The sequence below is a fragment of the Ruegeria sp. HKCCA4633 genome (genome assembly GCF_013034605.1).
GTDB lineage: Bacteria > Pseudomonadota > Alphaproteobacteria > Rhodobacterales > Rhodobacteraceae > Ruegeria.
Genome location: NZ_WQGJ01000001.1, coordinates 739626 through 854197, shown reverse-complemented (window position 1 = coordinate 854197; position 114572 = coordinate 739626). Strand labels below are relative to the sequence as shown.

Genomic DNA, 114572 nt, shown 5'->3' with positions numbered 1-114572 from the left:
TGTCCGAGCCGCTGACCCGCACCGTTTCGGCGGAAGAGCACGTTCAGGAAGAAGCGCCTGTTGCAGCCGAAGTAGCGGACGCCGCACCTCAGATGGAAGAAACCCGCGAACCTTCGCTGTTCGAGGCCGCAGAAGAGCCTGCGCAACCTCAGTTCCAACCGCGTGACGAACGCGAGGAGGACGACTTGCCGCCGCCAGCCTACCAGCCGCGCGTCGCTGAGTTCGAGCCGCAGCCCGAACATGTCGAACCCGCACCCGAAAGCTTTGTCGCCCCGCGTGGCCATGCCGCTGGTACTCCGTCGCCCGAGGCGCTGCAGCGTCTACAGGCGGCTGTACAAAAGGTTCCATCCGCACCGCAGCGTCCGGCTGCACCGCGTCAGCCCGAGGCTGTTTCGCAGCCTGAAACTGAAGAACGCTCGCGTTTTGGCTTCAATCGCCTGATCGACCGAATGACTGGCCATGCCTCGGATACACCGGCGCAAGCAGCGCGTCAGCAGCCCGTTATGCGTCAGTCCGAAGCCACCGCACCGGCCCAGGATGAGGCCGACCCGGAACAGGATCGCATTGAAATTCCTGCCTTCCTGCGCCGTCAAGCCAACTGATCGCGGTAACAAAATCCACTCACAGGGCCGCTTCTTAGCGGCCCTTTATCGTTTAAAAATAGTGGTTTACGAATATGTAAGCAGGGTTTTGCCGATCTGTTACATACATGTTTCATTCGGTTGCAAAGAGTGAGTTGAGCCTTGACGCAGGCTTCCTTAACTGAGTGTCCAACACAGCCCTCGCAGGCTGGACACTGCTCACTGAGGCCCATTTTGCAACATACGCTCAAATCTCCGGTCACGTTCAAAGGCGTTGGACTGCATGGCGGCCAACCTGCAACCATGGTTCTCAAACCTGCTGCGGCGGGGCATGGAATTTGGTTCAAGCGGACGGATATTCATCTGGGCGATGCAATGATCCCTGCAATCTACCATGCAGTCGAGCGTTCCCCGCTTTGCACTCGCCTTGTGAATGACTCAGGCGTATCAGTCTCGACTATCGAACATATCATGGCCGCATTGGCCGGATGTGGTGTTCATAACGCGTTGATCGAGATTGACGGTCCCGAAGTGCCGATCATGGACGGGTCTTCGATCGACTTCGTGCGCGGCATAATGGCAAAAGGCGTGCGCCGTCAGGCCAGCCCGGTTCTGGCCTATGAGGTTCTAAAGCCCGTGACCGCGTCGCGCGAAGGCGCGGATGCCAGCATCGTGCCTGCGGACGGCCTGATCATCGACTTCCATATCGATTTTGAAGACACCGCTATCGGAAGCCAGACAAAAACGCTGGATATGCGCAACGGTTCTTTTGCACGCGAGCTCAGCGATTGCCGTACATTCTGCCGCCGCACGGATGTCGAAGCCATGCGTGCCAACGGGCTGGCCTTGGGCGGTACGCTGGACAATGCCGTTGTAGTTCAGGGCGACGAAGTTCTGACCCCGGGTGGTTTCCGCCGCGCCGACGAAGCTGTGCGTCACAAGATGCTGGATGCTCTGGGCGATCTCTATCTGGCAGGTGGTCCGATTCTGGGCCACTTCACTGGTAACAAGTCAGGCCATTCTTTGACCAACACCTTGCTGCGCAACCTGTTCGAAACGCCGGGTGCGGTGCGTCCGGTGCTGTGTACACCGCAACAAGCCGCGCGTTTGCCAGGGCAGGGGTTGATCGTAAACGAAATTCCCGAAGTCGCCTAGGCTGATCAACTCTGACGACATTTGCGCCAGATGTTGCATAAGGCGTTTTGCACCGGAATTTTCTGTGCTAGACCATGGCTCAATTCGGGGCGATCCCCATTAAGTAAGACGACAAGGATGGGCGGTATGGTTGGCAGCAAAGCGGCAGTCAGATTCGCAGGCGCGATTCTTCTGACAGCAGTTTTGGCGGCGTGTGGTAACGGGGGCGGCCTTTTCGGCAACAGGGGCGCTGACCGGAGCCAGAACCTTGAAGGGTTCACGCCGGAACAGATCTACACCCGTGGTGAATATGAACTGTCGCAGAATCGCTCGGACGATGCCGCGTGGTATTTCTCGGAAGTCGAACGCCTGTATCCTTATTCCGATTGGGCCAAACGCGCGCTGATCATGCAGGCGTTTTCCTTCCATACGGATAAGAACTATGAAGAAAGCCGGGCCGCTGCGCAGCGATATATCGACTTCTACCCCACGGATGAAGATGCAGCCTACGCGCAATACCTGCTGGCGCTCAGCTATTATGACCAAATCGATGAGGTTGGCCGCGATCAGGGTTTGACGTTCCAGGCGCTGCAATCCTTGCGCACTGTGATCGAGGTTTATCCTGACAGCGAATACGCCACATCGGCCGTTCTGAAGTTTGACCTTGCCTTCGACCATCTGGCAGGCAAAGAAATGGAGATCGGACGCTATTACCTGCGTCAGGATCATTACATCGCGGCAATCAACCGATTCCGTGTGGTCGTTGAAGACTTCCAGACCACCTCTCACACTGCCGAAGCACTCTATCGTCTAGTCGAAGCCTACCTGTCCCTTGGTCTGTTGGACGAAGCTCAGACGGCTGGTGCCATTCTTGGATACAACTACCAGTCTTCGGAATGGTATGACGACGCATATAAGCTGCTGACGTCTCGCGGTCTCGATCTCAAGAGCCGTGGTAACAACTGGCTCAGCACGATCTATCGTCAAACCATCAAGGGTGAGTGGTTGTAATCGCCATGGCTTCTGGCGTGGGATGTTAAAGACCCGATGCTGCGCGCCCTAGATATCCGCGACATGCTGATCATTGAACGGTTGGAACTGACATTCCAGCCGGGCCTGAATGCATTGACGGGGGAAACCGGGGCGGGCAAGTCGATCCTTCTGGACTCGTTGGGTTTCGTGTTGGGCTGGCGCGGACGGGCCGAATTGGTGCGGCAGGGTGCGGCACAGGGCGAGGTCGTCGCCGAGTTTGAACTATCCGCCGACCATCCCGCTCATGCGATTCTGGCCGAAGCTGGTTTGCCGGGCGGCGAAGACCTGATCTTGCGCCGGGTAAACACTGCTGAAGGGCGCAAGACAGCTTGGGTCAATGATCGGCGATGTTCAGGCGAAGTACTGCGCGCATTGTCCGAAACCCTGATCGAATTGCACGGCCAGCATGACGATCGTGGGTTGCTGAATCCGCGCGGCCATCGGGCGATGCTGGACGACTTCGCAGGGGTTTCGGTTCAACTGGCCAAAGTGCGTGCGGCCTGGACCGAGATGTCACGCACACGCAAGGCACTAGCCGAAACCGAGGCCGCACTGGCCGCTGTCCGCAGCGAAGAAGAATTCCTCCGCCATGCCGTGGCCGAATTGGACCAGCTTGATCCGCAACCGGGCGAGGACGCCGAACTGGATGCCCGTCGACGGATGATGCAAGGGGCCGAGCGTATCCGTGATGATGTCGCCCGCGCCTTTGAATTGCTGTCCAGCGATGGGGCCGAAGGGGCGATGTCCGACGCTATCCGCTGGCTGGAGGGCGTTTCCGACAACGCGGGTGGTCAATTGGAGAATCCGATTGCGGCACTGGGGCGGGCAATGATCGAACTGGGCGAGGCTCAGGATGGTGTGAATGCCTGCCTTCAGGCGCTGGATTTCAACCCGGCGGAACTGGAGCGGGCTGAAGAACGCCTGTTCGCCATCCGCGCACAGGCGCGAAAGCATGATGTATCGCCGGATGATCTTGGAACATTTGCCGACACTTTGCGCGACCGGTTGAATCGGCTGGAGGCGGGTGACGCCGATCTGGCGGACAAACGTGTAGCCGTGAACGCGGCGCAGGACGCTTATGACACCGCCGCTGCCGAGCTGAGCGCAGCCCGCAAGGCGGCTGCCGGGCGGCTTGATGCTGCCGTCATGACTGAGCTGGCCCCGCTCAAGATGGAACGCGCCGTGTTCCAAACCGAGCTCACTTTGGCAGAGCCGGGCCCCGAAGGAACTGACGCAGTGGCGTTCACTGTGGCCACCAATCCCGGCGCTCCGGCCGGTCCTTTGAACAAGATTGCATCGGGCGGTGAACTCAGCCGCTTTTTGCTGGCGCTCAAGGTTTGTCTAACTGGCGATGACAGCGCGCGCACGATGATCTTTGACGAGATTGACAGGGGTGTTGGCGGCGCCACAGCCGATGCGGTCGGGCGCAGGCTGGCGTCCTTGGCGCAGGGCGGGCAGGTGCTGGTTGTCACCCATTCCCCCCAGGTCGCCGCCCGTGCCGCGCATCATTGGCGCGTGCAGAAACAGGTGACAGAGGGACAAACACTATCCACTGTTATTCCCTTGGCCGAACCGGACCGAGTGGATGAGATCGCGCGCATGGTGGCAGGCGATACAATCACCGAGGAAGCCCGCGCCGCTGCCCGGGCTTTGCTGCAGGCTTAACACGCCTATGGCGCGAAACGGTGCTCACACTGTCGCTATCTCACTTTTATATGGACGCTCCGTGGCTTACTAAGGGTTAAGAGATGATCCCCGAGGGCCAATGACCCAATCGACCCGCACCGTTCTGCGCAACCAGTTCAATCAGGCTCTGGCCGCGATCAAGGATGCGTGGCGGGTGATGCTGCGCCGGGGGCCAAGCCAGATCCAGTTTTGGTTCATCGCACTGGCCATCGGTATCGCGGCAGGGTTCATGGCGCTTGGCTTCCGTAAAGCCATCCGGGCTTTGCAGGCTTACCTCTATGACACCGATGACATTCTGCTGCTGCACAGTCATGCCGAGAAACTTCCGTGGTTCATGGTTCTGATTATTCCCATCATCGGTGGTCTGGTTGTGGGTGTCATCCTGAACCGGTTCACCAATGACGGGCGTGTAAGGTCGGTGGCCGATGTGATCGAAGGCTCTGCGGTCACCGACGGACGGGTCGAGGTCAAGGCGGGCATCGCCTCGTTCTTCGCGTCGCTGATCACGCTCAGCTCGGGCGGATCAACGGGTCGCGAAGGTCCGGTGGTGCATATGGCCGGGGTGATTTCCACGTGGGTCAGCAATCGCATCCACGCCGATGGGATCACGGGTCGCGACCTGTTGGGCTGTGCCGTTGCCGCCGCTGTTTCAGCCAGCTTTAACGCCCCCATCGCCGGTGCTTTGTTCGCGCTTGAGGTTGTGTTGCGCCATTTCGCCGTGCACGCGTTTGCTCCGATCGTCATCGCCTCGGTCGCGGGGACTGTGATCAACCGGTTGGAATATGGCGATGTTACAGAGTTCACTCTGGATACGCCGGGGTCGCTGCAATTTTATGTCGAGCTTCCGGCTTTCCTGATCCTGGGCCTTATCTGCGGCTTTGTCGCATTGTTGCTGATGCGGTCGATCTTTTTTGCCGAGGATATCGGCAGCCATATTCAGAACCGTCTTTCCATTCCCGGTTGGCTGCGCCCAGCAGTATCTGGTGCGATGCTGGGTCTTTTGGCGATTTGGTTTCCGCACATCATCGGCGTGGGGTACGAAACCACGATCCGCGCGCTGACTGGTGATTTGGTTCTGACCACCGCGATACTGTTCGCCGTCCTGAAAACGGTGGCCGTCGCGATCACGATGGGTGGTCGTATGGGTGGGGGCGTGTTCTCACCTTCGTTGATGATTGGGGCGCTGACCGGGCTGGCTTTTGGTCTGATTGCCACCGGGTTGCTGCCGGATGTGTCTGGTACACACACGCTTTATGCCTTTGCGGGAATGGGGGCCGTGGCCGCGGCGGTATTGGGCGCGCCGATCTCGACCACCTTGATCGTCTTTGAACTGACCGGGGACTGGCAGATTGGTCTTGCAGTTATGGTAACTGTGTCCATGTCCACGGCATTGGCCTCGCGTCTGGTGGACCGGTCTTTCTTCCTTACACAGTTAGAGCGCCGTGATGTCCACCTTGCCGCCGGACCGCAGGCGTATCTTTTGGCAATGTTACGCGCCGGGGTCGTGATGCGCCCCATAGGCGACCCGCGCTCGATCACCAAGGAAGAGGCCCAAGGGCTGATTGAACAAGGCTTGTGCGTTCAGGCAAGCGCAACGCTGGAAGCTGCAATGCCTTATTTCGACCGCGACGACATCCCCTGCATTCCAGTCATTGTTCTGGAAGACGATGGCACTGAAACACCCGTCGGGGCGCTGTATCACGTTGACGCGCTCAAGGCTTACAACAGAGCGCTTGCCGCCACGGCCGCCGAGGAGCACTCCTAGGCGTTACCCGCCATAAATACTGGCAGCATCGCCCAGGTAGTTGTCCCATGCAAACCAGTACGAGATATGGCCTGCAACACGAGACAGGCGCTTGCCATCTGGTCCGATCAACGCGTATTCAGTCACGGTCCAGCTTTGTCCTGCGCTATCCTGCAAACCGCTTTGTGTAGCTTTGAATGAATGGCTTTTTCGCTCATAGGCGCGCACGCTGCGTTCCTTTGGATCTCCGATCAGAACCAGCGGCGTTTGGGCGATGGCGTCGTTGATCACCGGTTTGCTCTTGAACGCACTCAGCGGCCAGGCCCGCGCTGCCCCGAACTGACGGACGGCAAAAATGTAGTCCTTTTGCCGATGTCTGGACTGGTCCACCACAGCCGGGAACATCAACTCGCTTGAGGCGAAGTAGTCTCGATAGACAACGCCCGACCCATAGTTGCGCCGATGCCCGGTGTTCAGCGAAAGGACGCGCGTTTTAGGGTGCGAGGTCTTCCAGCTGTCCCACGTAGTGATCACAACCGGGCGCTGTTTCAATGTGATCCCGCTATTTACCAAGGAACCCACAACAGGTTTGCCGGTATATTGGTTCCACAGCGAATGTGTCTCGCGGTCAAACATCAGCTTGTTCGACCGATAGAGGAACCCTGACGAACCGAAAATGAACGGCTTTCGCCGTCCCGCCACTTGCGTTTCAAAAAGAATGCCGGACCCGCAGAGCGTGCAATATGCCAGCGCTACGGGTACGCCACCGATCACTTCGTTAAACATCTCGTGCCAGCCCATGATCCGCAACGGATATGCGCGTTCATCCCCGTTGATGGCCACGCCAAACACAAGATCGTCGCCTTTCAGATACCCGGCATTCGATGCCGAGATCAGGGTAGGGTTGTCCAAAGATGGTATGCCATCCTTATGCACCCCGCCCCATGCGATTTCTTCCAACCGGATCTTCATCCGGTCGCGTTGCAGGTATTCTGGCTGTAGGAACACATCGAAATTCGGATCGATCCGCAGCAGCACCTCGCGTTTGAATGGGATCAGCGAAGGGTGGGGGACAATCTGCGGGTTCCGTTCTTGCCACAGCATCCACTCGAACCAGTCATTCCCAAATCTCTGCCCGGTCAGGGCCTCCATCACCTCGATAATCTCGTCCCGTCGGCGATCTGCATAGCGCATCGCGGTCAACAACCCAGGAACAACGTCCAGTTGGCCGCGATCCCTGAGGTAAGCCATCTGCGCCTCAAACGCGGTGCGGCGCCCATCTAGCGTGCTGCGCAATGCCTCAAGCACAGGATCCTCTTGCGCCCACACTGCAATGGGGGCGAACGCACCAGCCCCGATCATCCCTGCAAAACTGCGACGTGAAATCGACATGAAAGCCTCCGGCGATATCCGGTGGCCAGTGTGCCCGTTCTGCAGCTCACATGCATTCCACAGATGTGTGAGGTGGATCCAGTTGCAAGCCTCCTGGCTAAGTTCAAGCTGGTACCATCTTCTTTGATTGATGAGTTTTTTCATATTAAGCCACCGGGCAAATTGGCTTTAGTGCAACAACAGGTGCTGTTTTGTATTTAGGCAAATAGCCGTCAGGCTTTGGGGCCAACGTGTCATTCGCTGCTCAGTTAGATTGATTTTCGTTGACGCGGAGAATGCGGACAAGCGAGGTTTAAGGAGCAGTTCGGATCATCTGAGTGTGAGAATTCATGCGCGTACTCATCTTTGTTCTTCTTCCCATTCTGTTTGTTGGGTTGATTGCGTTTTTGATTCTTGGATTGAAACCACCCAGTAGCATTAGGCTTGCGGCCGGAGTTAACGGAGGGGGCTATTGGCAGATTGGGCAACTATATAAAGCAGAACTTGCACGCGACGACATTCAAATCGATTTGGTTGAGACCGCAGGTTCTGTAGAAAACATCGAAAAACTTGTTTCCGGTGAAGTCGACGTCGCGTTTGTTCAAGGTGGTCTGGATCTTCCTCAGGAAAGCGGCTTGCAATCATTGGGTGCCATTTTTCTTGAACCAATGGTGGTGTTTCAAGGAAAACCCGGCCCAATTGGCGGCAATGCAGGGGAATGGGACGGCATCCGACTTGCAGCAGGAACAGAGGGGTCCGGAACCCGTGCGGCTGCGATCGCCCTGATAGAAGCGGCGGGGCATAAAGATACCGGCATCACGCTAGTGGATGCAGGTGGCTTGGATGCCATCGATGCGCTCTACACCGGCAAAGCCGATGCCGCATTGTTTGTCGCGCCTCTTGATGCGCCTTATCTCATGGACGCGATTTTTGACCCCAATATAGAATTCGTCCCTATGACTTTAGTCGATGCGCTTGCACTGAAGCTAGAAGGGGCAAGTTCGGTGACCGTGCCTGCCGGGTCGATCACTCTTGACCCGCCAAGACCCCCAGAAGACGTAAAGATTTTGGCATTGAGAGCGTCAATGATTGGCGGCCCTGATCTGCATCCGGCAGTTGCAGATCGTTTGGTTGCTGCTGCAAAGATCATCCATGGTCAGCCCGGCATTCTGCAAGGTGCAAGCGAATACCCAAAAACCGAGTCTCCGCCCGCTCCGTTAAACAAAGTTGCTGAAGAATTGATAAATACCGGCCCAAATTTTTTGCATGCCGTTTTACCTTATTGGATTGCTGCTCAGTTTGGCCGTGTTCTTCTATTACTATTGCCCTTGCTTTTCCTTGCACCGCTTTTGCGGATCGTTCCATCTGGATATGTGTGGTTTCAGAAACGTCGTGTCTGGCGGTTTTATCAGCGGATTGCAGCGCTGGAAGAAGAATTGGCACAAGCCCGGACGCAAAGCGATTTAGACGCGGTGGCGAAAAGTATCGAGGAACTGGATGCAAACATTGCCAATCTCAACTTGCCGCTTGCTTACCGTCAAGGTGCGTATGACGCGCGACTGCATATAGGCTTAATTCGACAAGAGATCACGCGCCGCAGCGCTGCTGAACAAGAATCCGATCCGGTCGCGCGAAGCGAAAGCCCTTGATCGTTTGATTTGTCGCACAGGTTCAGATTTCTCGGCGTTAACAAAGGATTCTGAAAGTATCGTCGGTTGATTTTGCGTGATATAGTCTGCTTTCCGGATGCCAGAATCTGTTCAAAGTCAGCTAGTCTCCCGCCGAAGTCATCCCTAAAGCCAGCATTCGACCGCTGGCACCTCGCAACGCTCAGCGGGCTCTTCTAAATCTGTTCAACCTTCACGGAATCGACCGGATAAAACGCCAAATGGCCCTTGATTTCGGCCACGTCCGGGATCGGGTCCTCATAGCTCCAGACCGCGTTTTCAGTCACAGATGACTTGTTGACGATTGAGAAATGCGTCGCGTCGCCCTTGAGGGGGCAATGGGTCACCTTGTCGGTCTTATCCAAGAACGCCATCGCGATATCGCCACGCGGGAAGTAAATCACCGGATCCTTGTCGCCTTCGTGCAGTTCCAGAGCGTTATTCGTCTCGCCCAGAATCGCACCGCCCGAACGGACGCTCCATTTGCCCGGCGCTTTTTGGATCGTGATCTTAGTCATTCCTATTCCTTCCCTCGTCGTATTTGGGCCTCTCCTCTGCCCGTTCTATGTAACAGTCCTGTGTCAGACCGGTGCTGTTGCGGCATCCAACCACAGTTGCGCGTCATGTCCCAGCCTTGGGCGGATCTTTTCCGCCACGTCGCGGTGATAGGCATTCAGCCAGTCGCGTTCATCAGGCGTCAACATATCCACCAGGATCAACCTGCGGTCAATCGGCACAAAGGTCAGGGTGCGCCAGTTCAGCATTGCGCGCTCTGCGTCGCTGCCGGGCAGGGCTGGTGCCTCTTCTACCACGACAAGGTTTTCAATGCGGATGCCAAAGGCACCTTCGCGATAATATCCGGGCTCGTTCGATAGGATCATACCGGGCTTGAGCGGTACATGGCTTACTTTTGAAAGGCGTTGGGGTCCCTCGTGCACACTCAGATACGCACCGACCCCATGGCCGACCCCATGATTGAAGTCTTGACCCGCAGCCCATAGCGGTGTGCGGGCCACGCATTCTATGTCCCGGCCCGCAAGCCCAGCGGGCCAGCGCAGCATCGACATGGCGATCATGCCTTTCAGCACACGTGTGAAACAGATTTTCTCGTCTGCGCCGACGTTACCGATGGCAATGGTTCGCGTGATATCGGTGGTGCCGTCAAGATATTGTCCGCCGCTGTCCAACACCAGAATATGACCGTTTTCCAAACGGCTATCAGTTTCTTCGGTCACACGGTAATGCATGATCGCACCGTTCGGCCCGGTCCCTGCGATGGTGTCGAACGAGATATCCTGAAGCGCATTGTCCTTACGCCGGTTCTCTTCCAGACGCGTGACCACTTGCGCTTCGGTCACGCTGCCAGGGGACTGTCCGTCCAACCAGCACAAGGTCTCAATCACAGCCACCGCATCGCGCAAATGCGCCTCGGCGCTGCCAGCGATTTCGGCAGGGTTTTTGCAAGCCTTGGGCAGGGCGCAAGGATCGCCACCCTCTGTCATCGCGTCGCCCAACGTATCCGCCACGATCTGAGGCAGCGTGGCGTCATCCACCTGCACCGGTCCTTTCAATGCCGCTACAGCATCCAGGAAGGTGCGCGGGTCATGGATAGCGACGTTTGATCCCAGGTGATCGCGAACCTCCGCCAGCTTTTCCTCTGCCATGAACAGATCAACCCTGCCAACTGCGTGCAGCACAGCAAACCCATGGGCCACGGGGTTATAGGCAATGTCCGACCCGCGAATGTTCAGCAGCCACATGATCGAGTCTGGCAGAGTGGTCACTGACGCTAGGCTCCCGTCCCGATGCAACCCCGCGGCCAGACGAGAAATCTTGCTGTCGGCCGATTCCCCGGCGAACTCAATCGGATGCAACTTGACAGGGTTCATCGGCGGGGTGGGCTGATCTGCCCAGATCCGGTCCACAAGGTTGTCACACCGTACCAGTTCGATACCTGTGCCGTCTAATTCGCGCATCGTGCTAGAAATCTGCCCTACCGCGTGCAGCCAGGGGTCAAACCCAACTTTGCCGCCATCTGGCAGTTGCTCTTTCAACCAAGTGCTCAGACTGATCTCGGGCCAGGGCACCGGCGTGAAATCCTCGGCCACTTGCGCCTTGACCTGTGTACGATACCGACCGTCAATAAACACTCCCGCGACATCGCGCAGGGCGACGCAAAAACCGGCCGAGCCCGTAAAGCCTGTCAACCAAGCCAAACGTTCATCATGTGGCGCTACGTACTCCCCCTGATGTGCGTCCGCGCGCGGGATAAGAAACCCGTCCAAACCTGTCTGTGCGATCTCATCCCGCAGAGCTGCAAGTCGCGGAGGGCCCTGTTCCGGGCGAGCAGTCACTTGAAAGGATTGGAACATGAAGGGCCTCATTCGCTGCGTTTCCGGCAGACCCTGAGGGGCAATTGGAAAAATGTCCAGATCAGCGTCCCGGTACCTGATGGCCCATTGGCGCTTCATCTTTTGGAAAAACACGCCCGCCGGAGGCAAAGCCAGCCTCAGCTGGCCTTTCGCATCCCCATCACACGCGCCCGTGCACGCGGATCAATGTCGAACAGGGCCGCCAGTTGTTCGGTCATCGCACCTGCCAACTGCTCCACATCGGTGATTGTCACGGCGCGGTCATAATAGCGGGTCACGTCATGACCGATCCCGATTGCCAACAGCTCGACCATCTTGCGCTTTTCGACCATGGCGATCACGTCGCGCAGATGCTTTTCAAGATAGTTGGCCGGATTCACGCTCAGCGTGGAATCATCGACCGGAGCACCATCCGAAATGACCATAAGGATCTTGCGCGCCTCGCGCCGCGCCAGCATCCTACGATGCGCCCATTCCAAGGCCTCACCATCGATGTTTTCCTTCAGAAGCCCCTCTTTCATCATCAGGCCCAGATTTGGTCGTGCGCGCCGCCAGGGCGCATCCGCGCCCTTGTAGATGATGTGTCGAAGGTCATTCAGGCGTCCGGGTTGCTGCGGTCGACCATCGTTCAACCACGCTTCACGCGCCTGACCACCTTTCCACGCCCGCGTGGTAAAGCCCAGAATCTCGACTTTTACGTTGCAGCGCTCCAGCGTCCGCGCCAGTACATCCGCGCAGATTGCCGCTATGGAAATAGGACGCCCGCGCATTGATCCCGAGTTGTCCAACAGCAGCGTCACCACGGTGTCACGGAATTCGGTATCTTTCTCGACCTTGAAACTCAGCGGCGTGGTCGGGTTCGCCACAACACGCGCCAGGCGACCGGCATCCAGAATGCCTTCTTCGCGGTCGAACTCCCAAGATCGGTTCTGTTGTGCCTGAAGGCGGCGCTGCAGTTTGTTAGCCAGACGTGAAACCGCCCCTTTCAAAGGTTCGAGCTGCTGATCCAGATAGGCCCGCAACCGTTCCAATTCCGCTGGTTCTGCCAGATCCTCGGCTGCGATCTCTTCATCATGAGTGTCCAGATATACGCGGTAATCCGGGTCAGCTTCAGATGCAGGAGGCGGTGCAGGCGGCTCCAGCGGCGCTTCCCCTTCAGGCATCTCCGCCTCATCGCCCAACTCATCCTCGGCCATCTCGTCCATCGAGACCTGAGCCTGAGATTGATCCTGCTGCTCTTCCTGGCTTTGCTCAGGGGTCGCATCGGCGTCCTGCTCGTCCTGGTCATCCTGACCGGTACTGTCGGGATCGGGCTGTTCCTCGGCGTCTTCCTCGGCCTGATCTTCCTGTTCTTCATCCAGCTCATCGGGGTCATCCCCAAGCTGATCGCCATAGCCCAGATCCTTGATCACCTGACGGGCAAATTTGGCAAACTCGGCTTGGTCCGAAAGAATCTCGTCCAGATTCTCCAACGTGCCTCCGGCCTGTTCCTCGATGAAACCGCGCCAAAGGTTCATGATGTTCTCGGCCGCAGGCGGCAGATCGCGCCCGGTGGCCAAGTGCCGGATCAGATAGCCTGCTGCCACAGCCAGAGGTGCATCGGCAGGCTGCTTGCATTGGTCATAGCCGCGCCGGATCGCCTCATGTCCGATCTTGACGTCAATATTGCTGGCGGTGCCGGGCATATCCCGTGCGCCCATCGCTTCGCAGCGGGCGGTCTCCATCGCCTCATAGAGGTCACGCGCCATATCCCCCGGAGGCGCATAGCGCGCATGAGTGGCATCGTCGTGATATTTGCGCTGCAAGGCCAGAGCGTCGGCTGTGCCGCGTGCCAGAAGCACCTCTTCGCGCGTCATCCGGCGCGAAACCTGAGGCAAACGCATCGCCTCGCCGGACATGCCCGAAGGATCAACCGTATAGGTTACGGACAGCTCGGGGTCATCGGCCATGACCTTGGTTGCCTCGGCCAAAGCCTTCTTGAACGGATCAGCAGGGTTGTCGTTCTTCTGTGCCATGTCCCCAAGCCTTTCACATTGCAGATCCGATTTCTACCGACAGAGAAACCGGATCCGCCTTCATCTGGCTAAAAATACCTCCGCCGGAGGCATTGCGCCCGTTAACGGGCGAACTCCAGCGGATTACCCCAAGCTTACGCTTGCCGCGCTTTCCGGCAGCTCTTCGTCGAAGCAGCGCTGATAGAACTCGGCTACGGTCTGACGCTCCAGCTCGTCACACTTGTTCAGGAAGGACAGGCGGAAAGCATAGCCGACATCGCGGAAAATCTCGGCGTTCTGTGCCCAGTTGATTACCGTACGGGGGCTCATGACAGTCGACAGATCGCCATTCATAAACGCAGTCCGGGTCAGGTCGGCCACAGTGACCATCTGACTAACGGTTTTGCGACCTTCAGCCGTGTTATAGTGCGGCGCTTTCGACAGCACGATCATCGTTTCGGCATCGTGGCTGAGGTAGTTCAGTGTCGAGACCAGTGACCAACGGTCCATCTGGGCTTGGTTGATCTGCTGTGTGCCGTGATAGAGGCCCGTAGTATCGCCCAGACCAACGGTGTTGGCGGTGGCAAACAGGCGGAAGTTCGGGTTCGGCGTGATGATCTCGTTCTGGTCCAGCAAGGTCAGCTTGCCGTCATGCTCCAGAACACGCTGGATTACGAACATCACGTCCGCGCGACCCGCATCATATTCGTCGAACACGATGGCGACCGGATTGCGCAGCGCCCAGGGCAGGATACCTTCGTGGAATTCAGTCACCTGCTTGCCGTCACGCAGCTTGATTGCGTCTTTGCCGATTAGGTCGATCCGGCTGATATGGCTATCCAGGTTCACACGCACAGCAGGCCAGTTCAAACGCGCTGCAACCTGTTCGATATGGGTCGATTTGCCAGTGCCGTGATAGCCCTGGATCATTACACGACGGTTGTGGGAAAAGCCCGCCAAGATCGCCAAGGTCGTTTCAGGATCAAACTTATAGGTAGGGTCGATGGCCGGGACGCGGTCTGTGGCCTCGGCAAAGCCTTTGACCTTCATTTCCGTATCAATGCCGAATACGTCGCGGACCGAGATATCTTCGGTGGGTTTCGCGTTTACGTCGATCGATCCGTCAGCCATTCGTCTTGTCCTTATCCTGTGGCCCGTCTTGCTGGGTCTGAACCCGTGTGTGGTGCAACATATTGCGGGCAAGGGCAAGGGAAAGAGGCAGCGCGGAAACGCTGAGGGGATGTTTCTTTGAAACTGGCCTTATCGGCATAGCGCGCCGAGGCTCGTGACTTACGGCTCAAACCAAAAAAAGGGACGTTTTGCCTTTGAGGCGCGCAGCCGTAAAGCCACGAAACATATCAACATTGCAATAATAAAATATAATGGGTTAAATCGACGATATGTTGATGCATAATCGGCTCTCGGTGTTGGCTAACGGAAAAAAGCTCCAATGGCGCTAACAATTCTAGGCCCCTCTTCGATCGCAATCCCCACTGGGTCGTCTTCGGTTATGCAACAATACACCGCGACCAAGGCCGGAGCTTCATGGAATGTTGTTGTTACGGGGACAGGGGGATTGAACCCTTCAGATTATTCTGTTTCGATTTCGTCGAGCGGGGTTTTAACTGTTGACCTCACCCCCGGTGTCGTCATTCCTCCCAACACGCAGCTGACCGTCGAAATATTCGCGTCTACGGGTCCTGGTAATGGGAATAACGACTCTCTTATAGCGACCGTCGCGCTTCCGGCTGGAACTGTGCCGTGTTTCGTGAAGGGCACTATGATAGCGACCGAAAAAGGGTATTGCGCTGTCGAGGAACTGTCAGTTGGGGATAAAGTGCGCCTTTCCAGTGGTGATCTGCTGCCCATTGAGTGGATTGGAGAAAAGACCCTGAGCGCGGAGGATTTGAGGCGCAACCCTCAATTGCACCCCGTTTGTATCCAAAAGGGAGCGTTGGGAGAAGGCATTCTTCACCGCGATTTGTACGTATCTCCGCAACACAGAATTGTTCTGGAAGGATGGCGCGCAGAACTTCTGTACGGAGAGCCTAGAGTCTTTGCCGCAGCAATCCATCTGGTGAACGACAAAACCATTCGTCAGGTTCATTTCAATGAGCCGGTCACGTACTACCACATTGCTTGCTGTCGCCACGCAATACTGATGTCCAACGGTTTGCCAACTGAAAGTTTATTTCTGGGTGATATAGCGCTGAAATCCTTCCACCGCGAAGACGTAAAAGAGTTGCTAACGCTATTTTCGGAATTAAGTGATCGCTCGACAGTGCCCTCACAAACTCGCCTGAGTTGCTTGAAGCGTTGGGAAGCACTTGTAATAATAAGTTAAGCTTGCGGAGAAAGCCCTGCCATTTACTGATCTACACCGCGGTCAAGCAAGTTAGTGCAAAGTTTGCTTCTCTAGATCGACTACCATCAATTTGAAATGAGGGCGCCACATAAAGTACGTCACAGCACCGCGCGCAAACTTTAGCTTTGAAACGACGGTCACCTACTCATAGCGAAAACCAAAGCTCATCGTTACGAAAGCCGCCTTTCACGAGGCGATCCGCTTTCAAAACATCCGGAAACTCGTCCACCCAATCCCGAAACCGGTCATTTGTGATAATGCGTGCCTTGCTGTCCCGCGACGCTTGTAAAATCAAAGGATCCGCCGGCGTTCCTTTGGGTGCGATCATGACCTGCTTGGTACGCAGACCCAAAGCGCGGCTCAGCGCCCGGTCGTTCATGTATTCGCCGTCGAGCTTATAGCCGACATTTGCATCGAATACGACACCCGGTTTGAACCCGGCCGTCTTCAGCGCCGACAGCACCAGCCGCAATGTGCCCAGATCCGGCTTACCCTCTTTCCAATGGATCACGTTGGACCCGTCCACGATGATCCATGTGTTTGCTTTGCGCCACCTGAGCCACGCGCGCAGCCCCCAAATCAGGCTGATGACAATGAATAGCAGGCTCAGTTCTCGGGCGAACGCGAATTCAGGCGGAAGAAACGGGGCCGCGAAATAAACGCCCAGCGAAAAAAGCAAAAGGAGGTATGGCATACGCACAGCGGCTGCTCCGTTAATACCCGTGTTCAAACTCCACCACTATTGCGGGAATTGAACAAGGTTTCCAGTGAGCTTGATCGCAATCGGGCCGGGCAGTGTACACACAAAGCCACAGCTGTCGGGTCGCAGATTTATTTGAAGTTCCGGCTGTCCTTGATCTGGTCCCAGGCCCAGACGACCTCTTGCAGCTGTTCTTCTTGCGAGCGATCACCGCCATTCATGTCCGGGTGCAAAACCTTGATCAACTTCTTGTAGGCCTTGCGCACCTCTGCCTTGGACCAGCTGTCATTGGCTTCCAGAATCTCGATTGCTCGGCGTTCGGTGGGGGGCAGGCGCCGGCCACCACCACCCGAAGTGCGGCCTTTGTTCTGCGTGCTGTTGGCACCCAGCACCTGATGCGGGTCCTCAATGCCCAGACGGGCCCAGGCACGGGCCTCGGGGTCGCCCATCGGCTTGGTCTCACGTTCCCACACTTTGTCCTTTGATCGCTGCGCGTTCAGTTCGGCCTCGGTGGTACCGTCGAAGAAGTTCCACTTTTGGTTATATTCGCGCACATGCTGCTGGCAGAACCAGAAGAAATCATCCAGCACATCCGGTGCCTTGGGTGCGCGGAACTTGCCCGGCTCGTTGCAGCCCTCATGATCACAGATCCGGACTGACGTCTCGGACGCGCCTGACATGCCCCGGCGCCCGCGCGGGTTCTTTTTCTTGGCGCTGGAAACGGACATATCAAATCCGAAGGGGTCTGACTTCGCCATGCTCTCAATCCTCACGAACGCATCTTTTCGACTCGGAGGCAGCAGTTTAATCTAAGCAGCCGAAAGTAGAAGAGGGGGGCGGTAAAATTTTTACCGCTGAGCGAAAAAATGAGCGTGACTGACGAGATCCGAACCTGCCTGCAAGCTGCCTTTGACCCGCGCGAGCTTGAGGTGATCGATGACAGCGAAAGCCACCGCGGCCACGCGGGCTATCAGGATGGTGGTGAAAGCCACTTCAACGTCCGCATTCGCGCCGCCGCCTTCGAAGGGCAAAATCGTGTCGCCCGTCATCGTGCGGTTCACAAAGCCTTGGGCGATATCGTGCCCCGCATTCACGCGCTGGCACTGGATATCGATACCTGAACGCGCAGAACGTCAGTCTGCGCTCATCTGCGCTGAGGGCGTTGACGCCGAAATCGCATATTCTTCTTCTGTCATGTCGTCTTCGATGCCTTCGAACAAAGGGGTCGACAAATAACGCTCGCCAGTGTCCGGCAGCATGACCAGAAAAACGGATCCCTCTGGCGCGGATTCGGCCATCTTCATTGCGACGGCAAAGGTCGACCCGCCCGAGATTCCGGTAAAAATACCTTCTTCCGAGGCAAGTCGGCGTGACCACGCGATCCCTTCGGGTCCGGGCACAGGGGTCAGTTCGTCGTAATATTCGTTGTCTATGGCTTCCTGCAGGACCCAGGGAATGAAGTCCGGCGTCCATCCCTGAATCGGGTGCGGTTCGAAATTCGGGTGGCTCTCGGTCGGCTGATGATCCTCGTTGCGGGTGTTGGTGTACCCCGATGACACAATTGCGGCGTTGGCTGGTTCGGTCAGGATGATCTTTGTCTCCGGCCGTTCCTTCCGCAGGACGCGAGATACACCGGAAACCGTACCGCCGGTTCCGTATCCGGTCACCCAGTAATCCAGTCGCTGCCCTTCGAAATCTGCAAGAACTTCCCGCGCGGTCGTGTTCTCATGGATATCGGCATTGGCAGAGGTTTCGAACTGGCTGGCCAGAAACCACCCGTTTTCCTCGGCCAGTTCCTTGGCCTTGGTGTACATACCAAACCCTTTCTGCGCCTTGGGGGTCAGAACCACCTTGGCCCCCAGAAAGCGCATCAGCTTGCGCCGCTCGACCGAGAAACTTTCTGCCATCGTTACAACCAGCGGATAGCCCTTGGCCGCGCAAACCATGGCAAGGCCGATGCCGGTATTGCCCGAGGTTGCCTCGACAACTGTCTGACCCGGTTTCAATCGCCCGTCGCGTTCCGCTGCTTCGATGATATTCAGCGCTAGCCTGTCCTTGACCGAACCGGCGGGATTGAACGCTTCGAACTTCACATAGACGGTTACATGTTCTGGCACGATCCGATTGACCCGGATGCAAGGCGTGTCGCCCACGGTATCGAGAATGCTGTCATAAAGGCGTGCCCGCCCTTGCGTTTGCCGAATAGCCATTTTGATGTCCCTCCCGGTTATTCAGTTAACATGCCATATATTTTCGGGGGGCGTATCCCTTTTTCAAATGGCGTGTACCGCTTGTGTTCAAGTCGCTGCCATTTTTTAGTACTTCCGTTCTTTTTCGGGCGAGAATACGCGTTGAAAAGCGTCTGTTCTGATCATTCGCGATCGAAGCGGGCTGGATCCATCAAGGGATAAATCTAGACGCTGGTTGCGAAAAAAAATCCTTATTGAAGGGGTGGTAAATTTAAAAGACTTAGAGGTTTCTCAATATAGCAGGCAGTCAAGGGGCCTGATAAAGACACCAATCCCTGCTACAAAGATTAGGTTTTTGAGATTTCACCGGCCTCGGGTGTTTCATCAGACCGTTTCAAAGACAAGGGCGGTTCATCCGCTTCCGCCGCAATCGGTTTCGGCGCTTGAACCTCGTCAGGGCCCTGTACTGGCTGGGCCAACGGGGTGCTGTCCATATCTAGTGCTGTGCCGATTTCAGGTGCGTCAACGTCTTCTTCCACCACGCGCCGGAACACCAGCACGTTGCGCCAGTTTGTGGTCGATCCGGTCAGGCCCGCGCGTTCCTCGCTGGGCAGCAATTCGGCGCGTTGGTATTCCCAGCCGTCCTGACCCATTTGGTTCAGGACCTGTTCAACCGAGACCGCAAAGCGACCCTCAGCCGTTTTGACGCCCTTGGCTTTGACACCTTTTTGTGGGGCGGGGATCACCTTGTATTCGTAGCGCTGCATCAACTGTTCCTAAACACCTGTTCGCGATAAACTAACACGCTGATCCCCGAGGGAAAGAGCCGTTGCCCAACCGGCGGATTTCAGCCCTGATGATTGCCACCAGTCTGTGCTGCCTTGGTCACAACCGACAGGCACAGTTCGGTCGCCAGCGCCATGTCCTGCACCGAAATCCATTCCATCGGCCCGTGAATACACTGCATCCCAGTGAACAGATTGGGGCAGGGGGTGCCGAACTCGGTCAGGCGCGACCCGTCGGTGCCGCCACGGATCGGGACGGACAGAGGTTCGATCCCCAACTCGCGACAGGCATCCCGGGCCAGATCGACTGGCGTCATGTCGTTTTCCAGCCAATAGCGCATATTGCGATACTGATGGCTGATCTCGCAGGTGATGGTCGCGCGTGGTTCGGTGGCCTGTACGGCGGCACACACCTGACGCACGATGTTGCGCTGGGCTTCCAGTGCGTCCAGCTCGAAATCACGCAGGATCAGTTTGATCTCCATCTCGGAAGAGCCGCCATTCATGTCGGTGACATGGATGAACCCTTCGCGCCCATCGGTGGTTTCCGGGGTCATGGTGGCCTGAGGCAGCGTTTGAACGATCTTTGCAGCCAGATGTGCAGCGTTCACCATTTTGCCTTTCGCTAAACCGGGATGGATCGAAACGCCTTCGATCTTGATCACCGCACGGTCGGCTGAGAAGCTTTCATATTCGATCTCACCCACTTCCTGACCGTCCAGAGTATAGGCGAAATCCGCGCCCAGATCCTTGGGCAGCTGTTCGGTTACACCGCGCCCGATCTCTTCATCCGGGGTAAAGGCGATGCGGATCGGTCCGTGCGGAATATCCGGGTTTTCGATCAGGTGCCGCGCCATGGTCATCAGGATCGACACGCCCGCCTTGTCATCCGCACCCAGCAGGGTCGTGCCTGAAGCGGTGATCAGGTCATGCCCAATTTTCTCGGCCAGATAGGGGTTTTCTTCCGGCGACAGAACCAGATCAGGATCGTCGGGGAATGAGATGTCACCGCCATTGTATCCCTTGATGACACGCGGCTTGACGCCTGTGGCGTTGAACTGTGGGGCCGTATCCACATGCGCCAAAAAGCCCACTGTCGGCCCCTGAGCGTTTCCGGGAATGGTTGCAACCACCACGCTATCGCCTGTGATCTCGATATCCTGCGCGCCGATCTGGGCCAGCTCGTCGCGCAACAGGTTCAGCATGTCGAACTGGATTTGCGTGCTTGGGGTTGTAGGGGAAGTCTCGTCACTCTGACTGTCAATGGCCGCGTATCGCACCAGCCGGTCTTCGAGTTCCTGATCAAATCTGTTCTGCATGATACCTAACCTCTCTGGAGGCGAAGAAAGAGCGCGAACAGGGGGAAGTCAAGCCGATGGCTTGCCCCCCCCAGTCTTAAGATTTCGTGAGAATACGATGTGTACAAATCCACGCGTTGCCGCTGGCAGACCTGTACACATAAAACGGGTTACGACCCAAGCTTTTTGCTGACCAGTTCGTTCACGGCCTTCGGGTTCGCCTTGCCTCCGGTCGCCTTCATGACCTGACCGACAAACCAGCCCGCCAGCTTCGGGTTCACTTTGGCCTTTTCAACCTGCGCCGGGTTGGCGGCAATGATTTCATCCAGAGCAGCTTCGATGGCGCCGGTATCGGTCACCTGCTTCATGCCGCGGTCTTCGACGATCTGCGCCGGATCACCGCCTTCGGTATAGACGATCTCGAAAAGGTCCTTGGCGATCTTGCCCGAAATGGCATCCGACGAAATCAGATCGATGATCCCACCCAACTGCGCCGGAGAAACCGGCGAGTCGGTGATGTCGTGGTCTTCTTTTTTCAACCGGCCGAACAGTTCGTTGATGACCCAGTTCGCAGCCAGTTTCCCGTTACGGCCCTTGGCGACCTCTTCGAAATACGCAGCCGATTCCACTTCGGCGGTCAGAACCGATGCGTCATAGTCGGTCAGGCCGAATTCGCTGATAAAACGTGCCTTCTTCTCGTCGGGCAGTTCGGGCAGCTTCGCGGCGATGTCGTCGACCCACGCTTGTTCGATTTCCAGCGGCAGCAGATCAGGGTCGGGGAAGTAACGATAATCGTGCGCCTCTTCCTTGGACCGCATCGAGCGGGTCTCGCCCTTGTCCGGGTCATACAGGCGGGTTTCCTGTTCGACCTCACCGCCCCCTTCGACGATGGCGATCTGGCGGCGGGCTTCGACCTCGATCGCTTGCTGGATAAAGCGCATCGAGTTCATGTTCTTGATCTCACACCGCGTGCCAAGATGCGAGAAATCCTGCGTTTCCTGATACTTCTCATAGGCACCCGGCAAACAGATCGATACGTTCACGTCGGCGCGCAGGTTGCCGTTCTGCATGTTGCCATCGCAGGTGCCCAAGTAACGCATGATCTGGCGCAGTTTGGCGATATAGGCGGCGGCCTCTTCCGGCCCGCGAATATCGGGGCGGCTGACAATCTCCATCAGGCAAACGCCGGTCCGGTTCAGGTCAACAAAGGACATATGCGGGTCCATGTCGTGGATTGATTTGCCCGCGTCCTGCTCCATGTGGATGCGTTCGATGCGAACCATGCGCGCGGTGCCGTCACCCATCTCAACCAGCACTTCGCCTTCGCCCACGATGGGGTGGTACAGCTGCGAAATCTGATAGCCCTGTGGTAGGTCGGGGTAGAAATAGTTCTTGCGGTCGAACGCCGATTTCAAGTTGATGTCCGCCTTCAGGCCCAGCCCGGTGCGCACAGCCTGTTCAACGCAATATTCGTTGATCACAGGCAGCATTCCCGGCATCGCCGCGTCGACGAAGGCCACGTTCGAGTTCGGTTCGGCCCCGAATTGGGTCGACGCACCAGAAAACAGCTTGGCATTGGACGAGACCTGAGCGTGCACCTCCATCCCGATCACCAGTTCCCAGTCGTGCTTGGCCCCGGCAATGGTCTTGGGTTTGGGCATTTCGTATGTCAGATCGAGCATGGCGCGCCTCATTTCCGCAGAAGTCTAAGCCTGCGTATTAGGCCCGGCAGGGCCTAGGGGCAAGGGGGAATCCTGACGCGTTCAGTTCTGGGAAAACTGTAGGCCCGTTGGTGTGAAGGTCACATCCATACCGCTACGCAATTCGTCCCGGAACAGATCCGAGATTGCCCGCAATGCATCCCGCTGACCCCGCGCGGCAAACCGCTCGGGCGAGTTGATGCGGACAGAGTTGTTGAACCCTGCGGTCGCGTGGGCCCAGATCATGGGATGCAACTCGGTCAAGTGGTCGCGGATCAACCAGTTGGCGGTCTCGCGCATCTGTGCGCGGAACTGGTCGGCTTGTTCGTTCACTCCACGTCCGTTCTGGATGGTGATTGCACAATAGGCCGACAGCATATTGATCATTTGCTGGTCGGGCCGCAGCCGCACGATGTCGCGCAAACCGTCCAGGAAATACTCGGTATCGACACGCGCACAGGCTTCTTCATCCAATGCAATGGCGTCGAATTGGACCCAAGTGTAGCCGCCAGCACCCCATACGCCCTGGGTCCGAGCCGCAGTGCGCATCGCTTGCAATTCCAATTCATCGTAGCTTCCGAACCAACGGGGCAACAGATGGCTGCCCATGGCACGCATGTGCCGTTGGTTGCGCGGATCCAGCGTGATCAGACGCTCGTATTCGTCTGACACACGCGCATTGGATCTGCGCTGACCGGCCAAAAGCGCGCAGCTTGCCGCAGCAATCAGCGGGCTGTCCGGGGCATCAGCCCGGCATTTGGGCAAGATCGACGCGGCCCGGTCGAAATGCGCCGCACAGCGCGATCGGTGCAACGGCGGCAGTGCCGCGTCCGAGGCGGTTCCGCGCCACGCCCAGGCCAGATCGATATGGGCAAGGGCCACGACAGTAGCGATCATCGGATCATTGGGAAAGTCTGCCATTTCGCCTTCAAGCTCAGATATACCTCCCAACAGGTCATAGTCCGAAATGGCCTTTCCATCCGTCAGCGCATGTTCCGCAGCCAGCACCACATCCGATCTGGCCCCAAATGCCAGAAGGTCGGCAATCGGCATTCCGTCCGACACCGCAGCACGATCCTGATCCGCCGCGCGCATCTCCTTGGAAAGATCTTCCCAACGATCTTGTCTGGCAAGGTGACGGCCGTGCTCGATTGTGGAATGTCCGATCAGGTTTTCATCACCTGTTCGCGCAACAGGAATGTTGAGTTGCCCTTGATCCGGCAATGCAGCAGCCAAAGCAGACTGCGTTGCGCACAAATCTGGTGCGGTTGGGGCAGATGAGGCTGATTTCTGGGCAAACAACGCCCTAAACGACCGAAACATGGCAAAACTCGAAAACTGTAAAAACACTGAACTGCTTATAAATCTGGCGAGATATTGGGCTCAGATCAAGTCAAATGCTTAACAGTTTTCGACTTTAGTGTCCAATCCGGCGATCAAGGGGCCAGTGTTTCAGAAAACAGTGAAATGATGGCGCTCTACGCGAAAACCAGCCTGTGTCAGAACGGGTTCCAGTTCTCGGTGCGGCGGGAGCGACTCGTCCGGTAAACGGATTCGCTTGCCCGATTCCAAGACGATCGAGACGCGCACGGAAAAGTCCCAGCGGGTGTCAAAACGAAAGAAATCAATGTCGTTCAGCATGATTTCACCCTGGCGCTTGCCAGTGAACCAGCGAATGGCGGTCTGGTCGATCTGAACGCCTGCGCGCGTGTTCTGAACCACATCCCAAACTGCGGGCAGGGTGGCCAGTGCCAGCAGCCACACGATCCACCACGCTGCGTCAAACAACAGGACCAGAGTCATCAAACCTGCATAAACGCTGGCCAGGATGACCAAGGTGCGTGTGCTCCGGTTCTGTCGGGCAAAAGAGTAGTCAGTCATGCGCCAAGGATGCGCGACACCATTTCGCTGGTGTCACGCGACAGGTTTGGGGTTTCGGCAACGCGAGAAAGCTGCGCGCGCATTAGTTCCTGTCGATCTGCGTCATACCGTTTCCACGTTTGAAATGCAGAACACATCCGTGCAGTGGTTTGTGGGTTCACCGGATCCAGTCGGATCAGCCAATCGGCCAGCAGGGCATAGCCTGCCCCGTCAGGCTGATGGAACCCGGCGTGGTTCATGGCCAGTGCGCCCACTACTGCGCGGAAGCGATTGGGGTTCTTCCAGTTGAAGTCAGCGTGCTGCGTCAGAGATTGTGCCACACCGGGTGTTGCCTCGGGCCCGGCCATTGCCACCTGCAAACCAAACCACTTGTCCATGACAAGACGGTCATGCTGCCACTGTCTGTAGAACGCGGCCAATTCGGCCTCACCTTTGCGTGCGCGCAGCAGGCAGGACAAGGCGGTCAGTTGCAGGGTCATGTTATCTGCATTGCCATACGCCTCAGCCGCCATTGCTCCGCCATCCAGTCGGGTGGTCAGCGCCAGCGCGGCGCTGCCAAGGGCGCGCTTGCCGGATTGCGCAGCGTCCGGCGCATAGGGGCCATCCACCAAGGCTTCGCTGTGTAGCCGGGGCAACAGATCCTGTACATGCTGGGCTGTTGCCTGCCGCAGCGTCTCAATTGCCGTCCAGATCATCATCGGATCGGGGGTATGGCCGCGTTCAAAAAGGCTTGCCGCCAGTTCCGATTGCGTCGGTAGCCCCAGCATCAAGGCCCGGTACGCTGGATCCAAATCCACGTCGCGCAGCACAGCCAGCAACCCATCAAGGTAATCGGCATCTGGTGCGGCATCATCCAGGATCATTCGCAGCAAAGTATCTTGCGCCAAAGACCGCCCAGCCTGCCAGCGGTTAAACGGATCTGTATCGTGAGCCAGCAGAAAAGCGCGCTCGGCGTTGCTGACATCATGCTCAAGAATAACCGGCGCTGAGAAATCACGCAGGATCGACGGTGTGGGTTTTGCGGCGAGCCCGGTGAATTGAAAGCTTTGCTCAGCTTCAGTCAGTTCCAACACTTCGGTTTGGCGGACCTCATCCCCGTTGGCCCCTAACAGGCCCACGGCAACCGGGATTACCTGAGGCTGCTTTTCATTCTGTCCCGGCGTCGGCTCGGTGCGCTGATTCAACGTCAGGGTATAAATGCCGTCCGCCCAGTTTTCTGAAACGGTGACGCGTGGCGTGCCCGATTGGCTGTACCAGCGCTGGAATTGAGTCAGATCGCGGCCGGTGGTGTCTTCAAAGACCTTGATCCAGTCCTCGATGGTGCAGGCTTGGCCGTCATGGCGCTCAAAATACAGATCCAGCGCTTTGGCATAGGCGTCATCCCCGACCAAGCGTTTCAGCATTCCGATTACTTCGGCACCTTTCTCATAGACGGTCGCGGTGTAGAAGTTGTTGATCTCCTGAAAGCTCTCGGGGCGAACCGGGTGTGATAGGGGGCCGTTGTCTTCGGGGAACTGGCGCGCGCGCAGGTCTATGGCGTCGTGAATGCGTTTCACCGGCGCCGAGCGCATGTCGGATGTGAACTGCGCATCGCGGAATACTGTCAGCCCTTCTTTCAGACACAGCTGAAACCAGTCGCGGCAGGTGATGCGGTTTCCGGTCCAGTTGTGGAAATATTCATGCGCGATGATTGCTTCGATGCGTTCGAAGTTCGCATCGGTCGAGGTTTCGGGGCTGGCCAGAACAGCCGACGAGTTAAAGATGTTCAGACCCTTGTTTTCCATCGCGCCCATGTTGAAATCGTCCACGGCGACAATGTTGAATACGTCTAGATCGTATTCGCGGCCATAGACGTCTTCGTCCCATTTCATCGATTTTTTCAAGGCTTCCATGCCAAACGCGCATTTGCCTTCATCGCCGGGACGAACCCACAGGTTCAATTCCACGTCGCGGCCCGACTTGGTGGTGAATTGGCCGGGGTGGGCGATCAGGTCTCCTGCGACCAGTGCAAACAGATAGGCCGGTTTGGGCCATGGGTCGGTCCATTCGGCCCAGCCTTCACCCTTGCCCGACGGGTTGCCGTTGGACAACAATACCGGAAGGTCGCCGTTGATACGCACGGTAAAGGTGGACATCACGTCCGGGCGGTCGGGGTAATAGGTGATTTTGCGAAACCCCTCTGCCTCGCATTGCGTGCAGTACATGCCGTTCGACATGTAAAGCCCTTCCAGCGCGGTGTTATTGCCGGGATCGATCTCGACTTCGGCCTCCCAGATGAAGGGTTCATCCGGTACGTCGACTGTCAGGCCCTTGTCTGTCACATCCGGCGTGACTTCAGCGCCGTTGATCGAGGCGCTGATCAGCGCGAGGTCTTCCCCGTGCAGAAAGAAGGTCCGCTCCGTGGCATCGGGGTTTGGGCGGAAAGCGATGCGGGATGTGACGCGGGTGGCGTGGTCTGCAAGGTCAAAAGTCAGGTGCACGCTGTTCACCAGATAGCCAAACGGCGTGTAGTCTTTCAGGTAAATTGTTGTGGGTGCAGCGTCGCGCATCTGGGGCCTCGTATCCGTACGGGTTTGGCGCGACGTTAGGGGCTTCGGTCAGGGGCTGCAACTGGCCCGCTTCATTCGCTTGGTGATTTTGAAGCAGCCTCCGGGAAAACCAAACATTGCAAACCGCGCGTCAAAAGTTGCCTATCGGAAACTTTCCGCCTAAATGCATCAAAGCATACAGTGGCACACAATTGTGGGAGAGCGGTAACATGACTGGCAGACAGACTCTGAGCGGGCTGCAGATCGATCCGATATTGGCAGAGTTTATAGAGACGCAGGCGCTTCCAGGTACGGATGTGTCTCCTCAGCAGTTCTGGGCAGGTCTGGCACGGATGGTGAATGAGCTTGGGCCGAAGAACCGCGACCTTCTGGCGAAACGGTCCGAGATTCAAAGCCGTGTCGATGGCTGGCATATGGCCCGCAGGGGGCAGGAAATCGACCCGGCCGAATATCAGGCTTTCCTGAAAGAGATCGGTTATCTGGTTCCAGAAAAGGATCGCTTCCAGATCGAAACGGAAAATGTCGACCCCGAGATCGCCCTGACCCCAGGACCGCAGCTTGTGGTGCCGATCACAAATGCCCGTTTTGCCTTGAATGCTGCCAATGCCCGTTGGGGCAGTCTGTACGACGCGCTTTATGGAACCGACGCTATGGGTGATTTGCCGACAGGAGGTAGCTATGACGCCGCGCGTGGCGCGCGTGTGATCGCGTGGGCCAAAGCCTTTCTGGACGATGTTGTGCCGTTGGCATCTGGGTCTTGGGCGGATGTGTCCAGCCTGACTGTAAAGGACAAAGGGATTGTGCCGGCCCTGGCCAACCCCACGCAATTTGCCGGATTCGGTGGTGCGGCGGACACGCCGGAATTCGTACTGCTGATAAACAATGGTCTGCACATTCAGATCATGGTTGACCCTTCAAGCACCATTGGTGCAACCGACCCCGCCGGAATCGCAGACGTCCGGCTTGAATCAGCGTTGTCGACGATCATGGATTGCGAGGACTCGGTCGCCTGTGTCGATGCCGCCGACAAGGTGGTGGCCTATGGCAATTGGCTGGGTCTGATGAAAGGCGACCTGACCGAAGAGGTGACAAAAGGCGGCACCACGTTCACCCGCAAGCTGGCTGACGACCTGAGCTTCACTACACCGTCAGGCGGTCAGGCTACGCTGAAAGGACGGTCGCTGATGCTGGTGCGCAATGTAGGCCACCTGATGACCAACCCGGCTGTGCTGGACGCAGAGGGGCGCGAGATCGGTGAAGGGCTGATGGATGCACTGTGCACCACTTTGATCGCCATGCACGATCTGAAGCGCGAAGGCGGTAACTCGGTCGAAGGTTCGGTCTACGTCGTAAAGCCCAAGATGCACGGGCCCAAGGAAGTTGCGTTCTCGGTCGAGATTTTCGACATGGTCGAAGACATTCTTGGCTTGCCCCGCAATACCGTAAAACTGGGTATTATGGATGAGGAACGGCGCACATCAGTCAACCTGATGGAGTGCATTCGGGCGGCTAAATCACGTGTGGCTTTTATCAACACCGGGTTTTTGGACCGGACCGGGGATGAGATTCATACCTCGATGGAAGCCGGTCCGATGCTGCCCAAAGGCGATATCAAGAACACGCCTTGGATTGCGTCTTACGAGGACCGCAATGTCGACATCGGTCTGGCCTGCGGCTTGAAAGGCAAGGCACAGATTGGCAAGGGCATGTGGGCAATGCCGGATCGCATGGGCGACATGCTGGACGCCAAGATCGGGCACCCGATGTCTGGCGCAACCTGCGCCTGGGTGCCGTCGCCAACCGCCGCGACGCTGCACGCGACGCATTATCACAAGGTTGATGTGCTTGCGCGCCAGGATGAACTGGCTGCCGGAGGTGCGCGCGGTACGCTGGATGACCTGCTGACCATTCCACTGCTGGATGGTCGGAATTTAGGCGACGATGAAATCACTCGTGAGGTCGAAAACAACGCTCAGGGCATTCTCGGCTATGTGGTGCGCTGGGTCGATCAGGGCGTGGGCTGCTCCAAGGTGCCGGACATCAACGACATCGGCCTCATGGAAGACCGCGCAACCTGCCGGATTTCGTCTCAGGCGCTGGCCAATTGGCTGCACCATGGCATCGTGGACGAAGCACAGGTAATGGCCGCGATGCAGAAAATGGCCGCTGTTGTGGATCGTCAGAACGACAGCGACCCCAGCTATACGCCTATGGCACCAAGCTTTGACGGCATCGCCTTTCAGGCAGCCTGCGATCTGGTGTTCAAGGGGCGGGTGCAGCCTTCGGGCTATACTGAGCCGGTTCTGCACGCCCGTCGTCTGGAGTTGAAGGCAAGCCAGGCGTAAACGGTTTGGGTCGGGGCAAGGGGTAGTATCTACGCCTTGTTTTCCAAAGAAGATTTTATCCAAATGAAAGGGATCAGAGATGGCTATTTCTTTGCGCAAAGCGCGCACCATCATTCGTAAGGCTCTTGAGAAGGGGCGCGAGATGGAGTTGAAACCTCTGTCTGCCGTGGTTCTCGATGCGGGTGGTCATGTCATCGCCTTCGAACGTGAAGACGGTGCCGCCCCGGGTCGTTTCGCGATTGCGCATGGCAAGGCCTATGGCTCGGTCATGTTGGGCATGGCCGGGACTGCGCAGATGCAGCGCGCCGAGGCGCAGGCCTATTTCATGGCCGCAGTGAATGGCGTCTATGGCGGGCAGGTCGTGCCGGTTCCAGGTGGTGTTCTGCTGCGCGACCGGAAAGGCGCTGTGATCGGCGCTGTCGGAGTAACAGGTGACACTTCGGACAATGATGCGATTGCCGCAATGGCCGGAATTGAGGCAGCCGGTTTGGTCGGTGAGATTTAAGTCTCCGCTTGGTTTGTCCTGCCAATGCCAAAACTTTTGAATAATTTCCCGATTGAGGGAAATTATTGGGAAATAATTCTGTCTAAAGTATCTTTTGAGGGATTGTATTGTGCACCCCTGAACACGTCCCTGCGCTGTCATGCAGGGCGTGTATTCTTGCACGTCTGAGAGGCTGCCGCTAGCTTCCCTGTTAAGCGCTGAAAAAACAAGGAAAGCGGAATGTCTCGTCCTGTCGTCGGTATCATCGGCAACTCGTACCTCATGAATGACCAATACCCGACCCATGCCGGCGGGACGATGAACTCGGACGCGGTTGCCAATGTGTCAGGATGTCTGCCGCTGCTGATCCCGGCGGATCCGCGCTATGTGACGGTCGATGAGTTGCTGGAGGTCTGCGACGGCTTTCTGCTGACCGGCGGTCGCCCTAATGTGCATCCGGAAGAATACGGCGAACCTGAAACCGAAGCGCATGGAGAGTTCGACCGGGCACGCGACGCCATCACTCTGCCGCTGGTTCGCGCCTGTGTGGAACGTGGACAACCGTTTCTGGGCATCTGCCGCGGGTTTCAAGAGGTCAATGTGGCGATGGGTGGAACGCTTTATCCCGAGATCCGGGATTTGCCGGGGCGCATGAACCATCGAATGCCGCCCGACGGTACGCTGGAAGAGAAATTTGCGCTGCGGCATGTTGTGACACTGGATGAGGGCGGCGTGTTCCATGACCTGTTTGGTGCGGTCGAGGTCATGACCAACACGCTACACGGGCAGGGCATCAAGACCATTGGCGAGCGCGTCGTCATTGACGGTCACGCGCCCGACGGCACGCCCGAGGCGATCTATATCAAGGACGCGCCTGGCTTTACGCTGTCCGTTCAGTGGCACCCCGAATGGGATGCCATAAACGACCCGGTGTCGCGCCCTCTGTTCGAGGCTTTTGGTGCAGCAGTGCAAGCCTGGTCCAAGGGTGCGCAGGTGTTCCAGAAAACCGCGTAGTTTTACGCCGGCGCGCCGAGGGGGCGGCGAGCCGACGTTTTCTGATCAAACCAGCAGGTTGAACTGATTGATCAGCGGCAGGCTGCGGGCGCGTTCTCCGGTCAGATCAAACAGGGCATTTCCGAGCGCGGGCATCGAGGGGGGCGTGCCGGGCTCTCCTGCGCCACCCATGTGGCGGTTGGTTTCGAGAACGCGCACCTCGACCTGCGGGGCCGTGTGCATGCGAATGGCGTCATAGTCAGGGAAATTGAACTGTTCCGCTTCGCCATCTGCAAAGGTGATTTCGCCATAGCACGCGGCGGACAGGCCATAGATCATGCCGCCGAACATCTGCGCCTTGACGTTGTCAGGATCCAGCGCAAGCCCCATGTCGCAGGCGATCCAAGCCTTGTTGATGCGGATGGTGCCGTCCTCGTCGACGACCTCGATCACTTGTGCTACGGGTGTGCCAAAGCTGTAGGTAAAGGCGACGCCGCGGCCTACGCCATCAGGCGTTTTGCCGGTCCAGCCCGACATCTCTTTCACCGCTTCAAGACACCCGGCAGAGGGGGCGTGTTCGGACTTCATCAACTCAAGTCGAAACTCCAGCGGGTCGCGCCCTGCGGCATGGGCCATTTCATCCATGAATGTCTCATGGAAAAAGCCATTGTGGCTGTTACCGACCGAGCGCCAAAAACCCACCGGGACGGCCAGATCCGCGATATGACCACTCATGCGATAGTTTGGCACTGCATAGGGCTGGTTGAAGAATCCTTCGACCAGCACCTTGTCGGGGCCGCCACCGGGGAAGCCGGTGTAGCGCTCGACTGCCTGCTGGGTCGGGGATTGCGAAGAAACCTTGCCGTCTATCATAACGGCTTTGCCGTCGTGCACTGCACCACGCATCCGAGCGATTGCGCCGGGGCGGTAATAATCATGGCGCATGTCTTCTTCGCGGCTCCAGGTCGTCTGAACCGGCGTGCCGGGCATGGCCATGGCAACCTTGGTGGCGATCTCGCCAAAATCCAACTCGCCCCGGCGGCCAAATCCGCCCCCCAGATAGGTGGTGTGAATCTGCACCGCGTCCGTGTCCAGATTGGCGGTGTTCGCGACACGGAACTGAATCAGGGTCGGGGCCTGATTGCCACACCACAGCTCCAAAGCGTTTCCGGTATACAGTGCGGTGGCATTCATCGGCTCCATCGTGGCGTGGGCCAGATAGGGCACTTGGTATTCAGCGGTGATTTCCGTCGCGCCCTCGGGCGTCACGCTGACATCGCCGTCGTCGCGCATGGTCGAATTCGGCGCGTCGTCAAACGCCTCGGCTATCTTGGCAAAGATACCGTCGGTTTCCGGTGGATAGGGCGCGTCGCCCCAGTCAACGTCGATGGCCTCAACCGCTTGGTTTGCCAACCAGGTGTTGTTGGCGATCACGGCCACACCTGTACCCAGATCGACAATCTTCTCGACCCCTGGCATGGATTGGGCGGCACCGTCATCAAAGCCATTCATCGCGCCGCCCAATTTGGGGTTCATGCGTACGGCCGCGAATTTCATGCCCGGCAGGCGGACATCAACGCCGAACTCGGCCGTGCCGGTCACCTTGCCAACCATGTCCAGACGCGGTTGGGTCCGGCCCAGATAGCGCCACTCGGACGGATCGCGCAAAGGCACTTCGACCGGTTCCAATCCAGCTGCATCCTCGGCAAGCTCGGAATAGGCAATCTTGTCGCCGTTGGGCGCAATAACGTGGCCCGAGGCTGTTTGCAGCTCTAAAGGATCAACGCCTAACCGATCTGCGGCTGCGCGTTTCAGCGTTTCGCGCGCCGAAGCACCAGCTTGCCGCATCCGCTCGAACCCGTCTTTCATCGAGGTCGAACCACCAGTGACCTGCAGGCTCAGCGTCTTGCCCAAAACGCCCAGTGCTTCACCCAAATTGTGCTGGAAATTCGAGATGTCATAACCCTTGTTGGGCAGTCCTTCGCCCACCAGGGCCGAGTTGTAATAGGCCGCTGCCGCCGGGCCATGCAGAACGGTGATCTGATCCAGGTCGACGTCCAGTTCCTCGGCAATCAGCGCGGTCCAAGTGGTTTTCACGCCCTGACCCATTTCCGCGCGGGGGGCGAACAGGGTGACGCCATTTTGATCGATCAATACGAACGGGTTCAGCGCGGCCTGACCTTCACCGGGTTTTAGCGGGTTGGCGGCTGGGCGGGTGACGTAATATGCGCCAAAGGCCACACCGCCAACAATTGCAGCCGAACCGATCAGGAACGTGCGACGGAGGATTTTGACAACTTTACCCATAGCTTATGCCTCCTTCAGCTTGGACGCTGCGTCGTGGATTGCGGCCCGGATGCGGGGGTAGGTGCCACAGCGGCAAAGGTTGCCCTGCATTGCTTCATCGATGTCTGCATCGGTAGGTGCCGGGTTTTCTGCCAGCAAGGCAGTGGCCTGCATGATCTGTCCAGACTGGCAATATCCGCATTGCGCAACCTGATGATCGACCCAAGCTTGCTGGATGGCGGCTAGGGTGTCTGGTGCTCCGATGCCTTCAATTGTGGTCACGTCACCCCAAACATCCGACAACGCGACCTGACAGGACCGCACGGCCTCGCCGTCGATATGAACGGTGCATGCTCCGCAGGCGGCAACGCCGCAGCCGAATTTAGTGCCGGTCAATCCGACCTCATCCCGCAGAACCCAGAGCAGGGGGACGTCATCAGGCAGGTCTACCTGATGTTGCTTTCCATTGATCTTAAGGGCCGTCGCCATGGCGCACCTCTTCTTGCTGTGGCTGGTTTCTGACATATTTAGCGAAAAGTGTCATGCTGTCAATTGACAATTTAAACAAAAAATGTCAGTGCTTCGGTTATGAAAGACATGAATGACGATTCACGGCAAAAGGCGATCCTGAACTCGGCGTTTCAAGCCTTTTCCACCTACGGGTATCGAAAGACTTCGATGGACGATATTGCGCGTGGGGCGGGGATGTCGCGGCCAGCGGTCTATCTGCACTACAAGAACAAAGAGGCGATCGTCAGCAAGCTGACCGAATTGTACTACGCCGAAAAAAGCGTTGCGGTCGCCGAAGCACTGGCGACGCAAGGGTCGGTGCCCGAGGTTTTGACGCGTGCGGTGCAGGCGCAGACGGACGGGATGGCTAAAATCCTGGCCTCTCCACACGGGCTCGAGATGCTGGACAACACCAAATCCCTGTCTTCTGAAATCATCGCTGCGGGTGAGGCTAAACTGGCAGGGCTTTATGCGGTTTGGCTGACGCAACAGGAGCAGGAGGGACGGGTTCGCCTTCAGACGGACGCGGCAGAGACCGGTCGGACGATCACCACCACGCTCAAGGGGCTAAAGCTGATCGGCGCCGGGGCCGAAGTCTATGAACAGCAGGTGGCGCAGGTTGCCGCCCTTTTCGGTGCTGGGCTTGAGGTCAGGTAACGCGCTGGCGGATCTTGTATTCCGGCGCGTCCCACAACTTGTTCTGCATCACATCGGCCATAATCTCGGTTGCTCGGATTACGTCGGCCTCGTCGATGTAAAGCGGCGTAAAACCAAAGCGCATGATATCTGGCGCACGGAAATCGCCAATTACACCCCGTGCGATCAGGGCCTGCATCGCAGCGTAGCCTTCTGTGAAGCGGAATGAGACCTGGCTGCCACGCACCTCTGGCGTTCTTGGGCTGGCCAGTTGCAGTTCGGGGCAGGCGGCTTCGACGCGGGTTATGAAGAGCTCAGTCAATTCAATGGACTTTGCTCGGACATCTGCCATTTCGGCCATGTCCCAGATGTCCATGGCCGCGGCTAAAGCCGTCATTTGGATCACGGGTGGCGTGCCCACGCGCATCCGTTCGATCCCGCTGCCGGGGCGATAATCCAGATCAAACGCAAAGGGGGCTTCGTGCCCCAGCCAACCAGACAGGGCCGGACGCACCGTTTCAGCCAGTCGAGGTGCGACATAGATAAAGGCCGGTGCGCCAGGGCCGCCGTTGAGGTATTTATATGTGCAGCCTACAGCAAAGTCGGCATTGCAACCTTCCAGATCAACGGGAATTGCACCGGCGGAATGCGCAAGATCCCAGACCGTTATCACGCCGTTTGCATGTGCAAGTTCGGTCAGCGCTTTCATGTCATGCATCCGGCCCGAGCGGTAATCGACTTCGGTCAGCATCAAAACCGCGACCTCTTCTGTGATTGCTTCTGCCACATCCTCTGGGTCTACAATGCGCAGCTCATAGTCTTCGCCCAGCGAGCGTAGCAGGCCATCCGCCATGTACAGGTCTGACGGGAAGTTGCCGTTATCTGACAGCACAACCTTTCGGGACGGATTGAGTTCAAGCGCGGCAGCCACAGCCTGATACACCTTGATCGACAGGGTGTCGCCTGTGACGACGCTGCCTTGTTCGGCACCGATCAAGCGGCCGATGCGATCGCCCAGCCCAGTGGGCAGCCCCATCCAGCCCGCCTTGTTCCACCCGGTGATCAACATCTGACCCCATTCATCTGTCAGCATATCCTGCACACGCGAGGTCGCTGATTTAGGCAGGGGGCCCAGAGAGTTGCCATCCAGATAGATCACACCCTCGGGCAGGTCGAACATGGCTTTGGTTGCTGCGAAATCGGTCATGAAAGCTCGTTTTTTGTGTTTATCTGTCGCTGTTTACCCACCGGCGTATCTGATCCGCAGCAGCCTGTCCACTGATGCGACATCGTGGGTTTTGCTATTCTGACCTGAAAACGGTAGGACAGCGCCCAGAAACGACACGTATCCTTACGTGGCGTCACCCACGAAGGACAGACTATGCGCTGGATCGATGTTCCCCCTGTGTGGCTTGCGGGCTTTGTCCTGCTGGCTTGGCTACAGGGCCGATACATGGGGCTTGGCCTGTCGTTGGACGGTGGGCTGACCGACCTAATCAGCGGTGTCTTGATCGGCGGCGGCGTTCTTCTTGCGGTTCTTGCGGTTTTTGAGTTTCGCCGGCATCAGACCACTGTGATTCCACATGAAACGCCCAGTGCCATGGTACAGTCGGGCATTTACAGGCGCAGCCGCAATCCGATCTACCTGGGTGACGTTCTGATCCTAACCGGTCTGATCCTTCGGTTTGATGCAATCTTCTCGCTGGTGCTGGTGCCCATCTTTGTCTGGGTACTGGAGCGTCGGTTCATTGTGCCAGAAGAGGACCGGTTGCGCCGCACCTTCCGCGCGGATTTCGCCCGATATGAACGCAAAACGCGTCGCTGGGTTTAGGAGTGGGCACCTCCATGACACTACGTAACGGATGCTGCGCTTGCGAAATAAAGTTGCGCAAGATACATCTTTTCTTAACGAATCATACCCGAGGACCTGCTCGGCCTTAGAAATAGGGGGATTGCCAGTGAAAATAGGCACACCGAAGGAAATATTGGATGGCGAGAACCGGGTCGCGATGACGCCGGACTCCGCTGTGCAGTTGCAGAAACTGGGCTATGACTGCGCCATCGAGAAAGGCGCGGGTGCCGCTGCCGGGTTCTCGGATGCGGCTTATGAGGCGGTCGGTGTCGAGGTCGTCAAAACCGCCGCGTCTTTGTGGAAGAACTCGGACATCGTCGCAAAGGTTCGCATCCCAACCGAGACCGAGATGAAGCGTCTGACCAAAGGCAAGACGCTGATTTCATTCTTCAACCCAGCCGGGAACGAAGAGGGGATGGAGCTGGCCAAATCCAAAGGTGCCAACGTCATCGCGATGGAGATGGTTCCGCGTATCTCGCGCGCGCAGAAGATGGATGCGCTGTCTTCGATGGCCAATATCGCGGGCTACCGCGCGGTGATCGAGGCAGGCAACAACTTTGGACGTTTCTTCACCGGTCAGGTAACGGCTGCCGGTAAAGTGCCGCCTGCCAAGGTTTTGATCGTGGGCGCGGGCGTGGCGGGTCTGGCGGCCATCGGGACCTCGACCTCACTTGGCGCGATCACTTATGCGTTCGACGTGCGCCCGGAAGTGGCCGAACAGGTCGAATCCATGGGGGCTGAATTCGTCTATCTGGACTTCGAGGAAGAACAGCAGGACGGTGCGGCGACCGGTGGTTATGCCTCAGTTCAATCAGAGGAATTCCGCAACGCGCAGCTTGCCAAGTTCCGTGAGCTTGCGCCGGAAATGGACATCGTCATCACCACCGCCTTGATCCCGAACCGCCCGGCGCCGAAGCTGTGGCTGGAGGATATGGTCAAAGCGATGAAGCCGGGTTCGGTCATCGTTGACCTAGCAGCCGAGCGTGGCGGCAACGTCGAAGGCACCGTGCCGGACGAGAAGGTCGTGACCGACAATGGCGTGACCATCATCGGCTATACCGACTTCCCCAGCCGGATGGCGGCGCAGTCTTCGTCTCTGTACGCCACCAACATCCGCCACATGATGACCGACCTGACGCCTGAGAAGGACGGTCAGATCAATCACGACATGGAAGATGACGTGATCCGCGGCGCGACCGTGACCCATGAGGGTGAGATCACGTTCCCGCCGCCGCCGCCCAAGGTGCAGGCGATTGCGGCGCAGAAGAAGCCGGAAGTCAAAGAACTGACCCCGGAAGAGAAAAAAGCGCAAGAGATCGCGGCCTTCAAGGCACAGACCAAACAGCAGTTCACCCTGCTGGGTGTTGGCGGCGCACTGATGCTGCTGGTGGGGCTGGTGGCCCCGGCCAGCTTCATGCAGCACTTTATCGTGTTCGTGTTGGCCGTATTTGTAGGTTTCCAGGTAATCTGGGGCGTAGCACACAGCTTGCACACTCCGCTGATGGCGATCACAAACGCAATCTCGTCGATTATCATCGTCGGAGCCTTGATGCAGATCGGGTCGGGGTCGTTCCTGGTCATCCTGCTGGCGGCGCTGTCTGTCTTCATGGCCGGGATCAACATCTTCGGCGGCTTCCTCGTAACCCGGCGCATGCTCGCCATGTTCCAGAAATCTTAAGGAGGCCGGGTAGATGATTGGCTTCACTACTGCCGCTTACGTTGTTGCGGCTGTTCTGTTCATCCTGTCGCTGGGTGGTCTGTCGAACCAAGAAAGCGCTAAGCGCGCGGTCTGGTACGGCATCGTCGGTATGGCGCTGGCGGTCTTTGCCACTCTGGTTGGCCCTGGTTCCGGCCTGTGGCTGCTGTCGATCCTTCTGATCATTGGCGGCGGTCTGATCGGTCAATACGTGGCGCAACGCGTCCAGATGACCGAAATGCCCCAACTGGTGGCAGCAATGCACTCGCTGGTTGGTCTGGCAGCGGTCTTTGTGGGCTTCAATGCGCATTTTGAAATCGGCAACGTGGCGCAGGTCATGGCCATCGTTGACAGCGCCAAAGATGCGGACCTGTCCGATCTGGGGGCATTCGCCAAGCTGATTGCCAAGAAAACCCCGGCGGAACTTGCAATCCTGCACGTGGAACTGTTCCTGGGTATCTTCATCGGTGCGATCACCTTTACCGGCTCGGTTGTGGCCTATGGCAAACTGGCAGGTAAGGTAACGTCGGCGGCGACCAAACTGCCCGGCGGTCATGCATTGAACGCAGCGGCTGCGGGTCTCTCGCTGATCTGCCTGTTCTGGTATACCAGCACCGGTGGCTTCCTCCCGCTGTTTTTGATGACCCTGGCGGCGCTGTTCATCGGCTATCACCTGATCATGGGCATCGGCGGGGCCGACATGCCGGTGGTTGTGTCAATGCTGAACAGCTATTCGGGCTGGGCGGCTGCCGCGATCGGCTTCAGCCTGGGCAACGACCTTCTGATCGTCGTCGGTGCGCTGGTGGGCTCGTCCGGTGCGATCCTGTCTTACATCATGTGTAAGGCGATGAACCGGCATTTCGTCAGCGTGATCTTGGGCGGCTTTGGCGGCAGCTCGGGCCCGCAGATGGAGGTCGAAGGCGAGCAGGTGGCTATCGAGGCTGATGGTGTGGCTGCGGCTTTGAACGATGCGGACAGCGTTATCATCATCCCGGGTTACGGTATGGCCGTGGCGCAGGCGCAGCAGTCAGTCAGCGAGCTTGTTCGCAAGCTGCGTGCCAAGGGCAAGAATGTGCGCTTTGCGATCCACCCTGTTGCGGGTCGTCTGCCGGGTCACATGAACGTTCTACTGGCCGAGGCTAAGGTGCCATATGACATCGTGCTTGAGATGGACGAGATCAACGACGATTTCCCTGAAACGGATGTGGCCATCGTCATCGGTTCGAACGACATCGTGAACCCGGCCGCACAAGAAGATCCAAACAGCCCCATTGCTGGCATGCCGGTTCTGGAATGCTGGAAGGCCAAGCAGGTGTTTGTGTCGAAACGTGGTCAGGGCACCGGGTATTCGGGCATCGAAAACCCGCTGTTCTTCAAAGAAAACACCCGCATGTTCTACGGTGACGCAAAACAGTCGCTCGACAAGCTGCTGCCCATGATCGACTGATCAAAAGGCTTAATCCAATTGCAAAGGGCGCCTTTGGGCGCCCTTTTCTTTTTTGTATTGCAGGAGGCTTTGCCTCCTGACCTCCAAGGTATTTTTAGCCAGATGAAGCAGCGGATTGTGATAAAATGGCTTGGTCAGGAGGTTTGTGATGCAGAAGGTGAATGGCATAGGGGGCGTGTTCTTTCGGGCACGCGATCCAGAAGCTTTGAGTGCGTGGTACGCGGAACACCTGGGCGTCGATCATTACAATCCCGTGCCTTGGAAACAACGCGAAGGCTATACTGTCTTTGCTCCGTTTGCGCAGGACACCGAGTATTTCGGGCGGGAAGATCAGCAATGGATGATCAACTTCCGTGTCGATGATCTGGCGGCCATGACTCGGCAACTGGAGGCGGCTGGAATCGCCGTTGAAACGCATCCGGATTGGGACAGCGAGGTTGGGAAATTCGCACGCATCCACGATCCCGAGGGCAACTCGATCGAGCTGTGGCAACCAAATCAATGAGATAGCCGGCTTGTATACCTTTGTATCCCTGTAAGTATATGAAACAAAAAGAGAATTGAAGAAAGTCATATGTATCGTATAGTGCGCGTGACGAGGCGGAGCCCTGAATGACACCGATAGACGACCATCCCCTTCGATATGCGTTGGCGAATGAATTGCATGCGCGACCGTTTCCTGTCGCTTCGATGCCGTGTACGGTGGCCTTTCTGGCGATCAAAAAACCGGAGGCTGCCGTCGCCCGTGATCGGCGCGAGGATTTGGCCCATTTGATCAATCTTCTGGATCGCCATGGCGCGCAGCACCCTCAGCCTGATGCCACGCATTACGCCGGACAGATCGGTCGACATTGGCTGAAATGGGAGCAACACACAGAGTTTGTCACCTACACGGCAATCGCTCAGAACGTGAGCGACCGTGCGTTCAATCCGGCCGATTTCGAAGTCTTTCCACCCGATTGGCTGATGGCCAGTCCGGGCCAAAGGGTCACATCTGCGATGGTTCGTGTCGTAGAGCGCGAAAGTGACGATGTGATTAAGTCCAAATTGCTGGATTGGTTCGAGCCTGAAAGCCTGGCCGTGGCCAGGGTGTTGGACGATGCCGCTGTTTGCGCCAGCGATTTTCGCATCGATCCGGCAGGTCACATGCGTTTTGCTTTGTTTGTGGCTGAAGGTACCGGTCGGCGCCGTACGGGACGAATTGTCCAACGCCTCTGCGAAATTGAGACCTACAAGGCGATGTCCATGTTGGGCTTCGCGCGTGTCAAGCAGTTGATGCCGCGTATCGGAGAGTTGGATGGACAGTTGACACAATTGCTGGGACAGATGACCGATAACTCGGCTCAGCCTGACGCGCTGCTGCAGGATCTTTTGTCGACGTCGATTGAACTCGAAACACTGTCCGCCCGGTGTTCGTTCAGGTTCGGAGCCACGGGTGCTTACGAAGCTATTGTCAATCAGCGGATCGAAGTGTTGCGAGAAGAGCGGTTCCAGGGCGGTCAGAACTTTGCCGATTTTATGATGCGGCGCTATGATCCTGCGATCCGGACAGTTAAGTCCACCGAACGCCGCCTTCAGGCATTGTCCGACAGGGCCATCCGAGCTGGCGAGTTGTTGCGGACCAGGGTGGATGTGGAACGCAGTGCGCAGAACCAAGCGTTGTTGGAAAGCATGGACCGTCGGGCGGATCTGGCGTTACGGCTGCAACACACTGTCGAAGGCCTGTCCGTTGTTGCAATCAGCTACTACGCGGTTTCTTTGGTAAGCTATCTTTTGTATCCGCTAACGGCGTCGGGGATCAGCAAGGGTATGCTGACGGCGGCGGTAACGGTCCCGGTGGTGGCCGGAGTCTGGTTCGCAATTCGACGGATCCGCAAGCGGCTTGGTTGAGCGTCAATTGCCAAATTCGGCCGGACCTGTAGAACAGGGGACGTTTGGCGAGCGACGCGAGGGTTTTCGGTGATTACCATAATTGCAGCATGGCGAGCGGTTGCCGCCATGTTTATCCTGAATGGGGCACTGTTCGGAATATGGGCCTCGCGCATCCCTGCTGTGCGCGACAGGTTGGGTCTGTCGCATGAGGAACTGGGTTATGGGCTGCTGTTCATGGCGGCTGGTGCTGTTTGTTCTTTCCCCATCACCGGGCGGCTCACGGATCGGTTCGGGGCTGTTGCCGTTACCCGTGTCATTGCGGTGCTTTATACTCTGTCGCTAATCCTGCTAGCCATGGCCGGTGGATTTTGGGGGTTGGCGGTCTTCCTGTTCATCTTTGGTGCCTTCCACGGCTCTATGGACGTGGCAATGAACGCTTGGGCGGCTGAGGTTGAACAGACCTTTGACAAACCTGTAATGTCCTCTTTCCATGCGATGTGGAGTCTGGGCGCGGGCCTTGGCGCGCTGAGCGGATATGTTGCTGTTCAGATGGGGCTGAGTGTTCTTGCGCACTTCCTGCTGGCGGGAGGACTCGTCGTGGCCTTTGCGCTCGCCTCTTCCTGGGTGCATTGGACTTCAAAACGTTCAGAGCGCGGGCAGGGATCCGTGTTTGCTCTGCCGTCCGGTATATTGGTTTTGGTTGGGTTTACCGCATTGTGCGGGGCCCTGGGGGAAGGCGCTGTCGCGGATTGGAGCGCGATCTATTTGCGCGACATCACAGATGCGACCGAAAGCGTTGCGGCCTTGGGTTACGCCGTTTTCTCAGTGACAATGGTGGCCTTTCGCCTAGCGGGCGCAGTTGTCATTACTCGCTTCGGCCCGGTTGCCACGGCGCGATTTGGCGGGTTGTGCGCTGCAGTTGGCGTGTTTGCCGTGGTATCAGCAGTGACACCTCTGCCCGTATTGGCCGGTTTTGCACTGATGGGTGTAGGCTATGCCGTGATTATGCCGCTGGCGTTCAGCCGGGCTGCAAGTGACCCGGAAGTGCCGCCGGGGCAGGCCATCGCCAGTGTTGCCACTTTGGGATATGGGGGGCTGTTGATCGGACCGCCATTGATCGGGTTTTTGGCCGAACTGTTTGGCTTGCGTTTGGCGTTTTCAGTGTTGCTGCCGCTGGCGGCCCTGATCATAGTTTTGGCCGGCGCGCTCAGGCGCGCCGACTGAGTTTGCTTAACGTCCGCGAATTCGCGGATCCAGCGCGTCGCGTAGGCCATCGCCCAGGTAATTCACGCTGAGCACGGTCAACGAGATTGCCAGTCCGGGCCAGAACACACGCTCAGGGTATTGCTGCAGATAGTCTACCCCGTCGAACAGTAGGCGGCCCCAGGTTGGAAAGTCGGGCGGGAAGCCCAATCCAAGGAAGGACAGCGCGCTTTCGGTAATGATCGCCGTGGCAATCCCAAGCGTCGCAGACACCATGATCGGTGACAGCACGTTCGGCAGGATATGCCGCGTGATGATTTGGCTGTTGCTGGTGCCGATAGAGCGCGCCGCCAGAACGAATTCTCGTTCCTTGATGGCCAGTACATCCCCCCGCACGATCCTCGCCGTGGGCATCCACGAGGTGATGCCGATGGCGCAGACGATCAGGATGAAGATGCCGCGCTCCAGTCCGAAGGCAGCCGATAAAGGCTCTCGGAACAGCAGCATCATGACCAGCAGCAAGGGCAGCAGGGGCAGGGCCAGGAAGAGATCGGTCAGGCGCATCAGCGGGCCGTCGAGCCGCCTGAAGAACCCGGCGAGAACACCAATGAAGGAGCCCAGGAAAAGGGCCAGCAACATCGCGGTGATGCCCACCGAGACCGAGGTCTGCCCGCCTGACATCATCCGCGCCAGAATATCCCGGCCCAACTGGTCGGTTCCAAACGGATGTGCCCAGCTTGGTCCCTGATTGCGCGAACGGATGTCTATCTGCGTTGGATCAATGCTCCACAGGTACGGTCCCAGATAGACGCCTGCAACGATGAAGAGGAACAGGATCGCACCAACCATCGCGCCCTTGTGGGTCTTGAACTGATCCCACACATCGCGCCATTGGCTGCGCGGAGGGGTTGCCAGTTCCTCCATAGCGCCTGCGCCCGGCACGGCGGTCGATGCGGCTGCCAGTCCTTCATCCGGGATCAGCGTGTCTGATTTGTCGGTATCAGTCATAGCGAATCCTCGGATCCAGAATGCCGTAAAGAACATCGGCGATCAGGTTGAACAGCACGATCAGCACGGCGAAGATGAAGGTCAGGGTTTGCACCATCGGCAGGTCGTTGGCCTGAATGGCACCGATCAGCAATTGGCCGATGCCGTTCACTTTGAACACCTGCTCGGTGATGATGGCGCCGCCGAATATGGCCGGAATACCCAGCGCAATCACGGTAACCACGGGGATCATCGAGTTGCGCAGGACGTGGACCATAACCACGGTGTATTCGCTAAGCCCCTTGGCGCGGGCGGTGCGGACGTAATCCTGATTGAGGTTGTCCAGCATCGAGGCGCGCATGAACCGGCTGAGCTGTGCGGTAATCTGCAAGGCCAGAACCATGACCGGCATGATCATCTGCTTCAGCTGTACGACAAAGCTGTCCCAGCTGTTGACCACATGAGTTGTGTCATAGATCGACGGGAACCAACCCAGCTGGACCGAGAAGATCACGATCACCAGAACGCCCGAGAAGAAGGGCGGGACCGAGAAACCAACCATCGACACGAATGTGCCCATCTGATCGAACCACGAATACTGGCGGTAGGCCGAATAGATGCCGATGGGCAGAGCGATCAGGATGGCGACCACATAGGCGGTGCCGACAACCCACAGGGTCTGGGGGATACGCTGAACGACGATGTCCATGACCGGCGAGCGGGTCTGCCACGAAATCACACGCAGGTCACCTTCGGAAAAGGTGGTGCCAAACATGTGGTCGATCAGAACCTGTGGTTCGATCCAGAAGAATTGCACGATCCATTTCCAGAACCGGATATGCATCGGCTGGCCTAGGCCAAGCGCTTCGCGCATTTTTTCTTTGACTTCAGGCGGAACGGTGAGCGGAACCTGCGCCATCGGATCGCCGGGGGCAAGCTCGAGCAGCAGGAAAATGACGAGGCTGATGAACAGCAGCGTGGGTACGGCCAGCACCAGTCGTCTGATTGTGAAATTGAGCATTAAGAGGCGCCTTTATATGCGTCTTCTTGTTGGGGTGGTGTGCAAATGACCGCGCCCCGATAACGATCGGGGCGCGGCTTTGCAAGATCAGTGCTTAGGAGCCGGTTTTGCGGTACCAGTCCGCAATGTTCCACAGCTCGCTGTCCCAAACGTTCAGGACAACGCCACCCAAGGTGTTCGCGTGCGCCGACAGACGACCACGGTGGACCAGCGGGATCATACCACCATTCTGAACCATGATGTCGTTCAGCTGCTTCGCGATCTCGGCGCGAGCTTCCAGACCAGCGGTCTCGGCCAGTTTGGCGTGCAGCGCGTCAAACTCTTCGTTGCAGAAGCGGGAGATGTTTTCACCCTGCCACTGGCTTTCCGGCTTCGGTGCTTTGTCGCACAGGCCGTTGCCCAGGTAAGACTGAGGGTCAGTGCCGTTGAAGGTGTTGGCGTACATCTCAACGTCAGCATAGAATTTCTGGAAGGTGTCAGGCGAACCCGGGTCACCACCAAAGAAGACCGACGCGTTGATGTTGCGCAGCTCGGTTTCGATGCCGATTTGGCTCCACCATTCTTTAATCAGCGCCTGGAAGTCCTGACGGACAGCGTTGGTCGAGGTTTGGTAAACCACTTTCAGCGCAACGCCGTCTTTCTCGCGAATGCCGTCGCCGTTGGTGTCAACGATTCCGGCCTCGTCCAGCAGCGCATTTGCACCTGCGATATCCTGCGTGTCACAGGTCATCGAAGTCGAGTTGAAGGCCGCAGGGGCGGGAACCCAGTTACATGTCACCTTACCGGCCTGACCATATCCGATCTCAACCAGAAGCGGACGGTCGATGGCCATGGACATGGCTTTGTAGACCGCCGGATCTTGCAGGAACGGGTGCGGATGAGCAGCCGTTGAACGCTCGCCTTCTGGCAGGTCGGGCGATGGGTTGGTCTGGTTCAGCATGATACGCTCGACCAGCGGGCCAAAGCCTGCAACCGGGGTACCTTTGCCGCCTTCCTGCATCTGCGCGATCACTTCGGGCGCCAGCTGAAGGTTCCAAGCGTAGTCGAATTCACCCGTTTCCATGACAGCACGACCCGCGGCCGTTGCATCGCCACCGCCCTTGAAGGTCACGCTCGCAAAGGCAGGTTTTGCCGGGTCACGATAATTGTCGTTGGCTGCGAAAGTGATGACGTCGTTCGGTTTGAACTCGGTTACAACAAACGGGCCGGTTCCGATCGGGTTAAAGTTCTGGTCGGTGCATTCGGGGGCTTTCGCGCCAAGGCAGTCCGCGAACTGAGCCGCCTGAATGATCGGGCTTTCACCACCCACGAACGGGCCATAGGGGAAGGGGGTCGGCTTGTCGAATGTGACTTTGACGGTCAGGTCATCCACCGCCTCGACCGAGGTGACGCCCTCGAACTTGGTGACCTGCGCGCAGCCGCCTTCGGGATGCATGCAGTAGTCAGCAGTGAATTTCACGTCAGCCGAGGTGAATGGAGAACCGTCCGACCAAGTGATTCCGGGCGCGATCTTCCATGTGATCGATGTCAGGTCTTCGCTGACGCCACCATTTTCCACGGTCGGGATTTCCGATGCCAGATAAGGCACCATGTTGCCGTCTTGGTCGTAACGCGCGAGCGGCTCAATCACCAATGAGGCTGATTCCACATCTTTCGTACCACCGGATAGAAACGGGTTCAGGATCGACGGCGCTTGCCAATAAATGATGCTGACATTGCCGTCCGATCCGCGCTCGGCAAAGGCCATCGGAGCCATTGCCGTGCTCGCAATCGCACCAAGCAAAAGGGTTTTGATTTTCATAATTTACTCCCGAATTGGACACGTTTGTGTCTCGATTTTTTCCGCAATGCCTGCGGACTTGGCGTTGCTGCCTTGGGACAAGGTTTTGATCGGTAACGATAATAGCGCTAACGTTTTGCAGCGCGCGCTCTCCCCAAAGCAGTTACGTGGGGTATCGAAACAGAACTTAAGAAAAATGCAAGTGGTGCCGTCGCGAAAATGTGTATTGCGTTTGACTTTTCCCGGTAGCCCGCCGTAGCGTTCGGCACTCAGAACAAAAATGACAACGTCAGGGGAGCGTGCGCGTGCTGGATCAGCCTATTGCACAGATCAAAAAACTGCGGGTGGAATTTCAGACCAAGGATGGCCCTGTCGTCGGCGTCGAGGACGTCTCGTTCGAGGTCAATCCGGGCGAAACCGTTTGTATCGTTGGCGAATCGGGCTCTGGAAAGTCGGTATCATCGCTGTCTCTGATGCGGTTGGTTGAATTCGGCGGGGGCGAGATTGCAGGCGGCCAGCTGCTGTTTGATCGGCGTGATGGCGAAGAGATGGACCTGTCCAAAGCCGACCAGGATCTGATGAAACAGATTCGCGGAAACGAGATCGGGATGATCTTTCAGGAGCCGATGACCGCCCTGAACCCCGTTTTCACTGTCGGTCGCCAGTTGACTGAAGGGTTGCGAATCCACAAGGACATGTCGAAATCCCAGGCCGAAGAACGGGCCTTGGAACTGTTGCGCCAGGTACGGATCCCTGAACCCGAGCGCCGTTTGCAGCAGTATCCGCACGAGCTGTCGGGAGGTATGCGTCAGCGTGTTGTCATTGCGATGGCCATGGCGTGCGAACCGCGTCTGTTGATCGCGGATGAACCAACGACGGCCTTGGACGTGACCATTCAGGCCGAGATTTTGGCTTTGATGGACCGTCTCAAGCGGGAAACCGGCACAGCAGTGATGTTCATCACCCATGACATGGCAGTCGTTGCCCAGATGGCCGACCGAGTGGTGGTCATGTTCCGCGGCAACAAGGTCGAAGAGGGCACTGTTAAAGAGATTTTCGAAAACCCGCAGCATGACTATACCAAGGCCCTTCTGGCCGCGGTCCCAAAGCTGGGTGAGATGCGCGGGAAATCCGCGCCTGAACCTATGAAACTGTTGGGTGTGGAAGGACAAAACATTGCCCCCATCCCCGGCACGGAAGATGTACTGCTGACCGTCAAGAATCTGACGACGCGTTTTCCGGTCAAGGGTGGGTTGTTGCGGCGCACGATTTCGAACGTCCACGCAGTTGAAGACGTCTCATTCACGCTGAACAAAGGTCAAACACTCAGCCTTGTGGGCGAATCCGGTTGTGGCAAGTCCTCGGCTGGGCGCTCGATCCTGCGACTGGTTGAGCCGATGGCGGGTGAGGTCAATCTGGATGGCGTGGACATCATGAAACTGGATCAGTCCGGGCTGCGCAAGGCGCGGTTGGACATGCAGATGATCTTTCAGGATCCCTTCGCGTCGCTGAACCCGCAAATGCAGTTGCTGGATCAGGTGGCTGAACCAATGCGCAACTATGGGGTTGCATCTGGATCAGAACTGCAAGACCGCGTCGCACAGCTGTTCGATAAGGTTCAACTGCCTCGCAGTTTCATGCGTCGTTTCCCGCATGAAATGTCAGGCGGTCAGCGTCAGCGGATCGCCATTGCACGGGCTCTTGCCCTCAACCCAAAGCTGATTATTGCGGATGAAGCCGTTTCGGCCCTCGACGTGTCGGTGCAGGCACAGGTACTGAACCTAATGATGGAACTGCAATCCGAGCTGGGCCTGTCCTATTTGTTCATCAGTCACGATATGGCTGTGGTTGAACGGGTCAGCCACTATGTTGGGGTCATGTATCTGGGCCGCATTGTCGAGCTTGGCCCGCGCGCTCGGGTCTTCGAGAACCCGCAACACGCCTATACGCAGGCGCTGATGAAGGCGGTTCCAATTGCGGATCCGAACAAGCGGAAGTCCGAAAAAGATCTGAACTTCAAACCGATTCCGTCTCCTATTCATCCGGTTGGCCACAAGCCTGAACCTTCGCATTATCAAGAGGTTGAGCCGGGTCACTTCATCCTAACGACGGATAGCGGATATTAATACCAATGGCAAAACGCCTGACGCCGCTTGAGATCATGACCAAGCTGATCTCTTTCCCGACCGTAAGCCGTGAAACCAATCTGCCGCTGGTGGATTGGGTTGAGGAATATCTTCAAAGCCACGGAATCGAACCGCATCGTTGGCCCGACCCGGATCAACCGCACAAGGCCGCGATCTTCGCGCATGTTGGTCCGAACGAAGAAGGCGCGGTGGTTTTATCCGGTCACACCGATGTTGTGCCAGTGGATGGGCAACCGTGGGATACGGACCCTTTCACCGTGATCGAGAAAGACGGTAAGTATTTCGGCCGGGGCACCTGCGACATGAAGGGCTTCGATGCGCTGGCCATTTGGGCCCTTGTCGAGGCACATCACGCTGGGGTCAAGAGGCCATTGCAGCTTGCCCTCAGCTTTGATGAAGAGGTCGGCTGCACTGGTGCGCCGCCCATGATCGAAGCGATGCAGGAAGTTCTGCCCAAAGGATCCGCCGTGATCGTGGGTGAACCATCCATGATGCAGGCCGTGACGGGGCACAAAGGTGGTTTCGGCTTTGACACCCACATCACGGGATTCGAAGTTCATAGCTCGATCATGCACACAGGCGTCAACGCGATCATGGAGGCCGCGCCTCTGATCGATTGGGCGAACCAACAGAATGCTAAGAACACGGCTGCAGAACCCACCCCGGTTGCCGCGGTGTTTGATCCGCCGTGGACAACATGTCATGTCGGGATGATCGAAGGTGGCACAGCCCACAACATTACGGCCAAGGATTGCCGGTTTATGATGGATTTCCGAACCGTGCCGGATGAATCCAAGGCGCAATGGCAGGATGCGTATTTTCAACAGGTCCGCGCGATTGAGGCCAGGATGCAAGCAGTGCACCCGGACGCCCGTATTGAGCTGTCTGAAAACTTCTCGATTCCAGGGCTTGTGCCTGAACAGGACGGTGAGGCAGAAACTCTGGTGCGTGCCTTGACCGGCGACAATGCCAGCCATGTTGTCAGCTACGGAACCGAGGCGGGCCAGTTTCAGGAAGCTGGTTATTCGGCAGTTATTTGTGGCCCCGGCGATATTGCGCAGGCGCATCAGCCGAACGAGTTCATCTCGGTTGCGCAGTTCGAAGCCGGTCACAAATTCATGCAGCGCTTGGTTGAAAAGCTGAGCACTTGATCAGACGTAAAGCGGCGACGGCAGCCGAGAGGGAGATCTTAAGATGCCCGTTAAAAACAGACTTGCGGAAATGCATGGCGAGATTACCAAGTGGCGCCGACACCTGCACGCCCATCCCGAGCTGATGTATGACGTCCACGAAACTGCAGCATTTGTTGCGGACCGCCTGAAAGAGTTTGGCGTTGACGAAATTACACCCGGCATCGGCAAAACCGGTGTTGTAGGGGTGATCAAGGGGCGTTCGGACACACATGGGCGCGTCATCGGATTGCGGGCTGACATGGATGCGCTCCCGATTGAAGAGGCAACGGGGCTGGAGTATGCCTCAACTGTTTCGGGCAAGATGCATGCTTGCGGGCACGACGGGCATACGTCAATGCTGCTGGGGGCGGCGCAATATCTGGCCGAGACGCGCAATTTCGACGGCACCGTGGTTCTGATCTTTCAGCCAGCCGAAGAAGGCGGTGCAGGTGGATTGGCCATGTGTCAGGACGGGCTGATGGACCGCTGGGGTATTCAGGAAGTTTACGGAATGCACAACATGCCCGGTCTTCCTGTGGGTGAGTTTGCCATTCGGCCCGGTGCGCTGCTGGCCTCATCCGATGAGTTCAAAATTACCGTAACCGGCAAAGGCGGGCACGCTGCCGCACCTCATGACGCTGTGGATACGACGCTTGTGGCTTCACATATCGTTGTTGCCTTGCAATCCGTGGTCTCGCGCACGGTTGACCCGATCAAACGCGTTGTGTTGACAGTTGGAACCTTTGAAACGGACAGTGTAGCGTCAAACGTGATTGCGCATACCGTGCGTCTACAGGGAACCGTCCGGACGCTGGATCCTGAATACCGCGCAATCGCGGAAGAGCGGGTGCGCCGGATTGCCGTGGATACGGCGTCGGCCTTTGGAGCCAAGGCCGAGGTCGATTGGAAGCCGGGATACCCTGTGACAGTGAACTCTGAGGCCGAAACAACATACGCGGCCGAAGCGGCGGCGGCTGTCGCGGGCAAAATCAATGACGGAACGGATCCGATCATGCCGTCCGAAGATTTCGCCTATATGCTTGAAGAACGGCCAGGAGCCTACATCTTTATCGGGAACGGGGACACGGCCATGTGCCATCACCCCGAGTATAATTTTGATGACGACGCAATTCCCGCCGGCTGCAGTTGGTTTGCCGAGCTTGTGGAACGACGATTGCCCGTCGCTTAAATCTGGGAGAATGACATGCCGATCAAAAACCGCCTTGCAGAGATGCACGATGAAATCACAGGTTGGCGGCGTGACATTCACCAACATCCGGAAATTCTGTATGACACCCACCGCACCAGCGCGTTGGTCGCCGAAAAGCTGAAGGAATTCGGCTGCGACGAGGTTGTAACCGGCATCGGCCGTACCGGAGTGGTCGGCGTTATTCGCGGCAAAAGCGACACGCAGGGCCGCGTGATCGGGCTGCGTGCGGACATGGATGCCCTGCCGATGCAGGAACAAACCGGGCTGGAATATGCCTCGAATACCCCGGGCGCGATGCATGCCTGCGGCCACGATGGGCATACTGCTATGGTCTTGGGGGCAGCGAAATACCTGTCTGAGACGCGCAATTTTGATGGAACGGCGGTCGTAATCTTCCAGCCTGCCGAGGAAGGCGGTAATGGGGCTGAAGCCATGTGTAAGGACGGTCTGATGGACCGGTTCGGCATTCAAGAAGTCTATGCGATGCACAACGTGCCTGGTGTTCCAACCGGGCAGTTTGCCATTCGTTCTGGCCCGTTGCTGGCTGCGGCGGACGAGTTTGACATCCACCTCGAAGGGCGCGGTGGTCACGCGGCAAAACCGCATGAGACAGTTGATACCACTGTGATGTTGTCGCAATTGATCGTGGCGTTGCAAACGATTGTGTCGCGCAACGCGGACCCGATCCTGCAAGCCGTGCTGTCTGTTACTTCGGTCGAGACGTCGTCAAAAGCGTTCAACGTGATTCCGCAATCGGCACAGATACGCGGCACGGTCCGGACACATTCCAATGAGATGCGGGACCTGATCGAACAGCGCCTGAAAGAGGTCGCGAAGGGGATCGCCGCGACATTCGGCGGATCTGTGAATGTCGAGTATACGCGCGGTGTACCCGTGACGATCAATGCTGAAACACAGACCGGATATGCCGAGGAAGCCGCCGTTTCGGTGGGAGGCAGCTGTATCGAAGCGCCGATGGTGATGGGCGGTGAGGATTTCTCGTTCATGCTTGAAGAACGACCCGGAGCCTTCATTGTGCTGGGCAACGGTGACAGCGCCGGGTTGCACCACCCCGAATACAACTTCAACGACGAGATTATCCCAATCGGATGCTCGTGGTTTGCAGAAATGGTCGAGCGCCGGATGCCGGCTGCTTGAATTAGGAGAGAGAAGATATGCCAGTTAAAAACCGCTTTGCCGAATTGCAGGATGAGATCACAGCATGGCGACGGGATCTGCACGAGAACCCGGAAATCCTGTTTGAAACCCACCGCACCAGCGCAGTTGTGGCCGAAAAGTTGAAAGAGTTCGGTTGTGATGACGTCGTCACAGGAATTGGGCGCACAGGTGTTGTGGGCGTAATCAAGGGGAAGTCGGACAGCAAAGGCAAAGTGATTGGCTTGCGCGCGGATATGGATGCGCTGCCGATCCACGAGGCGACCGGGCTGGATTATGCCTCAAAGACGCCGGGGGCCATGCATGCCTGTGGCCACGATGGACATACAGCGATGTTGCTGGGCGCGGCGAAATACCTGTCTGAAACCCGTAATTTCGATGGCACCGTTGTTGTGATTTTCCAGCCCGCCGAAGAAGGCGGCGGCGGTGGTCGTGAGATGTGCGAAGACGGCATGATGGATCGCTGGAACATTCAGGAAGTCTATGGAATGCATAACTGGCCGGGGCAGCCTGTCGGCAAGTTCGCGATCCGTCCGGGCTCGTTCTTTGCTGCGACCGACCAGTTCGACATCACCTTTGAAGGACGTGGTGGTCACGCGGCCAAGCCACATGAGACGGTCGATACGACCGTCCTGGCCGCGCAGGCGGTTTTGGCGCTGCAAACTATTTCCTCGCGCAATGCGGACCCGATTGATCAGGTGGTTGTGTCTGTGACGTCGTTTGAAACCTCGTCAAAAGCCTTCAACGTGATTCCGCAGACGGTGCAGATCAAAGGAACCGTGCGGACGATGAGCAAGGATATGCGCGATCTGGCAGAAATGCGGATCAACGAGATTTGCAGCGGAGTTGCCGCGACCTTCGGAGGCACCGCAGACGTGACCTATATCCGCGGTTATCCGGTAATGGTGAACAGCGACGAACAGACGGAGTTTGCCGCAGATGTCGCCCGTTCGGTTTCCGGGGATTGCGACGATGCGCCTTTGGTCATGGGGGGCGAGGATTTTGCGTTCATGCTGGAAGAACGTCCTGGCGCATATATCCTGGTGGGTAATGGCGACACGGCCATGGTTCATCACCCGGAATACAATTTCAACGACGAAGCCATTCCGGCTGGATGCAGCTGGTGGGCTGAGATTGTTGAACAAAGAATGCCGGCGGCTTGATGGAGGCGGTGGGGGCTCTGCCCCCACACCCCCGAGGTATTTCTAGCCAGATGAAGAAGGATCCTGTGTGTACAGATTAAGTTCTGAACACAAGGTATTGATGACCGATTCCAAAGCATCTGACTGCGTGTTTACACAAGATTGTGCAGCTTCCTGTGCGACTTGCAGAGCGTTTTGATCTGACAACCAGTGCGCCACGATCTTGGAAAGGTCAGTGGAGTTTTGAACTTCGACAGCGCCACCGGTTGCGATCAGCGGGGAAAATGTTTCGCCAAAGTTGAAATACCCCGGACCAGTAATCACGGCGGCCCCGGCCTGAGCTGGTTCAAAGGGATTGTGACCTCCGATTTCTTTTAGCGAACCGCCAAGAAAAACAATGGGACAAAGCGCGTACCAAGTTCCGGTCTCTCCCAATGTATCTGCCACATAGATCTGGGTGTTTTCCCCGATCGTTTCGTTATTGGAGCGGAAAGATGCCGTCATCCCAGCGTCATTGATCAGCGTGGCGATATCGCCTCGGCGTTCGGGGTGGCGGGGTATCAAGAGTAAGAGCAGGTCGGGCCACCGCTCGAGCAAGGTCTTGTGTGCGGCAAGAACGATTTCTTCTTCGCCTTCGTGGGTCGAGCTTGCGATCCAGACGGGGCGGTTCGCGATCTGTGCTTGGATGTCTTGCAAAGTGGCTTGATCCACGGGCAACGGATCAGACATTGCTTTGAGGTTGGTGCCCGGTAGTACGCGGTCCGGCGCTGCGCCAATGTTGACCAGATTGGTTGCCGTTTTGTCATTCTGGGTCAGGAACAGGCTGAATCTGGACAAGATGAAGCGTGCGGTGTCCGGGCGTTTTTTCCAGCCTTTGACGGATTTTTCAGACAATCGTGCGTTCAAGAGCGCGAGTGGTATATTCCGCTGATGACTCTCCACGATCAGACGGGGCCAGATTTCGCTTTCGACAAATACGCCCGCATCTGGACTCCAATGATCGAGGAAGCGTTTCACCGGACCTGCAGTATCCAGCGGCGGATATTGATGACGTGTTCGTGGAGGCAGGCGTTTGGCAATCAGGGCAGCTGATGTGGGTGTGCCAGAGGTGATGAGGAACGCGGCATCCGGCAGACTTTCTGCCAGCCGATTGATCAAGCTGAGAACTGAAAGGCTTTCGCCAACGCTGGCGGCGTGAAACCAGATCAGGCGACCGCTGGGTCGGGGAAGGCTGGCGTAGCCAAGTCTTTCCCTCTGACGGTTTTCGGGTACATCTGCGGCGCGCAGCTTCTTGAGCACGGTAAGCCAAGCCAAGGGTTGGGCCATAGCAGTGAAGCCGCAGTACAACCGGTACAGCAGCGTCGGGCGGTCGTTTGCGCCGGGCATGTCAGCCGCCTGTGTGGCTCATGTGGCGGGTCATCTGGCCATCAACAGCCTGACGGGAATAGTCGAAATCGTGACCTTTGGGCTTTAGGTTGATCGCGGCGCGGATCGCGTCTTCCAGAGATTCTTCGCTGTCCGGGTGATCGCGCAGCGGGGCGCGCAGATCAGCCATATCTTCCTGTCCCAGGCACATATAAAGCTCACCGGTGCAGGTCAGGCGCACGCGGTTGCAGCTTTCGCAAAAGTTATGAGACAGCGGTGTGATGAACCCGATCTTTTGGCCTGTTTCCTCAAGGCGCACATAGCGGGCGGGGCCACCGGTGCGTTCGGCCAGATCGGTGACGGTATAGTGGTTTTCGTATTCCTTACGCACGTCCTTGAGCGACCAATATTGATCCAGACGGTCTTCGTTGCCGATGTCGCCCATGGGCATGACCTCGATCCAGGTCAGGTCCATGTCGCGTTCGGCGCACCACTCGGTGATTTTTGGCAGTTCGGGTTCGTTGAAACCTTTCAACGCGACCGCGTTGATCTTGATCCGCAAGCCTGCTTTTTGCGCGGCGTCGATACCGTTCAGGACTTGTTTCAAGCGCCCCCAGCGCGTGACTTTGGCGAATTTGTCATCGTCCAACGTATCCAGAGAGACATTCACCCGCCGCACACCTGCGGCATAGAGGTCCTCTGAGAAGCGATGCAATTGCGAACCGTTTGTGGTCAGTGTGAGTTCTTTCAGCGCGCCGCTGTCCAAGTGACGGGTCATTGCGTTGAAAAAGGTCATGATATTGCGGCGGACCAAGGGCTCTCCGCCCGTGATGCGCAGTTTCTCCACACCCATCTTCACAAAGGTCGAACACATCCGATCCAGCTCTTCCAGCGTTAGCAGGTCTTTCTTGGGCAGAAAGGTCATGTTCTCGGACATGCAATACACGCAGCGAAAATCGCAGCGGTCCGTGACTGAAACGCGGAGATATGTGATGGCGCGGGCAAACGGGTCGATAAGCGGAGCTGTCATGGCGTAATAGGTAAAGCCGGAACCGGGTCCCGACAAGGGTGAACTGTGCTTTGCGCTGGTACAGATGCGCGCAGGGCTGTAGGATTTGGGCATGAAGAAAATGCTTTTGTTACTGTGCGTGCTGGTCGCTGGCTGCGACGCGGTCCGGTCCACGACTGACCGCGTTTTCGGAAGAGACGATGCGCCTGCGCAGACCGTTACCGAAACGGAGTCCACGACATCGGTTTCAGAAGAAGTGTTGGAGCCCGAGCCTGTATCTGCGCGCCCCACCTGGGCCAGGGCAAAAACCAGTATCGCCGGGCTGGGTGATCCAACCACGCCCGGGCGATGGATGCAGACACCTTTGGTCAAAAGCGAGGTAACGGCGCGCGTTGTGGTGCCAAGAACCGGGGCGCAGGCTTACATCACTCTGGTTCCGATCCCGGGCCCAGCCAGCGGTGGCAGCCGGTTGTCGCTGGACGCCATGCGGGCTTTGTTGGTGCCGCTGGATGAACTGGTCGAGGTCGAGGTCTACGCCAACTGATCCTTCAGGTATTTGCCAGCTTCACGGCGGGCAAATGGCTTCATCGCGTTGCCGTATTCTTCCAGAAATGCAATCACGCGATCTGGGTCATGTTTGGACAGCTCACGCAGCCACCAAGCTATGGACTTCTGAATGAACCAGTCGCGATCCGGGACATATCCGGCAGCCCAGCTTAGAATACGGTCGCGGCGCAGTATGTCTTCGGGCTTGGGGTGGTTCTGCTTGGTCCAAGGCAGGGTCGCAACCATCGCCGCGCGGCGGGTCCACATGTGGTTGGATTGGGTCCAGCCTTCAACCTCTTCCAACCGTTCGGGGCTGGCCGTCAGGCGCTTTTGCATCGCCACGCTGGCATGATCGGCAATGGCCCAGGCGTCGAAATCCGGCAACCAACTTTGCAGCAAGGCCCAAACTTCTTGGTCGGGGCGGATACGGGCTTGGGTCAGCAGTTTGGCCGCTGCAATCCGGCCTTCGTGAATATTGGTTTGCCACAGTGCGCCAGCGAGGTCGACGCGTTTGAATACGTCCAGCTCTTGCCGCCACGCTTTGGTCAAGTCGTTGAGCACTGGGTTTCCAACGCCCAGATATGGGCGGTCGGTCTTGTGATAGGCCGCCATCTGCTGGGCGCGTTCGGGGTCGGCATGGGCCTGCAGCGCGGCCAGCGCTTCGTCCATTGTCATTGTTCCAGCTTATGGAGCAGATGCGCGTGCACTGTAGGCCATTCCGCGGCAACGATCGAATATACTGCCGTGTCGCGCAGCGTGCCGTTGGACATCACCATATGGGCCCGAAGGATGCCATCCAGCTGCGCGCCGAGCCGCACTATGGCCCGTCGCGACTGAAAGTTCATCCGATGGGTTCGGAACTCGACCGCATTGCAAGAAAGATCCTCGAAGGCGTGGCGCAGCATCAAGAACTTCGCTTCGGTGTTCAGCGGGGTGCGCTGGACAGCGCGCCCGATCCAGGTCGACCCGATTTCGACACGCCGGTTGACCTCATCCGTGTTCATGAAGGTGGTCATGCCCACCGGAGTGCGGTCGGGGGTCATCACGGTAAAGGGCTGCATGTCGTGCAACCCGATGCGGCGGGTAATTTCAGCCTCCATCCCTTTGACAGTAGGAATAGAGGTATACCAAAGTTGTCCCAAATCTGCCGCCGAAGCCTTCAGCGCTTCGGCATGTGCAATATTCAGCGGCTCCAGCCGAACGTGATCTCCGGCAAGGGTGACAGGGGCAGGCCAGGTCATTCCACTGTGACCGACTTGGCCAGATTGCGAGGTTGATCCACGTCTGTGCCTTTGGCAACGGCCGTGTGATAGGCAAGCAGTTGCGCGGGAACGGAATACAGAATAGGCGCAAGGCTGCTGTGAACGTGGGGCATTCGGATGGTGCTCCAAACACCGTCACCAGCTTCCGTTATACCGTCATCATCTGACACCAGGATCACTTTGCCTTTTCGGGCCATCACTTCCTGCATGTTCGACACGGTCTTGTCGAAGACAGTGTCACGCGGGGCCATGACCACCACGGGCATATGTTTGTCGATCAGGGCAATGGGCCCATGTTTCAGCTCACCCGATGCATAACCTTCGGCGTGGATATAGCTGATTTCCTTGAGCTTCAGCGCGCCTTCCATTGCAAGCGGATACATCAGGCCACGGCCCAGAAACAGCACATCGCGGGCTTCAGACAACCTTTGGGCGGCTTTACGGATCGCCCGGTTCTGATCCAGCGCCGCGTTCAAAATAGTCGGTAATCCACGCAGTGCCGCGGCATGATCGGCGATTTCTTCATCGGTCAACGTGCCCCGGTCAGCAGCAGCCTTGAGTGCCAGCATCAGCAGTACACTGAGCTGACAGGTAAAGGCCTTTGTCGAGGCAACGCCGATTTCAACACCTGCATGAATCGGCAGGGCAATATCGCTTTCGCGGGCAATCGAGCTTTCCGGCACGTTTACAACCGAAACAATCTTGTCAGCTTTACCTTCGCAATAGCGCAATGCGGCCAGCGTATCGGCGGTTTCTCCTGACTGGCTGACGAACAGCGCCAGGGTGCGCCCGGTGATCGGAGGCTCGCGGTAACGGAACTCGCTGGCGATATCGACCTCGACCGGCATCTTGGCCAGTTGTTCGAACCAGTATTTCGCGGTCAGACAGGCGTAAAACGCCGTGCCGCAGGCCACCATGGTCAGACGGTCCAGCTTGGTGAAATCCAGCTCGGTGTCCGGCAGCACAACGCGGTCACCGCCGGTGGGCAAGTAAGATCGGATAGCCTCGGCCACGACGATGGGCTGTTCGGCAATTTCCTTGGCCATGAAGTGCTTGTGCTCGCCCTTGTCAGCGCGTGCGTGATCCAGCTTGATCTTGCGCTTTTCACGGTTGGCTAGCTCACCGGCCTCATTGCGGATTTCCAAAGAGGTGCGGGTCAGAACCGCGCGGTCTCCTTCTTCAAGATACGTGATCTGATTGGTCAATGGCGCTAAGGCAATGGCGTCAGACCCGACATACATCTCACCATCCCCGTGGCCGATGGCCAGCGGCGACCCCTTGCGGGCAGCAACGATCAGGTCGTCCTCTCCGTCGAACAAAAACGCCAACGCAAAAGCGCCTTCGAGTTGATCGATCGTTTTGAATGCGGCTTCAACCGGCGACATGCCCGAGTTGAGGTGATGCTCGGTCATCAAGGCAACGGTTTCGGTATCCGTTTCGGTCTGAAAATCGACGCCATGCTGGGCCAGTTCGGCCCTTAGGTCGCGGTAGTTTTCGACGATGCCGTTATGAACCACGGCCACAGGACCTGCTTTGTGCGGATGCGCGTTGTTGACCGAGGGCGCGCCGTGTGTGGCCCAACGGGTATGACCGATACCGGACTTTCCGGGCAGCGGCTCGTGCACCAACAGGTCGCTGAGGTTGACCAGCTTGCCGACCGCGCGCCTGCGGCCCAGCGCGCCATCATTCACAGTAGCAATTCCGGCACTGTCATAGCCGCGATATTCCAGCCGTTTCAGGGCCTCTACCAGAATAGGGGCCGCCTCGTGCTGCCCCAAAACACCTACTATTCCACACATATCTCAGGCCTCTTTATCGCGGCGAGCCTTCTTCGCCTTTAACATATCAAACAATTTACGCGCATATCCGGGCTTGTTTTCCTGCTTGGCGCGAGCCACAGCCAACGCGTCAGGTTCCACATTCTTGGTCACGACAGTGCCCGTTGCTGTCATTCCGCCGTCGCCTACGGTTACGGGGGCGACAAGCATGGTGTTCGACCCGATAAACACGTTCTCACCAATGGTGGTCTTGTGCTTCATCACGCCGTCATAGTTGCAGGTGATTGTTCCTGCGCCGATATTTGTTGCAGCACCCACAGTCGCATCGCCGATATAGCTGAGGTGGTTGACCTTGGCACCTTCGGCGATTTCAGCGTTCTTGATTTCGACGAAGTTTCCAACCCGCGTGTTTTCGGCCAACTCGGCGCCGGGGCGCAAACGGGCATAGGGCCCAATGATCGCGCCGCGACTGACATGGCACCCTTCCAGATGCGAAAACGCCCGGATCGTCGCGCCGCTTTCAACCGTGACGCCGGGACCAAACACCACATTGGGTTCGATCACTGTATCGCGCCCGATCACAGTGTCAGCGGCCAGATAAACCGTCTCAGGGGCCATCAAGGTGACACCCATGTCTAAAAGCTCAGCACGTGCGCGGGCCTGGTACACGGCATCCGCGGCGGCAAGATCCGTGCGCGAGTTCACCCCCAGTGTCTGGGACTCGTCACAGGCGACGGCGGTCACGTCCAAACCACGGTTGCGGGCAATTTCCACCACGTCAGTCAGGTAGTATTCATCGGAAGCGTTGTCGTTTCCGACAGCATCGATCAGCGAAAACAATAGTTTTGCGCTACAGGCAAGAAGTCCGGAATTACAGAAGGTTACAGCACGCTCTTCATCAGTGGCGTCCTTGAATTCGACGATGCGTTCCAGGCTGTCGCCCTTCATCACCAACCGGCCATAACGTGCTGGGTCGGCGGCTTCGAACCCCAGAATGACCAGATCGTTTGTCGACCGTGCCTCGATCATCCGTTCCAGCGTGTCGGGTTGCAGAAACGGGGTGTCGCCATAAAGGACGACAACATCGCCATCGAACCCCTCTAGCGCTTGTCGGGCCTGCGCGACTGCGTGGGCAGTGCCCTGCTGTTCTTCCTGAACTGCGATCTGCGCCTCTTCGTCTTCGCCCTGTGCCGCCTTAGCCACAGCTTCCGACCCGTGGCCGGTGACGATCACGGTGCGGTCGGGCGACAGAACGGACCCGGCGCGCATCGCGTGGACAAGCATCGGCACTTGGGCGATGGGGTGCAGGACTTTGGGAATATCCGAATTCATCCTGGTGCCTTTTCCGGCGGCAAGGATGACAAGGGCAATGCTCATGAAATCGTTTTCTCTTTGTGTTTTGTTGCCGACCGTTTTATCCGCTGAGGGCAAAGGCGCAAGCCGTTCGGCCATCAAACAAGATTGCCGATTGAAACAGGACACGGCGAAAACCTGCCGAATAAGGAGGCGATATGCGCACCGTCATATTCGATTTGGACGGCACATTGGCGGACACGTCAGGCGATTTGCTGGCCGCAGCGAACCATTGTTTTCGCGAAATGGGGCACGGCGATGTGCTGGTCCATGGACAGGATGCTGGTATAGCGCTGCGCGGTGGCCGCATGATGTTGACCCACGGTTTAAAACGCGTGGGTGCCTTTGATGAGAATACGGTCCACGCCTATTACCCGGTTCTGCTTGAAGCCTATGCGCAGGACATCGACACCCACACCAGTTTTTATCCCGGCGCGTTGCAAGCGGTCGAGATGCTGAGCAAGGCGGGGTACGGTGTTGGCATTTGCACCAACAAACCTGAATATCTGGCCGAATTGTTGCTGAACCGCATGGGTGTACGAGACCGCTTTGCCTCATTGGTCGGTGCCGACACGCTGCCGGTGCGCAAACCTGATCCGGCGCCACTCCGCGAAGCTGCGCGTCGCGCCGGGGGCGACCCTGATTGGTGCGTGCTGATCGGAGACTCGGATACAGACCGCAACACCGCCAAAGCCGCAGGGGTTCCATCTGTTTTGGTGACATTCGGACCGTCAGGGGATGACATGGCGGCATTGGAACCCGAAGCCCTGTTGCACCACTTCGACGATTTGCCGGACCTCGTGCCCGATCTGATAGGTGCGGCAGCCTGAAACCTTGACCGGACTCACTCGGAGCCCCAGAAAAAGACCATGACCGAAACATTTACTGGCAATTTCACGCAGCAGGAACCCCTTCCCGAGGACGCGATAGAGGCGGCTCTGGCCGTTCTGCGCCACGGGCGTCTGCATCGCTATAACGTGGCGGCGGGCGAATTGGGGGAAACGGCTCTGCTGGAGCAGGAATTTGCGGCGCAGATGGGGGCGAAATACTGTCTGGCTGTGTCATCTGGCGGATATGCTCTGGCCACCGCCCTTCGCGCGGTTGGAGTTCAGCCCGGTGATCCTGTCCTGACCAACGCCTTCACGTTGGCCCCGGTGCCGGGGTCGATTGCTTCGGTTGGGGGGCGGGCCATCTTTGTGGGCGTGACCGAAAATCTTACCATCGATTTGGATGATCTTGAGCGCAAACTGGATCAGGCGCGCGTGCTCATGCTCAGCCATATGCGGGGCCACCTGTGCGACATGGACCGACTGATGCAGATGTGCGATGCCGCCGGGGTGATCGTGATCGAAGACTGCGCGCATACTATGGGTGCAGCCTGGCGGGGCCAGTTGTCAGGGCGGCAGGGCGTGATCGGCTGTTATTCGTGCCAGACTTACAAGCACGTGAATTCGGGCGAGGGCGGTTTGCTTGTCACCGATGACGAGGAGTTGGCGGCCAAAGCCACAATGCTGTCGGGATCCTACATGCTGTATGAGCGCCATCTGGCCGCACCGGGGCCCGAGGTGTTCGAGCGGATCAAATACACGACGCCGAATGTCTCTGGCCGGATGGACAATTTGCGTGCTGCAATTCTTCGCCCGCAATTGCGCGATCTGGACCGTCAGGTGGAGCGTTGGAATGAGCGCTATCGCGAGATCGAAACCGGTTTGCGCGGAACGCCGGGCCTGACCATAGTTGAGCGGCCCGAGGAGGAAACCTATGTCGGATCTTCGATCCAGTTTCTGCTGCTGGACTGGTCGTCCGAGGGGGTTGCCGACGTGATCAGCCGTTGTGCGGCGCGAGGGGTCGAGTTGAAATGGTTCGGAGGGGCCGAGCCAACCGGGTTCACATCACGCTATGACAGTTGGCGTTATTTCGACAGTGAGCGTATGCCAGAAAGCGATCGTGTTCTGGCTGGCGTCATGGACATGCGTGTACCCCTGACGTTTTCACTGGAAGATTGCCAGATGATTGCGCGGATAATCCGGACCGAGGTGGGCGCGGTCTATCTGTCGTAACCATGCGGAGTGCGCCTGCGGCGCACGCTCAATCTTTTGCAACGCCGCCCTTGTTGGGCGGCGTTTTGCTTTGGGGTGCTCACAAAGATTGACCGGGCACGAATTCGCTGATACTGATTTATTGAACACTTGTTCATTAACGCGGAGGGAGGACGCAGATGTTCATGGCCACGATGAAGTTCGATCTGGGTGAGGATGTGAATGCCCTGCGCGAAATGGTGCATCGCTGGGCGCAGGAACGGGTCAAGCCCATGGCGGCTGAGATTGACCTGAACAACGCTTTTCCGAATGAGTTGTGGAAAGAGATGGGCGAACTTGGCCTTTTGGGCGTCACCGTGCCCGAAGAATATGGCGGTGCAGGTATGTCCTATCTGGCGCATACGATCGCGGTCGAAGAAGTCGCGCGTGCCTCGGCATCGGTTTCCCTGTCATACGGGGCGCATTCGAACCTCTGCGTGAACCAGATCAAGCTGAACGGCAGTGAGGAGCAGAAGCAGAAATACCTGCCGCGCCTGATCTCGGGTGAGCATGTCGGCGCGCTGGCCATGTCGGAACCGTCAGCTGGATCGGACGTTGTGTCGATGAAGTTGCGGGCGGAGAAGCGGAACGATCATTACCGTTTGAATGGCAATAAATACTGGATCACCAACGGACCGGACGCGGATACACTGGTGGTCTATGCGAAGACAGATCCGGATGCCGGGTCAAAGGGGATCACGGCCTTTCTGATCGAGAAGGAAATGAAAGGGTTCTCGACCTCACCTCATTTCGACAAGCTAGGGATGCGCGGGTCGAACACGGCTGAACTAATCTTTGAAGACGTTGAAGTGCCGTTCGAGAACGTGTTGGGCGAAGAGGGTAAAGGCGTGGCCGTGCTCATGTCGGGGCTGGACTATGAACGTGTGGTTCTAGCCGGGATCGGCACCGGCATCATGGCCGCCTGTCTGGACGAAGTGATGCCCTATCTGGCCGAGCGCAAACAGTTCGGCAAACCCATCGGAAGCTTCCAGTTGATGCAGGGCAAGATCGCCGACATGTACACGGCGATGAACTCGGCTCGGGCTTATGTTTATGAGGTCGCCAAGGCCTGTGATCGGGGCGACGTGACGCGTCAGGACGCGGCGGCGTGCTGTCTGTATGCCTCGGAACAGGCGATGGTGCAGGCGCATCAGGCGGTTCAGGCGCTGGGCGGGGCCGGGTTCTTGTCGGATTCGCCGGTCAGCCGGATTTTCCGGGATGCCAAGCTGATGGAGATCGGCGCTGGCACTAGCGAGATTCGCCGGATGCTGATCGGCCGTGAAATGATGAGCGAAATGCTCTGAGAAAAGACGCCCCGCAGACGAGGTCACTGCGGGGCGCTTTTGAGATGGGATTAGAATTTATGGACGTAGGAAATGCCGACCAGGAACGGATCGATTTCTGCGGTGCCGATATTGGTACCGTTCAGCGATACGTCCGAGTCGATGTCGAACCAGCGTACGTTCAAACGGACTGCGCCGTTATCGCTGACCATGTAGTCCAAACCGGCCTGCAGCGAGACACCGAAGGAGTCATCGACCTTGAGATTGCCCAAAGCGGTCTGTTCATCGAAGAAGATGGTATAGTTCAGACCGGCACCCACATAGGGTTTCCAAGCGCTGTTGGTCGGGAAGTGGTAGTTCAACGACAGTGTGGGCGGCAGGTGCTTGACTGTGGCCGCATCAACACCGCCAAGGGCGATGGTGTGTTTGAACGGAGTTGCGGCCAGCAGTTCGATGCCCAGGTTGTCACGGATGAAATATTCGGCGGTGAAGATCGGGCGTGTATCTGCGTCAATCGTCGCAGGTGCGCCAGCGATCGTGCCGTTGTCGGATTTCGGGTCCAAATAACCCACACCGATGCCGACGGTCCAATCTCCTTGCGATTGGGCGAATGCAGGGGCGGCCATCGCCACAAGGGCGGTGGACAGGGTCAATGCGGCGAGTTTCTTGGTCATATTCTTGCCTTTGGTTCTGTTGATGGGACTGGAGTCGCAGACTGGCGTCCGGGTCGCCCTGATCTGCATCAAATTCCGGTGACTGCGGGACCGGATGAAATCTGGTTAAGTGCAAGAGAAACAAGGGAGTTTCACGGTGCTAAACGCTGAGCGCATACCGGGTTTGCGCCCAGGGGGTGGCTGGGACGTGCCTGCGCAATTGAACATGGCGTGGCAATGCCTGCGCCATGCTCATGATCAGGTGGCGTTGATTGATTTGACCGGTACGGATGCACGCCAAGTCACCTGCGGACAGCTGGCTAATATGTCGGATGATCTGTCCCGCGCCCTGCTGCGCCGTGTGCAGCCCGGAGACCGCGTCGGCGTGCTGCTGAGCCAGTCCGCCTGGTGCGCCGCAGCCCATCTGGCCATCTGGAAGATCGGAGCGATCTCTGTCCCGCTGTTTAAATTGTTCAAGCAGGATGCCCTGAGGTCGCGGGTCGGAGATGCGGGCGCCAAAATTGTGCTGACCGATGCCGAAGGGGCTGCACTGCTGGGCGATTTGGCCGAAGCTCTGATTGCATCAGAAATTGGTGAGGCTGGCGCACCCGTTCCATTCGCCGACACCGGTCCCGAGGACCCAGCGGTGCTGATCTATACCTCAGGTACCACAGGAAGCCCAAAGGGCGCGCTGCATGGGCATCGTGTGCTGACCGGGCATTTGCCGGGTGTCTCGATCAGTCATAACCATTTGCGTGAGGGCGATTGCCTGTGGACACCGGCGGATTGGGCATGGATCGGCGGTTTGTTCGATGTGCTAATGCCGGGCCTGGCGCTTGGTATTCCCGTGGTCGCGGCGCGGCTTGAGAAATTCACGCCCGAAGCCTGCGCCGATATTGTCGCGCGCGGCGGAGTGCGTAACGTGTTCTTCCCACCCACGGCCTTGCGAATGCTGAAAGCGGCAGATCAGAGTATTCCCGGCCTGCGCTCGGTCGCGTCCGGGGGCGAGCCCTTGGGGGTCGAGATGCTGGCCTGGGGGCAAAAAGCGTTTGGTCTGACGATCAACGAGTTCTACGGCCAGACCGAATGCAATATGGTGGTGTCCTCTTGCGCCGAGGATTTCCCAGTGCAGCCCGGTTGTATCGGCAAACCCGTGCCGGGGCATGACGTGGCGGTGATCGACGAAGACGGCAATCCGACGACCGAGGAAGGCGACGTGGCGATCCGGCGCGGGTCCGCCTCGATGCTGCTGGAATATTGGAAACGGCCCGAGGCGACGGCTGAGAAATTCCGGGGCGATTGGTTGATCACCGGAGATCGAGGCGTTTGGGAGGGTGAGTTCCTGCGCTTTGTTGGTCGCGACGACGACGTGATTACCTCAGCCGGATACCGCATCGGCCCTGCCGAGATCGAGGATTGCCTGCTGACCCATCCCGCGGTGGCGACAGTAGGTGTGGTCGGCAAGCCCGACCCGCTGCGGACCGAGATCGTCAAGGCGTATGTGGTGCTGAAACCGGGGGCTCAGGCTGCAGAGCGTGAGTTGCAGGATTGGGTCAAAGACCGTTTGGCGCATTACTCTTATCCGCGCGAAGTGGCGTTTCTGGAGGAATTGCCGATGACGGTGACGGGGAAGGTGATCCGGAAAGAGTTGAAGGCTCGGGCGGCGGGGGAGACCGACAATGAATAAGATTTTGCGGCGTCTGTCAGGGTTAAAGTACCCCAAATATGGGGTGCCGCAGCCCTTAAGTGTTTTGAACACTAGGGTTGGCAGTGAGGAGTACGAGCCAGCTGTAAGGTGTGGCAACTGCGAAGCTTGGCTGCGCGTTAAGTCCAAGAATGGGGTTTTTCATTTCTTACTATTGTTTTTTCTGATGACGCTGCCTTTGCCTTTCTTGGCACTGGATGAGATTAGAATCAATTTGAACAACCCTGAAGGGCTGTTCAATTGGCCCCTCTCGTCTTCTGCAAAGAGCGTAACCTTCTACATAATTTACTTCGCAGTGGTGGTCTTGCCCATAAGTAATCGGGCATTGAAGGTGGATATCTAAAAATGAAACTCACATCAAAAGCCATGCCCGCCTCCGAGGGCTTCAAAGCAAACCGCGCCGCTCATCTCGACGCGCTGGCCCAAATCTCAGCTGCTGCCGAAGCGGCCCGGATGGGCGGGGGCGAGAAATCCCGCGCGCGGCATGAATCACGGGGCAAAATGCTGCCGCGGCGCAGGGTCGCGAACCTGTTGGACGCGGGCTCTCCGTTTCTGGAAATCGGCGCGACGGCGGCGCATGGGATGTATGGCGATGCCGCACCTTGTGCCGGGGTGATTGCCGGGATCGGTCGTGTGCAGGGCCGGGAGGTTATGGTGGTCTGCAACGACGCTACCGTAAAGGGCGGCACATATTACCCGCTGTCAGTCAAGAAACATCTGCGCGCTCAGGAGATTGCCGAGGAAAACCATCTGCCCTGCATCTATCTGGTCGATAGCGGCGGTGCGAACCTGCCCAATCAGGATGAGGTTTTTCCCGACCGCGACCATTTTGGCCGCATTTTCTATAATCAGGCGCGGATGAGCGCGAAGGGGATCGCTCAGATCGCGGTGGTGATGGGGTCGTGTACGGCGGGCGGGGCTTATGTGCCCGCGATGTCTGATGTGACGATCATCGTGAAAGAGCAGGGCACCATTTTTTTGGCCGGGCCACCTCTGGTTAAGGCCGCGACGGGCGAGGTCGTCAGTGCCGAGGAATTGGGTGGGGGAGACGTCCACACCCGCTTGTCCGGCGTGGCGGATTATCTGGCCGAGGATGACGCCCACGCGCTTGCCTTGGCCCGGCGCGCGGTTGGGTCGTTGGGCGGTGCCGAACTTAAGCGTGGCCTACAGTTTGAAACGTCGGAGGAACCTGCGTACGACCCTGAGGAAATTCTTGGCGTCGTCCCTGCTGATCTGCGCACGCCCTATGATATCCGCGAGGTGATTGCACGTTTGGTTGATGGCTCGCGGTTTGATGAGTTCAAGCCCCGGTTCGGTGAGACACTGGTGACTGGATTTGCTCATGTCAAAGGCTGTCCGGTCGGGATCATTGCCAACAACGGCGTTTTGTTTTCCGAAGCTGCACAGAAGGGTGCGCATTTTGTGGAACTGTGTTCGCAGCGCAAGACGCCGCTTGTGTTCCTGCAGAACATCACCGGCTTCATGGTGGGACGGAAATATGAAAACGAAGGTATCGCCCGGCACGGGGCCAAGATGGTGACGGCGGTGGCGACGACCTCGGTGCCGAAGGTTACGATGCTGGTGGGCGGCTCGTTCGGGGCCGGGAACTATGGCATGGCCGGTCGGGCCTATCAGCCAAGGTTCTTGTGGACCTGGCCAAACTCGCGCATTTCCGTGATGGGCGGTGAGCAGGCGGCGGGCGTTCTGGCCACCGTGAAACGCGACGGCATCGAACGGCAGGGCGGCACTTGGTCGGCTGAGGAAGAGGCCGAGTTCAAACGCCCAACGCTGGAGATGTTCGAAGAGCAGTCCCACCCGCTCTATGCCTCGGCGAGGCTATGGGATGACGGCATCATCGATCCGCGCAAGTCGCGCGACGTTCTGGCCCTGTCGCTGAGCGCGGCGCTGAATGCACCCATTGAGGAGACACGTTTCGGCGTGTTCAGGATGTAAGATGAGCGTTTGTGTGAATGATGTCGTGGCGCGCTATCCAGGTTCGCAAACCTTCAAGTTTGGCGACAATGCTGAATTGAGCGCTGAGCTGTTGTCTCTGGTGCGAACGGGTCGGAAAACGGCGACTTGCGGAGCTTTGCGTGACTATCCCGAAGACAGCCCGGCGAAGCCTGTCGTGGGGCGGCGTGATATCGCACTGGAATGGGATGATCGCCCGGCATTGGTGATCGAAACGGTCGACGTGGCGATCTGTCGGTATTGCGACGTGACCGAAGATTTTGCGTTGGCCGAAGGCGAAAATGAAACCCTTGAAGGGTGGCGTGAGCACCACCGCCAGTATTTTGAGCGCAATGGCGGGTTTGATCCCAAGATGGAATTGCTCTGTGAACGGTTCCGCCTCATCGAAGATCTAGCGGCTGAGGAGTAAACTATGTTCAACAAAATCCTGATTGCCAACCGGGGTGAGATCGCCTGCCGCGTTATGGAAACTGCTCAGAAGATGGGCGTGTCCTGCGTTGCGGTGTATTCGGACGCGGACGCCTCGGCCAAGCATGTGCAGATGGCGGATCAAGCTGTTCATATCGGTGGTGCGGCCCCTGCCGAGAGTTATCTGAAGGGCGATGTAATCATTCAGGCCGCGTTGGATGCGGGCGCGCAGGCGATCCATCCCGGCTATGGGTTTCTGTCCGAAAACCCTGATTTCGTGGATGCGGTTGAGGCTGCGGGGTTGGTTTTCATTGGCCCGTCAGCGGATGCGATCCGCAAGATGGGCCTGAAAGATGCCGCTAAGGTTCTGATGGAGCAGGCCGGTGTTCCGGTGGTCCCAGGCTATCACGGTGACAATCAGGATGCCGAGCATCTGGCGGGCGCAGCGGATACCATAGGCTATCCGGTTCTTATCAAGGCCGTGGCAGGCGGTGGCGGCAAGGGCATGCGGCTTGTCGAACGGCCCGAGGATTTTGCCGCAGCGCTGGACAGTGCCCGCGGTGAGGCCAAGACCGCTTTCGGCAATGATGCGGTGCTGGTCGAGAAGTTCGTCGCCAAGCCGCGCCATATTGAGGTGCAGGTTTTTGGCGATGGCACCCATGCGGTGCATTTGTTCGAACGCGATTGCTCGTTGCAGCGGCGACATCAGAAGGTGATCGAAGAGGCTCCGGCCCCCGGCATGACGCCTGAGATGCGCGCGGCTATGGGGCAGGCGGGCGTTCGTGCCGCCGAGGCGATTGGCTACAAAGGCGCGGGCACGGTTGAGTTCATTGTGGACGCCTCGGACGGGCTGCGCCCAGACAGGTTCTGGTTCATGGAGATGAACACACGCTTGCAGGTGGAACACCCTGTGACCGAAGCGATTACGGGTGTTGATCTTGTCGAATGGCAATTGCGCGTCGCGGCGGGTGAAAGCTTGCCGAAGCAGCAGGAAGACCTGTCGATCCAGGGCCATGCGTTTGAGGCACGGCTTTATGCGGAAGATGTTCCGAAAGGGTTCCTGCCTGCGACGGGTACGCTGACGCATCTGGATTTCCCTGCCAATTGCCGCGCCGACAGTGGCGTGCGGGCAGGGGATACGATCAGCCCATGGTATGACCCGATGATTGCCAAAGTGGTTGTGCACGGGCCGACCCGCTCTGTCGCACTTGAGACGTTGCACCGGGTTTTACAAACAACCAAAGTGGCGAGCACCGTAACAAACCTGGCTTTCCTGGGGGCGTTGACCCGTCATACGGGGTTTGCCTCGGGCGATGTGGATACGGGTTTGATCGGGCAGGACCTTGAGACATTGGTTCAGGAGCCAGAACCTTCGGTCGAGGCAGTTGTTGCTGCTGCAATGACAGCTTTGGAGCTGGTGAATGTCGCGCCTGAAACCGGGTTCTCTCTTTGGGCTCCGTTGCATCGCGCCGTGCAACTCTCCGCTGAGGGCGAAACCCTGGATCTGGATGTGCAAGTCGACGGACCGGATCGTCAGATTTGGCAAATGGGAGAGGATCGCGTCTTGGCCGAGCGGACCTCGGATCGCTGGACACTGAACGGTGCGCCGATGCCAGACGTTTCTGTAAGTGGGTCGACCCTGACCGTGTTTACGGATTATGGCCGCAGCTTTGATCTGATCGACCCACTTGATCGGGATGCCAGTGCTACGGGCGATACCAATGTGATCGAGGCGCCGATGCCAGGTCTGGTCAAAGCGGTCTTTGCGACAGCGGGTCAGGCCGTGCAAGAGGGTGATCGCTTGGCCATTCTTGAGGCGATGAAGATGGAGCATTCCCTGCTGGCGGCGCGTGATGGCGTTGTGGCCGAGGTGCTGGTCGAAGATGGTGCTCAGGTCGAAGCCGGAGCAGCCTTGGTGCGGTTGGAGGAAGAGTGATCTGTACCCGCGTCGCTACACGTGGCACGGTCAGATCATCCGTTTTGAAAACAAAAAGCAGCCAGAAGGGGCACAGACATGGGTGATCAGGTCGGGATTTATGAAGTTGGGCCGCGCGATGGGCTGCAGAACGAAAAGCGTGAGATACCTGTTGCCGACAAAGTGGCACTGATCGACTGCCTCAGCCGTGCCGGGTTCCGTCGGATTGAAGTCGCAAGTTTTGTGTCACCAAAATGGGTGCCGCAGATGGCCGGGACAGCACAAGTTCTGGCCGGGATCAACCGCGCGGATGGTGTCCGCTACGCGGCGCTAACGCCCAATATGCGTGGGTATGAGGATGCGCTGGCGGCCAAGGCAGACGAGATTGCCGTGTTTGCCTCGGCGTCCGAGGGGTTTTCCAAGGCCAATGTCAACGCGTCAATCGCGGAATCGATTGAGCGGTTCGTTCCGATTCTGGAAGCAGCGCGCCATATCGACCTGCCGGTACGCGGTTATGTCTCATGTGTGACCGATTGCCCGTATGACGGCCCAACCCCGCCCGAGAAAGTGGCCGAGGTTGCAGACCGGTTGTTTGCGCTGGGCTGCTACGAGGTCTCGTTAGGTGATACGATCGGGCAGGGAACGCCAGACAAGGTCGCACATATGCTTTTGGCGGTGCGCGAAAGGGTTCCCGTGACGCGGCTGGCGGGGCATTTCCACGACACCAATGGACGCGCAATTGACAATATCGATGCGGCGCTGGCGCTGGGCGTGCGTGTGTTCGACGCAGCCGTCGGTGGGTTGGGCGGTTGCCCCTATGCGCCGGGGGCCGAAGGCAATGTAGCCACCGAAGCCGTCGCCGAGCATTTGCAACGACTAGGATATGAAACGGGGCTGGACCTCGATGTGATTGAAGAAGCCGCGCGGATGGCAAAGGCACTAAGGGGCTGAAATGTTTGAAACACTCGCGATCTCGACCGATTCACGAGGGATAGCCACTCTGACCCTGAGTCGGGCAGAAAAGCACAACGCTTTGTCGGGTCAGATGATCACCGAGCTGACCCAAGCCGCAGAGCAATTGGGGCAGGACGATACTGTCCGGGTCGTTGTTCTGGCCGCAGCCGGAAAGAGCTTTTGCGCAGGTGGCGATCTGGGTTGGATGCAGGATCAGATGGCGGCGGATAAAGCGACCCGTTTCACCGAGGCCCGCAAGCTGGCTGAGATGCTGCAAGCATTGAACACACTGCCCAAGCCTTTGATCGGCGCACTGCAGGGTAACGCCTTTGGCGGCGGTGTTGGGATGGCTGCTGTCTGCGACATCGCAATAGGGGTGGACAGCCTCAAGATGGGTCTGACTGAAACCCGGCTGGGCCTGATCCCTGCCACCATCGGGCCTTACGTCATCGCCCGTATGGGCGAAGCGCGTGCGCGCAGAGTGTTTATGTCGGCCCGATTGTTCGATGCTGCAGAGGCTGTTGAGCTGGGCTTGCTGGCAAAGACGGTGTCCGTAGACCAGCTTGCGGATGCAATAGAGGATGAAATTCGACCCTATCTGTCATGCGCGCCCGGCGCGGTTGCCTCGGCCAAAGAGCTGATCAGAACTCTGGGCCCGCACATTGATGACGCTGTGATAGACCAGACCATTGGGGAACTGGTTGAACGCTGGGAAACGGAAGAGGCGCGTGAAGGAATTGCGGCGTTCTTCGAAAAACGAAAACCTGCATGGAATAAGTAGGTTTAACAAAGAACCGCTTGGCCTTGGCAAGAAACCCCGCTGCGATTCTATGCCGCGCTGTCAAGCGCATGTTTGATGTCGTGGGGCACTGTGTTCGGTTGACCACCTGACCCCGCAGGGATAGAGAATGTCCAGTCAACACGCCAATTGACGGCGCACCCTTTTGGGATATGCGCAGGAAAGGAGCTATTCGTGGAAGACCTGCTGCGGGAGTACCTCCCGATTCTGGTGTTTCTGGCCGTTGCCGTTGGCCTTGGGATCGTCCTGATTCTGGCTGCTGTGGTTCTGGCCGTCCGCAATCCAGACCCCGAAAAGGTCAGCGCATATGAATGTGGTTTCAATGCCTTCGACGATGCGCGGATGAAATTCGATGTCCGGTTCTATCTGGTGTCGATTCTTTTCATCATCTTCGATCTTGAAATCGCCTTCCTGTTCCCTTGGGCCGTCGGCTTCAAGGACATCAGCGATGTCGGATTTTGGTCGATGATGGTGTTCCTTGGTGTTCTGACCATCGGCTTTGCCTATGAGTGGAAGAAGGGGGCCTTGGAATGGGAGTGATGACGGGTGCAAACATTGCTGGCGTCGACAAAGAAGTCGCCACCCAGGCCCTGAACGCTGAGCTGCAGGATAAGGGCTTCTTGCTGACCTCGACCGAGGACATCATCAACTGGGCGCGCACCGGGTCGCTGCATTGGATGACCTTTGGTCTGGCCTGCTGCGCGGTTGAAATGATGCATACCTCGATGCCCCGTTATGATGCGGAACGGTTTGGTATCGCGCCGCGTGCGTCCCCACGCCAGTCAGACGTGATGATCGTGGCAGGCACGCTGACCAACAAGATGGCCCCGGCGCTTCGTAAAGTTTACGACCAGATGCCCGAGCCGCGTTATGTGATCTCGATGGGATCCTGCGCCAATGGCGGTGGCTATTATCACTACTCTTACTCGGTCGTACGTGGCTGTGACCGGGTTGTGCCTGTGGACATTTACGTGCCGGGTTGCCCTCCGACCGCTGAGGCGTTGCTGTATGGTCTGATGCAACTGCAACGCAAAATCCGCCGTACCGGCACCATCGTCCGCTGAGGAGAGAGTTGATGAGCGAAGCACTCAAAGAACTCGGCGCACAGCTGGAGCTGAAGCGGGCCGATTGCGTCTTGTCCTGGGATGTCACCCATGGAGAGCTGAATGTCGATGTGGCGCCGTCAAACCTGGTTGAATTTATCGAATTTCTGAAAAGCGACCGGTCTTGCCAGTTTTCAACCCTGGTGGACATCACCGGTGTCGATTATCCCGAACGCGCCAAGCGGTTCGATGTGGTCTATCACTTCCTGTCGATGTACCAGAATCAACGCATCCGCCTGCGGGTTTCGATCCGCGAGGAGGACATGGTGCCCTCGATCGTCGATGTTCACCCCTCGGCCAATTGGTTCGAGCGTGAGGTGTTCGACATGTTTGGCATCCTGTTCTCGGGTCACCCGGATCTGCGGCGTATCCTGACAGACTATGGTTTCCGCGGCTATCCGCTGCGCAAGGACTTTCCGACCACCGGATATACCGAGGTTCGCTATGACGAGGCGCAAAAACGCGTGGTCTACGAACCCGTCAGTCTGGTGCAGGAATACCGACAATTCGATTTCATGTCCCCATGGGAAGGTGCCAACTACATTCTGCCAGGGGATGAGAAACAGGAGACCTAATCATGTTCGAGTTCCTGATCTGGATTGTTTTGGTGGTTGCAACGGTTGTACCGATGATCAAGCTGCTGCCGCATTTCGGGATCAACAAGAACTGGGCGTTTGCGTGCCTCATCTCTCCGGTCGTGATTGTCCTCCTTTGGATGATGGCCATGAAATTGCAAGAGATGGAGCGGCGTTGACATGATAGGTGAACTGATCGTTTTGGGCGCTTTGGGCGTCTTGCTTGCAGGGGCCGCTGCCAAAGCGGCCGAAGCCGAAAAGGTCCGGGTGCGGGCTGAGGCGAAAAAGAAGAAACGAGGGCGTTGATGGACGGCTCAAGATACGATGATGGCAGCACGGACGCGCTGAGCGGAGAACAGAAGATCCGCAACTTCAACATCAACTTCGGCCCGCAACACCCTGCGGCGCACGGGGTTCTGCGTCTGGTTCTCGAGCTCGACGGCGAGATCGTCGAGCGATGCGATCCGCATATCGGCCTGCTGCACCGTGGCACCGAAAAGCTGATGGAAAGTCGGACATATCTGCAGAACCTGCCGTATTTCGACCGTCTGGATTATGTGGCGCCGATGAACCAGGAACATGCCTGGTGTTTGGCCATCGAAAAGCTGACCGGTGTCGAAGTACCGCGTCGGGGTTCGCTGATCCGGGTTTTGTATTCCGAAATCGGGCGCATCCTGAATCACCTGCTGAATGTGACCACGCAGGCAATGGATGTAGGTGCTCTGACCCCGCCGCTCTGGGGCTTTGAAGAGCGCGAAAAGCTGATGGTGTTCTATGAGCGCGCCTGTGGAGCCCGCCTGCACGCCGCCTATTTCCGCCCTGGCGGTGTCCATCAGGACCTGCCGCCGGAACTGCTGGACGATATCGAGGCGTGGAGCCACGAGTTCCCCGCCGTTCTGGACGACATTGACGGATTGCTGACCGAAAACCGCATCTTCAAACAGCGCAACGCTGATATTGGCGTTGTGACCGAGGATGACATCCAGAAATACGGCTTCTCGGGCGTGATGGTCCGTGGGTCCGGTCTGGCTTGGGACTTGCGCCGTGCGCAGCCCTACGAATGCTATGACGAATTCGAATTCCAGATCCCAGTCGGTAAAAATGGCGACTGCTATGACCGTTATCTCTGCCGCATGGAAGAGATGCGCCAGTCGCTGCTGATCATTCGACAGGCCATAGCCAAGATCCGTGAATGCCCGGGTGACGTTCTGGCCCGTGGCAAGATCACCCCGCCGAAACGGTCAGACATGAAGACCTCGATGGAGAGCCTGATCCATCACTTCAAACTGTATACCGAAGGCTTCCATGTCCCCGCAGGCGAGGTCTATGCCGCGGTCGAGGCCCCCAAGGGCGAATTCGGCGTCTATCTGGTCGCCGACGGCACCAATAAGCCTTACAGGGCCAAGCTGCGCGCGCCGGGCTTCCTGCACCTGCAAGCCATGGACCACGTTGCCGGAGGTCACCAATTAGCTGACGTCGCCGCCATCATCGGCACCATGGATGTAGTGTTTGGGGAGATTGATCGCTAATGGATTGGCTTACAAATAATGCCGAAGAAATCAGGTTAATCTCAACTGTTCTCGGTATCGTAGCGGCACTTTTTGGGTTCTATAAGTTCTACCTGCAAAGGGTTGAACAATCCCAGAAATTAGATGCGGAACGGCGTCAGCAGACGGTAAGCAGTTGGCGCAAGGCAAAACTCCAAGAGATTATGACTCAATCGGATAATTTACTTTCGATAGGTCAACTCACCGAAAAGCTTAAAGCATCAGCATTTGATGTTGAATTCGATATTGAGAAAGATGACTTGAAAGAACAGACTGTGCGTTTGCTGGTCTTGGAACTGGTCCGAGATGGTATTCTGGTCCAATTCCTAAAGGATATCTATGGACTCAAATTGCTACCATACAATCCAGCCGCGCAGTTGACCGCAGATCAAGTCAAGGGAAACCAGGCTTTGCGCGCAGCGTTTGCGAAAATAGTTGACTTTCCAGGCAGATATGACAGTGCCCGATTGTTCGACGAAGTCGGCGTGGAGGCGGGGTTGTCCAAAGCGGACTTTTTGCTGGCGATAAGCGACTTTGAGAGAATGAATCTAGCTAGCAAAAATGCTGAGGGTTTTTGGTCACCCAATTCAAGCTCTTCGGTACCGAATTAGTGCATAGCGAAGTTACAGAGAGAACATGAGATAGCCGAGATGCTCCGTCGCCTCCATTCAGATCAACCCGAAAGCTTCGCTTTTACCGCTGCCAACCAGCAATGGGCCGAAGCTCAGATCACCAAATACCCCGAAGGCCGTCAGGCCAGCGCGGTCATCCCGCTGCTTTGGCGCGCGCAAGAGCAGGAGGGCTGGCTAAGCCGTCCGGCGATTGAATCTGTTGCCGACATGCTGGGCATGGCCTATATCCGCGTGCTCGAGGTCGCTTCGTTCTATTTCATGTTCCAACTGCAACCGGTTGGGTCTGTTGCACATATTCAGGTCTGCGGCACGACCTCCTGCATGATATGCGGGGCCGAGGATCTGATTGCGGTGTGCAAGGAAAAGATCGCAGCCAAGCCGCATGAGCTGTCTGCCGATGGCAAGTTGAGTTGGGAAGAGGTCGAATGCCTCGGCTCCTGCACCAACGCTCCGATGGCGCAGATTGGTAAGGATTACTACGAAGACCTGACGGCTGAGAGTTTTGGCAGGATCATCGACGATCTGGTCGCTGGCAAGGTGCCGACGCCTGGACCGCAGAATGGGCGCTATGCGGCTGAGCCGTTGAAGGGGCTGAGCAGCTTGTCGGAATATGAAGCTGGAAAGCCGGAACACAACGCAAGCGTTGAGCTGGCGACGGATCTGGGCGACACGGTCAAGCGCATCGACGGAACCGAAGTGCCGATCCTGACGCCGTGGTTGGGCAAGGATGGCAAGCAGGCTGGGGCCTCGGCTGCGGCGAAGCCTCCCAAAGCACCAGAACCCGCGAAACCGGCGGTGAAGCAAGCGGAAGAAGCAAAAGCCAAGGCCGAGCCGGAAGCTGTCAAAGAAGACGCGCCCAGAACGCTGAACGAGGCCCGAGGCGGATTGCCGGACGACCTCAAGCTGCTGAAAGGCGTTGGTCCCAAGCTGGAAGAAACGCTGAATGAGCTGGGTTTCTATCACTACGACCAGATCGCATCCTGGACACCCGAACATGTGGCCTGGGTTGATGCACGCCTGAAGTTCAAGGGCCGGATCGAACGCGACGGTTGGATCGAACAGGCGGCTAAGCTTGGGGCGGGTGAGGAAACCGAATTCGCCAAACGTGCCAAGGAAGACGGCACCTACGAAGACTAAGCGGATGCCCACCCGGGGCATCAGGGAAAGATGGACAAAGATAAGGAACAGGCCATAGCCCGCAAGGGTCGACACATCGGGGTGGTCATCGCCGTGACCATGCTGATCTGGCTTGCCATGAACCTGTTCATCGGCCCCGCGCTGGGTTTGACCACCCGGCACGCTCTGCTGTTTGATCTCGCTGCTTTGGCGGGTTTCATCTATGCGGGCATCAACATTTTTCAACTCTGGCGCATGCGTCAGGACAGCTGAAGGTAACACGCGATGCTGAAGGATCAGGACCGGATCTTTACCAACATCTACGGGATGCATGAGCGCACGCTGAAGGGCGCGCAGGCCCGCGGGCATTGGGACGGCACTGCTGGCCTGATCGAAAAGGGCCGCGACTGGATCATCCAGACGATGAAAGACTCGGGTTTGCGCGGTCGCGGCGGTGCGGGCTTTCCGACGGGCCTGAAATGGTCGTTCATGCCCAAGGAAAGCGACGGTCGTCCGGCTTATCTGGTGGTGAACGCGGATGAATCCGAGCCCGGCACCTGCAAAGACCGCGAAATCATGCGCCATGACCCGCATACGCTGATCGAAGGCTGTCTGATCGCGTCTTTCGCTATGAACGCGCATACCTGCTACATCTACCTGCGCGGCGAATACATCCGCGAGCGCGAGGCGCTACAGGCCGCGATTGATGAGGCTTATGACGCCGGTCTGCTGGGTAAAAACGCGGCGGGTTCAGGCTGGGATTTCGATCTGTTCCTGCATCACGGTGCGGGCGCCTATATCTGCGGTGAGGAAACCGCGCTGATCGAAAGCCTTGAGGGCAAAAAGGGCATGCCGCGGATGAAACCTCCGTTCCCGGCAGGGGCTGGCCTCTATGGCTGCCCGACCACGGTGAACAACGTGGAATCAATCGCCGTCGTGCCGACCATCCTGCGCCGGGGTGCGGACTGGTTCGCAGGCTTTGGCCGTCAGAACAACGCGGGCACAAAGCTGTTTGCGATCTCGGGCCATGTGAACAACCCTTGCGTCGTGGAAGAGGCGATGTCGATTTCCTTCGAGGACCTGATCGAAACCCATTGCGGCGGCATTCGCGGTGGGTGGGACAACCTGTTGGCGGTTATCCCGGGTGGCTCGTCTGTTCCGTGCGTGCGCGGTGAAAACATGCGCGACGCGATCATGGATTTTGACTACTTGCGCAATGATCTGGGCTCGGGCCTTGGTACGGCTGCGGTGATCGTGATGGACAAGTCGACGGACATCATCAAGGCGATCTGGCGGCTGTCGAAATTCTACAAGCACGAAAGCTGCGGCCAGTGTACGCCATGCCGGGAAGGCACCGGCTGGATGATGCGCGTTATGGATCGTCTGGTGCGCGGCGAGGCCGAATTGGAAGAGATCGACATGCTGTTTGATGTGACCAAACAGGTCGAAGGCCATACCATCTGTGCCTTGGGTGACGCGGCCGCCTGGCCGATCCAGGGCCTGATCCGCAACTTCCGGGAAGAGATCGAGGACCGCATCAAGGCCCAGAAATCGGGCCGCATGGGTGCGATGGCAGCGGAGTAAACCGAATGGAAGCCTTTGCTGAATATTCACACGCCATAGCATCCGTTGTGTTCTTCACATTGGTCGTTTTGTTTCTGGCCCCGTTTTCCGCGTTGGCCAAGCAGGGCAAGGGCTTGGCACCCGGTGCCACGCCCGAGCAGGATTATGGCGATCAAGCCTATCGTCTGAACCGGGCCTATCTGAACGGGACCGAAACGCTCCCGGCGTTTCTAACCGTTGTTGTGGCGGCAATTTTGCTGGGGGTCAGCCCATTCTGGGTCAACCTTCTGGCGTCTGTCGCATTGGTTGCACGGCTACTTATGCTGGTGGTGCATCTCAGAGGGATCGGCAAGCCGAACAGCGGTCTGCGCTCCGTGCTGTATGTGCTGGGCTGGGCCTGCATGTTTGTGATCGGGCTTATGGCATTGGTGGCGGCGTTTTGATGGCGACATGGCGGAACAAAAAACAATGAGGGAATGTATGAAGGCCCCTAAAACTCTTGTTGTTGTGCTGGCTTTGGCAAGTGTGTCTGCCTGTGGTCTGATCAGACCGTCAGAGGACCGTATTCTGTTCGATGGCAAGGCGTTTCGGACCAAAGCCAAAGCGGTCGACAAAAAGAACTCACCTGCTGAGTTTACTGTTGTCGTCAAAGGTGTATCGGCGTCATTGGACGGTGCGCGCGAAGCTGGACGGCACGAGGGCACAAAGTTCTGCGTCCAGAATTTCGGGTCGTCGCGGATCAATTGGAAAGTGGGGCCAGACACAGAACCGCAGCAGCTTACCATTGCCGACGACCAACTCACATTTGCAGGAACTTGCCAACGGCCATGATGACCGGTGTTTTTGCATATCGTGACGTGTCGCGCATGGCGTTATTGCCTAGCAGACGCACATTCCTTCGTCTTGGACAGTCCAAGACGAAAGGAAAACCCATGTCATTTGCAAAAACAGTCGCTCTGGCCGCTTTGATGGCTTTCCCTGCCGCAGCAGATGCAAAGCCGCCCTTGAGGGAAGTCAAAGAGATCGACAACGAACTCTACTACATCGCCATCGCAAACGAGATTTCGGAATTCTGCCCTTCGATCAGCGGGCGGCGACTGAAGGCGATCAGCGTGATGTGGGGGCTGCGGTCCAAGGCAAACGAATTGGGGTATTCGGATACGGAAATCCGGTCTTACGTGGAATCGGATGCGGAAAAAGACCGGATGCGCGCCAAGGGCGAGGCGTATCTGGCCTCAAACGGCGTGACGTATGAAAACCCCACCACATTCTGCACCCTGGGGCAGAAGGAAATCCAAAGAAACAGCGCAATTGGCGTTTATTTGAGGGCGAACTAGACCATGTCTGACCTCCGCAAGATCAATATCGACGGGCAGGAAATCGAAGTCGAAGGCGCGATGACCCTGATCCAGGCTTGTGAGCAAGCCGGGGTAGAAGTGCCGCGCTTCTGTTACCACGAACGTTTGTCGATCGCCGGGAACTGCCGGATGTGTCTGGTCGAGGTTGTTGGCGGCCCACCGAAGCCTGCGGCCTCGTGCGCGATGCAGGTTCGGGACCTGCGTCCCGGGCCAGAAGGGCAGCCGCCTGTGGTCAAGACCAACTCGCCTATGGTCAAAAAGGCCCGCGAAGGGGTGATGGAGTTCCTGCTGATCAACCACCCGCTGGATTGCCCGATTTGCGACCAGGGCGGTGAGTGCGACCTGCAGGATCAGGCGATGGCTTATGGTGTCTCGGGTTCACGCTTCAAAGAGGCGAAGCGCGCGGTCGATGATCTGGATCTTGGTCCGCTGGTTGGCACGGCGATGACCCGTTGCATCAGCTGCACCCGCTGCGTGCGTTTCACGACCGAGGTCGCTGGGATCGCTCAGATGGGTCAGACCGGGCGGGGTGAGGATGCCGAGATCACCTCGTACTTGAATCAGACTCTGGATTCGAACCTGCAGGGCAATATCATCGATCTGTGCCCGGTCGGGGCGCTGACGTCGAAACCTTACGCCTTTACTGCCCGCCCATGGGAGTTGACCAAGACAGAAAGCATCGACGTTATGGATGCCCTTGGATCGAACATCCGCGTAGATACTAAAGGGCGCGAAGTGATGCGCTTTTTGCCACGCAACCATGATGGCGTGAATGAAGAGTGGATCAGCGACAAGACCCGCTTCGTCTGGGATGGCTTGCGCCGCCAGCGATTGGATCGGCCGTATATCCGAGAGAACGGCAAGTTGCGCCCGGCTACATGGCCCGAGGCGCTGACCAAAGCTGCTGAGGCACTGAAAGGGGCTGAAAAGCTTGCGGGGATCGTAGGTGATCTGACCTCGGTCGAAGCAACCTTTGCCCTGAAGCAGATGATCGAAGGGCAGGGCGGTGTTGTCGAATGCCGCACCGATGGGGCCAAGTTGCCTGCGGGCAATCGGGGTGCCTATGCCGGAACTGCTGCAATCGAAGATATCGATACGGCGGAACGTATTCTGTTGATCGGTACCAACCCGCGTGATGAAGCCCCTGTTCTGAACGCGCGAATCCGCAAAGCCTGGACGCACGGGGCCGAGGTGGCTCTGGTCGGTCCGGCGGTCGATCTGACCTATGACTATCATCACATGGGCGATGATCGTGCGGCCTTGCAGAAGGTCGTCGACATGGGGGGCAATGAGGCCATCAAAGGTAAGCCTTCGTTGGTCATCGTAGGGCAAGGCGCGTTGCAAGAGGCAGATGGCGAGGCCGTTCTGGCGGCGGCGCAAATCATTGCAACCAATACAGAAAGCGGGTTGATCGTACTGCATACGGCGGCCTCACGCGTGGGCGCGATGGATGTAGATGCAACCAACGAAGGTGGCATGGATCCAATCAGCGCAGCGGACGTAATCTATAACCTCGGCGCGGATGAGGTCGAGATCGGTGAAGGTGCGTTTGTCATATATCAAGGCAGCCATGGGGACCGGGGTGCGCACCGCGCCGACGTGATCCTGCCGGGCGCGGCTTATACCGAGGAAAACGGTCTGTTCGTGAACACCGAAGGTCGCCCGCAACTGGCCATGCGCGCTGGTTTTGCACCGGGCGGCGCCAAAGAAAACTGGGCGATTCTGCGTGCGCTTTCGGCCGAGCTGGGTGCAACACTACCCTTCGACACGCTGGCGCAATTGCGGACCCTGCTGATCGAGGCCGTGCCACATCTGGCGCAGATCGATGAGGTCATCGAAAACGAAGTCCAGCCGCTCGACACAGCGCCGCTGGGTCAGGCCACGTTCCGCAACGCGGTCAAGGATTTCTACCTGACCAACCCGATTGCCCGTGCGTCTCAACTTATGGCCGAGCTTTCGGCACAGGCCCAGGCGCGTCAGGCCGAAAAGATCGCGGCGGAATGAACCAGAACCGTTTCATATCGCTTGCAAAAGCGGCTGCAGGGTGGCAGTTCGCCGCGCTGGATTTGTGTGTGAAACTTAAGATTAAGGGTAGCGCAGAAGCAGCAGATGCTGTTTACACCAACGCGCCGACCCAGTCGCTCTTTGCGCAGGCATCTGGCCTTTGCATCGCGGGCGGAAAACGGAATACCCACGGTGTGAGGACCAATGGCTGAATTCTTTAACACCCCAGGCGGAATAGCCATCATCATTCTAGCGCAAGTGCTTGCCGTTGTAGCGTTCGTGATGATCTCGCTTTTGTTCCTTGTTTACGGCGACCGCAAGATCTGGGCCGCTGTCCAGATGCGCCGAGGTCCGAACGTTGTAGGCGCTTACGGCCTGCTGCAATCGGTGGCCGACGCGCTGAAATACGTGGTGAAAGAGGTCGTCATCCCTGCTGGGGCAGACCGGACCGTCTTTATCCTTGCGCCGCTGACCAGCTTTGTTCTGGCGATGATCGCCTGGGCTGTAATTCCGTTCAACGATGGCTGGGTGCTGTCGGATATCAACGTTGCCATTCTCTATGTTTTCGCTGTGTCTTCTTTGGAAGTTTATGGCGTGATTATGGGTGGTTGGGCGTCGAACTCAAAGTACCCGTTCCTTGGCTCGCTGCGCTCTGCCGCGCAGATGATTTCTTACGAAGTCTCCATCGGTCTGATTATCATCGGTGTGATCATCTCGACCGGGTCGATGAACTTTGGCGACATCGTGCGTGCGCAGGACGGCTCGTTTGGGTTCTTCAGCTGGTATTGGCTGCCGCACTTCCCGATGGTGTTCCTGTTCTTCATCTCGGCATTGGCAGAAACTAACCGCCCGCCGTTCGACCTGCCCGAGGCGGAATCGGAACTGGTGGCCGGTTATCAGGTCGAATACTCGGCCACGCCATTCCTGCTGTTCATGGCGGGCGAATATATCGCCATCTTCCTGATGTGCGCCCTGACCACGCTGCTGTTCTTTGGCGGCTGGCTGTCGCCGATCCCGGGACTGCCGGATGGCGTGCTGTGGATGGTCGCCAAGATGGCGTTCTTCTTCTTCATCTTCGCGATGGTGAAGGCGATCACGCCTCGATACCGGTATGACCAGCTGATGCGCTTGGGCTGGAAAGTGTTCCTGCCGTTCTCGCTGGCTTGGGTGGTCTTCGTGGCTTTTGCTGCAAAATTCGACTGGTTCTGGGGCGCGTTTGCCCGTTGGAGCGTGGGAGGCTGATATGACGCAAATCGATTACACCCGCGCTGCCAAGTATTTCCTGCTTCAGGACTTCTGGGTCGGTATGAAATTGGGGCTGAAGTACTTTTTTGCCCCGAAAGCCACCGTGAACTATCCACACGAAAAGGGCCCTCTCAGCCCGCGCTTCCGTGGCGAACACGCCCTGCGCCGTTATCCCAACGGTGAAGAACGCTGTATCGCTTGCAAACTGTGCGAAGCGGTTTGTCCGGCGCAGGCCATCACCATCGACGCCGAACCGCGCGAGGACGGCAGCCGCCGCACCACGCGCTATGACATCGACATGACCAAGTGCATCTATTGCGGTTTCTGCCAAGAGGCCTGCCCGGTCGATGCCATCGTCGAAGGCCCGAATTTCGAATTCGCCACCGAGACCCGTGAAGAGCTGTTCTACGACAAGGAAAAACTGCTGGATAACGGCGAACGCTGGGAAGCCGAGATCGCCCGCAACTTGGAACTGGACGCACCGTACCGATGAGTGACAGCCCGAAAAATCCGTTCGAGCTGATGATGAAGCAGGCTCAGGACATGGCCAAGGCGATGAACCCGGCGATGGAGAATTTCTCGCCCAAGGGGTTCGAGGCGCTGTGGCCGACCATGCCCAAAGAGGTCATGGAGATGATGTTCGGTAACACCGTCAATAAAGACGGGCTGGATGCCAAAACCCGCCTGCTGCTGACGCTGGCCGGGCTGACCTGTCAGGGCGCGCAAGCGGATAGTGCCGTGCGCCAAACTGTGCGCCACGCGCTGGAAGCGGGTGCCAAGAAACAAGAGATCGTGGAAACGATCGGTCAGATGTCGGTCTTTGCCGGCATCCCGGCCATGACCCGTGCGCTGGATCTGGCGCAAGAGGCCATGGGCGACAACGAGGATGAGGATCAATGACCGTCTTTGCCTTCTATCTGTTTGCCATCAGCGCCATCACCGGCGGACTGTTCACGGTGATCAGCCGCCAGCCGGTGCACTCGGTGCTGTGGCTGATCCTGTCCTTCCTGTCGGCGGCGGGGCTGTTCGTGCTGCTGGGGGCCGAGTTCGTGGCTATGCTGCTGATCATCGTCTATGTTGGCGCGGTTGCGGTTCTTTTCCTGTTCGTGGTGATGATGCTGGACGTTGACTTTGCCGAGCTCAAGGCCGAGATGGCGCGCTATATGCCGCTGGCCTTGCTGATCGGTCTGGTCATCCTGATGCAGTTCGTCATGGCCTTTGGCGCATGGGACAGCGCGCAGGGTGCTGCGGCCAATCTGGCCCAGCCGGTTCCAGCAGACCGCCATAACACCGAGGCGCTCGGCGTCATCCTTTACGATCAATACTTCCTTCTGTTCCAACTGGCGGGCCTGATCCTGCTGGTGGCGATGATCGGTGCTATCGTGCTGACCCTGCGCCACCGTCAGGACATCAAGCGTCAGGACATCGTCGGCCAGATGATGCGCGACCCGGCCAAGGCGATGGAGTTGAAGGACGTGAAACCGGGGCAGGGACTTTGAGACGATGATCGGACTTGAACACTATCTTACGGTCGCGGCGACGCTGTTCGTCATCGGCATCTTCGGTCTCTTCCTGAACCGCAAGAACGTCATCATCCTGCTGATGAGCATCGAACTGATGCTGTTGGCGGTGAATATCAACCTCGTGGCGTTTTCCAGTTTCCTCGGCGATCTGGTTGGGCAGGTGTTTACGCTGTTCGTGCTGACCGTTGCGGCAGCCGAGGCGGCGATTGGTCTGGCCATTCTGGTCTGCTTCTTCCGCAACCGTGGCACCATCGCGGTTGAAGACGTCAATATGATGAAGGGCTAAGAGAACTATGGAAACCACCATCCTCTTTGCCCCGCTCGTGGGCGCGCTGATCTGCGGCTTTGGCTGGAAGTTCATTGGCGAGAAAGCCGCCATGTGGACGTCCACGGGTCTGCTGTTTCTGGCCTGTCTGCTGTCGTGGATCGTTTTCTTCACATTTGATGGGGTGACCCAGCAGATCGAGATCATGCGCTGGATCGAAAGCGGCTCGCTGTCGACAAGCTGGGCTATTCGACTGGACCGTCTGACTGCGATCATGCTGATCGTGGTGACGACCGTTTCGGCGCTCGTGCATCTCTATTCCTTCGGGTACATGGATCATGATCCGCAGTGGCGTGAGGGCGAAAGCTATAAACCGCGTTTCTTTGCCTATCTGTCCTTCTTCACCTTCGCCATGCTGATGCTGGTGACAGCGGACAATCTGGTGCAGATGTTCTTTGGCTGGGAAGGCGTAGGCGTCGCTTCGTACCTGTTGATCGGCTTCTACTATCGCAAATCTTCGGCCAATGCGGCGGCGATGAAAGCGTTCATCGTGAACCGGGTGGGTGACTTCGGCTTTGCGCTTGGGATCTTCGCAATCTTCTTCCTGACCGACAGCATCAATTTCTCGGACATCTTTGCATCCGCCCCTGCGCTGGCCGAAGAAAAGCTGCACTTCCTGTGGGGTGAGTGGACTGCGATTGAAGTCATCTGTGTGCTGCTGTTCATCGGCGCCATGGGTAAATCGGCTCAGTTGATCCTGCACACCTGGTTGCCGGACGCGATGGAAGGCCCGACTCCTGTGTCTGCCCTGATCCACGCCGCGACCATGGTGACGGCGGGTGTCTTCCTGGTCTGCCGCATGTCGCCGCTGATGGAGTTTGCTCCGGGCGCAACCGGCTTCATCACGGTACTGGGCGCGTCCACCGCGTTCTTTGCGGCCACCGTGGGTCTGGTGCAAACCGACATCAAGCGCGTGATTGCGTATTCGACCTGTTCTCAGCTTGGATACATGTTCGTGGCTGCAGGCGTGGGCATGTACTCGGCGGCGATGTTCCACCTGTTCACACACGCCTTCTTCAAAGCTTTGTTGTTCCTTGGCGCCGGGTCAGTGATCCATGCGATGCATCACGAGCAGGAGATGACTGAATACGGCGGTCTGCGTAAGAAAATCCCCTATACCTTCTGGGCGATGATGATCGGCACGCTGGCCATCACCGGCGTTGGTATTCCGCTGACCACATTTGGCTTTGCCGGGTTCCTGTCCAAGGACGCCATCATCGAGAGCGCTTATGCGGGCGGCTCGGGCTATGGCTTCTGGTTGCTGGTTGTGGCGGCTGCGTTCACCTCGTTCTACAGCTGGCGTTTGATCTTCCTGACCTTCTACGGTGAGCCGCGTGGCGACAAACATACGCATGATCACGCGCATGAAAGCCCGATGGTCATGCTGGTGCCGCTGGGCGTTCTGTCACTGGGCGCGGTTTTTGCCGGGATGATCTGGTACGGCAACTTCTTTGGCCACGCCGACAAGGTTGGTAAGTTCTACGGCATCCCTGTTGCTGAAGCGTCAGAACACGCAGAGGCCGGCGATCACGGCAAAGCCGAAGAGCATGACGATGCCGCACATTCGGATGACGGTCATGCGGATGATGGTCATGGCGCTGAATCACATGCGGATGAGGGCCATGCAGACGACGGCCACGGTGACAAAGCTGCTCATGGTGGTGATCACCACTATGCCTTTGTCGGCGAACCGGGCGAGGGCGCGCTGTATATGGCACCGGACAACCACGTGTTGGACGATGCGCACGCCGCTCCGAAATGGGTTAAGGTCTCGCCCTTTGTCGCGATGGTGCTGGGCTTTATCGTGGCCTATTGGTTCTACATCGTGAACACGACGCTGCCCGCGCGGTTGGCCGACAACCAGCGCCCTCTGTACCTGTTCCTCAAGAACAAGTGGTATTTTGACGAGATCTACAACGTGATCTTTGTCAAACCCACCATCGCCCTTGGTCGCTTCCTGTGGAAACGCGGCGATGGAAATACAATTGATGGCTTCCTGAACGGAGTAGCAATGGGCGTTGTTCCCTTCTTTACCCGCCTCGCAGGCAAGGCGCAGACCGGGTACATCTTTACCTATGCCTTCTGGATGGTGCTGGGCATCGCAGCCCTTGTGACCTGGATGTCTATCGGCGGAGGGGCCAACTAATGGACAATATCCTCTCTATCGTTACGTTCATCCCGGCGATTGCAGCAGGTATTCTGGCGCTGTTCCTGCATGGGGATGACGCTGCGGCCCAACGCAATGCCAAGTGGATCGCGCTGTTGGCGACGACCGTGACCTTCCTGGTATCGATTGGCATCTACACCGGCTTTGATCCCTCGAACCCCGGCTTCCAAATGGTGGAAGAGGGTGAGTGGCTGATGGGTCTCAAGTACAAGATGGGCGTTGATGGCATCAGCGTGCTGTTCGTGCTGCTAACCACCTTCATCATGCCATTGACCATTCTGGCCAGCTGGAATGTGACCGACCGCGTCAAGGAATACATGGTGGCTTTCCTGCTGCTGGAAACCCTGATGCTAGGCGTGTTCATGGCGCTGGATCTGGTGCTGTTCTACCTGTTCTTCGAAGCGGGCCTGATCCCGATGTTCCTGATCATCGGCATTTGGGGCGGTAAGGACCGCATCTACGCCAGCTTCAAGTTCTTCCTCTACACCTTCCTCGGCTCGGTGCTGATGCTGGTGGCGATGGTGGCGATGTACGCGGATGCGGGCACCACGGATATTGAGGCACTGATGACCCATCAGTTCTCGTCCGAAAGCTTCAGCGTGCTGGGCATCTATGTTGTCGGCGGTATGCAGACTTTGATGTTCTTGGCCTTCTTTGCGTCGTTTGCGGTGAAAATGCCGATGTGGCCGGTGCACACCTGGTTGCCGGACGCGCACGTTCAGGCCCCAACTGCAGGGTCGGTCGTTCTGGCGGCGATCCTGTTGAAAATGGGTGGCTATGGCTTCCTGCGATTCAGCCTGCCGATGTTCCCTGTGGGTTCCGCGGTGATGACCGATCTGGTGCTTTGGATGTCTGCGATTGCGGTTGTCTACACTTCGCTGGTGGCGCTGGTGCAAGAGGACATGAAAAAGCTGATCGCTTACTCGTCGGTCGCGCATATGGGCTTTGTGACTATGGGCATCTTTGCGGCAAACCAGCAGGGCATCGACGGCGCGATCTTCCAGATGCTGAGCCACGGGTTTATCTCGGCCGCGTTGTTCCTGTGTGTCGGCGTGATCTACGACCGGATGCATACTCGGGATATCGAGGCTTATGGCGGTCTGGTCATTCGGATGCCTGCCTACGCGCTGGTCTTCATGCTCTTCACCATGGCCAATGTCGGTTTGCCGGGCACATCCGGTTTCATCGGTGAATTCCTGACCCTGATGGGGGCCTTCCAGGTCAACACTTGGGTGACGGCTGTGGCCGCGACCGGTGTGATCTTTTCGGCCGGTTATGCGCTGTGGCTGTACCGTCGCGTGGTCTTTGGCGATCTGATCAAGGAAAGCCTGAAGGCAATGACCGACATGAGCTCACGCGAACGTCTGATCTTTGCCCCACTGATTGTGATGACCATCCTATTGGGCGTCTACCCGTCGCTGGTAACGGATGTGATCGGGCAATCCACTGCCGCACTGATTTCGAACTATGACACGGCTCTGGCCGCAGCTGAGGCTGCGAACCAGACGGCCGCTTCGCACTAAGGGAGCTTTGGAGACATGATCCAGGCTGATCTGACAATTATCCTGCCGGAAATCATTCTGGCGCTTTATGCGATGGCGGCGCTGCTGGGGGCTGTCTACACGACGAAAGACGGCATGGCACCTCTGCTGGTCTGGACCACGGCCGGTTTGATGGCCCTTTTGGCGATTTGGATTGCCACCCAGGGTGAAGGCACCAATGTGGCGTTCAACGGTATGTTCGTCGATGATGGGTTCGCCCGCTTTGCAAAAGTTGCCATTCTGCTTTCGGCAGGTGCCGTACTGGTCATGAGCCAGGAATACATGGCGCGCCGCGATCTGCTGCGTTTTGAGTATCCGCTGCTGGTTGCACTTGCCGCCGTTGGCATGATGATGATGGTCAGCGCGGGCGATCTGATGTCGCTGTATATGGGGCTCGAGCTGCAATCGCTATCGCTTTATGTAATTGCTGCACTGCGTCGTGACAGCGCCAAGTCGACCGAAGCGGGTCTGAAGTATTTCGCGCTGGGTGCGCTCAGCTCGGGCTTGCTGCTTTATGGTGCGTCGCTGGTTTATGGCTTTACCGGAACCACGCTCTTTTCGGGCATCATCACGACCGTTCAGGCCGGAGACGTTTCGATTGGTCTGCTATTTGGTCTGATCTTCCTGATCTCAGGACTCGCCTTCAAGGTCTCGGCCGTTCCGTTCCACATGTGGACACCGGACGTGTACGAAGGCTCTCCAACGCCAATTACAGCCTTTTTTGCGACCGCACCGAAAGTGGCGGCCATGGCCCTTTTTGCCCGGCTGATGCATGACGCGTTCGGAGGCATTGTGAAAGATTGGCAGCAGGTGATCGTTCTGCTTTCGGCGCTGTCGATGTTGCTGGGTGCTGTCGCCGCGATTGGCCAGCGCGACATCAAACGTCTGATGGCATTCTCGTCAATTGCCCATATGGGCTATGCGCTGATCGGTCTTGCTGCAGGTACTGAGTTGGGCATCAAAGCGATGCTGATGTATCTGGCCATATACGTGACCATGAACATCGGAACCTTTGCCTTCATCCTGATGATGGAACGTGACGGAAAACCGATAACCGATATTGACGCATTGCGCCAGTATTCCAAGCGCGATCCGGGCAAGGCCCTTGCCGTTTTGATCCTGATGTTCTCGCTGGCCGGTGTGCCGCCGATGCTGGGCTTTTTTGCCAAGTTTGGGGTGTGGCAAGCGGGTGTAAGCGCAGGGTTGACCGGCCTTGTGATCGTCTCGGCCATCGCGTCCGTCATTGGTGCGTTCTACTACCTGCGGATCGTGTTCTACATGTATTTCGGGGCTGAAAACGAAGAGCCAATCGAGACCCGATCGACGCCCGTTCTGTGGGTGGCTTTGATGGGATCTGCGGCGTTGATGCTGGTCGGCATCTTCTATCAGTTCGGTGTCGAGGGCGCAGCAGCAGCTGCTGCGGCGACGCTTGTCAACTGAACGTCTTGAACATTCGAAAGGAGGGGCTCGGTCACGTGACCGAGCCTTTTTGATATGAGTAAATGGCCCCAAGGCTACGGTCTGCACGAGGTGCAGGAAGTCGATAGCACCCTGAACGAGGCGGCGCGGATCGCGCCCAATGCCCGTGGTCCTGTCTGGATCATGGCACATCATCAGACAGCAGCCCGCGGACGGCGTGGACGGGCCTGGGCTAATCCTATGGGCAATCTGGCCGCGACGTTGCTGATGCGTCCGCAAGGCGCGCCGGAACAGGCGGCATTGCGCAGCTTTGTGGCCGCGCTGGCCCTGTTCGACGCCTGTGTCGCCGTAACCGGAAGAACGGCCGGGTTGTCGCTGAAGTGGCCCAATGATGTCCTGCTGAATGGCGGCAAGCTTGCCGGTATCTTGCTGGAAAGCACCGGGCAGGGGCACGGTGTGGCGCATCTGGCGATCGGTATCGGGGTAAACCTGGCCAATGCACCGGATGCGGATGCGGTCGAACCTGGTGCGATGCGGCCTGTTTCACTGCTGTCAGAAACCGGGACGCACGTCTCGCCAGAGGATTTTCTGACCGAGCTTGCAGGCGCCTTTGCCACTTACGAAACCCAATTTACCACTTATGGGTTCGAACCGATCCGTACTGCTTGGTTGGCCCGCGCGGCCCGGTTGGGAGAGGTTATCACCGCACGTACCGGAACGTCAGAGACGGTAGGAACATTCGAAACAGTGGACGCAAGCGGCAACCTTGTCTTAAACACCGCCAAAGGCCGCGTGAGCATTCCCGCGGCAGACGTGTATTTCTGAAAGGGGCGTTAAATGCTTCTGGCCATTGATTGCGGCAACACCAACACCGTTTTCTCGATCTGGGACGGCGAGAAGTTTCTGTGCACCCTGCGCACCTCGACCCACCATGCGCGTACGGCGGATGCATATTTCACATGGTATTCGACGCTGGTGAAACACTATGGCATTGAGGCAGTCATAACAGATGTCGTCATTGCCTCGACCGTGCCACGTGTGGTGTTCAATCTGCGCATTTTTGCGGATCGCTTCTTTGGGTGCCGCCCGCTGGTGGTTGGCAAGCCTGACTGCCTATTGCCTGTGCCGCCGCGTGTCGACGAAGGAACTGTCCCAGGTCCTGACCGGCTGGCCAATGCAGTGGGCGCGTTTGACCGGCACGGCGGAAACGTGGTCGTGGTGGATTTTGGCACTGCAACGAACTTTGATGTGGTTGCCGCCGATGGGGCCTATGTCGGGGGAATTATTGCGCCCGGTGTGAACCTGAGCCTTGAAGCTCTGCATCAAGGGGCGGCTGCGCTTCCGCATATCGACATTACCCGACCGGATAAAGTGATCGGGACGAATACGGTTGGATGTATCCAATCGGGCGTGTATTGGGGCTATTCCGGCCTGATCGAAGGCCTGATCGCCCGGATCAAAAACGAATACGGAATGCCGATGAAAGTTGTCGGAACAGGAGGGCTAGCCCCTTTGTTCGATCAGGCCGACGTAGGGTTTGACGCAATCGAAGATGATCTGACGATGCACGGATTGACCGTGATCCATCGCTATAACAAGGATAATAGCTCCGCATGAGCAGTGAAAGATTGATCTACCTGCCGCTGGGTGGCGCGGGTGAAATTGGCATGAATGCCTATGTGTACGGTTATGGTAAACCGGGACAGGAGCGCCTGATCCTTGTCGATCTGGGCGTCACCTTTCCGGACATGGACACAACACCCGGTGTTGACCTGATTTATGCAGATATTTCTTGGTTGAAAGAGCGTGCGGATCAGCTGGACGGCGTCTTTATCACTCACGCGCATGAGGACCATGTTGGCGCGGTGGCGCATTGCTATGAAGCCTTGGGTGCCCCGATTTATGCCCGCGCGTTCACGGCCAACATTGCACGCCGCAAGATGGAAGAACACGCGCACCCAACCGAGGCGGTGACGACCGTATCTGCCTGGCCTGAACAGGTCTCGGTTGGTCCTTTCACAATTGGGTTTCTGCCTGTATCGCACTCGATCCCTGAAAGCGCGGCTTTGGTCATCGACACGCCTGCAGGACGAGTGGTGCATTCCGGTGACTTCAAGCTGGACGAGAATCCGGTCGTGGGCGAGGCTTTCGACCCAGACCTTTGGACCGAAGTGGCCAAACCCGGTGTCAAAGCCCTGATCTGCGACAGTACAAACGTGTTTTCGGCCCATCCCGGCCGTTCGGAATCCGAAGTTGGGCCGGAAATCACCAAACTGGTTGAAAACGCCGAAGGCATGGTCGTGGCGACCACGTTTGCCTCAAATGTTGCGCGGGTCAAAACACTGGCCGAAGCGGGTCAGCGGGCAGGGCGATCGGTTGTTCTGTTGGGCCGCGCCATGCGCCGGATGATCGAGGCCGCAACCGAAACTGGCATCCTGTCGGATTTCCCAAAGGTGATCAGCGCGGAAGAGGCGTTGGATCTTCCGCGTCAGAATCTGATGCTGATCGTAACCGGCAGCCAAGGCGAGCGCCGTGCCGCCAGCGCCCAGCTGGCCCGTGGTAAATACCGAGGTCTGGAACTGGCCGAGGGCGACCTGTTTCTGTTTTCTTCTAAAACCATTCCGGGCAATGAGCGGGGCGTGATCTTCATCATGAACCAGCTCAGCGAAAAGGGCGTGGATGTGGTGGATGACAGCTCGGGTCTTTATCACGTGTCAGGCCACGCCAACCGGCCTGATCTTGAGAAGGTCCATGCGCTGATTGACCCGCAGGTCATTATTCCCATGCACGGTGAACACCGTCACCTGCGCGAACATGTCAAACTTGCCGAGAATGGCGGCAGAACCGGTGTGCTGGCGGTGAATGGCACCATGCTGGATCTCAGTGGCAACGCCCCGGCTGTTGTCGACTATGTCGAAACCGGGCGCACATATCTGGACGGGTCGGTCAAGATCGGTGCGTTGGACGGCGTGGTGCGGGATCGTATCCGCATGGCATTGAACGGCCATGTCACGGTCACCGTGGTTTTGGACGAGGAAGACGAACCGCTGGGTGAACCTTGGTGCGATACCATGGGCCTGCCCGAGATCGGAACTTCGCGCGCGGCTGTGGTGGAGGTTCTGGAGGAGGACCTGAATCAATTCCTGATGCGGGCTGCGGCCAAAACCCTGCGCGACGACGACAAACTGGAAGACGAGATGCGCCGGATTGTTCGTCAGACCGCGAAAGCGGAAATCGGTAAGAAGCCCGAAGTGACGGTGGTTGTCAGCCGGATGCGGTGACCCGGTACCGTCAGTCGTGTTCCGGCATCGGGTAACCCCTGAGGCGCAGGAACAGGTTGGCTTCTTCGTCATTCTTGTAAAACGGAACGGACACTGGAGGCTCGGGGGATGTAACCCGGGCCGCTACTTCGGCAAGAACAACCTCGGTTATGAAGGGCAGGTCCAAATCTCGCGCGCGGTCCAGTTGCACCCATTGCAGGTGCGACAGCTCGTCTGAGGCGCGACTGAAATCGTCCAGATCACCTTGCAAGGCTTCCGCGTCGACCAAAAAGAACCGTGCGTCAAACCGGCGAGGGCGACCGGGTGGTGTCACCGCGCGGAAAACGAACTGCAATGCAGCTGCAGATGGCACGTATCCCATGTCGGAAAAGCTTTGCCAGTCGTCAGGTGCGTGCCCCGGCCATGCGCCCGGCTGGCCCAGAACAAGGCCCGTTTCCTCCCAGAGCTCGCGAATGGCAGCGGCGGCCAGCGCGTGTTGCAATCCGGACTCGGCCTGTTCAGCCAAACGGTCACGGCACAGATCGGGCAGCTTGGTCGCCAGGGGCACTGCTGAATCCGCCGGATCAACGGCACCGCCAGGGAACACAAACTTGTTCGGCATGAACACGGCTTTGGACCCGCGTTGCCCCATAAGGATCGACGGATTGGTCCATCTGTCCCGCAAAACGATGACAGTTGCGGCGTCACGGATGGCGGTCTTGTCTGCTGTCATGTCTACGCCACCTGGCCCGGCAGGTTCAATTCGATGTTCCGAAACCGTGCATACGGCGGGCCCACTGATACGCGACAACGGCGCCTTTCAAACGGGGCAGCAGGTACAGCGACAGAGCAACGCAACCGATTGAGAAACCGATGGCCATGGTCCAGGGGTCTGGCCGCCAATGGACGTAGGACACGTGCAGGGCAGGCGCCAGCAGGTGACCAACAAGTAGAATCGTCAGATAGGCTGGCCCGTCATCGGCGCGATGATGAAACAGCTCCTGCCCGCATTTCGCGCAGCTATCATTGACCTTGAGATAGCTGTGCAACAGCTTGCCTTCGCCACAGTTGGGGCATTTGCACCGAAACCCTTTAACAAGGGCGGGCCATGTTTCACGCTCTGTCTCGGTCGCGGTGTTGATCGTCTGATCCGTCATAATATAACTCGCGCATTAATCTTTGCCGGATAATGCGCCTGAACGGGCAGATTTGAAAGGGGGGTGCGTCGCTTTGCAACGCCCGATACCCAATGCGCAGAAATCGCTTCTGAATTCACTTTCAAAAAAATGCATTTTTCTGCGACGGAATTTTCGATGCCCCGCGTTTGAATTGGTATGAGCAGCGGCACTGGGGCCGCTTCAACACGGGAAAAACGAAATGAAAAACGCGACATTCATCACGGCTATTGTTTTGTCCGCAGTTGCTGTCACAGGCACATCGGTTCTGGCTGCCGGAAAAGGCGGACGCGAGCCTGTGTCCTTTCAGGAACTCGACGCCGATGGCGACGGTCAGGTGACACAGCAAGAGATGGAGGCCCACCGCACCGCGCGTTTCACGCAAGCGGATACCGACGGTGATGGCCAGCTGAGCCTTGACGAGATGCAAGCTGCTGCACAGAAAAAGGCAAGTGACCGCGTCGCCAAGATGTTCGAAAAAAATGATGCGAACAAAGACGGGTTTCTCAGCCAGGACGAGTTGCCGAAACCCCGCCGGGCTGACAAGATGTTTGATCGGATGGACGCTGATAACAGCGGCGGGATCTCGGAACAGGAATTTGCCGATGCCAAAGACAAGATGGGACGGCACCACAAGAAAAAGCATCAAAACTCGGACGCAGACGATAGCTGATGCAGGATGGAGGATCTGACCTCCTACCCACAAGACGCCCGCGGTGCGATGTGCAGCGCGGGCACCCTCAGCGACGATGAGTTGCTGGGGCGCTTCGCCGATGGCAATGCCGAAGCCGCACGGGTTCTTACTGACCGTCTGGGGCCACGGTGTTACTCGGTCGCGTTACGAATGTTGGGCAATCGGGCCGAGGCGGAAGATGTGACGCAAGAGGCGATGATGCGGCTGTGGCAAATGGCACCGGATTGGGTGTCGGGCCAGGCTAAAGTCTCGACCTGGCTGTACCGGGTGACTTTGAATCTGTGCGTGGACATACGGCGCAAGAAGACACCGGACAGGCTGTCGGACGTTCCTGAGCCTGAAGATGGTGAAGCCAGCGTAGTTGACCGGATGCAGGATGAGGCGCGCAAGGACGCGTTGCAGATCGCTTTGGCCGAGTTGCCCGAACGGCAGCGGCAAGCAGTGGTGTTGCGCCATATTGAAGAGTTGCCCAACCCCGAAATTGCCGGGATCATGGGCATTTCCGTGGAAGCGGTTGAAAGCCTGACGGCGCGGGGCAAACGCAGTCTGGCCGCTATTCTGGCGGGACGGCGCGAAGAACTGGGGTATGACAATGGCGGATGACGATCTGGAACTGGATCATTTGTTTGCACAAGCGCGGCGACAACGGCCGGCTTTGCCAGACGATCTGGCCGTGCGCATCCAAACGGATGCAGAGGCGGTGCGCTTGGGCCGCATGAAACCCGCGCCACAACCGGGGCCTGCGTTGTGGGACAGGCTGGTGCGCAATCTGGGTGGCTGGCAGGGGTTGAGTGGCCTTGTTGCGGCCAGCGCGGCCGGTGTCTGGATCGGGTTTTCCGCGCCTGCCTTTTTGCCCGATCCCGCCAACCTGCTGACAACGCAAGATACGGCCTTTCTTGTGGCCGACCTTGGCTATGACACGAGTTTTCTGGAGACCACGGAATGAACGCTGATTCCAAACCCAAACGCCGGTGGATGCCCATTGTCCTGGTTGTGTCTCTGGCTCTGAACCTGTTGATCATTGGCGTCGCTGTAGGAACTGTGTTGCGCCTGAAAGGGGGGGATCACGCCAAGGCGCCGCCGGGATTTGGCCCGGCCTTGTACCGGGCGTTGCCAAAAGACGACCGCAAGGCGATGCGGAGTGAATTGGGGGACTTGCACAAGAAAGGTTCTAAGGGCCGCACGCAAGATTTTGAGGCGATGAGCCAGGCATTGCGCGCCGTGCCTTTTGACCCGAATGCCGTCGAAACTCTGCTGCAGCAGCAGGCGCAGGCCACGGCCAACCTGCAAGGGGCACTGCAAGCGCAATGGCTGATCCGCGTCACCGCCATGAGCGATGAGGAAAGGCAGGCCTATGCAGATCGATTGCAAGATGTCGTCAAGCGTGGCCCGCATAAACACAAGAAAAAGGACTGACCGGCGTCAGGCTGCGCTTTGCCGGATGCTCACCTGATTGCGTCCGGCTTTTTTCGCCGAATACAACGCTTTGTCAGCGGATTGAATCAGGGTCTCTACATGCGGAGTGAGGCTGTCCCGACCAGGGAACGCGTCCAGAGACATTTTTAGCCCGATACTGACTGTCACGTTGACCTCTGGTCCCTGTTCAGAAAGTTGAAACGGCGCGCTACAGATACTGCCGCAGAGAGTTTCAGCGAGCCGCACCGCTTGTTTGGGTGACACATCCGGCACTCCAATCATGAACTCCTCTCCACCTATGCGGGCGACAAACCCCCTTGGACCAAGAGCGCTGCGCAAGCGCTCTGCGGCCTGCGTAAGAACGTGATCCCCGCTGGCGTGACCGTGGTCGTCATTAATCGTCTTGAAGTGATCGAGGTCAGCCAGCATGACCGCAAAGCCGCGTTTGGTTCGAGCGGATTCACGTGCGATCTGGTCCAGCGCGCGCATGGCAAACCGGCGATTGTGCAGCCCCGTCAGCGGGTCGACCCAGGAATCGGCAAGCCCCTTTTTTAGCGATATTCGCATGTGGTCCAGACGGGCCTTGCGCGCGATCTGGTTGTCCAATCGAAGCTGGATTTCCTGCGCACAGAACCCACCCAGGCACACGGCATCCGCACCCCGATCCAAGGCTTCGGATGCCTGAACAGCGTCGTTGTCTTTTAGCACTCCGATCAACACGGTATTACGCGTGACGCCCCGCGATCTGAGATCCGCCAGAATATTCAGATCGGAGGGATGCGGGCCCAGTTCGACCACGATAGCATCTGGGACAGCTCCGGACAGGAAGCCTTGAAGGTTCGACTGCAAGTGCCAGGACAATGTGTGTTGGCGCTGATCGCTCAACGCCTTTTGCCACAGCACGCCAGTTTGCACGGCGTGTGTCAAAACACTCACCTTTGCGGATTTGGGCGGGCGGATAATCGCTGGTGCGGGCTCACCGAACCCAATGGGTTGCGCGCCAGTGCCAACCTGCAGGTCCTGTCTGATTGCGTGTGCGCGCAGCAAGCTTCGGATACGCGCCAGCAGCAAGGCATCCTTGAAGGGATGGGTCAATACATCGTCCAGCCCATCTTTCAGGGCACGCAACCGTGCGTCCCTGTCGTTTTGCGCGGCAATTGCAACAACCGGCACATCCTCCAGCCCGGGAACTGTTGCTATGACCTTTTTGACATCCGCAGCCGTTCCGTCCGGCAAGGTCTGCGCTGTCAGTACCAGATCAGGTTGCGTTCGACGCACAAGCGACAGCAATCCATCTATTTTTTCCCCCTGTACCACGTGGTACCAAGCCGCAGTCAGTTGAACTTTCAACATGATGCGATTGGTTGATACCCCGTCGAGGACAAGGATGGTTACCTGCACAGACATAGTCGTTCACCGTTGATTGCATGCGTGAACAAAGTGTTTATGAGTCTGGTTAATAAACCCTTTCCATGACTGGATCTGAGCACAGTTTATGCCAATATCATCTGATTCCGCGGAAACACTCGCCCTGACGGCTCTGGGCTGGCTGGTTGGAAATGACGAGCTTTTGCCGGTGTTTCTGGGTTCGACGGGTGCATCAATCGAAGATGTGCGCGATCGCGCCGGGGACCCGGATTTTCTGGCGTCGGTAATGGACTTTCTGGTGCTTGACGATTCGTGGGTCATGGCGTTTTGTGACGCCAATGCGATCGCCTATGATCTGCCTGCCCAGGCAAGAGCGGTTTTATCCGGCGGTGCTGACATTCATTGGACCTGAAATCCTCTTCCGCTGGAGCACCTGATGCCGATAGATGCAATCGTCTTCGATAAAGATGGTACGCTGTTTGATTTTGCCAACACATGGGGTGGCTTTGGCCGCAGTTTACTGCTGCGCTTGACAGATGGTGACAAAGAACGAGCCGCCGGGCTTGGGCGCCTTATCGGTTATGATCTTGAGCAAGAGCGATATGCCGAAGACAGTATTGTGATCGCCGCGACTGTCGAAGAAATCGCCGATGTGTTGGCTGCACATGTGGATACCATGACCGTTCAAGAGATCGTGGATGTGATGAATGCCGAAGCCGCCGCAGCCCCTCAGTCCCCGGCTGTTCCGCTGGTCCCGTTTCTAGAGGGCTTGCATAAGGCAGGGCTGAAGCTGGGGGTTGCAACCAATGACAGTGAACATCCTGCGATGCAGCATCTGGAATCGGCAGGGATCAGCGAACATTTCGATTTCATAGCTGGATATGACAGCGGCCATGGATTTAAGCCGGGGCCCGGACAGCTATTGGCCTTTGCTGCGCATGTCGGCGTTGACCCTTCGCGGGTTGCGATGGTGGGGGACAGCCTCCATGACCTACAAGCCGGGCGTGCCGCGGGGATGACAACCATAGGGGTTTTGACAGGTCTGGCCGAGGCAGAAGTGCTGGCCCCAATGGCAGATGTGGTCTTGCCGGACATTGGACATATACCCGAATGGCTAGCGAAAAACCAATTGGGTTAAGTTGGCAATCGACCATCCGAGATAAAAAACCGACATTTCCTGTCGCAGACGGAGCGGCGAGAATCGTGTCTCATGGGCTTGCTTGTTTAACGCAGGAACGGAGGCAACGATGGGCGAGACACCAACACGCAAGCGTCGCGGCGGAGGACGCGCAGGGGCTGCCGCACGCAGAGGAAGTGCGGTGATTGACCAGATGCCTTGGAATCCGCCGGTCAATATCGACCGTCCGACAGAACCGTTGGACCAGGCCGGGATCGAAGCGATCCATGAAGGGGCCATGCGTATCCTTGAAGAGATCGGGATCGAATTTTACAACGAAGAGGCAATAGGCATCCTGCGTAAGGCGGGTTGCACCATCGAAGGTGACAATGTGCGCATGGGGCGCGACTTTGTCATGGAGATGATTGCGAAAGCCCCGAGTCAATTTTCCATCACGCCACGTAATCCGGATCGCAAGATCGAGATCGGTGGAAAGAACATGCTGTTCGGCAATGTCTCGTCGCCGCCGAATTATTGGGACATGGAAATCGGAAAGAAGGTGCCCGGAAACCGCGAGATGTGCCGGAATCTTCTGAAACTGACGCAGTACTTCAACTGCATCCATTTCGCGGGTGGATACCCGGTTGAACCAGTCGATATCCACGCCAGCATACGGCATCTGGACGTGCTTTATGACAAGCTGACGCTGACCGACAAAGCCATGCATGCCTATTCTTTGGGTAAGGAACGTGTCGAGGACGTGATGGAAATGGTGCGCATCGCTGGCGGCCTGAGCCACGAAGAGTTCGAGGCCACCCCGCGCGTGTACACCAACATCAACTCGACTTCGCCGCTAAAGCATGATCATCCGATGATCGATGGCTGCCTTCGGCTGGCACGGCGCGGGCAGGCGATTGTGGTGACACCCTTTACTCTGGCCGGGGCGATGGCACCGGTGACAATGGCAGGTGCTGTGGCCCAGTCATTGGCCGAAGCGCTGTGTGCGATCGCCTTGTTCCAATATGTGCGCCCGGGGATTCCCTGCGTCATCGGAACTTTTACGTCGAATGTGGATATGAAATCCGGCGCGCCGGCTTTTGGAACACCAGAGTACATGCGCTCGACCCAGATGACCGGACAGATGGCGCGCTTCTATGGCTTGCCGATGCGGTCTTCGGGCGTTTGTGCCGCAAACGTGCCCGATGGACAGTCTATTTGGGAAACCTCGAACTCGCTTTGGGCGTCCGTTCAATCGGGCACCAATATGGTCTATCATGCGGCTGGATGGCTGGAAGGCGGCCTGATAGCAAGCCCGGAAAAGTTCATCATGGATTGTGAAATCCTGCAACAAATTCAACGCTATATGAACCCAGAATTGACGGCTACCGGTCCCGACGAGATCGCGCTTGATGCGATCCGCGCAGTTGGGAATGACGGTCATTTCTTCGGCATTCAGCACACGCAGGACCGTTATACCACTGCATTCTATCAACCCTTTCTGAGTGATTGGAAAAACTATGAAGGGTGGGAGGTCGCTGGCGGCATCTGGACGGCTGAACGCGCCCATCACATGTTCAAGGAGATCATCTCGAGCTTTGAGGCACCGCCGATGGATGAAGCCATTCGCGAGGAATTGGCTGCCTTTGTTGAGCGTCGCAAAGCTGAGGGCGGCGCGCCGACAGATTTCTGATCAGGCAGCAAGTGTCGAAGTGATACCCGATTGAATTCGCTACAACTTAGGGTGGATTTTGGCTATTTGTTAAGACTTTTCAGCCCAGAGTGCAGGGAACACCAAATTGGGGTTTCCAATGCATGGTCTGATCAATCGGGCGATACAGTCTTTTGTCTGCGCAACCTATGGGCAACCCTATTGGGTGCGCGTGGCCGAGACTGCGCAGCTTGGATTTGTCGAATTCGAAGCCATGCTTGTCTATGACGATGACGTAACGGCTAGAGTATTGGACGCGCTCAGCGGTGAACTGAACCGACCTAGGGCGGAAATTCTTGAGGATGTGGGGACTTACCTTGTGTCCCACCCGAATATGGAAGGGTTGCGCCGTCTGCTTAGATTTGGTGGCGTCAGTTATGTGGAGTTTCTTCATTCCCTTGACGATCTAGCTGACCGGGTGAGGTTGGCAGTGTCCGATTTGACCCTACCGGCCCTAGAATTGAGAGAGCTTTCGACAACAGAATACCAACTGTTTTGCTTCCCGGGTTTGTCTGGTTATTCCAGCGTGATGGTCGGTGTTCTGCGTGCCATGGCCGACGACTACGGAGCGTTGGTTATGTTGTCTCATGAGGGACAACAGCAAGACAGCGAAGTCATTTCCATAATGCTGGTTGAAAGCGCTTTTGCAGAAGGGCGGCATTTTGATTTGGGGGCTCGGACCGGATGACAGATCCTCGCGAGCTTGTCAGTCTGCTGGAAACGCTTTGCCCGATGTTTCTGTTGGTGGACCAAAACGGGTGTATTCAACAAGCCGGTCCAACCCTGCAAAAACTGAGACCAGACTTGCAGCTGGTGGGCCAAGGGTTTCTGGACGTTTTTGAACTGATCCGTCCCAGAACAGTCACAACCATTCCGGCATTGATGTCGATGGCCAGGGCGAAACTGCACCTGAAATTCCATGATGAGCCCCGAACTGCACTCAAGGGGTTGGTCGCCCCATTGCCGCATTCTGGTGGCGCTGTCATCAACCTGTCATTCGGAATTTCAATTCTGGATGCGGTGCGGGACTACGCGCTGACAAGTGCGGATTTCTCAGGTACCGACCTTGCGATTGAATTACTTTATCTGGTCGAGGCCAAATCTGCCGCAATGGAGGCGTCGAGGTCGCTAAACCTGAGGCTTCAAGGCGCCATGCTGGCGGCTGAAGAGCAGGCTTACACCGACACACTAACCGGATTAAAAAACCGTAGGGCCATGGATCACGTGCTGGCACATATGATCTCTGCAAATTCGGCTTTTGCTCTGATGCATCTGGATCTTGATTTCTTCAAATCCGTGAATGACAGGCTGGGCCATGCGGCAGGTGATTTCGTCTTACAGCAAGCGGCCCGCATCATGCTTGAAGAAACGCGCGATGACGATACGGTTGCCCGTGTCGGAGGAGACGAATTTGTTATCGTTTTCAAAGGCCTGACGCGGGAAGACACGTTGGAGGCAATTGCAGGCCGCCTCATCCAGCGTTTGAACGAACCGATGCTTTTTCAAAACCAGAAATGCAGTGTGTCGGCCAGTATTGGCACAGCTTTGTCCACTCAGTTCCAAGTGCTTAAAGCGGCGGATATTCTGCATGCCGCTGATTTAGCGTTGTACCAAGCGAAACGCGACGGTCGGTCCTGTCATCGTTTGTATTCGACACTGACCAACGCGCGACCCTGAGCGTTAGACTGACGCGAACGCCTCAGTCACCTTCTTTGCAATTTGGTGCTGGATGGGTGCAAGCTCCCCGACGACGGGCATAACGGTTCCGTTAAACTTGGCGCGCGCCAGCTCATCGGGGACGTCCTCTAGGACATGCCCGCCGGTACAGGCGAAGAACGGCAGGCAAATCGCCTGATCTGACGCATCGTGTGCTGCTTCGGCAATCGAGGGCGGTTCTTCGACAAAACCAACGCGGATGGATTGGAAGGCAACTTGCGTGCCAAGCTGTCTTGCAAATTCGTTGGCCACCGCCGAAGGGTTGCGGCTGCGGCCTGACCCGTGCGCCGCGATCACCAGGTCAGTTGTCGAAGCTTTCCAATTCCGTTCCCGCAGTTTTGCATGCAACGCCTGCGCAGTAAGCGTGGGCAGATCGGGATCAATGCCCAAAGGGTCAAGAATTCGCGCGGCGTGGTCCCCGACCCGTTTCGGCAAGGCACTGGTCACAAACCAACCCTTTGCCATGAAAAGCGGATAGATCACTGTGTTTTCGGGTAGGCCGTCCAGTTGCGCCTCTAGCGCGCCGGGTTTAGCAAGTGTTGCCGAATGCACGGTCACAGAGCTTGTCAACGCGTCGACCTTGGCTGCAAAAGCAGCCAGTGCCGCTTCTGCCGGGTCCGGTTCGGAAGGCTGGCCATGGGCGACAATAATGGCGTGTGACATTCGGTACTCCCGCTGTTTTCTGCGATAAGTGTTACGGCACGACCTGAAGTCAACACCACAGTTAACCCAGAAGGGTCAGCCAAAGCCAGACGGTCAGAATGGACGTCGCTGTTCCGATCAGGACGGATGAAGCGGCAACACGTTTGGCGCGGCCATACATATTGGCAAAGATATAGGCGTTAAAGCCCGGCGCCATTGCAGCATTCAACACACCCGATCGGAACAGATCCTGTGGCAGGCCGGTAGATGCTCCGAATAACCACACTAGGCTGGGGTGGACCATCAGCGAGATGCAGCAAACGAAACCAATGGTACGCAGATCGCCTTCCGGTTTGTATTTGACCAAGACCCCGCCCAAAGCAAACAACGCGCCCGGTAAAGCCGCGCGGGTGACAAGCCCAAGGGCCTCGTCGACCACCGCAGGGATGACCAAACCTGTCAGGTTGACCAGAAAACCAAGCGCAATTCCCAGGATCAATGCGTTCTTGAACATCGCGGACAGAACCGAGCGTGCCATATGTACACCGCCGTTGCCGCGATTGCGCACGACCTCCATCACCGTGATCCCAACGCCGTAACAAAACGGGGAATGGAAGGCGATAATCGCGTAGTTGCCTGTCAGGTTCTCGGGGCCATAGGCGCGCTCGGTAATCGGCAGGCCCAGCAGGACCGAGTTGGAGAACAAGCAACAAAAGCCAATGGCGACGCAGTCTTCCCAGTCTCGGCCAAAAATGATCCGTGCTCCAAAGAGGCCCACGGTGAAGCACAACGCTGCAGCGGAATAGAAACTCGCCAGCAGCCGGGGGTCGAAACTGGCGCTAAGGTCCAGGTGTGCGATGGCCAGAAAAAGCAGGCAGGGGATCGCAAAGCCTTGGGTGAATTTCATCAACCCATCGACATGCTCTTGTTTGAAATAGCCTGTCCGAGTTGCCGTGTACCCGGCACCGATCACCAGAAAGACCGGAAGAATGACATCGATCAGGCTCTGAAGCATATGGCCCCCATGCGGCGCGCGTATTGCGGTATTGCGATGGCGCGGGGCAGGGGTCTACTGCGCCTGATGGATCACCATCCCATCAAAAGCGGGGGTGATGTAGTCCGGAGTTTCAGCGTCAACCGTGGCATAGTCGAGGTCGATATGCATGTTGGTTAACACCGCGCGTTTCGGTTGCAGCTTGTCGATCCAACCCAGTGTCTTGTCCAGATGCGCGTGGGTAGGGTGCGGGGAGCGGCGAAGGGCGTCGATGATCAGGCAGTCCAGCCCTTCCATCTCGGGCCAGGCGTCGTCGTAAATCTCTGCGACATCCGGAAGATAGGCAAGCTGGCCGATGCGGAAGCCAAGAGAGTCGATCGAACCGTGGTTCACTTTGAACGGGCGCAGTGAAATGGGTCCTCCGGGGCCGTCGATGTCGAACGGGCCATCAATGGATTTGAGGTCCAGGATCGGAGGATAAGGGGATCCTTCAGGCTGAATGAAGGCGTATCCGAAACGGCCCAGCAACGCGTTCTGTGTGTCACCGTCTGCCCAGACCGGCACGCGCGTTTTCATGTTGAACACGATCATGCGCAGGTCGTCGATTCCATGCACATGGTCCGCGTGTGAATGGGTATAGACCACACCGTCCAACCGCCCGGTGCCGGTGTCCAGCAACTGGCTGCGCATATCCGGCGTGGTATCGACCAGAACCGAGGTCGTCCCATCCGGCCCCTCGCGTTCAATAAGCAGCGAGCAGCGACGGCGTACGTTCTTCGGATTCTCGGGGTCACAATCACCCCATTGTCCGCCCAGCCGTGGAACGCCGCCCGAGGAACCGCAGCCCAGAATAGTAAAGCGCGTCCCGGTCATGCAGCGGCCTTATACAGCGCGGCCTTGGTGAACAAGCGGTCAAAATTGGCCTGTGTCTGAGCTGCAAAAGCGGCATAGTCCATGCCGAAAACCTCAGCCCCTTTCCGGGCAGTGTGGGCGGTGTAGGCGGGTTCGTTACGTTTGCCGCGATAGGGTGGGGGGGCCAGATAGGGCGCGTCTGTTTCCACCAGAATGCGGTCTACCGGTGCAGTTGCGAAAATATCGCGCAACTCCTGGCTTTTGGGGAAGGCGGTGATGCCGGACATGGACAGGTAAAAGCCCAGATCCAGCGCGGCCTTGGCCAATTCGGCAGAAGAAGAGAAGCAGTGCATAACGCAGGAATAGGGTGCGTTGCGATACTCCTCTGCCAGAATTCGGGCCATGTCATCGTCCGCTGCGCGGGCGTGAATGATCAGGGGCAGGCCAGTGCGCTGGGCCGCTTCGATATGGATGCGCAAGGATTGTTTCTGCACTTCCGCACTGTCAGCGGTATAGTGGTAGTCCAGACCAGACTCTCCAATACCGACGAATTTCGGATGCTGGGCCAAGGCAACCAGTTCGTCGACCGACGCTATCGGCTCATCCGCCGCACTCATCGGGTGCGTGCCTGCGGCATAGAAGACGGGCGCAAAGGCCTCGGCAATCGCGCGTACGCTGGGTTCGTTGCGTAGCTTGGTACAAATCGTGACCATACGGGTCACGCCAGCCTCGGCTGCGCGCGTGATGATCTCGTCCAACTGGCCGTCGAAATCCGGGAAGTCCAGATGGCAGTGGCTGTCGGTAATCTGGGGGGTGTCGCTCATCTGTTCTGCCCGGCGGTTTCCTGTATCTTGAACACCGTATCTAGGACCAGAGCGGCAGGGTCAAGGTTCACCGCCTGACCATGCCGTGCGCGTGCTGTGATTGTCGCGGCGACTTCTGCCCAGCGGCGGGCTTGATCGGGGGAAGCCGAAAGACGCATCAGCGTTTCACCTTCGTTTGGGGCCGCTTCGGGTACGGGTGGTGTGCCGGTCGCCCCAGTTAGGGCCAGCCGTGACAAGGCGACATCGATGAGCGTTAGCAACAACTCGAAACGATCAGCGGCACCGCGTTGTGCTGCGGCTTCGGCCAACGCCAGTGCGCGTTGCCGGTTCATACGGGGCAGGGTGCCCAGAATGGCGATCAGCTCGGCATAAATGTCCAGACCGCCAAGATTGATTAACCGCACAGCATCCCCAACTGATCCTGCCGCAAGTGCGGCCAGGTGTTCAGTCTGGGCGGGAACTTCTGTTCCGGTTTGCGACAGGGCGGTTTGCATGTCCTGCGGACTCAGTGGGCCAAGGCGCAGCGTGCGGCAGCGCGACCGGATGGTTGGCAGCAGGCGCGAAGGTTGGTGCGATACGAGCAAAAGTGTGGTGTGCGCAGGCGGCTCTTCCAGCATCTTCAACAGCGCGTTGGCAGCACTGATGTTCATTTCATCCGCAGAGTCGACGATGACCACGCGGCGGCCTCCATCGGCAGAAGACAGACCAAAGAATTTTCCTAGCTTGCGGATATCATCCACGACAATCTCGCCGCGTAATCGCCCCTGCTCGTTGAGTGACCGGGTGATAGTGGCCAGCCCGGGCTCAGCCCCGGACTGTATTCGGTGCGCCACGGGGTGATCGGGATCAATGCCGAGCGTTTCGGGCGGAGGAGGTGCTCCGAACAAGCCGCCGTCATCTGCCGGGGGTGTGGCCAGCAAAAATCGCGCGATCCGCCACGCCAGCGTTGCTTTGCCGACGCCGCGCGGCCCGGTCAGCAACCAACCGTGATGCAGCCTGTCGGAATTGTAGGCCGTCAGAAACGCCTGTTCGGCTGCGTCCTGGCCAAAAAGCCGCGCGGTTTCGCGCGGATGCGGTGCACCCGGCACCTGATCCGGGGAAGGGGTGTCGTCACTCATCGTTTACCGCAAAGCTGCTTGAACGATATCTGTCACATCCTGCGCAACGCTGTCCATGTCTCTGTTGCCATCCACTATGCGAAACCGGCCCGAGAATTCGTCAGCCAGCGCCAGAAAGCCAGCGCGCATTTTCTTTTGCAGATCGGGGCCGAAATCTTCAAACCGCTCTTCGGTGCCTTGCCTGCCTTTTGCGCGTGACAAGCCCGTTTCGGGGTCCATATCAATCAGCAAAGTCATGTCCGGTTCCCGGCCGATCATCAGGTTGTGCAACTGATCCACCAGACCGCGCAGGTTGCCACGTGACAAGCCCTGATACATGCGCGTGCTGTCTGCGAAACGGTCGCAAATCACCACTTTACCTGCCGCAAGGGCGGGTTCGATGGTGCGCTCCAGATGGTCGCGGCGGGCTGCGGTGAACAACAGCAACTCTGTCTCGGCCGACCACCGATCCGGGTCGCCTTCCAAAACAAGCCGGCGAATTTCCTCGGCCCCCGGAGAGCCGCCGGGTTCGCGCGTCAACACGACTTCATGGCCCTGCAGGCGTAATTGATCCGCCAGCATCCGCGCTTGGGTCGACTTGCCTGATCCGTCAATGCCTTCGAAGGTCAGAAATAACCCCGTTTTCGTCACATCGACTCCAGCGGGTTGTTGATCACGTCTTTCAATACGATGCCGCCAACCGTCAACATCCGCACGACAAAGCCACCGACGGCCACGTCCTCGGCTGCCACCAGTGGGCGCCGGATCTCGGGCAGTCCTTCGGGCTTGATCACCAGTTCAGCCAGTTGCTGTCCTTTTTGGACTGGCGCGTTGATTGGGCCGTCATACACAACTTCGGCCTCGACATTTTGGGTGCCCAGAACCGGGAAGAGCACGTTCAGATCACCTTCGGCCACAAGCCCGACGGTCTTTTTCTCACCCATCCACAGTTGGGCTTCGGCTATCGGCGTTTCCGCGTTGGCAACTGTCCTCTCGACAAAATTTCGAAACGACCAGTTAACCACGGCCTCAGCCTCCTCTGCACGCTGGCCGGTGGTGTCGAGGCCGGTTAGCACGAAGATAACGCGCCGATCACCCTGTTTGGCAGAACCGACAAGGCCATAGCCGGCCTCTTGCGTGTGGCCGGTTTTCAAACCATCCGCGCCGATATCCAGCTTCAGCAGCGGGTTGCGATTGCGGGCATTTGACGGCGCGCGGCCGTCGAATTCAAAAACTTCCTCGGCGAAAAGAGGGTAATATTCGGGGAAGTCCGAAATCAAGCGATCCGCAAGAACGGCCAGATCATGCACTGACATCATATGACCGGCGGCAGGCCAGCCGTTTGAGTTGGCAAAATTGGAATTGTTCATGCCCATCTGCTGCGCGCGTTGGGTCATGTACCGCGCAAACCCGGCCTCGGTTCCGTCGGGGCTAAGTGCTTCGGCGATAACGACGCAGGCATCGTTGCCCGACAAAACGATGATGCCGCGCAGCAGGTCTTCGACCGTGACCCGATCCTGAGTGTTCAGGAACATGGTCGAGCCGCCATAGCTCATCGCGTGTTCAGACACAGGCAGGGTTTCGTTTAGCGTCAAGCGCCCGTCCCGCAGGGCTTCAAACGCCACATAGAGCGTCATCAGCTTAGACATCGACGCGGGCGGCAGGGGCTGGTCGGCGTCTTTTGACAGAAGAACAGTGCCGGTGGTCTGATCAATCACATAAGCCGCGCGGGCTGTAGTATCAAAAGCGTGTGCGGGCAGGCCCATGAGGGCAATCCCCATGGCCAGAACGGATGTGCGCATCGAGGCTAACATGCTGCGTCTCCCTGTTTCAGTCGGATACGGTGAACGCGTCTTTGAAGCCAAGGTCTTTTACGTCCTTCTGAATGGCTTTGCGTTCGGCCCGGGTTGCGGCAGGTCCAACCAGCACCCGCCAGACGGTGTTATTTGCTGTTTTCAGTTCCCGAACAACTGCGGACATGCCGTTCCTGCGCACTTTTTGAGCAGCGGAGTTCGCGTTCTCCTCGACGCTGAAGGTTCCAATCTGAACAAATGGTTTGCTCAGTTGTGTAGTCGCGGTTGTGGTGGCTGCCGCTGCTGCTGGGGTCGCTTCGGTCGCATCAATAGCGGCGGCTGCGCCATCAATCGGATCCAGTGGTGTTTCAGTTATCGCGGCTGGATCTTTCTTTTGCCACCATTTCCGCTTGGCGGGTTTCTCTGCCGGGGCTTCGACCGGCGCATCCGACAAGGCCGGAGAGGACACAGAAGCTGCGGCTTCGGCTGTTACTTCTGCGCCATCCGTGGCTGCATCTGCCGCTGCCACAGCGGTTCCCGCAGCGGCTGCGGCTGGTGCTTTCTTCTGCCACCATTTCCGTTTGGCAGGTTTCTCAGCCGGGGTTTCTGTCTGTTCACTCGCTGATGTTGAAGCCTCAGCGGAGTCGCTGGTGGTATCTGCGTCTGCCGGGGCGTCATCTTCTGTGCCGGCGGCACTCGCGACAACAGCCGTTGTACCTGCCGCGGCCACAGCGGTTTCTTTCTTCTGCCACCACTTGCGTTTAGCAGGCTTTTCAGGATCACCTGTGCTTTGGCCATCGGTTGCCGTATCGGCCGAGGCTGTGACGGTTTCTTCTGCGGAATCTTCGGCCTGTGGGGTCTCGTCAGCTGGGGGTTCTTCTATCTTTTCACGACGCAAAGCCACAACACTAAGTTTTGTGGGGGCACCGGCCAACAATCCAAGCTGTTCAGCTGCCGCGGACGAAACCTGAAGCGCCGGGCCAGGCAAGTTGCGTTCGCGACGGAACAGGGCTCCAGTTACCGATTTGTTGTTGGCCGTGTTTTTGATCACCACGCGCTCGGGTTGGGTCACGTCTGGATGCGCAACCCAAATCCCACCCAGCGAGGGCCGCCCGTCCCAAAGCCCTGCTTCGGTCACACCGAACACGTTTGGCGCTTCGACATCGCGTTGAGACTCACTGGTCGTTTGGGGAAAAAGCTCGATTTTGCCCTCATTCTCGTCGGGCTTTTCCGCTGTTTCCGCGGTTCCCAAGGCCTCTTCACATCCGGCCAAAATCGTTAAAGATAACGCTAGAAACGCCAGCCTCTTGGGCCCCGGGCGTGTCTCGATCGCTCGCTTCATCTGCTTATCCCTTGCCTGAAGGGGTTTCGTTTTCCGAACCCCGCTGCCGATCTGCTGGTTCTGGATGCCAGCCTGTTGCGGTCTTTCACGCCGATCATAACGTGGCTGAAGTGTCATGGAAAGACCGCTGAAAAGTCTTCGGCAAGATTTCCCGTTTTCGACTTGCCTCTGATCAAACTTGGCCTTAGACCCTGCCTTCAACGGGGAGGTGGCAGAGTGGTCGAATGCGGCGGTCTTGAAAACCGTTGGGCGTGAGAGCGTCCCCAGGGTTCGAATCCCTGTCTCCCCGCCACAAAATTATTGATTTTCAACAGCTTTCAAGACTTCCGTTAACTCGCGTTGCTTACTTGTGTCCAATGTTGTTGGACATTTGTTGGACATTTCATATCAAACCCTTGAGTGCGGCTTTCGCCAGACCCCGGTCTTGTTCTTCGTCCGTCGTGATGTACCGATTCGTACTGGCGTAGCTGGCGTGACCTGCGCGGCGTTGGATTGCCGCATAATCCTTTGTCAGTTTTGCCATCTGGGTGATGTTGTAATGACGGGTGCCGTGGATCGGCAAAACGTCTTTTGATACCCCGGCGCGATCCCGGATTTTTCCCGCTATCTGGCTAACATGTTCCATGTTCAAAACCTGTCCAACAGGATCACAAAGAACCAGATCGTTATTCGCCCATGCCGACCCCGCCGCTAGTTGCCATTGCCGCACGACAACAATGTGCTTGCGAAGAAGATCAACGGTGGCAGGTTCGATGGAAATGGATCTAAGACCCGCTTCCGTTTTCGGGGTTTTGAATGTGACGGAACCGTTACCACTCGGTTGAGTTGCAGCCTGTCTAACCGTGATCCGCCCGGCGTTCAGATCAACGTCTTGCCACCGTAACGCGATTAGTTCGCCCCGACGCAAACCAGTGTGCGCGGCGAGTCTTAGGATAAAACCCACTAGACCATGAATTGCCTTGGACTGATCCGCTTCCGCGATTATCGCCTGTAGTTCATCTAGGGTAGGGGCGCGTTTGGTTCTGTTGGACGCCGTTACCATCTCCATGCCCAAAGTCGGCGGACGTTCGATCTCACCCTTTTTCCACATGTGAGTGAAGAACGTTTTCAGGCACACTTGATAATGATGGATAGTCCTTGGACTTGGTATTCGACCGCTTGGAGTTTCACCCCGACACAGTTGGGCAAGGGCGCGGTCTATGTCGGCGGTGGTGATCTGTTTGTAAGGTTTGGGACCGATCAGGTTTCCCCAACCCAGGCATTTTTCACGGTACCCTACGGCAGTCTTTTCGGTGATCTTACCAACCGCCAAGCGATCCTCGATCCAGCGTAACCAACGCGCCTCTAGACTCTCCTTACCAGTGCCAATCCTAAGCCTCTCAACATGAACCTTGTGGGCAATCGCCTCGTGTTCTGTTTTGAATGTTTTGGAGGATGTTGCGCGTTTGCCGTCTTTGGTTCGACCAACATCCCACCGAACAGTCCAACCTCGTTTGTTGTGATGGATAGACGCCATTATCCCGCCCTCCGGTGATACGCCACTCGGCAGGTCGTGGAACAGGTCTTTGCCGGTCTTTTGGCGATCATCTTCTTTCCACAGTTCAGGCACAGGTAGGATTTGTGACCAGCCGCGTAAGCCTCGGCAAGTTCGTGAACCTGTTCCAGATCGTCGTCGTAAAAGTTCGGGTGAACCTGCAATTCGCCCATATCGAACCATGCGAGCCACTGCGCTTGTTTGGGATCATTAAACCCTTTGGTCAGGTAGTTTTCTAACTCGGTCGGATCGCCTGTCGCATCCCCTTCACCTTGCCATAACTGGTCGATGAACTTGGTCACGATCTTTGGCGTGTCGTTGTCCTTCACTATCATGTTTGTAACACCTATGGATCTTTTTAACTGTTGCGTTTTAGCGTAGTGGTTGTAACATTAAAACTCATCTTTTCGTGTTTCAAGGAGAGTTTTAGATGTCCCGACCCAAACGGGCGAACATGCGTCCACTTAACGAGTTAGCCGAGGTGTTCGGTGTCACCCGCAATACGATCTATAAGGCGTATGAACGTGGTCAAATCGGCGGCGTCATTCCATTAGGGCGAATGCTGTACATTAAGGAAGAAGCGTTTCAGTATCACGCTGTAAACGGATATGGACGTGACGTCCCGAATTGGAATGAATAATTGAAATCTCTGGAAAACAATTAATCCAATTGGAAGAAAGTTTTATTTAATTCCAACGGTGAATAATTTTATAGGGATTTAGTCTTAAAAAACTGTTTGTAATGACGAAAAACGGTTGTTTATCGTTGTGGTGTTAACAGCGGGAGATTGAGCAATGCCTACCAAAAACAATGAATCTTTAATTGCTTGTACTGCCTCTAATGAATTCAAGAAGGCAGTTCGTATTCGTGCGGCACAGGTTGAAAAGACGGTGTCGAAATACGTCAAAGGTCTAATTGAAAAAGATCTTGAAGAGGAAAAAAAATAAGGGGTGCCAAATCGCCAAATCCGGACACCCCCCCCAAAAAAACAAATAAAGGACAATTACAGGGTAAAGGATCGGCGGTTCGGTGTCTCCAGATTTTTGGAGAGAAGAGATGTTGGATTTACCACATAAAAAACTGATCCCACCACGGAATGTGAATAAGTTCCAGCGTGTGTTGGAACCGAAACCGGACCCTTGGTTTGCGGAACAATATGCCGAACACGGTTGGATGGTCCCGATAAGGGGTGGCACACCGATCCGGATACATAACCGGATTGAAACCATGTCACAGGTATTTCGCGCCGAAGTCGGTCGTGGAATAAGCAGTCCACGTCCAACGTCCAACGAGTTTTATCTACGTGAGTGGCGTCCGTATGCCTTCGTAACGAAAGACGGTCTGTTTGTTGGATTCTTTAACCTGCACCTCGGTTCCAATACGCGCCACACAGAATTGTCGTGGATCTGGATACATCCGGATTACCGCCGCAAGGGTGTCCTGAAAACAGCGTACCGCCGACTGAGTGCGGAGTTTGGGGATTTCATGATCCTGCCTCCTTATTCCCCGGCAATGGTTCAGTTCATTCAAGACTACAAAGACAAATATGAAATGAGAGATGGCGTTCACTACGTCAGTCGGTTCCTGAAAGGCGTTGCGTAATGAATACTAAACGATTCCTATCCCTGACAGACGATCAAAAGTTTGAAACCCTAAACAGTCTGCCGCAGAAACTGAAGGACGTGAAGTGTTGGGCGGTTGCCAAGATTTATCCCGATCCAAAACCCGGCGAAGAACAACACCCAGATCACAAACGACCGTTTCATCCGTTAACCAACGAACCTGTCAGTGTGACAGACCCAAGCACATGGGCAACGTTTGATGAATGTTTGTCGCAAGTTGTAGATGGTTGGAAATACAATGTGCTTGGTCCAATCTTACACGAGGGTCTGGATGCTACAGTCTTGGACCTAGACAACAAAAAGAACGATCCAAAGATTGCTGCCGCACATAAAGAACTGGTCGATAAATACTGGGACAAGACCTATGTGGAGTTCAGTCAGTCTGGTACAGATCACCACATCTTTTACGAAGGTAGATTGGTCCAAGGTGGTCGAAAAGAACCAGATCTTGGAACAGAAATCTATGACACCGAAAGGTTCATAATCATGACCGGGGTCAGTAATGGTTTGGACCTTGCCCCGGACACCGATGGTACCATCACACAGATGGTTGCCTCGATGCCGGAACAGACCAAGTTGGTGGATCTTCCAACTGTGGAAGACATACGGACGGTAGAGGCAATCATAGAAAAGATGATGGCGGCAGGTGGAAACACCGAGGGTCAACAGGCGTGGAAACACGGGTACCCCGCAAATTGTGATCCAAGTCATGTAGACTCGCAGATTGCCGAATTAATCCTGTACCACACCAGTGACATCCAAAAAGCCAGGGTGATCTTTGAACGCGGGACACATTGGACACCAGATCGTATTGCCAAAAAAGAAACGGGGCGGCGGGGTCAAAGTTACGTGGACCGTACCCTCTCATTTGCGTGGAGCAACGTTCACCAGCGGCAACAGGAACAGGCGGAGCGGATTAAACAGGTCACGGAGGCGGTGCAGCAAATTGTGGAAAGAGAGCAAAACCAACCCGTAGAACAACACCCCACCGAAATCGACATACCTGTCAAATATGGCGCCCTTCATGCCGCCTATCGCACCTGTGCTTGGAACGGTCATACGAATTTTCCTATTGGCGCAGTTCTGTCGGCGTTAACCCATGTCGGTGCCATTGTTGCCGCCAAGTTCGTTGCCCCGACAAAGAGTGGTCTAAATCTTTATACCGCGCTGGTTGCCCCGTCTGGATGGGGTAAGGAAGCGGCACCTAGCGAGGG

General features: G+C 57.4%; 114 protein-coding genes and 1 tRNA gene (2 of these 115 cut by a window edge). 74 read left to right on the top strand and 41 right to left on the bottom strand.

Translation table 11 applies throughout. From position 1 onward, the window contains the following. The 5 genes from ftsZ to GOV85_RS04200 all read left to right on the top strand — a co-directional run. Positions 1-602: the 3' end of a cell division protein FtsZ gene (gene ftsZ / locus GOV85_RS04220; protein ID WP_171175296.1), read on the top strand. It extends 1003 nt beyond the left edge of the window; only the last 602 of its 1605 coding nucleotides appear in the window; its start codon lies off the left edge, out of view; its stop codon occupies positions 600-602. Between the two features lie 213 nt (positions 603-815). After that, positions 816-1736: a UDP-3-O-acyl-N-acetylglucosamine deacetylase gene (gene lpxC, locus GOV85_RS04215; RefSeq protein WP_171175294.1), complete on the top strand. Its 921-nt coding sequence runs from the start codon at positions 816-818 to the stop codon at positions 1734-1736. A gap of 126 nt (positions 1737-1862) precedes the next feature. Beyond that, positions 1863-2726 (top strand): outer membrane protein assembly factor BamD, encoded by an 864-nt coding sequence (locus tag GOV85_RS04210; RefSeq protein ID WP_171175292.1) that lies wholly within the window; start codon positions 1863-1865, stop codon positions 2724-2726. A gap of 36 nt (positions 2727-2762) precedes the next feature. Beyond that, positions 2763-4412 (top strand): DNA repair protein RecN, encoded by a 1650-nt coding sequence (gene recN, locus GOV85_RS04205; protein WP_171175290.1) that lies wholly within the window; start codon positions 2763-2765, stop codon positions 4410-4412. Positions 4413-4512: 100 nt separating this feature from the next. After that, positions 4513-6198 carry a chloride channel protein gene (locus GOV85_RS04200; RefSeq protein WP_171175288.1) on the top strand — a complete coding sequence of 562 codons (1686 nt, stop codon included), beginning with the start codon at positions 4513-4515 and terminating at the stop codon, positions 6196-6198. Between the two features lie 3 nt (positions 6199-6201). Here the strand turns inward: GOV85_RS04200 and GOV85_RS04195 are convergent, their stop codons facing one another. Next, complete coding sequence (locus GOV85_RS04195) at positions 6202-7569, bottom strand: DUF3179 domain-containing protein (RefSeq protein ID WP_171175286.1); 1368 nt, start codon at positions 7567-7569, stop codon at positions 6202-6204. A gap of 386 nt (positions 7570-7955) precedes the next feature. Here GOV85_RS04195 and GOV85_RS04190 point away from each other — a divergent pair, with 386 nt between their 5' ends. Beyond that, positions 7956-9197, top strand: a complete 1242-nt coding sequence (locus tag GOV85_RS04190; RefSeq protein ID WP_171175284.1) for a TAXI family TRAP transporter solute-binding subunit — start codon at positions 7956-7958, stop codon at positions 9195-9197. A gap of 194 nt (positions 9198-9391) precedes the next feature. Here GOV85_RS04190 and GOV85_RS04185 read toward each other — a convergent pair whose 3' ends face one another. The 4 genes from GOV85_RS04185 to cobS all read right to left on the bottom strand — a co-directional run bounded on the left by GOV85_RS04185 (position 9392) and on the right by cobS (position 14712). Further along, positions 9392-9733, bottom strand: coding sequence for a DUF427 domain-containing protein (locus GOV85_RS04185; protein ID WP_171175282.1), 342 nt, complete (start codon positions 9731-9733; stop codon positions 9392-9394). 63 nt (positions 9734-9796) lie between these two features. After that, entirely contained in the window at positions 9797-11587 is a 1791-nt protein-coding gene (locus GOV85_RS04180; protein ID WP_171175280.1) for an aminopeptidase P family protein, read from the bottom strand. A gap of 137 nt (positions 11588-11724) precedes the next feature. Beyond that, positions 11725-13602 carry a cobaltochelatase subunit CobT gene (cobT, locus tag GOV85_RS04175; protein WP_171175279.1) on the bottom strand — a complete coding sequence of 626 codons (1878 nt, stop codon included), beginning with the start codon at positions 13600-13602 and terminating at the stop codon, positions 11725-11727. Between the two features lie 123 nt (positions 13603-13725). After that, complete coding sequence (cobS, locus tag GOV85_RS04170) at positions 13726-14712, bottom strand: cobaltochelatase subunit CobS (protein WP_171175278.1); 987 nt, start codon at positions 14710-14712, stop codon at positions 13726-13728. Between the two features lie 379 nt (positions 14713-15091). Here cobS and GOV85_RS04165 point away from each other — a divergent pair, with 379 nt between their 5' ends. Next, on the top strand, positions 15092-15925 hold the full coding sequence (locus tag GOV85_RS04165) for a Hint domain-containing protein (RefSeq protein WP_171175277.1): 834 nt from the start codon (positions 15092-15094) through the stop codon (positions 15923-15925). A 166-nt stretch (positions 15926-16091) separates the two neighbouring features. On the opposite strand, the gene GOV85_RS04160 is transcribed toward GOV85_RS04165, so the two are convergent. Together GOV85_RS04160 and GOV85_RS04155 are read right to left on the bottom strand one after the other, a co-directional pair. Then, positions 16092-16640, bottom strand: coding sequence for a hypothetical protein (locus tag GOV85_RS04160; RefSeq protein ID WP_171175275.1), 549 nt, complete (start codon positions 16638-16640; stop codon positions 16092-16094). A 137-nt stretch (positions 16641-16777) separates the two neighbouring features. Next, on the bottom strand, positions 16778-17404 hold the full coding sequence (locus GOV85_RS04155) for a J domain-containing protein (RefSeq protein ID WP_171175272.1): 627 nt from the start codon (positions 17402-17404) through the stop codon (positions 16778-16780). Between the two features lie 108 nt (positions 17405-17512). Between GOV85_RS04155 and GOV85_RS04150 the strand changes: the two genes are divergently transcribed. Continuing rightward, positions 17513-17767: a BolA family transcriptional regulator gene (locus GOV85_RS04150; RefSeq protein WP_171175265.1), complete on the top strand. Its 255-nt coding sequence runs from the start codon at positions 17513-17515 to the stop codon at positions 17765-17767. 12 nt (positions 17768-17779) lie between these two features. Here GOV85_RS04150 and GOV85_RS04145 read toward each other — a convergent pair whose 3' ends face one another. The 7 genes from GOV85_RS04145 to pepN all read right to left on the bottom strand — a co-directional run bounded on the left by GOV85_RS04145 (position 17780) and on the right by pepN (position 27048). Then, the gene (locus GOV85_RS04145) at positions 17780-18856 is read right to left on the bottom strand and encodes a PLP-dependent cysteine synthase family protein (RefSeq protein WP_171175263.1); all 1077 of its coding nucleotides are present in this window, start codon (positions 18854-18856) and stop codon (positions 17780-17782) included. A 326-nt stretch (positions 18857-19182) separates the two neighbouring features. After that, the gene (locus GOV85_RS04140; protein ID WP_171175261.1) at positions 19183-19602 is read right to left on the bottom strand and encodes a DUF4177 domain-containing protein; all 420 of its coding nucleotides are present in this window, start codon (positions 19600-19602) and stop codon (positions 19183-19185) included. Between the two features lie 80 nt (positions 19603-19682). Continuing rightward, positions 19683-20939 (bottom strand): peptidase T, encoded by a 1257-nt coding sequence (gene pepT / locus GOV85_RS04135; protein ID WP_171175259.1) that lies wholly within the window; start codon positions 20937-20939, stop codon positions 19683-19685. Between the two features lie 149 nt (positions 20940-21088). Beyond that, a complete protein-coding gene (gene gatB / locus GOV85_RS04130) occupies positions 21089-22600 on the bottom strand; it encodes an Asp-tRNA(Asn)/Glu-tRNA(Gln) amidotransferase subunit GatB (protein ID WP_171175256.1) in 1512 nt (503 codons plus the stop codon). Positions 22601-22681: 81 nt separating this feature from the next. Continuing rightward, positions 22682-23941 carry a hypothetical protein gene (locus tag GOV85_RS04125; RefSeq protein WP_171175254.1) on the bottom strand — a complete coding sequence of 420 codons (1260 nt, stop codon included), beginning with the start codon at positions 23939-23941 and terminating at the stop codon, positions 22682-22684. A 129-nt stretch (positions 23942-24070) separates the two neighbouring features. Continuing rightward, positions 24071-24499, bottom strand: a complete 429-nt coding sequence (locus GOV85_RS04120) for a hypothetical protein (RefSeq protein ID WP_171175252.1) — start codon at positions 24497-24499, stop codon at positions 24071-24073. Continuing rightward, positions 24496-27048 (bottom strand): aminopeptidase N, encoded by a 2553-nt coding sequence (gene pepN, locus GOV85_RS04115; RefSeq protein WP_171175250.1) that lies wholly within the window; start codon positions 27046-27048, stop codon positions 24496-24498. Before pepN ends, GOV85_RS04120 begins: the two co-directional genes overlap by 4 nt. A 209-nt stretch (positions 27049-27257) precedes the next feature. On the opposite strand from pepN, the gene GOV85_RS04110 reads away from it, so the two are divergent. From GOV85_RS04110 to GOV85_RS04100, 3 genes are all read left to right on the top strand, one after another. Continuing rightward, positions 27258-29393, top strand: coding sequence for a malate synthase G (locus GOV85_RS04110; RefSeq protein WP_171175247.1), 2136 nt, complete (start codon positions 27258-27260; stop codon positions 29391-29393). A gap of 79 nt (positions 29394-29472) precedes the next feature. Continuing rightward, the gene (locus GOV85_RS04105) at positions 29473-29898 is read left to right on the top strand and encodes a heme-binding protein (protein WP_171175245.1); all 426 of its coding nucleotides are present in this window, start codon (positions 29473-29475) and stop codon (positions 29896-29898) included. A 219-nt stretch (positions 29899-30117) separates the two neighbouring features. Continuing rightward, a complete protein-coding gene (locus GOV85_RS04100; RefSeq protein ID WP_171175243.1) occupies positions 30118-30891 on the top strand; it encodes a gamma-glutamyl-gamma-aminobutyrate hydrolase family protein in 774 nt (257 codons plus the stop codon). A gap of 45 nt (positions 30892-30936) precedes the next feature. Here GOV85_RS04100 and GOV85_RS04095 read toward each other — a convergent pair whose 3' ends face one another. Beyond that, positions 30937-33177 (bottom strand): xanthine dehydrogenase family protein molybdopterin-binding subunit, encoded by a 2241-nt coding sequence (locus tag GOV85_RS04095; RefSeq protein ID WP_171175241.1) that lies wholly within the window; start codon positions 33175-33177, stop codon positions 30937-30939. Positions 33178-33180: 3 nt separating this feature from the next. Continuing rightward, the gene (locus tag GOV85_RS04090) at positions 33181-33645 is read right to left on the bottom strand and encodes a (2Fe-2S)-binding protein (RefSeq protein ID WP_171175239.1); all 465 of its coding nucleotides are present in this window, start codon (positions 33643-33645) and stop codon (positions 33181-33183) included. A 108-nt stretch (positions 33646-33753) separates the two neighbouring features. Between GOV85_RS04090 and GOV85_RS04085 the strand changes: the two genes are divergently transcribed. Beyond that, on the top strand, positions 33754-34323 hold the full coding sequence (locus GOV85_RS04085; RefSeq protein WP_254442951.1) for a TetR/AcrR family transcriptional regulator: 570 nt from the start codon (positions 33754-33756) through the stop codon (positions 34321-34323). Here GOV85_RS04085 and kynU read toward each other — a convergent pair. Beyond that, on the bottom strand, positions 34316-35509 hold the full coding sequence (kynU, locus tag GOV85_RS04080; RefSeq protein WP_171175235.1) for a kynureninase: 1194 nt from the start codon (positions 35507-35509) through the stop codon (positions 34316-34318). The genes GOV85_RS04085 and kynU overlap by 8 nt on opposite strands. Positions 35510-35683: 174 nt before the next feature. On the opposite strand from kynU, the gene GOV85_RS04075 reads away from it, so the two are divergent. The 6 genes from GOV85_RS04075 (at position 35684) to GOV85_RS04050 (ending at position 42393) form a co-directional block, all read left to right on the top strand. Further along, the gene (locus GOV85_RS04075) at positions 35684-36133 is read left to right on the top strand and encodes an isoprenylcysteine carboxylmethyltransferase family protein (RefSeq protein WP_171175233.1); all 450 of its coding nucleotides are present in this window, start codon (positions 35684-35686) and stop codon (positions 36131-36133) included. Between the two features lie 127 nt (positions 36134-36260). Then, complete coding sequence (locus GOV85_RS04070; RefSeq protein WP_171175231.1) at positions 36261-37832, top strand: Re/Si-specific NAD(P)(+) transhydrogenase subunit alpha; 1572 nt, start codon at positions 36261-36263, stop codon at positions 37830-37832. A 13-nt stretch (positions 37833-37845) separates the two neighbouring features. Beyond that, positions 37846-39297, top strand: a complete 1452-nt coding sequence (locus GOV85_RS04065) for an NAD(P)(+) transhydrogenase (Re/Si-specific) subunit beta (protein ID WP_171175229.1) — start codon at positions 37846-37848, stop codon at positions 39295-39297. 148 nt (positions 39298-39445) lie between these two features. Continuing rightward, positions 39446-39802, top strand: a complete 357-nt coding sequence (locus GOV85_RS04060; protein ID WP_171175227.1) for a VOC family protein — start codon at positions 39446-39448, stop codon at positions 39800-39802. Between the two features lie 107 nt (positions 39803-39909). Beyond that, complete coding sequence (locus GOV85_RS04055) at positions 39910-41187, top strand: DUF3422 family protein (RefSeq protein WP_171175225.1); 1278 nt, start codon at positions 39910-39912, stop codon at positions 41185-41187. A gap of 108 nt (positions 41188-41295) precedes the next feature. Continuing rightward, positions 41296-42393: an MFS transporter gene (locus GOV85_RS04050; RefSeq protein WP_171175223.1), complete on the top strand. Its 1098-nt coding sequence runs from the start codon at positions 41296-41298 to the stop codon at positions 42391-42393. Positions 42394-42399: 6 nt separating this feature from the next. On the opposite strand, the gene GOV85_RS04045 is transcribed toward GOV85_RS04050, so the two are convergent. The 3 genes from GOV85_RS04045 to GOV85_RS04035 form a co-directional block, all read right to left on the bottom strand. Further along, a complete protein-coding gene (locus tag GOV85_RS04045) occupies positions 42400-43380 on the bottom strand; it encodes an ABC transporter permease (RefSeq protein WP_171175221.1) in 981 nt (326 codons plus the stop codon). Then, positions 43373-44380 carry an ABC transporter permease gene (locus tag GOV85_RS04040; protein WP_170375080.1) on the bottom strand — a complete coding sequence of 336 codons (1008 nt, stop codon included), beginning with the start codon at positions 44378-44380 and terminating at the stop codon, positions 43373-43375. The genes GOV85_RS04045 and GOV85_RS04040 overlap by 8 nt, the downstream gene beginning before the upstream one ends. Before the next feature lie 94 nt (positions 44381-44474). Next, positions 44475-46181 (bottom strand): peptide ABC transporter substrate-binding protein, encoded by a 1707-nt coding sequence (locus tag GOV85_RS04035; protein ID WP_171175219.1) that lies wholly within the window; start codon positions 46179-46181, stop codon positions 44475-44477. Positions 46182-46465: 284 nt separating this feature from the next. Here GOV85_RS04035 and GOV85_RS04030 point away from each other — a divergent pair, with 284 nt between their 5' ends. Genes GOV85_RS04030 through GOV85_RS04010 form a run of 5 tightly spaced genes read left to right on the top strand, consistent with a single transcriptional unit; the run spans position 46466 to position 53028 of the window. Continuing rightward, the gene (locus tag GOV85_RS04030) at positions 46466-48286 is read left to right on the top strand and encodes an ABC transporter ATP-binding protein (protein ID WP_171175217.1); all 1821 of its coding nucleotides are present in this window, start codon (positions 46466-46468) and stop codon (positions 48284-48286) included. Between the two features lie 5 nt (positions 48287-48291). After that, complete coding sequence (argE, locus tag GOV85_RS04025) at positions 48292-49458, top strand: acetylornithine deacetylase (protein WP_171175215.1); 1167 nt, start codon at positions 48292-48294, stop codon at positions 49456-49458. Positions 49459-49501: 43 nt separating this feature from the next. Further along, positions 49502-50668: a M20 aminoacylase family protein gene (locus tag GOV85_RS04020; RefSeq protein WP_171175213.1), complete on the top strand. Its 1167-nt coding sequence runs from the start codon at positions 49502-49504 to the stop codon at positions 50666-50668. Between the two features lie 15 nt (positions 50669-50683). Continuing rightward, positions 50684-51847, top strand: coding sequence for a M20 aminoacylase family protein (locus GOV85_RS04015; RefSeq protein WP_171175211.1), 1164 nt, complete (start codon positions 50684-50686; stop codon positions 51845-51847). Positions 51848-51864: 17 nt separating this feature from the next. Then, positions 51865-53028 (top strand): M20 aminoacylase family protein, encoded by a 1164-nt coding sequence (locus GOV85_RS04010; RefSeq protein WP_171175209.1) that lies wholly within the window; start codon positions 51865-51867, stop codon positions 53026-53028. A 42-nt stretch (positions 53029-53070) separates the two neighbouring features. On the opposite strand, the gene GOV85_RS04005 is transcribed toward GOV85_RS04010, so the two are convergent. Continuing rightward, positions 53071-54393: a 3-deoxy-D-manno-octulosonic acid transferase gene (locus GOV85_RS04005; protein WP_171175207.1), complete on the bottom strand. Its 1323-nt coding sequence runs from the start codon at positions 54391-54393 to the stop codon at positions 53071-53073. A 1-nt stretch (position 54394) separates the two neighbouring features. Continuing rightward, entirely contained in the window at positions 54395-55402 is a 1008-nt protein-coding gene (moaA, locus tag GOV85_RS04000; RefSeq protein ID WP_171176224.1) for a GTP 3',8-cyclase MoaA, read from the bottom strand. Between the two features lie 91 nt (positions 55403-55493). Here moaA and GOV85_RS03995 point away from each other — a divergent pair, with 91 nt between their 5' ends. Then, the gene (locus GOV85_RS03995) at positions 55494-55925 is read left to right on the top strand and encodes a hypothetical protein (protein ID WP_171175206.1); all 432 of its coding nucleotides are present in this window, start codon (positions 55494-55496) and stop codon (positions 55923-55925) included. Here the strand turns inward: GOV85_RS03995 and GOV85_RS03990 are convergent. From GOV85_RS03990 to glmU, 4 genes are read right to left on the bottom strand one after another with little or no spacing between them, the layout of a single operon-like run. Next, on the bottom strand, positions 55913-56602 hold the full coding sequence (locus GOV85_RS03990; RefSeq protein WP_171175204.1) for a DNA alkylation repair protein: 690 nt from the start codon (positions 56600-56602) through the stop codon (positions 55913-55915). The two genes, GOV85_RS03995 and GOV85_RS03990, sit on opposite strands and share 13 nt — an antisense overlap. Then, positions 56599-57168 (bottom strand): GNAT family N-acetyltransferase, encoded by a 570-nt coding sequence (locus tag GOV85_RS03985; RefSeq protein ID WP_171175202.1) that lies wholly within the window; start codon positions 57166-57168, stop codon positions 56599-56601. The genes GOV85_RS03990 and GOV85_RS03985 overlap by 4 nt, the downstream gene beginning before the upstream one ends. Continuing rightward, positions 57165-58988, bottom strand: coding sequence for a glutamine--fructose-6-phosphate transaminase (isomerizing) (gene glmS, locus GOV85_RS03980; protein WP_171175200.1), 1824 nt, complete (start codon positions 58986-58988; stop codon positions 57165-57167). Before glmS ends, GOV85_RS03985 begins: the two co-directional genes overlap by 4 nt. A 3-nt stretch (positions 58989-58991) precedes the next feature. Continuing rightward, positions 58992-60344, bottom strand: a complete 1353-nt coding sequence (gene glmU, locus GOV85_RS03975) for a bifunctional UDP-N-acetylglucosamine diphosphorylase/glucosamine-1-phosphate N-acetyltransferase GlmU (RefSeq protein ID WP_171175198.1) — start codon at positions 60342-60344, stop codon at positions 58992-58994. A gap of 134 nt (positions 60345-60478) precedes the next feature. Here glmU and GOV85_RS03970 point away from each other — a divergent pair, with 134 nt between their 5' ends. From GOV85_RS03970 to GOV85_RS03960, 3 genes are all read left to right on the top strand, one after another. Beyond that, the gene (locus GOV85_RS03970; RefSeq protein WP_171175195.1) at positions 60479-61150 is read left to right on the top strand and encodes an HAD-IA family hydrolase; all 672 of its coding nucleotides are present in this window, start codon (positions 60479-60481) and stop codon (positions 61148-61150) included. Between the two features lie 39 nt (positions 61151-61189). After that, a complete protein-coding gene (locus GOV85_RS03965; protein ID WP_171175193.1) occupies positions 61190-62380 on the top strand; it encodes a DegT/DnrJ/EryC1/StrS aminotransferase family protein in 1191 nt (396 codons plus the stop codon). A 158-nt stretch (positions 62381-62538) separates the two neighbouring features. After that, positions 62539-63702: an isovaleryl-CoA dehydrogenase gene (locus tag GOV85_RS03960; protein ID WP_171175191.1), complete on the top strand. Its 1164-nt coding sequence runs from the start codon at positions 62539-62541 to the stop codon at positions 63700-63702. A 50-nt stretch (positions 63703-63752) separates the two neighbouring features. Here GOV85_RS03960 and GOV85_RS03955 read toward each other — a convergent pair whose 3' ends face one another. Then, positions 63753-64355: an OmpW family protein gene (locus GOV85_RS03955; RefSeq protein ID WP_171175189.1), complete on the bottom strand. Its 603-nt coding sequence runs from the start codon at positions 64353-64355 to the stop codon at positions 63753-63755. Between the two features lie 136 nt (positions 64356-64491). On the opposite strand from GOV85_RS03955, the gene GOV85_RS03950 reads away from it, so the two are divergent. From GOV85_RS03950 to GOV85_RS03795, 33 genes are all read left to right on the top strand, one after another. Further along, the gene (locus GOV85_RS03950; protein WP_171175187.1) at positions 64492-66021 is read left to right on the top strand and encodes an AMP-binding protein; all 1530 of its coding nucleotides are present in this window, start codon (positions 64492-64494) and stop codon (positions 66019-66021) included. Continuing rightward, positions 66014-66382 (top strand): hypothetical protein, encoded by a 369-nt coding sequence (locus GOV85_RS03945; protein ID WP_171175186.1) that lies wholly within the window; start codon positions 66014-66016, stop codon positions 66380-66382. The genes GOV85_RS03950 and GOV85_RS03945 overlap by 8 nt, the downstream gene beginning before the upstream one ends. A gap of 2 nt (positions 66383-66384) precedes the next feature. After that, a complete protein-coding gene (locus GOV85_RS03940) occupies positions 66385-67992 on the top strand; it encodes a carboxyl transferase domain-containing protein (protein ID WP_171175184.1) in 1608 nt (535 codons plus the stop codon). Between the two features lies 1 nt (position 67993). Further along, a complete protein-coding gene (locus GOV85_RS03935; protein WP_171175182.1) occupies positions 67994-68419 on the top strand; it encodes an ASCH domain-containing protein in 426 nt (141 codons plus the stop codon). A 3-nt stretch (positions 68420-68422) separates the two neighbouring features. Then, positions 68423-70354 (top strand): acetyl/propionyl/methylcrotonyl-CoA carboxylase subunit alpha, encoded by a 1932-nt coding sequence (locus GOV85_RS03930; protein WP_171175180.1) that lies wholly within the window; start codon positions 68423-68425, stop codon positions 70352-70354. A gap of 78 nt (positions 70355-70432) precedes the next feature. Continuing rightward, positions 70433-71284 carry a hydroxymethylglutaryl-CoA lyase gene (locus GOV85_RS03925; protein WP_171175178.1) on the top strand — a complete coding sequence of 284 codons (852 nt, stop codon included), beginning with the start codon at positions 70433-70435 and terminating at the stop codon, positions 71282-71284. 1 nt (position 71285) lies between these two features. Beyond that, entirely contained in the window at positions 71286-72068 is a 783-nt protein-coding gene (locus GOV85_RS03920) for a crotonase/enoyl-CoA hydratase family protein (protein ID WP_171175175.1), read from the top strand. 192 nt (positions 72069-72260) lie between these two features. After that, entirely contained in the window at positions 72261-72626 is a 366-nt protein-coding gene (locus tag GOV85_RS03915) for an NADH-quinone oxidoreductase subunit A (protein WP_050602775.1), read from the top strand. Then, on the top strand, positions 72617-73150 hold the full coding sequence (locus GOV85_RS03910; protein WP_171175173.1) for an NADH-quinone oxidoreductase subunit B family protein: 534 nt from the start codon (positions 72617-72619) through the stop codon (positions 73148-73150). Before GOV85_RS03915 ends, GOV85_RS03910 begins: the two co-directional genes overlap by 10 nt. Positions 73151-73161: 11 nt before the next feature. Further along, positions 73162-73764, top strand: coding sequence for an NADH-quinone oxidoreductase subunit C (locus tag GOV85_RS03905; RefSeq protein ID WP_171175171.1), 603 nt, complete (start codon positions 73162-73164; stop codon positions 73762-73764). Between the two features lie 2 nt (positions 73765-73766). Next, positions 73767-73943, top strand: a complete 177-nt coding sequence (locus GOV85_RS03900; protein ID WP_171175169.1) for a hypothetical protein — start codon at positions 73767-73769, stop codon at positions 73941-73943. A gap of 1 nt (position 73944) precedes the next feature. Beyond that, positions 73945-74070 (top strand): hypothetical protein, encoded by a 126-nt coding sequence (locus GOV85_RS21675; RefSeq protein ID WP_256368700.1) that lies wholly within the window; start codon positions 73945-73947, stop codon positions 74068-74070. Continuing rightward, positions 74070-75293 (top strand): NADH-quinone oxidoreductase subunit D, encoded by a 1224-nt coding sequence (locus GOV85_RS03895; protein ID WP_170621366.1) that lies wholly within the window; start codon positions 74070-74072, stop codon positions 75291-75293. Before GOV85_RS21675 ends, GOV85_RS03895 begins: the two co-directional genes overlap by 1 nt. Continuing rightward, positions 75293-75922 (top strand): hypothetical protein, encoded by a 630-nt coding sequence (locus GOV85_RS03890; protein ID WP_171175167.1) that lies wholly within the window; start codon positions 75293-75295, stop codon positions 75920-75922. The genes GOV85_RS03895 and GOV85_RS03890 overlap by 1 nt, the downstream gene beginning before the upstream one ends. A 39-nt stretch (positions 75923-75961) precedes the next feature. Continuing rightward, a complete protein-coding gene (gene nuoE, locus GOV85_RS03885) occupies positions 75962-77080 on the top strand; it encodes an NADH-quinone oxidoreductase subunit NuoE (protein WP_171175165.1) in 1119 nt (372 codons plus the stop codon). A gap of 30 nt (positions 77081-77110) precedes the next feature. Then, the gene (locus GOV85_RS03880) at positions 77111-77332 is read left to right on the top strand and encodes a DUF5337 domain-containing protein (protein ID WP_171092174.1); all 222 of its coding nucleotides are present in this window, start codon (positions 77111-77113) and stop codon (positions 77330-77332) included. Between the two features lie 12 nt (positions 77333-77344). Then, complete coding sequence (gene nuoF, locus GOV85_RS03875; RefSeq protein WP_170400329.1) at positions 77345-78643, top strand: NADH-quinone oxidoreductase subunit NuoF; 1299 nt, start codon at positions 77345-77347, stop codon at positions 78641-78643. 5 nt (positions 78644-78648) lie between these two features. Beyond that, entirely contained in the window at positions 78649-79065 is a 417-nt protein-coding gene (locus GOV85_RS03870; RefSeq protein ID WP_171092171.1) for an MAPEG family protein, read from the top strand. A 37-nt stretch (positions 79066-79102) separates the two neighbouring features. Beyond that, on the top strand, positions 79103-79453 hold the full coding sequence (locus GOV85_RS03865) for a hypothetical protein (protein WP_171175163.1): 351 nt from the start codon (positions 79103-79105) through the stop codon (positions 79451-79453). A gap of 101 nt (positions 79454-79554) precedes the next feature. Then, a complete protein-coding gene (locus GOV85_RS03860; protein ID WP_245223228.1) occupies positions 79555-79959 on the top strand; it encodes a DUF5333 domain-containing protein in 405 nt (134 codons plus the stop codon). Positions 79960-79962: 3 nt separating this feature from the next. Next, positions 79963-81984 carry an NADH-quinone oxidoreductase subunit NuoG gene (gene nuoG, locus GOV85_RS03855; protein ID WP_171175161.1) on the top strand — a complete coding sequence of 674 codons (2022 nt, stop codon included), beginning with the start codon at positions 79963-79965 and terminating at the stop codon, positions 81982-81984. After that, positions 81981-82196: a hypothetical protein gene (locus tag GOV85_RS03850; protein WP_171175159.1), complete on the top strand. Its 216-nt coding sequence runs from the start codon at positions 81981-81983 to the stop codon at positions 82194-82196. The genes nuoG and GOV85_RS03850 overlap by 4 nt, the downstream gene beginning before the upstream one ends. Further along, positions 82189-83226, top strand: a complete 1038-nt coding sequence (nuoH, locus tag GOV85_RS03845) for an NADH-quinone oxidoreductase subunit NuoH (protein WP_171175157.1) — start codon at positions 82189-82191, stop codon at positions 83224-83226. The genes GOV85_RS03850 and nuoH overlap by 8 nt, the downstream gene beginning before the upstream one ends. A gap of 1 nt (position 83227) precedes the next feature. Next, a complete protein-coding gene (nuoI, locus tag GOV85_RS03840) occupies positions 83228-83722 on the top strand; it encodes an NADH-quinone oxidoreductase subunit NuoI (protein WP_170343788.1) in 495 nt (164 codons plus the stop codon). Continuing rightward, positions 83719-84129, top strand: coding sequence for a carboxymuconolactone decarboxylase family protein (locus tag GOV85_RS03835; protein ID WP_171175155.1), 411 nt, complete (start codon positions 83719-83721; stop codon positions 84127-84129). The genes nuoI and GOV85_RS03835 overlap by 4 nt, the downstream gene beginning before the upstream one ends. Next, positions 84126-84728, top strand: coding sequence for an NADH-quinone oxidoreductase subunit J (locus GOV85_RS03830; RefSeq protein ID WP_170615376.1), 603 nt, complete (start codon positions 84126-84128; stop codon positions 84726-84728). Before GOV85_RS03835 ends, GOV85_RS03830 begins: the two co-directional genes overlap by 4 nt. A 4-nt stretch (positions 84729-84732) precedes the next feature. Further along, the gene (nuoK, locus tag GOV85_RS03825; RefSeq protein WP_005984024.1) at positions 84733-85038 is read left to right on the top strand and encodes an NADH-quinone oxidoreductase subunit NuoK; all 306 of its coding nucleotides are present in this window, start codon (positions 84733-84735) and stop codon (positions 85036-85038) included. A gap of 7 nt (positions 85039-85045) precedes the next feature. Beyond that, entirely contained in the window at positions 85046-87223 is a 2178-nt protein-coding gene (gene nuoL, locus GOV85_RS03820) for an NADH-quinone oxidoreductase subunit L (RefSeq protein ID WP_171175153.1), read from the top strand. After that, positions 87223-88767: an NADH-quinone oxidoreductase subunit M gene (locus GOV85_RS03815; protein WP_171175151.1), complete on the top strand. Its 1545-nt coding sequence runs from the start codon at positions 87223-87225 to the stop codon at positions 88765-88767. Before nuoL ends, GOV85_RS03815 begins: the two co-directional genes overlap by 1 nt. Before the next feature lie 15 nt (positions 88768-88782). Then, positions 88783-90225, top strand: a complete 1443-nt coding sequence (nuoN, locus tag GOV85_RS03810) for an NADH-quinone oxidoreductase subunit NuoN (protein WP_171175149.1) — start codon at positions 88783-88785, stop codon at positions 90223-90225. Positions 90226-90279: 54 nt separating this feature from the next. Next, positions 90280-91029: a biotin--[acetyl-CoA-carboxylase] ligase gene (locus GOV85_RS03805; protein WP_171175147.1), complete on the top strand. Its 750-nt coding sequence runs from the start codon at positions 90280-90282 to the stop codon at positions 91027-91029. A 12-nt stretch (positions 91030-91041) separates the two neighbouring features. Then, positions 91042-91821 carry a type III pantothenate kinase gene (locus GOV85_RS03800; RefSeq protein ID WP_171175145.1) on the top strand — a complete coding sequence of 260 codons (780 nt, stop codon included), beginning with the start codon at positions 91042-91044 and terminating at the stop codon, positions 91819-91821. Continuing rightward, a complete protein-coding gene (locus GOV85_RS03795) occupies positions 91818-93485 on the top strand; it encodes a ribonuclease J (RefSeq protein ID WP_171175143.1) in 1668 nt (555 codons plus the stop codon). Before GOV85_RS03800 ends, GOV85_RS03795 begins: the two co-directional genes overlap by 4 nt. A gap of 10 nt (positions 93486-93495) precedes the next feature. Here the strand turns inward: GOV85_RS03795 and GOV85_RS03790 are convergent, their stop codons facing one another. From GOV85_RS03790 to GOV85_RS03780, 3 genes are read right to left on the bottom strand one after another with little or no spacing between them, the layout of a single operon-like run. Next, positions 93496-94197, bottom strand: a complete 702-nt coding sequence (locus GOV85_RS03790; protein ID WP_171175141.1) for an NUDIX hydrolase — start codon at positions 94195-94197, stop codon at positions 93496-93498. A gap of 25 nt (positions 94198-94222) precedes the next feature. Then, positions 94223-94621, bottom strand: coding sequence for a DUF983 domain-containing protein (locus tag GOV85_RS03785; RefSeq protein WP_171175139.1), 399 nt, complete (start codon positions 94619-94621; stop codon positions 94223-94225). After that, positions 94618-94857, bottom strand: a complete 240-nt coding sequence (locus GOV85_RS03780; protein WP_171175138.1) for a hypothetical protein — start codon at positions 94855-94857, stop codon at positions 94618-94620. Before GOV85_RS03780 ends, GOV85_RS03785 begins: the two co-directional genes overlap by 4 nt. Here GOV85_RS03780 and GOV85_RS03775 point away from each other — a divergent pair. From GOV85_RS03775 to GOV85_RS03760, 4 genes are read left to right on the top strand one after another with little or no spacing between them, the layout of a single operon-like run. Next, positions 94842-95312, top strand: coding sequence for an EF-hand domain-containing protein (locus tag GOV85_RS03775; RefSeq protein ID WP_171175136.1), 471 nt, complete (start codon positions 94842-94844; stop codon positions 95310-95312). The genes GOV85_RS03780 and GOV85_RS03775 overlap by 16 nt on opposite strands. 6 nt (positions 95313-95318) lie before the next feature. Further along, positions 95319-95936, top strand: a complete 618-nt coding sequence (locus GOV85_RS03770) for an RNA polymerase sigma factor (protein ID WP_171175134.1) — start codon at positions 95319-95321, stop codon at positions 95934-95936. Next, a complete protein-coding gene (locus tag GOV85_RS03765; RefSeq protein ID WP_245223229.1) occupies positions 95926-96279 on the top strand; it encodes a hypothetical protein in 354 nt (117 codons plus the stop codon). The genes GOV85_RS03770 and GOV85_RS03765 overlap by 11 nt, the downstream gene beginning before the upstream one ends. Further along, entirely contained in the window at positions 96276-96749 is a 474-nt protein-coding gene (locus tag GOV85_RS03760) for a periplasmic heavy metal sensor (protein WP_171175131.1), read from the top strand. The genes GOV85_RS03765 and GOV85_RS03760 overlap by 4 nt, the downstream gene beginning before the upstream one ends. Positions 96750-96755: 6 nt before the next feature. Here the strand turns inward: GOV85_RS03760 and GOV85_RS03755 are convergent, their stop codons facing one another. Then, complete coding sequence (locus GOV85_RS03755; protein WP_171175129.1) at positions 96756-98156, bottom strand: diguanylate cyclase; 1401 nt, start codon at positions 98154-98156, stop codon at positions 96756-96758. Positions 98157-98244: 88 nt separating this feature from the next. Between GOV85_RS03755 and GOV85_RS03750 the strand changes: the two genes are divergently transcribed. From GOV85_RS03750 to GOV85_RS03730, 5 genes are all read left to right on the top strand, one after another. Continuing rightward, complete coding sequence (locus GOV85_RS03750) at positions 98245-98529, top strand: DUF3572 domain-containing protein (protein WP_171175120.1); 285 nt, start codon at positions 98245-98247, stop codon at positions 98527-98529. A gap of 24 nt (positions 98530-98553) precedes the next feature. Further along, positions 98554-99255: an HAD family hydrolase gene (locus GOV85_RS03745; RefSeq protein ID WP_171175118.1), complete on the top strand. Its 702-nt coding sequence runs from the start codon at positions 98554-98556 to the stop codon at positions 99253-99255. Positions 99256-99364: 109 nt separating this feature from the next. Continuing rightward, on the top strand, positions 99365-100924 hold the full coding sequence (locus GOV85_RS03740; RefSeq protein ID WP_171175116.1) for a trimethylamine methyltransferase family protein: 1560 nt from the start codon (positions 99365-99367) through the stop codon (positions 100922-100924). 118 nt (positions 100925-101042) lie between these two features. Then, entirely contained in the window at positions 101043-101630 is a 588-nt protein-coding gene (locus GOV85_RS03735; protein WP_171175113.1) for a heme NO-binding domain-containing protein, read from the top strand. Beyond that, positions 101627-102619, top strand: a complete 993-nt coding sequence (locus GOV85_RS03730; protein ID WP_171175111.1) for a GGDEF domain-containing protein — start codon at positions 101627-101629, stop codon at positions 102617-102619. The genes GOV85_RS03735 and GOV85_RS03730 overlap by 4 nt, the downstream gene beginning before the upstream one ends. A gap of 3 nt (positions 102620-102622) precedes the next feature. On the opposite strand, the gene GOV85_RS03725 is transcribed toward GOV85_RS03730, so the two are convergent. The 8 genes from GOV85_RS03725 to GOV85_RS21735 form a co-directional block, all read right to left on the bottom strand. Further along, positions 102623-103321: a CbiX/SirB N-terminal domain-containing protein gene (locus tag GOV85_RS03725; protein ID WP_171175102.1), complete on the bottom strand. Its 699-nt coding sequence runs from the start codon at positions 103319-103321 to the stop codon at positions 102623-102625. 61 nt (positions 103322-103382) lie between these two features. Next, positions 103383-104315 carry an AEC family transporter gene (locus tag GOV85_RS03720; RefSeq protein WP_171175100.1) on the bottom strand — a complete coding sequence of 311 codons (933 nt, stop codon included), beginning with the start codon at positions 104313-104315 and terminating at the stop codon, positions 103383-103385. 54 nt (positions 104316-104369) lie between these two features. Beyond that, positions 104370-105167 carry an MBL fold metallo-hydrolase gene (locus GOV85_RS03715; protein ID WP_171175097.1) on the bottom strand — a complete coding sequence of 266 codons (798 nt, stop codon included), beginning with the start codon at positions 105165-105167 and terminating at the stop codon, positions 104370-104372. After that, positions 105164-105970 carry a TatD family hydrolase gene (locus tag GOV85_RS03710; protein WP_171175095.1) on the bottom strand — a complete coding sequence of 269 codons (807 nt, stop codon included), beginning with the start codon at positions 105968-105970 and terminating at the stop codon, positions 105164-105166. The genes GOV85_RS03715 and GOV85_RS03710 overlap by 4 nt, the downstream gene beginning before the upstream one ends. Continuing rightward, on the bottom strand, positions 105967-107088 hold the full coding sequence (locus GOV85_RS03705) for a DNA polymerase III subunit delta' (protein ID WP_171175093.1): 1122 nt from the start codon (positions 107086-107088) through the stop codon (positions 105967-105969). Before GOV85_RS03705 ends, GOV85_RS03710 begins: the two co-directional genes overlap by 4 nt. A 3-nt stretch (positions 107089-107091) precedes the next feature. Continuing rightward, complete coding sequence (tmk, locus tag GOV85_RS03700; RefSeq protein ID WP_171175091.1) at positions 107092-107718, bottom strand: dTMP kinase; 627 nt, start codon at positions 107716-107718, stop codon at positions 107092-107094. Next, positions 107715-108881, bottom strand: a complete 1167-nt coding sequence (locus GOV85_RS03695) for a D-alanyl-D-alanine carboxypeptidase family protein (protein WP_171092109.1) — start codon at positions 108879-108881, stop codon at positions 107715-107717. The genes tmk and GOV85_RS03695 overlap by 4 nt, the downstream gene beginning before the upstream one ends. Before the next feature lie 16 nt (positions 108882-108897). Beyond that, positions 108898-110202: an SPOR domain-containing protein gene (locus GOV85_RS21735; RefSeq protein WP_171175089.1), complete on the bottom strand. Its 1305-nt coding sequence runs from the start codon at positions 110200-110202 to the stop codon at positions 108898-108900. A gap of 202 nt (positions 110203-110404) precedes the next feature. Here GOV85_RS21735 and GOV85_RS03685 point away from each other — a divergent pair. Next, a tRNA-Ser gene (locus GOV85_RS03685) sits at positions 110405-110494 on the top strand. 90 nt (positions 110495-110584) lie between these two features. Here GOV85_RS03685 and GOV85_RS03680 read toward each other — a convergent pair. Together GOV85_RS03680 and GOV85_RS03675 are read right to left on the bottom strand one after the other, a co-directional pair. Further along, the gene (locus tag GOV85_RS03680; protein WP_171175087.1) at positions 110585-111718 is read right to left on the bottom strand and encodes a site-specific integrase; all 1134 of its coding nucleotides are present in this window, start codon (positions 111716-111718) and stop codon (positions 110585-110587) included. Further along, complete coding sequence (locus tag GOV85_RS03675) at positions 111718-112071, bottom strand: hypothetical protein (RefSeq protein WP_171175085.1); 354 nt, start codon at positions 112069-112071, stop codon at positions 111718-111720. The genes GOV85_RS03680 and GOV85_RS03675 overlap by 1 nt, the downstream gene beginning before the upstream one ends. Positions 112072-112166: 95 nt before the next feature. Between GOV85_RS03675 and GOV85_RS03670 the strand changes: the two genes are divergently transcribed. The 4 genes from GOV85_RS03670 to GOV85_RS03655 form a co-directional block, all read left to right on the top strand. Then, positions 112167-112376, top strand: coding sequence for a helix-turn-helix domain-containing protein (locus GOV85_RS03670; RefSeq protein ID WP_171175083.1), 210 nt, complete (start codon positions 112167-112169; stop codon positions 112374-112376). Between the two features lie 154 nt (positions 112377-112530). Next, the gene (locus tag GOV85_RS03665) at positions 112531-112683 is read left to right on the top strand and encodes a hypothetical protein (RefSeq protein ID WP_171175081.1); all 153 of its coding nucleotides are present in this window, start codon (positions 112531-112533) and stop codon (positions 112681-112683) included. A gap of 151 nt (positions 112684-112834) precedes the next feature. Beyond that, entirely contained in the window at positions 112835-113338 is a 504-nt protein-coding gene (locus GOV85_RS03660) for a GNAT family N-acetyltransferase (protein ID WP_217358267.1), read from the top strand. Then, positions 113338-114572, top strand: the 5' portion of a protein-coding gene (locus GOV85_RS03655) for a hypothetical protein (protein WP_171175077.1). 1114 nt of this gene lie beyond the right edge of the window; 1235 of the gene's 2349 nt are visible here — the first part of the coding sequence; it begins with the start codon at positions 113338-113340; its stop codon lies beyond the right edge, outside the window. The genes GOV85_RS03660 and GOV85_RS03655 overlap by 1 nt, the downstream gene beginning before the upstream one ends.

Coding starts and splice junctions, on each gene's coding strand:
- nuoN (WP_171175149.1), top strand. CDS start 88,783: ATGATCCAGGCTGATCTGACAATTATCCTGCCGGAAATCATTCTGGCG.
- GOV85_RS03730 (WP_171175111.1), top strand. CDS start 101,627: ATGACAGATCCTCGCGAGCTTGTCAGTCTGCTGGAAACGCTTTGCCCG.
- nuoG (WP_171175161.1), top strand. CDS start 79,963: ATGTCTGACCTCCGCAAGATCAATATCGACGGGCAGGAAATCGAAGTC.
- GOV85_RS03965 (WP_171175193.1), top strand. CDS start 61,190: ATGACCGAAACATTTACTGGCAATTTCACGCAGCAGGAACCCCTTCCC.
- GOV85_RS03990 (WP_171175204.1), bottom strand. CDS start 56,602: ATGACAATGGACGAAGCGCTGGCCGCGCTGCAGGCCCATGCCGACCCC.
- moaA (WP_171176224.1), bottom strand. CDS start 55,402: ATGACAGCTCCGCTTATCGACCCGTTTGCCCGCGCCATCACATATCTC.
- GOV85_RS04125 (WP_171175254.1), bottom strand. CDS start 23,941: ATGTTTCGGTCGTTTAGGGCGTTGTTTGCCCAGAAATCAGCCTCATCT.
- cobS (WP_171175278.1), bottom strand. CDS start 14,712: ATGGCTGACGGATCGATCGACGTAAACGCGAAACCCACCGAAGATATC.
- GOV85_RS04140 (WP_171175261.1), bottom strand. CDS start 19,602: ATGCAGCGCTACGAATACAAGGTGATCCCCGCCCCACAAAAAGGTGTC.
- GOV85_RS21735 (WP_171175089.1), bottom strand. CDS start 110,202: ATGAAGCGAGCGATCGAGACACGCCCGGGGCCCAAGAGGCTGGCGTTT.
- GOV85_RS04150 (WP_171175265.1), top strand. CDS start 17,513: ATGAGCGTGACTGACGAGATCCGAACCTGCCTGCAAGCTGCCTTTGAC.
- GOV85_RS04065 (WP_171175229.1), top strand. CDS start 37,846: ATGATTGGCTTCACTACTGCCGCTTACGTTGTTGCGGCTGTTCTGTTC.
- GOV85_RS04015 (WP_171175211.1), top strand. CDS start 50,684: ATGCCGATCAAAAACCGCCTTGCAGAGATGCACGATGAAATCACAGGT.
- GOV85_RS03770 (WP_171175134.1), top strand. CDS start 95,319: ATGGAGGATCTGACCTCCTACCCACAAGACGCCCGCGGTGCGATGTGC.
- nuoI (WP_170343788.1), top strand. CDS start 83,228: ATGACGCAAATCGATTACACCCGCGCTGCCAAGTATTTCCTGCTTCAG.
- GOV85_RS03850 (WP_171175159.1), top strand. CDS start 81,981: ATGAACCAGAACCGTTTCATATCGCTTGCAAAAGCGGCTGCAGGGTGG.
- GOV85_RS03995 (WP_171175206.1), top strand. CDS start 55,494: ATGAAGAAAATGCTTTTGTTACTGTGCGTGCTGGTCGCTGGCTGCGAC.
- GOV85_RS03665 (WP_171175081.1), top strand. CDS start 112,531: ATGCCTACCAAAAACAATGAATCTTTAATTGCTTGTACTGCCTCTAAT.
- GOV85_RS21675 (WP_256368700.1), top strand. CDS start 73,945: ATGATAGGTGAACTGATCGTTTTGGGCGCTTTGGGCGTCTTGCTTGCA.
- nuoH (WP_171175157.1), top strand. CDS start 82,189: ATGGCTGAATTCTTTAACACCCCAGGCGGAATAGCCATCATCATTCTA.
- GOV85_RS03985 (WP_171175202.1), bottom strand. CDS start 57,168: ATGACCTGGCCTGCCCCTGTCACCCTTGCCGGAGATCACGTTCGGCTG.
- GOV85_RS03755 (WP_171175129.1), bottom strand. CDS start 98,156: ATGTCTGTGCAGGTAACCATCCTTGTCCTCGACGGGGTATCAACCAAT.
- GOV85_RS03780 (WP_171175138.1), bottom strand. CDS start 94,857: ATGTCGCGTTTTTCATTTCGTTTTTCCCGTGTTGAAGCGGCCCCAGTG.
- GOV85_RS03815 (WP_171175151.1), top strand. CDS start 87,223: ATGGACAATATCCTCTCTATCGTTACGTTCATCCCGGCGATTGCAGCA.
- GOV85_RS03935 (WP_171175182.1), top strand. CDS start 67,994: ATGAGCGTTTGTGTGAATGATGTCGTGGCGCGCTATCCAGGTTCGCAA.
- GOV85_RS03960 (WP_171175191.1), top strand. CDS start 62,539: ATGTTCATGGCCACGATGAAGTTCGATCTGGGTGAGGATGTGAATGCC.
- GOV85_RS04160 (WP_171175275.1), bottom strand. CDS start 16,640: ATGCCATACCTCCTTTTGCTTTTTTCGCTGGGCGTTTATTTCGCGGCC.
- GOV85_RS03785 (WP_171175139.1), bottom strand. CDS start 94,621: ATGACGGATCAGACGATCAACACCGCGACCGAGACAGAGCGTGAAACA.
- GOV85_RS04085 (WP_254442951.1), top strand. CDS start 33,754: ATGAATGACGATTCACGGCAAAAGGCGATCCTGAACTCGGCGTTTCAA.
- GOV85_RS04010 (WP_171175209.1), top strand. CDS start 51,865: ATGCCAGTTAAAAACCGCTTTGCCGAATTGCAGGATGAGATCACAGCA.
- GOV85_RS04155 (WP_171175272.1), bottom strand. CDS start 17,404: ATGGCGAAGTCAGACCCCTTCGGATTTGATATGTCCGTTTCCAGCGCC.
- nuoF (WP_170400329.1), top strand. CDS start 77,345: ATGCTGAAGGATCAGGACCGGATCTTTACCAACATCTACGGGATGCAT.
- GOV85_RS03745 (WP_171175118.1), top strand. CDS start 98,554: ATGCCGATAGATGCAATCGTCTTCGATAAAGATGGTACGCTGTTTGAT.
- GOV85_RS03970 (WP_171175195.1), top strand. CDS start 60,479: ATGCGCACCGTCATATTCGATTTGGACGGCACATTGGCGGACACGTCA.
- GOV85_RS04035 (WP_171175219.1), bottom strand. CDS start 46,181: ATGAAAATCAAAACCCTTTTGCTTGGTGCGATTGCGAGCACGGCAATG.
- GOV85_RS04045 (WP_171175221.1), bottom strand. CDS start 43,380: ATGACTGATACCGACAAATCAGACACGCTGATCCCGGATGAAGGACTG.
- GOV85_RS04180 (WP_171175280.1), bottom strand. CDS start 11,587: ATGTTCCAATCCTTTCAAGTGACTGCTCGCCCGGAACAGGGCCCTCCG.
- GOV85_RS03895 (WP_170621366.1), top strand. CDS start 74,070: ATGGACGGCTCAAGATACGATGATGGCAGCACGGACGCGCTGAGCGGA.
- GOV85_RS03670 (WP_171175083.1), top strand. CDS start 112,167: ATGTCCCGACCCAAACGGGCGAACATGCGTCCACTTAACGAGTTAGCC.
- glmU (WP_171175198.1), bottom strand. CDS start 60,344: ATGAGCATTGCCCTTGTCATCCTTGCCGCCGGAAAAGGCACCAGGATG.
- GOV85_RS03800 (WP_171175145.1), top strand. CDS start 91,042: ATGCTTCTGGCCATTGATTGCGGCAACACCAACACCGTTTTCTCGATC.
- gatB (WP_171175256.1), bottom strand. CDS start 22,600: ATGCTCGATCTGACATACGAAATGCCCAAACCCAAGACCATTGCCGGG.
- GOV85_RS03705 (WP_171175093.1), bottom strand. CDS start 107,088: ATGAGTGACGACACCCCTTCCCCGGATCAGGTGCCGGGTGCACCGCAT.
- GOV85_RS04120 (WP_171175252.1), bottom strand. CDS start 24,499: ATGACTGACTACTCTTTTGCCCGACAGAACCGGAGCACACGCACCTTG.
- GOV85_RS03835 (WP_171175155.1), top strand. CDS start 83,719: ATGAGTGACAGCCCGAAAAATCCGTTCGAGCTGATGATGAAGCAGGCT.
- GOV85_RS03925 (WP_171175178.1), top strand. CDS start 70,433: ATGGGTGATCAGGTCGGGATTTATGAAGTTGGGCCGCGCGATGGGCTG.
- GOV85_RS03930 (WP_171175180.1), top strand. CDS start 68,423: ATGTTCAACAAAATCCTGATTGCCAACCGGGGTGAGATCGCCTGCCGC.
- GOV85_RS03710 (WP_171175095.1), bottom strand. CDS start 105,970: ATGAGCGACACCCCCCAGATTACCGACAGCCACTGCCATCTGGACTTC.
- GOV85_RS04060 (WP_171175227.1), top strand. CDS start 39,446: ATGCAGAAGGTGAATGGCATAGGGGGCGTGTTCTTTCGGGCACGCGAT.
- GOV85_RS03805 (WP_171175147.1), top strand. CDS start 90,280: ATGAGTAAATGGCCCCAAGGCTACGGTCTGCACGAGGTGCAGGAAGTC.
- GOV85_RS03775 (WP_171175136.1), top strand. CDS start 94,842: ATGAAAAACGCGACATTCATCACGGCTATTGTTTTGTCCGCAGTTGCT.
- GOV85_RS03720 (WP_171175100.1), bottom strand. CDS start 104,315: ATGCTTCAGAGCCTGATCGATGTCATTCTTCCGGTCTTTCTGGTGATC.
- GOV85_RS04195 (WP_171175286.1), bottom strand. CDS start 7,569: ATGTCGATTTCACGTCGCAGTTTTGCAGGGATGATCGGGGCTGGTGCG.
- pepN (WP_171175250.1), bottom strand. CDS start 27,048: ATGCGCGACGCTGCACCCACAACAATTTACCTGAAAGACTACACGCCG.
- GOV85_RS03765 (WP_245223229.1), top strand. CDS start 95,926: ATGGCGGATGACGATCTGGAACTGGATCATTTGTTTGCACAAGCGCGG.
- GOV85_RS04100 (WP_171175243.1), top strand. CDS start 30,118: ATGTCTCGTCCTGTCGTCGGTATCATCGGCAACTCGTACCTCATGAAT.
- GOV85_RS04055 (WP_171175225.1), top strand. CDS start 39,910: ATGACACCGATAGACGACCATCCCCTTCGATATGCGTTGGCGAATGAA.
- GOV85_RS03940 (WP_171175184.1), top strand. CDS start 66,385: ATGAAACTCACATCAAAAGCCATGCCCGCCTCCGAGGGCTTCAAAGCA.
- GOV85_RS04075 (WP_171175233.1), top strand. CDS start 35,684: ATGCGCTGGATCGATGTTCCCCCTGTGTGGCTTGCGGGCTTTGTCCTG.
- GOV85_RS03695 (WP_171092109.1), bottom strand. CDS start 108,881: ATGTTAGCCTCGATGCGCACATCCGTTCTGGCCATGGGGATTGCCCTC.
- GOV85_RS04040 (WP_170375080.1), bottom strand. CDS start 44,380: ATGCTCAATTTCACAATCAGACGACTGGTGCTGGCCGTACCCACGCTG.
- pepT (WP_171175259.1), bottom strand. CDS start 20,939: ATGCAGAACAGATTTGATCAGGAACTCGAAGACCGGCTGGTGCGATAC.
- GOV85_RS03795 (WP_171175143.1), top strand. CDS start 91,818: ATGAGCAGTGAAAGATTGATCTACCTGCCGCTGGGTGGCGCGGGTGAA.
- nuoL (WP_171175153.1), top strand. CDS start 85,046: ATGGAAACCACCATCCTCTTTGCCCCGCTCGTGGGCGCGCTGATCTGC.
- GOV85_RS03865 (WP_171175163.1), top strand. CDS start 79,103: ATGAAGGCCCCTAAAACTCTTGTTGTTGTGCTGGCTTTGGCAAGTGTG.
- GOV85_RS03675 (WP_171175085.1), bottom strand. CDS start 112,071: ATGATAGTGAAGGACAACGACACGCCAAAGATCGTGACCAAGTTCATC.
- GOV85_RS04050 (WP_171175223.1), top strand. CDS start 41,296: ATGTTTATCCTGAATGGGGCACTGTTCGGAATATGGGCCTCGCGCATC.
- GOV85_RS04090 (WP_171175239.1), bottom strand. CDS start 33,645: ATGGCGACGGCCCTTAAGATCAATGGAAAGCAACATCAGGTAGACCTG.
- GOV85_RS03905 (WP_171175171.1), top strand. CDS start 73,162: ATGAGCGAAGCACTCAAAGAACTCGGCGCACAGCTGGAGCTGAAGCGG.
- GOV85_RS04005 (WP_171175207.1), bottom strand. CDS start 54,393: ATGCCCGGCGCAAACGACCGCCCGACGCTGCTGTACCGGTTGTACTGC.
- GOV85_RS03735 (WP_171175113.1), top strand. CDS start 101,043: ATGCATGGTCTGATCAATCGGGCGATACAGTCTTTTGTCTGCGCAACC.
- GOV85_RS04165 (WP_171175277.1), top strand. CDS start 15,092: ATGCAACAATACACCGCGACCAAGGCCGGAGCTTCATGGAATGTTGTT.
- argE (WP_171175215.1), top strand. CDS start 48,292: ATGGCAAAACGCCTGACGCCGCTTGAGATCATGACCAAGCTGATCTCT.
- GOV85_RS03725 (WP_171175102.1), bottom strand. CDS start 103,321: ATGTCACACGCCATTATTGTCGCCCATGGCCAGCCTTCCGAACCGGAC.
- GOV85_RS04020 (WP_171175213.1), top strand. CDS start 49,502: ATGCCCGTTAAAAACAGACTTGCGGAAATGCATGGCGAGATTACCAAG.
- nuoE (WP_171175165.1), top strand. CDS start 75,962: ATGCTCCGTCGCCTCCATTCAGATCAACCCGAAAGCTTCGCTTTTACC.
- glmS (WP_171175200.1), bottom strand. CDS start 58,988: ATGTGTGGAATAGTAGGTGTTTTGGGGCAGCACGAGGCGGCCCCTATT.
- GOV85_RS03715 (WP_171175097.1), bottom strand. CDS start 105,167: ATGACCGGGACGCGCTTTACTATTCTGGGCTGCGGTTCCTCGGGCGGC.
- GOV85_RS03790 (WP_171175141.1), bottom strand. CDS start 94,197: ATGACAGCAGACAAGACCGCCATCCGTGACGCCGCAACTGTCATCGTT.
- GOV85_RS03880 (WP_171092174.1), top strand. CDS start 77,111: ATGGACAAAGATAAGGAACAGGCCATAGCCCGCAAGGGTCGACACATC.
- kynU (WP_171175235.1), bottom strand. CDS start 35,509: ATGACCGATTTCGCAGCAACCAAAGCCATGTTCGACCTGCCCGAGGGT.
- GOV85_RS04200 (WP_171175288.1), top strand. CDS start 4,513: ATGACCCAATCGACCCGCACCGTTCTGCGCAACCAGTTCAATCAGGCT.
- GOV85_RS04110 (WP_171175247.1), top strand. CDS start 27,258: ATGACTGGCAGACAGACTCTGAGCGGGCTGCAGATCGATCCGATATTG.
- GOV85_RS03945 (WP_171175186.1), top strand. CDS start 66,014: ATGAATAAGATTTTGCGGCGTCTGTCAGGGTTAAAGTACCCCAAATAT.
- cobT (WP_171175279.1), bottom strand. CDS start 13,602: ATGGCACAGAAGAACGACAACCCTGCTGATCCGTTCAAGAAGGCTTTG.
- GOV85_RS03830 (WP_170615376.1), top strand. CDS start 84,126: ATGACCGTCTTTGCCTTCTATCTGTTTGCCATCAGCGCCATCACCGGC.
- GOV85_RS03750 (WP_171175120.1), top strand. CDS start 98,245: ATGCCAATATCATCTGATTCCGCGGAAACACTCGCCCTGACGGCTCTG.
- GOV85_RS03680 (WP_171175087.1), bottom strand. CDS start 111,718: ATGGCGTCTATCCATCACAACAAACGAGGTTGGACTGTTCGGTGGGAT.
- GOV85_RS03910 (WP_171175173.1), top strand. CDS start 72,617: ATGGGAGTGATGACGGGTGCAAACATTGCTGGCGTCGACAAAGAAGTC.
- GOV85_RS03900 (WP_171175169.1), top strand. CDS start 73,767: ATGTTCGAGTTCCTGATCTGGATTGTTTTGGTGGTTGCAACGGTTGTA.
- GOV85_RS03740 (WP_171175116.1), top strand. CDS start 99,365: ATGGGCGAGACACCAACACGCAAGCGTCGCGGCGGAGGACGCGCAGGG.
- GOV85_RS04210 (WP_171175292.1), top strand. CDS start 1,863: ATGGTTGGCAGCAAAGCGGCAGTCAGATTCGCAGGCGCGATTCTTCTG.
- GOV85_RS03920 (WP_171175175.1), top strand. CDS start 71,286: ATGTTTGAAACACTCGCGATCTCGACCGATTCACGAGGGATAGCCACT.
- GOV85_RS04145 (WP_171175263.1), bottom strand. CDS start 18,856: ATGGCTATTCGGCAAACGCAAGGGCGGGCACGCCTTTATGACAGCATT.
- GOV85_RS04105 (WP_171175245.1), top strand. CDS start 29,473: ATGGCTATTTCTTTGCGCAAAGCGCGCACCATCATTCGTAAGGCTCTT.
- GOV85_RS04185 (WP_171175282.1), bottom strand. CDS start 9,733: ATGACTAAGATCACGATCCAAAAAGCGCCGGGCAAATGGAGCGTCCGT.
- GOV85_RS03890 (WP_171175167.1), top strand. CDS start 75,293: ATGGATTGGCTTACAAATAATGCCGAAGAAATCAGGTTAATCTCAACT.
- recN (WP_171175290.1), top strand. CDS start 2,763: ATGCTGCGCGCCCTAGATATCCGCGACATGCTGATCATTGAACGGTTG.
- GOV85_RS03955 (WP_171175189.1), bottom strand. CDS start 64,355: ATGACCAAGAAACTCGCCGCATTGACCCTGTCCACCGCCCTTGTGGCG.
- GOV85_RS03760 (WP_171175131.1), top strand. CDS start 96,276: ATGAACGCTGATTCCAAACCCAAACGCCGGTGGATGCCCATTGTCCTG.
- GOV85_RS03870 (WP_171092171.1), top strand. CDS start 78,649: ATGGAAGCCTTTGCTGAATATTCACACGCCATAGCATCCGTTGTGTTC.
- nuoK (WP_005984024.1), top strand. CDS start 84,733: ATGATCGGACTTGAACACTATCTTACGGTCGCGGCGACGCTGTTCGTC.
- GOV85_RS03860 (WP_245223228.1), top strand. CDS start 79,555: ATGTCATTTGCAAAAACAGTCGCTCTGGCCGCTTTGATGGCTTTCCCT.
- GOV85_RS04095 (WP_171175241.1), bottom strand. CDS start 33,177: ATGGGTAAAGTTGTCAAAATCCTCCGTCGCACGTTCCTGATCGGTTCG.